The organism is Motiliproteus sp. SC1-56 (assembly GCF_017309075.1).
Lineage (GTDB): Bacteria > Pseudomonadota > Gammaproteobacteria > Pseudomonadales > Balneatricaceae > Motiliproteus.
The window spans coordinates 114998-229783 of the sequence record NZ_JAEMGS010000002.1; the positions used below are offsets into that span (position 1 = coordinate 114998).

At 61.3% G+C, this 114786-nt stretch carries 100 protein-coding genes and 2 pseudogenes (2 of these 102 only partly in view); 49 read left to right on the forward strand and 53 right to left on the reverse strand.

The genetic code is table 11. The features are described 5' to 3' along the window. The 5 genes in view from JGZ97_RS02375 to JGZ97_RS02395 are tightly spaced (at most 54 nt apart) and all read right to left on the reverse strand, a layout consistent with a single transcriptional unit that may run on beyond the window. A protein-coding gene (locus tag JGZ97_RS02375; RefSeq protein ID WP_207061006.1) for an XrtA/PEP-CTERM system amidotransferase crosses the window boundary here: on the reverse strand, positions 1 to 13 show its 5' portion. The gene continues 1901 nt to the left of window position 1, outside the view; 13 of the gene's 1914 nt are visible here — the first part of the coding sequence; its start codon is at positions 11 to 13; the stop codon falls past the left edge of the window. Between the two features lie 17 nt (positions 14 to 30). Beyond that, complete coding sequence (locus JGZ97_RS02380) at positions 31 to 1152, reverse strand: TIGR03088 family PEP-CTERM/XrtA system glycosyltransferase (RefSeq protein WP_207061007.1); 1122 nt, start codon at positions 1150 to 1152, stop codon at positions 31 to 33. After that, positions 1152 to 2357, reverse strand: a complete 1206-nt coding sequence (locus JGZ97_RS02385) for a TIGR03087 family PEP-CTERM/XrtA system glycosyltransferase (protein WP_207061008.1) — start codon at positions 2355 to 2357, stop codon at positions 1152 to 1154. Before JGZ97_RS02385 ends, JGZ97_RS02380 begins: the two co-directional genes overlap by 1 nt. Positions 2358 to 2411: 54 nt before the next feature. Further along, the gene (locus tag JGZ97_RS02390) at positions 2412 to 4118 is read right to left on the reverse strand and encodes a bifunctional sulfate adenylyltransferase/adenylylsulfate kinase (protein ID WP_207061009.1); all 1707 of its coding nucleotides are present in this window, start codon (positions 4116 to 4118) and stop codon (positions 2412 to 2414) included. Between the two features lie 43 nt (positions 4119 to 4161). After that, positions 4162 to 5088 (reverse strand): XrtA system polysaccharide deacetylase, encoded by a 927-nt coding sequence (locus tag JGZ97_RS02395; RefSeq protein ID WP_207061010.1) that lies wholly within the window; start codon positions 5086 to 5088, stop codon positions 4162 to 4164. Positions 5089 to 5373: 285 nt separating this feature from the next. Here JGZ97_RS02395 and prsT point away from each other — a divergent pair, with 285 nt between their 5' ends. Further along, the gene (gene prsT / locus JGZ97_RS02400) at positions 5374 to 8214 is read left to right on the forward strand and encodes an XrtA/PEP-CTERM system TPR-repeat protein PrsT (protein WP_207061011.1); all 2841 of its coding nucleotides are present in this window, start codon (positions 5374 to 5376) and stop codon (positions 8212 to 8214) included. 99 nt (positions 8215 to 8313) lie between these two features. Continuing rightward, positions 8314 to 8809, forward strand: a pseudogene (locus tag JGZ97_RS02405) (transposase); the annotation flags it as partial. A gap of 254 nt (positions 8810 to 9063) precedes the next feature. Here the strand turns inward: JGZ97_RS02405 and JGZ97_RS02410 are convergent. Beyond that, positions 9064 to 10041 carry an EDSAP-1 family PEP-CTERM protein gene (locus JGZ97_RS02410; RefSeq protein ID WP_207061012.1) on the reverse strand — a complete coding sequence of 326 codons (978 nt, stop codon included), beginning with the start codon at positions 10039 to 10041 and terminating at the stop codon, positions 9064 to 9066. 521 nt (positions 10042 to 10562) lie between these two features. On the opposite strand from JGZ97_RS02410, the gene JGZ97_RS02415 reads away from it, so the two are divergent. Next, the gene (locus JGZ97_RS02415; protein ID WP_207061013.1) at positions 10563 to 11216 is read left to right on the forward strand and encodes a DapH/DapD/GlmU-related protein; all 654 of its coding nucleotides are present in this window, start codon (positions 10563 to 10565) and stop codon (positions 11214 to 11216) included. On the opposite strand, the gene JGZ97_RS02420 is transcribed toward JGZ97_RS02415, so the two are convergent. Continuing rightward, positions 11213 to 12415 (reverse strand): glycosyltransferase, encoded by a 1203-nt coding sequence (locus JGZ97_RS02420; RefSeq protein ID WP_370583979.1) that lies wholly within the window; start codon positions 12413 to 12415, stop codon positions 11213 to 11215. The genes JGZ97_RS02415 and JGZ97_RS02420 overlap by 4 nt on opposite strands. A gap of 45 nt (positions 12416 to 12460) precedes the next feature. Next, the gene (locus JGZ97_RS02425) at positions 12461 to 14449 is read right to left on the reverse strand and encodes a ThiF family adenylyltransferase (RefSeq protein WP_207061015.1); all 1989 of its coding nucleotides are present in this window, start codon (positions 14447 to 14449) and stop codon (positions 12461 to 12463) included. 375 nt (positions 14450 to 14824) lie between these two features. Between JGZ97_RS02425 and JGZ97_RS02430 the strand changes: the two genes are divergently transcribed. The 5 genes from JGZ97_RS02430 to prsR all read left to right on the forward strand — a co-directional run bounded on the left by JGZ97_RS02430 (position 14825) and on the right by prsR (position 20704). Next, a complete protein-coding gene (locus JGZ97_RS02430; RefSeq protein WP_207061016.1) occupies positions 14825 to 15565 on the forward strand; it encodes a PEP-CTERM/exosortase system-associated acyltransferase in 741 nt (246 codons plus the stop codon). A gap of 81 nt (positions 15566 to 15646) precedes the next feature. Then, complete coding sequence (locus tag JGZ97_RS02435) at positions 15647 to 16447, forward strand: GAF domain-containing protein (protein WP_207061017.1); 801 nt, start codon at positions 15647 to 15649, stop codon at positions 16445 to 16447. Between the two features lie 2 nt (positions 16448 to 16449). Beyond that, positions 16450 to 17238 carry a S1C family serine protease gene (locus tag JGZ97_RS02440; RefSeq protein WP_242521484.1) on the forward strand — a complete coding sequence of 263 codons (789 nt, stop codon included), beginning with the start codon at positions 16450 to 16452 and terminating at the stop codon, positions 17236 to 17238. Between the two features lie 32 nt (positions 17239 to 17270). Beyond that, complete coding sequence (gene prsK / locus JGZ97_RS02445; RefSeq protein WP_207061018.1) at positions 17271 to 19346, forward strand: XrtA/PEP-CTERM system histidine kinase PrsK; 2076 nt, start codon at positions 17271 to 17273, stop codon at positions 19344 to 19346. Positions 19347 to 19348: 2 nt separating this feature from the next. After that, the gene (prsR, locus tag JGZ97_RS02450) at positions 19349 to 20704 is read left to right on the forward strand and encodes a PEP-CTERM-box response regulator transcription factor (protein ID WP_207061019.1); all 1356 of its coding nucleotides are present in this window, start codon (positions 19349 to 19351) and stop codon (positions 20702 to 20704) included. A 4-nt stretch (positions 20705 to 20708) separates the two neighbouring features. Here prsR and JGZ97_RS02455 read toward each other — a convergent pair whose 3' ends face one another. The 11 genes from JGZ97_RS02455 to metG form a co-directional block, all read right to left on the reverse strand. After that, complete coding sequence (locus JGZ97_RS02455) at positions 20709 to 21836, reverse strand: nucleotidyltransferase family protein (protein ID WP_207061020.1); 1128 nt, start codon at positions 21834 to 21836, stop codon at positions 20709 to 20711. Beyond that, positions 21833 to 22720, reverse strand: a complete 888-nt coding sequence (locus tag JGZ97_RS02460; RefSeq protein WP_207061021.1) for an HprK-related kinase A — start codon at positions 22718 to 22720, stop codon at positions 21833 to 21835. Before JGZ97_RS02460 ends, JGZ97_RS02455 begins: the two co-directional genes overlap by 4 nt. 319 nt (positions 22721 to 23039) lie before the next feature. After that, positions 23040 to 23816, reverse strand: coding sequence for a hypothetical protein (locus JGZ97_RS02465; protein WP_207061022.1), 777 nt, complete (start codon positions 23814 to 23816; stop codon positions 23040 to 23042). Between the two features lie 275 nt (positions 23817 to 24091). Next, on the reverse strand, positions 24092 to 25099 hold the full coding sequence (locus JGZ97_RS02470; RefSeq protein ID WP_207061023.1) for an XrtA/PEP-CTERM system-associated ATPase: 1008 nt from the start codon (positions 25097 to 25099) through the stop codon (positions 24092 to 24094). Between the two features lie 18 nt (positions 25100 to 25117). Next, positions 25118 to 26590 (reverse strand): TIGR03016 family PEP-CTERM system-associated outer membrane protein, encoded by a 1473-nt coding sequence (locus tag JGZ97_RS02475; RefSeq protein WP_207061024.1) that lies wholly within the window; start codon positions 26588 to 26590, stop codon positions 25118 to 25120. 28 nt (positions 26591 to 26618) lie between these two features. After that, the gene (locus JGZ97_RS02480; protein ID WP_207061025.1) at positions 26619 to 27539 is read right to left on the reverse strand and encodes an XrtA-associated tyrosine autokinase; all 921 of its coding nucleotides are present in this window, start codon (positions 27537 to 27539) and stop codon (positions 26619 to 26621) included. Positions 27540 to 27568: 29 nt separating this feature from the next. Beyond that, positions 27569 to 29209, reverse strand: coding sequence for an XrtA system polysaccharide chain length determinant (locus tag JGZ97_RS02485; RefSeq protein WP_207061026.1), 1641 nt, complete (start codon positions 29207 to 29209; stop codon positions 27569 to 27571). A 24-nt stretch (positions 29210 to 29233) separates the two neighbouring features. Next, a complete protein-coding gene (locus JGZ97_RS02490; RefSeq protein ID WP_242521485.1) occupies positions 29234 to 29848 on the reverse strand; it encodes an XrtA/PEP-CTERM system exopolysaccharide export protein in 615 nt (204 codons plus the stop codon). Positions 29849 to 30185: 337 nt separating this feature from the next. Continuing rightward, positions 30186 to 30935, reverse strand: a complete 750-nt coding sequence (locus JGZ97_RS02495) for a CbtA family protein (RefSeq protein WP_242521516.1) — start codon at positions 30933 to 30935, stop codon at positions 30186 to 30188. Positions 30936 to 30939: 4 nt separating this feature from the next. Beyond that, the gene (locus JGZ97_RS02500) at positions 30940 to 31116 is read right to left on the reverse strand and encodes a CbtB domain-containing protein (RefSeq protein WP_207061029.1); all 177 of its coding nucleotides are present in this window, start codon (positions 31114 to 31116) and stop codon (positions 30940 to 30942) included. 107 nt (positions 31117 to 31223) lie between these two features. Then, positions 31224 to 33257 (reverse strand): methionine--tRNA ligase, encoded by a 2034-nt coding sequence (gene metG / locus JGZ97_RS02505; protein WP_207061030.1) that lies wholly within the window; start codon positions 33255 to 33257, stop codon positions 31224 to 31226. A gap of 155 nt (positions 33258 to 33412) precedes the next feature. Here metG and trmA point away from each other — a divergent pair, with 155 nt between their 5' ends. The 4 genes from trmA to JGZ97_RS02525 all read left to right on the forward strand — a co-directional run bounded on the left by trmA (position 33413) and on the right by JGZ97_RS02525 (position 36998). Beyond that, positions 33413 to 34504, forward strand: a complete 1092-nt coding sequence (gene trmA / locus JGZ97_RS02510) for a tRNA (uridine(54)-C5)-methyltransferase TrmA (protein ID WP_207061031.1) — start codon at positions 33413 to 33415, stop codon at positions 34502 to 34504. Between the two features lie 72 nt (positions 34505 to 34576). Further along, complete coding sequence (gene apbC, locus JGZ97_RS02515; RefSeq protein WP_207061032.1) at positions 34577 to 35668, forward strand: iron-sulfur cluster carrier protein ApbC; 1092 nt, start codon at positions 34577 to 34579, stop codon at positions 35666 to 35668. Positions 35669 to 35788: 120 nt separating this feature from the next. After that, positions 35789 to 36355: a dCTP deaminase gene (gene dcd, locus JGZ97_RS02520; RefSeq protein ID WP_207061033.1), complete on the forward strand. Its 567-nt coding sequence runs from the start codon at positions 35789 to 35791 to the stop codon at positions 36353 to 36355. A gap of 10 nt (positions 36356 to 36365) precedes the next feature. Then, the gene (locus JGZ97_RS02525) at positions 36366 to 36998 is read left to right on the forward strand and encodes a hypothetical protein (RefSeq protein ID WP_207061034.1); all 633 of its coding nucleotides are present in this window, start codon (positions 36366 to 36368) and stop codon (positions 36996 to 36998) included. A gap of 301 nt (positions 36999 to 37299) precedes the next feature. On the opposite strand, the gene JGZ97_RS02530 is transcribed toward JGZ97_RS02525, so the two are convergent. The 5 genes from JGZ97_RS02530 to imuA all read right to left on the reverse strand — a co-directional run bounded on the left by JGZ97_RS02530 (position 37300) and on the right by imuA (position 44708). Continuing rightward, positions 37300 to 37656 carry a hypothetical protein gene (locus JGZ97_RS02530; protein WP_207061035.1) on the reverse strand — a complete coding sequence of 119 codons (357 nt, stop codon included), beginning with the start codon at positions 37654 to 37656 and terminating at the stop codon, positions 37300 to 37302. Between the two features lie 125 nt (positions 37657 to 37781). Further along, positions 37782 to 39485, reverse strand: a complete 1704-nt coding sequence (locus JGZ97_RS02535) for an ABC-ATPase domain-containing protein (protein WP_207061036.1) — start codon at positions 39483 to 39485, stop codon at positions 37782 to 37784. A gap of 39 nt (positions 39486 to 39524) precedes the next feature. Beyond that, complete coding sequence (locus JGZ97_RS02540; protein WP_207061037.1) at positions 39525 to 42614, reverse strand: error-prone DNA polymerase; 3090 nt, start codon at positions 42612 to 42614, stop codon at positions 39525 to 39527. Between the two features lie 7 nt (positions 42615 to 42621). Next, complete coding sequence (locus JGZ97_RS02545) at positions 42622 to 44034, reverse strand: DNA polymerase Y family protein (RefSeq protein ID WP_207061038.1); 1413 nt, start codon at positions 44032 to 44034, stop codon at positions 42622 to 42624. After that, on the reverse strand, positions 44034 to 44708 hold the full coding sequence (gene imuA / locus JGZ97_RS02550; RefSeq protein WP_207061039.1) for a translesion DNA synthesis-associated protein ImuA: 675 nt from the start codon (positions 44706 to 44708) through the stop codon (positions 44034 to 44036). Before imuA ends, JGZ97_RS02545 begins: the two co-directional genes overlap by 1 nt. A gap of 68 nt (positions 44709 to 44776) precedes the next feature. Here imuA and JGZ97_RS02555 point away from each other — a divergent pair, with 68 nt between their 5' ends. Beyond that, positions 44777 to 45730: a radical SAM protein gene (locus JGZ97_RS02555; RefSeq protein WP_207061040.1), complete on the forward strand. Its 954-nt coding sequence runs from the start codon at positions 44777 to 44779 to the stop codon at positions 45728 to 45730. 112 nt (positions 45731 to 45842) lie between these two features. Here JGZ97_RS02555 and JGZ97_RS02560 read toward each other — a convergent pair whose 3' ends face one another. After that, a complete protein-coding gene (locus JGZ97_RS02560; protein WP_207061041.1) occupies positions 45843 to 46565 on the reverse strand; it encodes an SDR family NAD(P)-dependent oxidoreductase in 723 nt (240 codons plus the stop codon). Next, complete coding sequence (locus JGZ97_RS02565) at positions 46562 to 47479, reverse strand: MerR family transcriptional regulator (protein WP_207061042.1); 918 nt, start codon at positions 47477 to 47479, stop codon at positions 46562 to 46564. The genes JGZ97_RS02560 and JGZ97_RS02565 overlap by 4 nt, the downstream gene beginning before the upstream one ends. A 116-nt stretch (positions 47480 to 47595) precedes the next feature. Between JGZ97_RS02565 and JGZ97_RS02570 the strand changes: the two genes are divergently transcribed. Beyond that, positions 47596 to 48429, forward strand: a complete 834-nt coding sequence (locus JGZ97_RS02570) for a hypothetical protein (RefSeq protein ID WP_207061043.1) — start codon at positions 47596 to 47598, stop codon at positions 48427 to 48429. Between the two features lie 11 nt (positions 48430 to 48440). Next, a complete protein-coding gene (locus JGZ97_RS02575) occupies positions 48441 to 48995 on the forward strand; it encodes a glutathione peroxidase (RefSeq protein WP_207061044.1) in 555 nt (184 codons plus the stop codon). Positions 48996 to 49088: 93 nt separating this feature from the next. Here JGZ97_RS02575 and JGZ97_RS02580 read toward each other — a convergent pair whose 3' ends face one another. Beyond that, positions 49089 to 50246: a DUF5610 domain-containing protein gene (locus JGZ97_RS02580; protein ID WP_207061045.1), complete on the reverse strand. Its 1158-nt coding sequence runs from the start codon at positions 50244 to 50246 to the stop codon at positions 49089 to 49091. A gap of 171 nt (positions 50247 to 50417) precedes the next feature. Here JGZ97_RS02580 and JGZ97_RS02585 point away from each other — a divergent pair, with 171 nt between their 5' ends. Then, entirely contained in the window at positions 50418 to 52241 is a 1824-nt protein-coding gene (locus JGZ97_RS02585; protein WP_242521486.1) for an ABC transporter ATP-binding protein/permease, read from the forward strand. After that, complete coding sequence (locus tag JGZ97_RS02590) at positions 52241 to 53008, forward strand: M15 family metallopeptidase (protein WP_207061046.1); 768 nt, start codon at positions 52241 to 52243, stop codon at positions 53006 to 53008. The genes JGZ97_RS02585 and JGZ97_RS02590 overlap by 1 nt, the downstream gene beginning before the upstream one ends. A gap of 13 nt (positions 53009 to 53021) precedes the next feature. Here the strand turns inward: JGZ97_RS02590 and JGZ97_RS02595 are convergent, their stop codons facing one another. The 6 genes from JGZ97_RS02595 to JGZ97_RS02620 form a co-directional block, all read right to left on the reverse strand. Then, the gene (locus tag JGZ97_RS02595; protein ID WP_207061047.1) at positions 53022 to 54227 is read right to left on the reverse strand and encodes a patatin-like phospholipase family protein; all 1206 of its coding nucleotides are present in this window, start codon (positions 54225 to 54227) and stop codon (positions 53022 to 53024) included. Between the two features lie 182 nt (positions 54228 to 54409). Beyond that, a complete protein-coding gene (locus tag JGZ97_RS02600) occupies positions 54410 to 55333 on the reverse strand; it encodes a branched-chain amino acid ABC transporter permease (RefSeq protein WP_207061048.1) in 924 nt (307 codons plus the stop codon). Positions 55334 to 55387: 54 nt separating this feature from the next. Further along, entirely contained in the window at positions 55388 to 56275 is an 888-nt protein-coding gene (locus JGZ97_RS02605) for a branched-chain amino acid ABC transporter permease (protein ID WP_207061049.1), read from the reverse strand. 99 nt (positions 56276 to 56374) lie between these two features. Beyond that, positions 56375 to 57598 carry an ABC transporter substrate-binding protein gene (locus tag JGZ97_RS02610; RefSeq protein WP_207061050.1) on the reverse strand — a complete coding sequence of 408 codons (1224 nt, stop codon included), beginning with the start codon at positions 57596 to 57598 and terminating at the stop codon, positions 56375 to 56377. Positions 57599 to 57724: 126 nt separating this feature from the next. Then, the gene (locus JGZ97_RS02615) at positions 57725 to 58453 is read right to left on the reverse strand and encodes an ABC transporter ATP-binding protein (protein ID WP_242521487.1); all 729 of its coding nucleotides are present in this window, start codon (positions 58451 to 58453) and stop codon (positions 57725 to 57727) included. Continuing rightward, complete coding sequence (locus JGZ97_RS02620; protein ID WP_207061051.1) at positions 58450 to 59244, reverse strand: ABC transporter ATP-binding protein; 795 nt, start codon at positions 59242 to 59244, stop codon at positions 58450 to 58452. The genes JGZ97_RS02615 and JGZ97_RS02620 overlap by 4 nt, the downstream gene beginning before the upstream one ends. A gap of 275 nt (positions 59245 to 59519) precedes the next feature. Between JGZ97_RS02620 and JGZ97_RS02625 the strand changes: the two genes are divergently transcribed. From JGZ97_RS02625 to JGZ97_RS02635, 3 genes are all read left to right on the forward strand, one after another. Then, positions 59520 to 62378: a cache domain-containing protein gene (locus tag JGZ97_RS02625; RefSeq protein WP_207061052.1), complete on the forward strand. Its 2859-nt coding sequence runs from the start codon at positions 59520 to 59522 to the stop codon at positions 62376 to 62378. Next, a complete protein-coding gene (locus tag JGZ97_RS02630) occupies positions 62368 to 63093 on the forward strand; it encodes a response regulator transcription factor (protein ID WP_207061053.1) in 726 nt (241 codons plus the stop codon). The genes JGZ97_RS02625 and JGZ97_RS02630 overlap by 11 nt, the downstream gene beginning before the upstream one ends. A 176-nt stretch (positions 63094 to 63269) precedes the next feature. Next, a complete protein-coding gene (locus tag JGZ97_RS02635) occupies positions 63270 to 65336 on the forward strand; it encodes a hypothetical protein (RefSeq protein ID WP_207061054.1) in 2067 nt (688 codons plus the stop codon). Between the two features lie 193 nt (positions 65337 to 65529). Here the strand turns inward: JGZ97_RS02635 and proX are convergent, their stop codons facing one another. The 4 genes from proX to JGZ97_RS02655 all read right to left on the reverse strand — a co-directional run bounded on the left by proX (position 65530) and on the right by JGZ97_RS02655 (position 69664). Further along, positions 65530 to 66519 (reverse strand): glycine betaine/L-proline ABC transporter substrate-binding protein ProX, encoded by a 990-nt coding sequence (gene proX, locus JGZ97_RS02640; RefSeq protein WP_207061055.1) that lies wholly within the window; start codon positions 66517 to 66519, stop codon positions 65530 to 65532. A gap of 3 nt (positions 66520 to 66522) precedes the next feature. Beyond that, the gene (proW, locus tag JGZ97_RS02645) at positions 66523 to 67644 is read right to left on the reverse strand and encodes a glycine betaine/L-proline ABC transporter permease ProW (protein ID WP_207061056.1); all 1122 of its coding nucleotides are present in this window, start codon (positions 67642 to 67644) and stop codon (positions 66523 to 66525) included. Then, the gene (gene proV / locus JGZ97_RS02650) at positions 67641 to 68837 is read right to left on the reverse strand and encodes a glycine betaine/L-proline ABC transporter ATP-binding protein ProV (protein ID WP_207061057.1); all 1197 of its coding nucleotides are present in this window, start codon (positions 68835 to 68837) and stop codon (positions 67641 to 67643) included. Before proV ends, proW begins: the two co-directional genes overlap by 4 nt. A 332-nt stretch (positions 68838 to 69169) precedes the next feature. Then, positions 69170 to 69664, reverse strand: coding sequence for a MarR family winged helix-turn-helix transcriptional regulator (locus JGZ97_RS02655; RefSeq protein WP_370583980.1), 495 nt, complete (start codon positions 69662 to 69664; stop codon positions 69170 to 69172). A 180-nt stretch (positions 69665 to 69844) separates the two neighbouring features. Between JGZ97_RS02655 and mgtE the strand changes: the two genes are divergently transcribed. Then, complete coding sequence (mgtE, locus tag JGZ97_RS02660) at positions 69845 to 71200, forward strand: magnesium transporter (protein WP_207061058.1); 1356 nt, start codon at positions 69845 to 69847, stop codon at positions 71198 to 71200. Between the two features lie 400 nt (positions 71201 to 71600). Here the strand turns inward: mgtE and JGZ97_RS02665 are convergent, their stop codons facing one another. The 3 genes from JGZ97_RS02665 to JGZ97_RS02675 form a co-directional block, all read right to left on the reverse strand. Further along, positions 71601 to 73214 carry an acyl CoA:acetate/3-ketoacid CoA transferase gene (locus JGZ97_RS02665; protein WP_207061059.1) on the reverse strand — a complete coding sequence of 538 codons (1614 nt, stop codon included), beginning with the start codon at positions 73212 to 73214 and terminating at the stop codon, positions 71601 to 71603. Between the two features lie 33 nt (positions 73215 to 73247). Further along, positions 73248 to 73430 carry a hypothetical protein gene (locus JGZ97_RS02670; RefSeq protein ID WP_207061060.1) on the reverse strand — a complete coding sequence of 61 codons (183 nt, stop codon included), beginning with the start codon at positions 73428 to 73430 and terminating at the stop codon, positions 73248 to 73250. Positions 73431 to 73631: 201 nt separating this feature from the next. After that, positions 73632 to 75089 carry a sigma-54-dependent Fis family transcriptional regulator gene (locus JGZ97_RS02675; protein WP_207061061.1) on the reverse strand — a complete coding sequence of 486 codons (1458 nt, stop codon included), beginning with the start codon at positions 75087 to 75089 and terminating at the stop codon, positions 73632 to 73634. 148 nt (positions 75090 to 75237) lie between these two features. On the opposite strand from JGZ97_RS02675, the gene selD reads away from it, so the two are divergent. Both selD and mnmH read left to right on the forward strand, forming a co-directional pair. Further along, positions 75238 to 76287 carry a selenide, water dikinase SelD gene (gene selD / locus JGZ97_RS02680; protein ID WP_207061062.1) on the forward strand — a complete coding sequence of 350 codons (1050 nt, stop codon included), beginning with the start codon at positions 75238 to 75240 and terminating at the stop codon, positions 76285 to 76287. Next, positions 76287 to 77384 (forward strand): tRNA 2-selenouridine(34) synthase MnmH, encoded by a 1098-nt coding sequence (gene mnmH, locus JGZ97_RS02685; protein ID WP_207061063.1) that lies wholly within the window; start codon positions 76287 to 76289, stop codon positions 77382 to 77384. Before selD ends, mnmH begins: the two co-directional genes overlap by 1 nt. Positions 77385 to 77388: 4 nt before the next feature. On the opposite strand, the gene JGZ97_RS02690 is transcribed toward mnmH, so the two are convergent. Next, positions 77389 to 77943 carry a DUF2889 domain-containing protein gene (locus JGZ97_RS02690; RefSeq protein ID WP_207061064.1) on the reverse strand — a complete coding sequence of 185 codons (555 nt, stop codon included), beginning with the start codon at positions 77941 to 77943 and terminating at the stop codon, positions 77389 to 77391. Positions 77944 to 78050: 107 nt separating this feature from the next. On the opposite strand from JGZ97_RS02690, the gene JGZ97_RS02695 reads away from it, so the two are divergent. Further along, positions 78051 to 78512: a MaoC/PaaZ C-terminal domain-containing protein gene (locus tag JGZ97_RS02695; protein ID WP_207061065.1), complete on the forward strand. Its 462-nt coding sequence runs from the start codon at positions 78051 to 78053 to the stop codon at positions 78510 to 78512. A gap of 22 nt (positions 78513 to 78534) precedes the next feature. Here JGZ97_RS02695 and JGZ97_RS02700 read toward each other — a convergent pair whose 3' ends face one another. Next, positions 78535 to 78897 (reverse strand): DUF2470 domain-containing protein, encoded by a 363-nt coding sequence (locus tag JGZ97_RS02700; protein ID WP_207061066.1) that lies wholly within the window; start codon positions 78895 to 78897, stop codon positions 78535 to 78537. Between the two features lie 128 nt (positions 78898 to 79025). On the opposite strand from JGZ97_RS02700, the gene tcdA reads away from it, so the two are divergent. Beyond that, entirely contained in the window at positions 79026 to 79832 is an 807-nt protein-coding gene (tcdA, locus tag JGZ97_RS02705) for a tRNA cyclic N6-threonylcarbamoyladenosine(37) synthase TcdA (RefSeq protein WP_207061067.1), read from the forward strand. Here the strand turns inward: tcdA and JGZ97_RS02710 are convergent. From JGZ97_RS02710 to JGZ97_RS02720, 3 genes are all read right to left on the reverse strand, one after another. Further along, the gene (locus JGZ97_RS02710) at positions 79829 to 81481 is read right to left on the reverse strand and encodes a SufS family cysteine desulfurase (protein WP_207061068.1); all 1653 of its coding nucleotides are present in this window, start codon (positions 81479 to 81481) and stop codon (positions 79829 to 79831) included. The genes tcdA and JGZ97_RS02710 overlap by 4 nt on opposite strands. A 93-nt stretch (positions 81482 to 81574) precedes the next feature. Next, entirely contained in the window at positions 81575 to 82513 is a 939-nt protein-coding gene (locus JGZ97_RS02715) for a metallophosphoesterase (RefSeq protein WP_207061069.1), read from the reverse strand. 55 nt (positions 82514 to 82568) lie between these two features. Next, a complete protein-coding gene (locus JGZ97_RS02720; RefSeq protein WP_207061070.1) occupies positions 82569 to 83795 on the reverse strand; it encodes an EAL and HDOD domain-containing protein in 1227 nt (408 codons plus the stop codon). A gap of 155 nt (positions 83796 to 83950) precedes the next feature. Between JGZ97_RS02720 and ylqF the strand changes: the two genes are divergently transcribed. The 5 genes from ylqF (at position 83951) to JGZ97_RS02745 (ending at position 91540) form a co-directional block, all read left to right on the forward strand. Further along, entirely contained in the window at positions 83951 to 84862 is a 912-nt protein-coding gene (gene ylqF / locus JGZ97_RS02725; RefSeq protein ID WP_207061071.1) for a ribosome biogenesis GTPase YlqF, read from the forward strand. Then, the gene (locus tag JGZ97_RS02730; protein WP_207061072.1) at positions 84859 to 85179 is read left to right on the forward strand and encodes a hypothetical protein; all 321 of its coding nucleotides are present in this window, start codon (positions 84859 to 84861) and stop codon (positions 85177 to 85179) included. Before ylqF ends, JGZ97_RS02730 begins: the two co-directional genes overlap by 4 nt. 183 nt (positions 85180 to 85362) lie before the next feature. Beyond that, the gene (locus JGZ97_RS02735) at positions 85363 to 90192 is read left to right on the forward strand and encodes an NAD-glutamate dehydrogenase (RefSeq protein ID WP_207061073.1); all 4830 of its coding nucleotides are present in this window, start codon (positions 85363 to 85365) and stop codon (positions 90190 to 90192) included. A 15-nt stretch (positions 90193 to 90207) separates the two neighbouring features. Further along, positions 90208 to 90441: a DUF2835 domain-containing protein gene (locus JGZ97_RS02740; protein ID WP_242521489.1), complete on the forward strand. Its 234-nt coding sequence runs from the start codon at positions 90208 to 90210 to the stop codon at positions 90439 to 90441. A 76-nt stretch (positions 90442 to 90517) separates the two neighbouring features. Next, positions 90518 to 91540, forward strand: coding sequence for a quinone-dependent dihydroorotate dehydrogenase (locus JGZ97_RS02745; RefSeq protein ID WP_207061074.1), 1023 nt, complete (start codon positions 90518 to 90520; stop codon positions 91538 to 91540). A gap of 51 nt (positions 91541 to 91591) precedes the next feature. Here JGZ97_RS02745 and rmf read toward each other — a convergent pair whose 3' ends face one another. Beyond that, positions 91592 to 91798 carry a ribosome modulation factor gene (gene rmf / locus JGZ97_RS02750; protein ID WP_207061075.1) on the reverse strand — a complete coding sequence of 69 codons (207 nt, stop codon included), beginning with the start codon at positions 91796 to 91798 and terminating at the stop codon, positions 91592 to 91594. Positions 91799 to 91915: 117 nt separating this feature from the next. On the opposite strand from rmf, the gene JGZ97_RS02755 reads away from it, so the two are divergent. The 6 genes from JGZ97_RS02755 to JGZ97_RS02780 all read left to right on the forward strand — a co-directional run bounded on the left by JGZ97_RS02755 (position 91916) and on the right by JGZ97_RS02780 (position 99220). Then, a complete protein-coding gene (locus tag JGZ97_RS02755) occupies positions 91916 to 92164 on the forward strand; it encodes a hypothetical protein (protein ID WP_207061076.1) in 249 nt (82 codons plus the stop codon). Positions 92165 to 92202: 38 nt separating this feature from the next. Beyond that, entirely contained in the window at positions 92203 to 94377 is a 2175-nt protein-coding gene (gene rlmKL, locus JGZ97_RS02760) for a bifunctional 23S rRNA (guanine(2069)-N(7))-methyltransferase RlmK/23S rRNA (guanine(2445)-N(2))-methyltransferase RlmL (protein ID WP_370583981.1), read from the forward strand. After that, positions 94374 to 96527 (forward strand): GNAT family N-acetyltransferase, encoded by a 2154-nt coding sequence (locus JGZ97_RS02765; RefSeq protein WP_207061078.1) that lies wholly within the window; start codon positions 94374 to 94376, stop codon positions 96525 to 96527. The genes rlmKL and JGZ97_RS02765 overlap by 4 nt, the downstream gene beginning before the upstream one ends. Before the next feature lie 86 nt (positions 96528 to 96613). Beyond that, the gene (locus JGZ97_RS02770) at positions 96614 to 97315 is read left to right on the forward strand and encodes a DUF1614 domain-containing protein (RefSeq protein ID WP_370583990.1); all 702 of its coding nucleotides are present in this window, start codon (positions 96614 to 96616) and stop codon (positions 97313 to 97315) included. Continuing rightward, complete coding sequence (locus JGZ97_RS02775) at positions 97315 to 98070, forward strand: glycerophosphodiester phosphodiesterase family protein (RefSeq protein WP_207061080.1); 756 nt, start codon at positions 97315 to 97317, stop codon at positions 98068 to 98070. The genes JGZ97_RS02770 and JGZ97_RS02775 overlap by 1 nt, the downstream gene beginning before the upstream one ends. Next, positions 98051 to 99220: an FAD-dependent oxidoreductase gene (locus JGZ97_RS02780; protein WP_207061081.1), complete on the forward strand. Its 1170-nt coding sequence runs from the start codon at positions 98051 to 98053 to the stop codon at positions 99218 to 99220. Before JGZ97_RS02775 ends, JGZ97_RS02780 begins: the two co-directional genes overlap by 20 nt. Positions 99221 to 99246: 26 nt before the next feature. On the opposite strand, the gene JGZ97_RS02785 is transcribed toward JGZ97_RS02780, so the two are convergent. From JGZ97_RS02785 to JGZ97_RS18430, 5 genes are all read right to left on the reverse strand, one after another. Continuing rightward, positions 99247 to 100683: an FGGY family carbohydrate kinase gene (locus JGZ97_RS02785; RefSeq protein WP_207061082.1), complete on the reverse strand. Its 1437-nt coding sequence runs from the start codon at positions 100681 to 100683 to the stop codon at positions 99247 to 99249. 174 nt (positions 100684 to 100857) lie between these two features. Continuing rightward, a complete protein-coding gene (locus JGZ97_RS02790; protein ID WP_207061083.1) occupies positions 100858 to 101154 on the reverse strand; it encodes a helix-turn-helix domain-containing protein in 297 nt (98 codons plus the stop codon). Next, complete coding sequence (locus JGZ97_RS02795; RefSeq protein WP_207061084.1) at positions 101141 to 101488, reverse strand: hypothetical protein; 348 nt, start codon at positions 101486 to 101488, stop codon at positions 101141 to 101143. Before JGZ97_RS02795 ends, JGZ97_RS02790 begins: the two co-directional genes overlap by 14 nt. Then, positions 101485 to 102351 (reverse strand): DNA replication terminus site-binding protein, encoded by an 867-nt coding sequence (locus JGZ97_RS02800; RefSeq protein WP_207061085.1) that lies wholly within the window; start codon positions 102349 to 102351, stop codon positions 101485 to 101487. The genes JGZ97_RS02795 and JGZ97_RS02800 overlap by 4 nt, the downstream gene beginning before the upstream one ends. Further along, the gene (locus tag JGZ97_RS18430) at positions 102351 to 102914 is read right to left on the reverse strand and encodes a PilZ domain-containing protein (RefSeq protein WP_207061086.1); all 564 of its coding nucleotides are present in this window, start codon (positions 102912 to 102914) and stop codon (positions 102351 to 102353) included. Before JGZ97_RS18430 ends, JGZ97_RS02800 begins: the two co-directional genes overlap by 1 nt. 102 nt (positions 102915 to 103016) lie before the next feature. On the opposite strand from JGZ97_RS18430, the gene JGZ97_RS02810 reads away from it, so the two are divergent. Both JGZ97_RS02810 and lolD read left to right on the forward strand, forming a co-directional pair. Beyond that, positions 103017 to 104264 carry a lipoprotein-releasing ABC transporter permease subunit gene (locus JGZ97_RS02810; protein ID WP_207061087.1) on the forward strand — a complete coding sequence of 416 codons (1248 nt, stop codon included), beginning with the start codon at positions 103017 to 103019 and terminating at the stop codon, positions 104262 to 104264. Beyond that, positions 104257 to 104943, forward strand: coding sequence for a lipoprotein-releasing ABC transporter ATP-binding protein LolD (gene lolD, locus JGZ97_RS02815; RefSeq protein ID WP_207061088.1), 687 nt, complete (start codon positions 104257 to 104259; stop codon positions 104941 to 104943). Before JGZ97_RS02810 ends, lolD begins: the two co-directional genes overlap by 8 nt. Positions 104944 to 104995: 52 nt before the next feature. Here the strand turns inward: lolD and JGZ97_RS02820 are convergent, their stop codons facing one another. Further along, the gene (locus JGZ97_RS02820; RefSeq protein WP_207061089.1) at positions 104996 to 105520 is read right to left on the reverse strand and encodes a DUF2062 domain-containing protein; all 525 of its coding nucleotides are present in this window, start codon (positions 105518 to 105520) and stop codon (positions 104996 to 104998) included. A 237-nt stretch (positions 105521 to 105757) separates the two neighbouring features. Between JGZ97_RS02820 and JGZ97_RS18435 the strand changes: the two are divergent. The 11 genes and pseudogenes from JGZ97_RS18435 to JGZ97_RS02875 all read left to right on the forward strand — a co-directional run. Continuing rightward, positions 105758 to 106579: pseudogene (locus JGZ97_RS18435) on the forward strand (ComEC/Rec2 family competence protein); the annotation flags it as partial. A 61-nt stretch (positions 106580 to 106640) separates the two neighbouring features. After that, positions 106641 to 107537, forward strand: coding sequence for a ComEC/Rec2 family competence protein (locus tag JGZ97_RS02830; protein WP_370583982.1), 897 nt, complete (start codon positions 106641 to 106643; stop codon positions 107535 to 107537). A gap of 54 nt (positions 107538 to 107591) precedes the next feature. After that, on the forward strand, positions 107592 to 108224 hold the full coding sequence (locus tag JGZ97_RS02835) for a MotA/TolQ/ExbB proton channel family protein (protein ID WP_207061092.1): 633 nt from the start codon (positions 107592 to 107594) through the stop codon (positions 108222 to 108224). Then, positions 108221 to 108643, forward strand: a complete 423-nt coding sequence (locus tag JGZ97_RS02840) for a biopolymer transporter ExbD (RefSeq protein WP_207061093.1) — start codon at positions 108221 to 108223, stop codon at positions 108641 to 108643. The genes JGZ97_RS02835 and JGZ97_RS02840 overlap by 4 nt, the downstream gene beginning before the upstream one ends. A 3-nt stretch (positions 108644 to 108646) precedes the next feature. Continuing rightward, a complete protein-coding gene (lpxK, locus tag JGZ97_RS02845; protein WP_207061094.1) occupies positions 108647 to 109618 on the forward strand; it encodes a tetraacyldisaccharide 4'-kinase in 972 nt (323 codons plus the stop codon). A gap of 11 nt (positions 109619 to 109629) precedes the next feature. After that, positions 109630 to 109815, forward strand: a complete 186-nt coding sequence (locus JGZ97_RS02850; RefSeq protein ID WP_207061095.1) for a Trm112 family protein — start codon at positions 109630 to 109632, stop codon at positions 109813 to 109815. Further along, positions 109816 to 110577, forward strand: a complete 762-nt coding sequence (gene kdsB, locus JGZ97_RS02855) for a 3-deoxy-manno-octulosonate cytidylyltransferase (RefSeq protein ID WP_207061096.1) — start codon at positions 109816 to 109818, stop codon at positions 110575 to 110577. It begins immediately after the preceding gene. 23 nt (positions 110578 to 110600) lie between these two features. Next, positions 110601 to 111002, forward strand: a complete 402-nt coding sequence (locus JGZ97_RS02860) for a bacteriohemerythrin (RefSeq protein ID WP_207061097.1) — start codon at positions 110601 to 110603, stop codon at positions 111000 to 111002. Between the two features lie 5 nt (positions 111003 to 111007). Further along, entirely contained in the window at positions 111008 to 111502 is a 495-nt protein-coding gene (locus JGZ97_RS02865) for a low molecular weight protein-tyrosine-phosphatase (protein WP_207061098.1), read from the forward strand. Next, entirely contained in the window at positions 111499 to 112509 is a 1011-nt protein-coding gene (gene murB, locus JGZ97_RS02870; RefSeq protein WP_207061099.1) for a UDP-N-acetylmuramate dehydrogenase, read from the forward strand. The genes JGZ97_RS02865 and murB overlap by 4 nt, the downstream gene beginning before the upstream one ends. A gap of 384 nt (positions 112510 to 112893) precedes the next feature. Then, positions 112894 to 114642: an Ig-like domain-containing protein gene (locus tag JGZ97_RS02875; protein ID WP_207061100.1), complete on the forward strand. Its 1749-nt coding sequence runs from the start codon at positions 112894 to 112896 to the stop codon at positions 114640 to 114642. Between the two features lie 132 nt (positions 114643 to 114774). Here the strand turns inward: JGZ97_RS02875 and rne are convergent, their stop codons facing one another. After that, a protein-coding gene (gene rne, locus JGZ97_RS02880; RefSeq protein WP_207061101.1) for a ribonuclease E crosses the window boundary here: on the reverse strand, positions 114775 to 114786 show its end. 2937 nt of this gene lie beyond the right edge of the window; the window shows 12 of its 2949 coding nt (coding positions 2938–2949); the start codon falls outside the window, past its right edge; its stop codon occupies positions 114775 to 114777.

The window sequence follows — 114786 nt, forward strand, 5'->3', positions numbered from 1 at the left end:
CGATACCGCACATAAAACACCCTCTAAAAGCTATTGACCCTGATAGAGCCTAGTATATTTTTCGACCATGTTATTGAGGCTAAATCGTTGTAAAGCATCCTGACGTGCGGCCAGACCCGCCTGGTGACGCTTGACGTCGTCACGGCTCCAACGCGCCATCGCCTGACATAAAGCAGCCTCATCGCAGGCGACCAGCTCGCCGGTATGGTGTTGCTGGACAAGTTCGCCATTGCCGCCGACCCGGGTGGCGATAACTGGAAGCCCGCTCGCCAAGGCCTCAAGCACCGTGTTGGAAATGCCCTCGGCCAGCGAAGGCAGCACAAAGACGTCGAACAGTCGCATCAATGCGGGAATATCCTCGCGTCCGCCGGGAAACCACACCTGATCCCCAAGTCCGGCCTGGGCGATGAGTTCTTTGAGCATCTCTGAGTGCTCACCATCCCCCACGATCACCAGGCGCAGTGACGGAGCGAGGTCGGGGTTTTGTTGGCACAGGCGCATAAACGCATTGACCAGCAGATGATGGTTTTTGACCGTCGCTAAGCGTCCCACGGAGCCGAATACCCGGGTGCTATCGTCGATAAAACCAGAGGGAGGAGAGGCCGGCGGGCCCTCAGGGGTGAAGCGGGCGGTGTCGACGCCGTTGACGATCTGATGGCAGCGCTCAGCTGGCACCACTATCTGATCGCGCAGGTACTGGCAGGACTCGCTGGAGAGCCCGATAAAGTCCTGGATCAGGGGCCGCAGGGTTTTCTTCAGGCGGATATAGCGGCCGTTGCTGCCGTTCAGATCAGCCATGTCCCAGCCGTGTTCACCGTGAATCCTCCGGCCCACGCCGGCCATGAAGGCGGGAATGTGGTATTCCAGAGTGGCGACGTTACGGGTATGCACCAGGTCCGGCTTCAACCTGCGCAGCAGCGACCACATCTTGGGGTAGTACTTCCAGTCGGCGCCGGGTCGCTTGTCCAGCGTGAACAACTGGACTTCGGGTATTAGGCGTCGGGCAAAAACGGGGTCGACGTCGGTCAGGCTGATAATGCTATGGCGATACCGGTCTTCGGGAAGGTGATTGATCAGGTTAACAATGCCGTTCTCCAGCCCTCCCGTGGCGAAACGATAGACGATGTGGGCGATATGGCGCCGCGAGTCCATCATTGAACCCCTTCGAGGTGGGAAGGGAGTTGCTCCAGCACTTGCGGCCAACCGTAGTGCCTGAGCACGTGGGTGCGGTTGGGGCTCCCATCCGCGCCAGTATCGCCGCTAAGGTAGTCAGAGCAGGCTTCGATAAATGCCGCGGGCTCATCTGCTACTTTCAGGCACAGGCTGGCTGTTGTTTTCAAACCCTCCATCGCCATGGATGTGGCCACCACCGGACGGGCCATGGCCATCGCCTCAAGCACCTTGTTCTGAATGCCGCGGGCGATACGCAGGGGGGCGATCACCAGCGTGGCGTTGCCAATATAGGGGCGGATATCTTTTACCCGCCCGGTAACCTCCACGCCTGCCAGCTGCTGCAGCTCCAGCACCTCTTTGGCAGGGTTGCCGCCGACGATAAGAAAACGGAGGTCGGGGTTTTCTGACCTTAGGGTCGGCCACACGTGCTGGCAAAACCAGACCACCGCGTCGACGTTGGCCCAGTAGTCCATGGCGCCGGTGAATGCGACGTAGCGTGACGGGCAGGGCGCTGTCGCGCAATCTTCTTTTTCGGGATCAAAATAGTGGGTGTCAACGCCGTTGGGCAGAAAGGAGACCTTGGGGCGCTCGCGCTGGGTAAGTTGCTGCTTGAACAGGTCGGCCTCGTCCGCGGAGACGAAGATTGCGCGGTCAAATTGCGCCGCGATCGCGCTCTCGTAGAGGCGCAAGGTGCGATGCTCGCGCCTGTAAATCCAGCTCGCCACGCCTTTTTTATGGGCGGCGTACTGGGCCCATTTGGCCGAATCCACATCGACGAAGTCGATGACCCTGTGTTTGGGGGCGAACCGCTCTCCCTCCAGGTACTGGGCCATGGATGAGGAAAACACCAGAAAGCGGCTCACATCAAAGCGCGCGGTGATTTCGTCGACCCACCGTTGCATTCGTCGTGAGCGGTAAAAAGCCAGGGTAAGCGGTGTACCGCTGATCAGGGCGCCGGGGGTGGCCAAATAACCTGCACCGCGCCTGAGCGGCAGGCACAACAGCGATTCGCACAGGGGGGCCAGCTTTTCCGTGAACGCCTGATCAGCCGGGTCATCGACGAAGCAGCCCAGGTGCACTTTGTAGCGTTCAACAAGGTATCGCAGAAGGTTGTAGGAGCGGATCTTGTCGCCCTTATTCGGCGGATAGGGGATCCGGTGACAGAGAAATACAACGTGCTCCATAAAGTTTCGCCTTCTCCTTCTGCGATAAGTGAGGGCCTTCCCTGGCCGTTGTGGTTACTTGATATAACCAAGGTTGATGAGCTTGAGCACAATTTCCTGAACGGCCTTTTCCGGCGTAGACCCTGTGGTGTCGATGCGCATTTCCGGGGTTTCCGGCGTTTCATAAGGGTCGCTGATGCCGGTGAATTCTTTGATCAGGCCGGCGCGGGCTTTGGCGTAAAGCCCCTTGCGATCGCGCTCCTCGCACACCTCGAGAGGGGTGTTGATATGCACTTCGATAAAGCCGCCCACCGCTTCGATCATCTCTCGTACTTCCCGTCGGGTACTCGCGTAGGGGGCGATGGGCGCGCAGATCGCGATGCCGCCGTTTTTGGTGATCTCGCTGGCAACAAAGCCGATACGCAGAATGTTGAGGTTGCGATGCTCCCTCGAAAAACCCAGCTCGCTGGACAGGTGTTTGCGCACCACATCACCGTCCAACAGGGTGATGGCGCGCCCGCCGATTTCCAGCAGTTTGGACAGCAGGCCGTTGGCGATCGTGGACTTACCAGACCCCGACAGGCCGGTAAAGAAGACCGTGAAGCCCTGGCGTGCCTTGGGGGGGTGGGTTTTGCGCAACTCCTCCACTACATCCGGATAGGAGAACCACTCCGGAATCTCGTACCCTTCGCGCAGGCGCCGGCGAAACTCGGTACCTGAGATCGCCAGCACGGTTTCGTCGGGATGGACGCGACTGGCGGGGGCGTATTCTGCCCGCTCACGCACGTAGACCATCTGTTCAAAGGGAATCATTTTGATACCCAGCTCCTCCGCGTGCTCCTTCATCAGGGCCTGGGCTTCGTAGGGGCCGTAAAAGTCCTCGCCGTTGCTGTCCTTGCCGGGGCCTGCGTGGTCACGCCCCACGATCAGGTGGGTGCAGCCGTAGTTACGCCGAATGATGGCGTGTAGCAGCGCCTCGCGGGGGCCGCCCATGCGCATGGAAAGAGGCAGCAAGCTGAGCGCCGCGGTCTGGTCGGGGTAGCGTTTGAGCACTTTTTCGTAGCAGCGGACCCGGGTGTAGTGATCGATATCACCAGGCTTGGTTAATCCGACTACGGGGTGAATCAGCAAGTTGGCTTCCGCCTCTTTGGCGGCGCGGAAGGTGAGTTCCTGGTGGGCGCGGTGCATGGGGTTGCGGGTCTGAAATGCGGCGATGCGCCGCCAACCCCACTTTTCAAATTGCGCCCTTAGCTCCCGTGGGGTTTGGCGCAGGGTGACGAAGTCCACATGGTTCGGTGCCTCAACGCCCTCAAGGGTGCCCCCGGCATACCAGCTGTGGTTGCGTTCCAGCAGTTGGGCAACTCCAGGGTGGCAGCAGTCCTGAGTGCCAAACACCTGTTGCGCCTCGGCGTGACGGTCCGGCTGCCAGAGGTCCTGCAGGCTGAGGATGGCGATCAGGACGCCCTCCGCGTCGCGAAGCGCAAGACGCATTCCCGGCGCGAGTTCCGCGGCCAGCGCGTCGCTGATATCGAGGGTGACCGGCAACGGCCAGAGGGTTCCGTCCGCCAGCCGCATTCCCTGAACGACTGCGTCGTAATCGGCACGGCCCATGAAACCGTTAAGCGGAGAGAAAGCGCCGTTAAGCAACAGCTCGATATCGCAAAGCTGACGGGGGGTGAGATCCCAGGAGGGGAGTTGCCGGGATTCGGCTTTCAGTTGCTCTGCACGCTCGGGCGTCACGTAAAGTTGGTTGAGGGTACCACCGTAAGGGCTTATTAACATGGACCTTCCTAGTCGATATTAAGTAGATTTTATTGAGTGTACGTTAAACGGAGTTTTTCGCCAGCTCGTGCGGCGGGCTGGCGAAGGTGGGCCGGTAGGTGTTTTGAAGCGCATTTGAAAACACCTCGTCCATGCGGCCCCACTTGAAATCTGCGAGCAGGCGCTTTAGCCGCGCCTCTGTTTTGTCCAGGTTAAGGTAGTGGCGAAAGCGCGAGCGTCGGCTGGCCCCCTCGATGCGGGGTTGCTCGGCATCAATTTCCCAAGGGTGGAAATAAAACACGGCGGCCTGACCTTCAGCGTCGTTGATGCGCTTAATGCCCCAGCGGGATAGGGCATAGGGGTAGAGTCGGAAAAAGCCACCGCCGCCAAAGGGCAGGTTGCGTCGCCCCAGACGAACTGTGCTGATGGGAATCTCCAGCAGGCCGCAGTGGCTGCGAAAGGGATAACGGGGTGCATCGGGCATGCCATAAAGGTCATGGCGCACGGGGTAGATGCTGGAGCTGTATTCATGCCCAATCTCCTGCAGCGTATCCAGCGCCCACAGGTTGCCGGCACCAATTGAGTAACTGGGCGCCCGGTATCCGTTCACGGGCTGCGCGCCGATGGCTTCAAGTAGCTCTTTGGCGCGGTAAACATCTTCTCTGAACTCGGTGCGGGACTGGGTGGTGGCCCGACGGTGCTGGTAACCGTGACTGGCCAGTTCATGGCCTTCCGTAACGATGCGTTGAACGATGCGGGGGTGCCGTTCCGCGACCCAGCCAAGGGTGAAAAACGTGGCCTTGATATTGTACTCGTCGAACAACGCGAGTATCCGCTCCATATTTCGCTCCACCCGGCACTCCATGCTCTCCCATGTGGAGAGCGCACACTGGTTTTCAAAGGCCGCGACCTGAAAGTAGTCCTCCACATCGACCGACAGTGCATTGGTGATTTTTGGGGGGGTGTCCGTTTGCGGCTGATATTGGGGCATATAACGCGCCAGCTCCTTGGCGGCCAGTCTGGGTTTATAGTGTAGACCCCGGGGCAGTGTGGGGGAGTTTGTTTGCAGATTTTGTGCGCGTGTTTGCGCCTGTGCCTTTCCCAAGAGCGCACCCCCGGGGCCTTGGGTGCCCAGAAACCTGACGAGTTTTAGAGGGTTGCACAGGAAATGTCGATTTTGACCTACACTTTTTGGACGACTTGATATATCCGGCGATGTTTCCGGTGGGAGCTCCATGTACGGAACAGGCGCGGGTTTTACCACTGGGAATGAAATATGGAAATCTCTTTCCTGACGCAAGCCAACCCGCGACGGGGGGGCAGGGCGTTGATGAAGTTTGCTGCTTGTTGTGCGCTGGTCGGAATCGCCGGCTGCAGCCAGCCCCAGAGTTCCGTTGAAGAAAGCCTGGCCCGGGCCGAAGAATACCGCGCTGAAGGTGAGTACCGGAGCGCAGTCATCGAGTTGAAGAACTTTCTCGTCGGTGCGCCTCAAGATGCCCAAGTGCGAAGCTTGCTGGGAAGTATCTACCTGGAGATGGGGGATCTTCCCAGTGCAGAGAAGGAGCTCAACCGCGCTCATAGCCTGAGCCCCAGCGATCTTGGTGTGCGGGTCAGCCTCGCCAAAGTCCTGTTGCGTATCGGCAAATACGAAAAGTTTGAAGAATTGATCGGCGAGGTGGACCTCTGGCCGGAGACGCTCGCTCCCCGTGCCCAAGCGCTGCAGGCCCAGGCACAGCTCGCCCAGGGGCGCGTTGAACAGGCGCAAGAGATACTAGAGTCTGCGCTTTCGAGCCATCCTGACGATGAAGAAGTGCTGATTACCCAGGCCATGCTCCTGTTCCACAACGAGTTGTTTGACCAGAGCCAGGCGGCGATTTCACGTCTGAGGGGCAAGTCACCGAATCATGCTCGCGCCCTTATTTACGAAGGATTGCTGGCCAACCAGAGGGGCGATTTGGATCAGGCCCGGAAGCACTTCGAAGCGGTGCTCGCGTTGCAGCCTGGGAATCAGGGCGTGCGACTTGATCTGGCGGCGCTGTTGCGGCGCCTGGACGAGCCAGAGGCGGCCAAGCAGCAGGTGCAGACTGTCCTGTCGGCACTGCCCGCGCACCCCGTAGCTAATTACTACATGGCCGATCTGGTGATACAGGAAGGAGATTATCGCCTGGCTCTCGACTACATCGACCGCGTTCTTGCGGCCGTGGACAACCACGTTCCCACTCATTATCTGGCGGCGGTCGCTGCGTTGCAGGCCGAGCGATTTGAACGGGCCTATCACCATGCCGTCGTTGTTACCAGCCTTGCCCCGGGCACTCCCGCCGCGTTGAAGTTGAAAGCGGCGGTGGAGTTCAAGCTGGGGCGTTCATCGGAGGCGATAGAGACACTGAGTGGAATCAGGCCTGATGATTTCACCGAAAAAGACGCCGCCCTCGTCGCTGCCGCGGGCGATGCGGCCCTGAACTCGGGCCGCTATGAAATGAGCCGTGAACTGTTTCAGCGGGCCTCGGAGCTGACTCCTGACGACGCCACCCTGAGCCTCCGCAAGGGGGTCGCCGCTTTGGGACTAGGGGACACCGAATCTGCGATTGAGGTGCTGGCACGGGGCCTGGAACAGTCGTCGGAGTCGGAGTTTGCCCAGCTTGCCGTGGTGCTCAGTCACATTCGAAGCGGTGAACTGGATCTGGCGTTGAACCGGGCGCATGCATTGCAGGAATCCTATCCCAGTAATCCCCATGGCTACACAATGGAAGGCTTGGCAATGGCGTTTACCGGCCAGCCGGAGGCCGCGCGAGAAGCCTTTGAGAAGGCCCTGGCGTTGGAACCGGGGGAACCCAACGCCAGTCAGAACCTCGCCGCTTTAGCTGTGCAGCAAAAGGATTATGCGCGAGCCCGGGAAGTGCTCGGTCAGCTGTTGGACGTACACCCCAAGAACCTGAAAGGGTTGGTGGCGCTGGCCAAGGTCGAGACTCAGGACAATCAGCTGGCTGCGGCGCTGGGATGGCTGCAACAGGCTATAAGCGCTCATCCAAAGGCGCTGGAACCTCGACTGCTGATGATGGACCAGTTGTTGAAGTTCGGGCGGCCGGTTTCCGCGCTGAACCTTGGGGCAGAGGTGCTGCCAACCTACCCGCGGGATCCGGACCTGCTCTACCTGGTGGGGCGTGCCCAGAAGGCAGCAGGGGCTTTCGAGAGAGGAGAGGAAACTTTCAAGAAGTTGCTGATTGAGGAGCCCGATCACCTTGCCGGCCACTATCAGCTGGCTGATATTTATGAAAAAACCGGGCGCTACGGACTGGCTACGCAACACGTGGAACGCAGCTTTGTATTGCAGCCGGATTATCCGGCAAGTCTGCTGGTGCTGGGTCGGATTAAGCTTAAAGGTGGAGCTTTGGATGAGGCAAAGGCGGCGCTGGCACGGTTGAAACGGCATGCAGCGGGTAACATGCTGGCTGTTGAGTTGGAGGCCCAGATTGCACTTGTCGAGGGGCAATCAGAGTTGGCGGTTAGCCTTTTTGAGTCGATTTATGACCAGCGCAAGACCACGGCGTTGACTATGCAGCTGGCCACGGCGCGGTGGAACCTGGGGCGCAGGGATGAGGCGATTCGTTTCCTGGCTGACTGGCTGGAGGCGTTCCCAAAAGATATGGCTGTCAGGAATGTGCTGGCCAATTTCTACCTCATGGATGACCGGGCCGAGCTGGCCCGGCAGGCATTCGCCACTATCGTGGAGCGGACCCCGAACAATGCCTGGGCCCAAAATACCCTGGCCTGGTTTCTACACCAGGACGGTGATCTGGAGCAGGCGCTGTTCCACGCGCGTAAAGCCCGGACACTGGCCCCGGGTAACCCCCAAATCATGGATACGCTCGGTATGATTCTGCTGGATCGGGGTGATACCGAAGCCGCCCTGGAGTTGATTGAGGGGGCGGCGGCACAGTTGCCGGGACGGCTCGATTTGCAGTATCACCTGGCCCGGGCCAATTTCGAACAGGGCAACATTGAGCAGGCGAAAAAGTTGCTGACCGAGGCGTTGAACCGGTCCGAGGGTCAGGAGGCGTTCGCTTCTAGAAAAGACGCCGAACGGCTGCTGGAGAGCCTTAACCGCGCTGACGGTTAAACGAGGGGCCGTAGATGTAGGCGGTTTTCTTTTCGGGCAGAGAGTGTAAAAAAATCTGTGTAAGTGGCATTCTGCCCAACCTGTTGAAAGGACAACAGAATGCCCATTACAGACAAACCGTAGACCAACTGCTGGTGGGCTGCTACAGCCCTGAAGATATCCTCGGTGAGAGCGGCTTGCTCAAGCAGCTCACCCAGAAAGTCGCTGAACGCGCCCTTGAAGCCGAGATGGAAGATCATCTCGGTTACTCCAAGCATGAGCCGTCAGGCAAAAACTCAGGCAACTCCCGTAACGGCAAGAGCCGCAAGCCCGTGCGCTCGGTTCACGGTGATTTTGAGCTAGAAGTGCCCCGTGATCGCAATGGCACCTTCGAGCCCAAGCTCGTCAGTCAGGAAAGGCGAGAAACGGCTCCAGGGCTTCGATGACCGAATCATCTCGCTCTACGCCCGTGGCATGACAACTCGCTATATTCAGGCTCATTTCCAGGACGCCTACGGTGTCGAGGTATCGCCAACCTTGATATCCCACGTGACCAACGCGTTGATGGGATGAAGTCACCGCCTGGCACAATCGACCACTGGATGCCTTCTATCCAGATAGATCCTTTTGAATGGCTGGACTCATTAGCGAGAAAGCCTAAAGGCGATTTCCCTTGAACTGGGTACAGGCCTTTGCTCTAGGCCGTTCTGTTACTCCCCTCGCTGCTGCTCTCAGACATATCGGGATGTCTCCAGGGGCGCGCGACTCTGTCCAAGAGAAAGTCGGTTGCTGCATGCCCTTTGTAAAACGTCACAACAAAAAAGCCCGCGATGTTCGCGGGCTTTTAGATGAACTGCTGTTAGTGAGAGGCTACAGTACCTTCTTGCGGCGAGCCACACCGAATCCCAGCAGGCCAGCACCCAGCAGGAACAGGGTGCTCGGTTCGGGTACGGGTACCAGCCGGATGATGTCGGTGGAGGTAGTTGCGTTCAGGGCCAGTCCGTAGGTGTTACCGGAGTCAAGGCCGGTAACGGTAAAGCTGTAGAAGCCGCTGCCGGTCTCAAACACATTGCCTCCTGCACTGGTCAGTGCGTTGTTAAGGCTGACGCCGTCGGCTTCGTTGTCCGCACAGGTCAGGCCGGCAGCACAGGAGTTACCCGCTCCGTCCACCCCGTCAGGTGTCCAAGTGGCCAGGGTAACGCCGCCCAGAGAGAGCGACAGGGATACCCCTGAGTTAGCCTGGGCCAGACCGGTGTCGCCACCATTGACCGATGCAAATACGTTCACCAAGGCATCGAAACTGATCTCAAAGCTGCCAGCGTTGGTGAACTCAAATGTGAGGGAAGTGTTGGAGTTTACCGTGGTGTTGGCCTGCGCCTCGGATCCGGAGACCAGATTGCTCTCTGCAATCTGTTCGGTGCTGGTGAGGGCATCCCCGCGCACCTGAGCATCCAGAATCGACGATTCAGCATTGGAGTACTCCAGGCCTCCGCCAAACACGGTAAAGTCATTCTCTCCACGGGCTACATCGCCACCGGGAGCGTTCTGGACAGTCCCGCTCAGCACCGTGGCAGCACCTGCAGTGCCGCAGTTGTTCAAAAGACTGTTACAAGACGCATTGCCTGCGCTGCCATCCGCTACGCCGTTCAATGCGGAATCGGCGTTGGTGCTGAAGGTGTAGTTGTTCAGTGCCCCAAAGTTTTGGCCGTTATCATCGCTGAAGACGATATTGAGGTTATCGAAGTCCAAGTAGCCCAAGCCGTACACATCCGCCGCGGCCTGGCCGCTGACGCCCAGCCCGACCGCAGCCGTGAGGGCTAGTGCGAGTCTATTCCTTTTGCTGTTCATGAAAAGCTCCTGGTTTTTCATCAATTGCGTACTGCCAAAGCCGTGCAATTTTTCTGTTACCCGGTCGGGGCCGGTGCGAATTTTTTCACGGAGAACCGTTCACCTAAACATAAGGCAAGCAAAGTGCCATAAAAATAAAATCATTTAGAAACAGTTGTATAGGCGGCTGCCTGGATGCTTCTCGGCGATCCAAATGGCTAAGGTGTAAAAAAAAGTGACGCTCACGGAGCCGAAACGCCATGGCTGGTTTAGGGGGGGGGGGATGGAGGATTTTTTTGTCCGTGTTGGAGCTACCTGGGAAGCGCAAAGTATGGAAAGTCGCTGACGACAGCCTCTGGTGTAAGCAAAAAGTGCTAACGTCAACCGCCTTTGGAACTGTGGTGTGGGCTATGGTAGTTGAATGGGCGTTTGACTAAGGTCTTGCTTGCAGGTTGTTGATTCACAAACAGGTGGGCTTCCGCCGGGATCTAGAAAGTGGTTACCGGGATCTAGAAAGTGGTTATAGGTAGAGAGAGTTTCCCATGAAAACCAGTTACCTCGATTTTGTCCTGTCCACGGTCTGTATCAGTGTGCTGGTGGCGCTGGCCCTGCTGATCACGGCCCTGGTTTCCCCCGCGCACGCTTACTACGTGATCGTCGACGTGGCGGTTTTCCTGCTGGCCTACGGGCTTCTCAGTGGCCTTTTGTTGCGCTTGATCCGTATCTTTTCACCCTATCCGCGTGGGCATTACGGGATGGATTCAAAGGCCTTCACATACTGGAAGCTCAATGCCGTGCTGGCAGATCTTGCCTGGAAGGCGCTCGCGCCTTTCAACCTGGTGTTCAGCACCCCGCTGCTGTACCGCCTGATGGGTGTTGATATCGGGCGCCAGGTGGCGCTGGGAGGGACCGTGCGTGACCACCCGCTGATTCGCATCGAGGATTACGCCACGCTCGGCCAGGATTCGGTGGTGGTTGGCCACGCCATTACTCACGACGAGATTGTATTGGAGCCGATTCACATCGGGCGTAATGCCCTGGTTGGTATCAACAGCGTCATTATGCCTGGGGTGTCAGTGGGTGAGGGCGGCGTGGTGGCACCGGGTGCGGTGGTGTTGCGGGGTACCCGGGTGGGAAGTTATGAACTCTGGGGTGGGGTGCCGGCGAAAAAAATCAAGGACCTGCCCCGTCCCTAAGAGTCGGTTCCGTTGCTAACGGCGGCGTCTTGAAGCAGGCCAATAAAACGCTCCCCGGGGGGCGTGTGGGCAATGGAGGCCTGTGTGGATAATGCCCGTTCGCGCATGGTCGCGTCGTCCAGCACGGCACGTGCGCAGGCTGTGAGGGAGGTGGCCGTGAGCTGGCCCGCGCGCAGGAGCCGTCCGACCCCCGTCTGCTCCAGATACCCCATGTTCAGGTACTGATCCAGATTGCCGGCGATGCCGATTACCGGTACTCCTTGCGCGAGGGCCTGGTAGGTGGTGGGACTACCGCCGTTGCAGATAACCAGCTGTGAGCGGGCGGCAGCTGTTTCTCCCGGCAGGTAGTCGGTGAGGAATACAGAAGGTCCGGGGCTTTCCAGTGTCTCGCCCATGGTTGCTGCGATCACTGTCACCGGGAGCTTCGCCAGGGCTGCCAGCACCGACGGGAGAAGGGCCTTTTCGCCAGAGCTTCCCAGGGTGACGTAGATTACCGGTTGGTGTTCCGGGAGGTCTTGCCACCAGGGCGGCAGGGGGATTTGCGGCGACCAGATGATGGGGCCGAGGTAGTGATGGTTGCCTGGTAGCTCAAAGGTGGGGGCCAGTTGCGGGAGGTCGGCGTACAGAGTGCAATCGGCGTCGGTGTAAGTGCGGCGGAGGTCCAGCCCCAGCGAAGCCAGCCCGTGAGCGCGCCTGACCCGGTTCAGCGGGCGGGTATGCAAGGCAAACGCCAGAGGCCTAATCCAGCGGAACAGACGGTCGGCAGCGGTGACGCCGAGCACCCGGGTGATGGGTAGTTCCGGCACCCGGTAGTGGGGACTGGCATAGGGGCTCCAGTAAGCGTTGGTAAGAGTCCAGTACGGTACCCCCGGGAGCCGCGCGCTGACCGAGAGGGAAAGGCGGAAGTCGCCGACCACCAGGTCCGGCTTAACCTGATCGATAAGACGGAGGTCTTCTTCCACATAGGCGTTCAGCTGGGCCTCGGAGTACAGGGGGCTGCCCCGGGCGAGCGCCTGCAGAAAGTCCCGGGTGCTGATGGAGTGCAGCGGGTGCCAGGGGCGGCTCAACGGTGCAAACAGGGCTTGGTAGCGGGAGTCTGCAGCAAATTCAACGCAATAGCCCGCACTTTCCAGTGCCTGCGCCAGTACCATGGGGCGGGCGACGTGGGCCAGCGTCGCCGCTTCGGCGAAAAATAGCACCCGATGGATGGCCCCTGATGTGGTTCTCTTTGAGCTCCCGGTCATCTAGCCGCCTGCCGACTCCGGGGGGCTTGGCTTGACGAGGAGACTGTCCAGCCCCGGGCGGGTTGAGCGCGACGGCGGCAGGGCGCTTTCGCCGAGGCGCCCCATGAAAACCGCCTTGTCTGCGGCTTCGCCCAGAAGCTGATCAAACTGGTCCCGGCAGCGTTGCGCGCGGCTCACGACGTCCTGAGCATGGGTAAAGGTGCGTCCTTCACGTAGGTAACGGGCGAAAATCAGCGGGGTCATCTCAGGCTGCAAACACAGTCCCAACCGGGTGGCCGTGAGCCAGAACCGTTGCACCGCACGACCGGCGCCGAGGTTGTCCTCCAGGGTCGCCGGGGGGGCGGGCGCCACCAGCGCCATGTGCGCGGCGCAGCGCAGTCCAGGGATTAATTCCAGCTGGATCCGGGGGGGGAGGGTGCCCAGGAAGTACCGGTTAAGAAAACGCACCCGCTCCCAACTGCCCATGGCCCAGCGCATCAGTTTGCCGGTAACGGGATCGGTGCCGACGGCCCCTTCCGGAATCCTGTCGTCACTGAACTGTCGCTCCCAGTCAATGATATCGCGATGCACGGGGTAGGCCTCGGGCATGGTCAGGCGCACCTTGGCGTTGGCGAACATCAGGCGGGCCGCCTGCCAGCGGCCCTCCCAGCCTTCGAACCAGCGGATTCGGTAACCCGCGGGCAGGCAGGCTTCCAGGGCATGCTTTTCTGCCTGGGTTAGCGGGCGGGAGGACATGGCACGGCGTTGTGCGGTTCGCACCGGAAGGTAAGGGGCCAGCGGGTCGGGTGTGACCGCGTCAGCGGCGTGCAGGGCGACATCGAAGGTGGGGGTGCGCTCGTCGGCATCGCTCCTTGTGGTGACCTGGGCTTTGAGCCCCTGCGCGGAGGCCGCGATATCGACAGATTCCAGCAGGGTCCCCAGCGCCAGTTGGCTGGGGCGTCCGTCGAGATCATAGACGACCGTGTCGCGGGTGTCGGATCCGTGAATAACAAACCTTTTTTCATCGAGTAGTTCGAAGCGCCAGGGTTGGGTGTTGTCGCCGCTGGGTGCCCAACGGGCCATGTCCAGGACTTTTTCTGCGGGGGTCCTGGGGGTAAAAGGCTTTGCCGGGGCGCTGGCGGGCCGATTCATACCCATGAGCTGGCGCTTGCCGACCGCGATCGCCAGTCGCTGCAGGGGATGGTTGTTTCCGCCCGGGCGCCAGGTTTTGCTCAGACGGTTGTGGTAAGCGTCGAACTGCAGCCCCCAGGGGGCGGCGAGCACCTTGCCGCGCTTGAGCAGAATTTTGAGCACCTGACTGGCGGCAACGCCGGCACAGAGATCGCACGCCATCATGGTGGAGGGCCCCTTTTGCGCGACGACATCGATACGGGCTGGGTCCACCAGGTACCCCTGTTGCAGGCGCGCGGGGGCAAGGCCGACGAAAAAGCGCAGGTATTGTTCGGCTTCTTCCTGGCCTTCGACGCGAAAATATTCCTCAAAGCTCATTTTCCCGGGCATGAAGTTCAGCAGCGCGGTACTCAACCCCAGCGGTGCGGCGGTCGTTACCGGGATGCCGAGGCGGTGACAGGCGGCGAATACGGCCCGTCGGACCGGCATGACAAAGAAATCGAGGCCGTCCACATAAACATCCACCCCGGATAAAAAGTCCTCCACGTTGTCGGGCGAGACACCTTCGGGGAGGGTTTTGATGTCGAGGTCGGGGTTGATGTCCAAAGCCATCTCCACCAGGGTGTCCAGCTTGGGACGTCCGAGACTGGAAATCTTGGCGCCGACCTGACGGTTGAAGTTCTCAATGTCAAAGGTGTCGAAGTCGGACAGGGTGAAGTGCCCGATCCCCAAGCGGGTAAGGGTCAGCAGGTGAGCGCCGCCGACGCCGCCAAGGCCTGCGATGGCGACACGTTTGGCTTTGAGCAGGTGCTGTTCCGATTCGGTTATCCAGCCAATGTTGCGGGAGAATGCTCTCTGGTAGTCAAAGTCATCGGTCACGCTGGGCCATTCCTCCTTTCGCGGGCTTGGGCTGAGTCTAGCCGCTCAGGCGTGTTCCGGTCGGATTTGAGTACTATTGAGGGCGTTCCAGGCCCAAGGAGGCGTCAAGCCTGCGCCCTTCCCGCACCAACCAGAAAGACTGGCGGGAAGGGCCTGCTGCGCACTAATTGGGCTGATGCCAAAAGTTCGGCGCCATTCTAGGCTTCGCAGTTAATTGGACTATGCTTTCTAACGACTTAGGATTCCCCTGTTGTCACTCTAGCAGCGTAGTCAAAGGCTGATTGCGGTCGCCGGCGGGAAGTTTCTGAATTGTCGAAGGGGTCAAACCCTGTCCTACAGGTTTGAGAGTCGAGTCATGCAGAACAAAGGTTCCGGATGAACAGGGACGAGTTAGCGGTCAAATTCATGCGCTACTTCCGCATCGTGGTGGCCGATACTGACGCCTTGCGCAGAGAGTGCTACAAGATCCGCTACAACGTGTATTGTGATGAACTCTCTTTTGAGAACAAAGCAGATTTTCCTGAAGAGCTGGAAAGCGATCCGTTTGACCTCTTCTCTGACCATATTCTGCTGTTACACAGACAAAGCCGTGAATACGCCGGCACTGTGAGGCTGGTGCGCCCTTTGCCTGACCAGCCGCAGCAAAAACTGCCGATGGAGCACTTTTGCTTGCACGCGCTGAGCGCCGAAAGCCGGAAAATCCTCCAAGATTATCGCGCAACCACGGCGGAAGCTTCGCGGTTGGCCGTGCCTCGAATGTTTCGTCGAAGAACCGGTGAAGAGCGACGGCCCTTCGTCATCGACGGTGTACGTACCTATCTTTCCGACGAGGACGTCGCCCACTTTCCCTACATCGCGGTGGGGTTGTACCTGGCCTGTGCGACGGTGCTTATCAAAGAGCTGAATTATATTATGGTGATGATGGAACCCCGCCTGGCGCGTCACCTGGCGCGGGTCGGCATCCTCTTTGAATCCGCCGGCGAGCTGGTGGACTATCACGGTAAGCGTGCCCCTTTCTATATAACCCCCGAAGTTTTTGAGCAGAACCTGAAGCCCCATGTCCGGGTGCTTTTTGAGGCGGTGCAGGCGCAGGTGTTGGAGCAGTTGCCTAAATAGGACGAAACAGGCCATCGGAACGTGAAGATGAGGTTCATTGAGGGGCTGAGGCCTGTCTCCGATGCGAAAGTGAGTATTCAAATGATGACCGATAGCCAAGAGGTAAAGGACGAAGGCGCTTTTGACAATGAAAGCTATAACTTCGTTGCCGAGCTGATTGACCTTTCCAGCTTTCTGGACCGGCAGGAGAGCCTGGAGAGCAGCCTCAAGGAGCTGACCACGATGGTGGCGCGCCTGCTGCGGGTAAAAAACTGTTCCATCATGCTGCTCAAACGGGATGCGGTTGATGCATCATCCCAGCCGCGCCTGCGGGTGTTGGCCCACCACGGCTATCTGCCCGAAGAGGCCTATCAGGAAGCCACCAAGCTTAGCGAAGGGATCTCCGGCTCTGTCGCCAGCACCGGCGAGCCGCTGCTGATTGCGGAAATTCGTCATTCTCCCCATGCCATCGCCGCCAGGCGACCGGTACAGGCGGGGGACGATGGTTTTATCTCCTGCCCGCTGATGATCAACGATGAGGTGGTGGGGGTTCTCAACGTGAGTACGCCCGTTGATGGACGAACCCTCTCCGAGTCGGATCTGGAAACCGTTTCTGTGATCGCGGTGATGGTCAGCAAATCGATACAGGTGTTCCAGCTGCAGCACCTGTTGCGATCCAACTTTGTTCAGCTGGCCCTGGCCCGCGAGTCGCATTTGAGCCCCCAGTGCACTCTGGGCGAAATCACCCGCAATGGCGACCGCATGGCCAAGACCCTGGCAAAGAGCTTTTTTAAAGAGATGCAGAACACGGGATTTGGCTCGGATCATATTGTGAAAGCCGCCACGGAAATTATTTCCCTGATCAGCTCCGACCTGGCTGATAAACGTCGCAATAAGGAGTGAATTTGCAGGCGTCCCTCCCGCATCCGGCTGTCACCTGCTGCGCGTTGATTCTGGCTTTTGTAGGCTCGCTCCCCTCGGTACAGGCGCACGAGTGGCCTTTGGCCGATACGCTTGCGCGCGTTAAACCGGCGGTTGTGGGCGTGGGAACTCACCAGCCGACCCGCCGGCCCCCCTCCCGGTTGTTGGGAACCGGCTTTGTGATTGGTGACGGCAGTACCGTCGTGACGAATGCCCATGTGGTTGACATAGATCTGGCACAGGATCAGTACGAGGAGCTGGTGGTGTTTTCAGGTACCGGTAACCAGGGAAGGGTGGTTGGGGCGGATGTTTTAAGGGTCGACGCCGAGCACGATCTGGCCTTGCTGAAAATTGGGGAGCGGCTGCCAGCAATGGCGCTGGCGACGGCGCATGAGGTCCGTGAAGGTGATGTCTACGCGTTCACCGGTTTTCCTATCGGCGCGGTGCTGGGGCTTTATCCGGTGACCCACCGGGGCATGGTTTCCAGTATCACCCCCCTGGCGATTCCCGCCCGTTCTTCGGTGCAGTTGGATGCGCGTAAAATTCGCCGTCTGCAGAACCCGGTGTCGGTGTATCAGTTGGACGGAACCGCCTATCCGGGAAACAGCGGCAGCCCCCTTTACGATCCGGCAACGGGTCAGGTCGTCGGGATTCTGAACCAGGTTTATGTAAAGGCGACGAAGGAAGATGTATTAAGCCAGCCCAGCGGCATTAGTTACGCGGTGCCCGTACGGTATTTGACGCGCTTGCTGGAACGGGAGGAGATCCGCTGATGCTTCGCTTTGCAGGACAAGGACGCTAAACGGTGGCTGCGCTTTTCAGCTACCTATCGGCAACCCTGACGTTTGCGACCGTACTGCTGCTGTCGCTGTTTCTCTGGCGGGGCCGTCTGCAGGGTATCTGGCTGATGCTTGCCCTCGTTGTCACGGTGGCCTGGGCGGGGGTTACCGCTCTGAACAGTTGGATTCTGACCCCAAGCCCGGTTAATCAGTTCTTTCTGGAGATATTGCGCAATGGCGCCTGGGGCTTGCTCCTGTGGCGGCTGCTGAGCACCAGCCAGGGCGAGGGGTTAGAGGCATTCTGGCGCAAGCCCAGGCTTTGGGCGTTTGGATTGGGCCTGCTGGTACTGATTTTGTTGAACCTGTTGCAGTCGGCCGGGCTACTTTCTCCCGAGCAGCTGCCGGTCAGCATCAGCCATCTCGGGCCCTTTCTTACCGGTTTTGCGGTGCTTGTTCTGCTGGAGCAGTGGTATCGGAATATCCCGGTAGAGCAGCGCTGGACAATCAAGTTTTTCTGCCTGGGCCTGGCGGTGATATTCGGCTATGACTTCCTGCTTTATTCTGAGGCGCTGCTCTACCAACGCCTGGATCAGGCGCTTTGGGACATGCGCGGCTGGGTCTGCTCGCTGATGGCCCCTCTGATGGCGGTGTCTATCGCGCGGAGCCGGGATTGGGATCATGCGCTGCGTTTCTCCCACCAGTTTGTCTTCTTCTCCACCGGTGTGTTGTTGGCAGGGACCTATCTGCTGGTGATGTCTCTTGTGGGGTATTACCTGCGATGGTTTGGTGGGGGGCTGGGAAGCGCCCTGCAAATCATCTTTGTGGTGTTGGCGTTATCGCTTTTCGTGTTGCTGTTTATTTCCGGGCGCTTTCGTTCTGTGGTCACCGTATGGGCGGCCAAGCATTTTTTTCCCTACAAATACGATTACCGCCAGGAATGGATACGCGCCAACAACCGATTTGCGTCGCTTCCGGCCGACCGTGGGTATTACGAGCAGTTGATTCTGGGCTTGGCCGAACCGATGGATAGCTTGGGCGGTGTCATCTGGGTCCGGGAAGAGGAGCGCTTTGAAACGCGGGGGAATTGGACCCTGCCGTCCCTGCCAGCCATTGACCTAAAAGAGGCCAGCGGCTTGCTCGGATATGCTGAGTCGAGGGCCTGGGTTATCGAGCTGGCGGAATACAACCGACACCCCCAGCATTACCCGGAGCTCGAGCTGCCGACCTGGCTAAGTCAAAACCACGATGTATGGCTGCTGGTTCCTTTGGTGCACCAAGACTACTGCCATGGCCTGGTGGCTCTCGCCCAGCCGCGGGCCGAGCGCACCATTAACTGGGAGGATCACGACCTCCTCAAAACCCTCGGTGCTCAGTTAGCCGCGTTGATCGCCTTGAAGAAAAGCACCGATTCGTTGGCCCAGTCACGGCAGTTCGAAGCCTATCATCGACTCTCCACCTTCGTGGTTCATGACATTAAAAATGTGGTGGCCCAGCTCTCTCTGGTGGTGAAAAATGCTGAAAAACATAAGCATAATCCGGCGTTTGTTGACGATGCGCTGGAGACACTCTCCAATGCGGTAGCCAGGATGAACCGCATGCTCAGCCAGCTGAAGCAGGAGTCTGCGGTGACTTCAAGCCGTGAGGTGGTAGGCGCGGACGTGATTGCGCGCGAGGTGCTGGCTCAACAGAAGGGGCATCTGCCTCGCGTGCAGTTGCGGTCTAAGGTTAAAGGGGCGAAGCTGCTAATTCAGAGGGAGAAGCTGGTTTCCGTCTTATGTCACCTGGTTCAGAATGCGCAGGACGCAACGCCCGATACCGGGCGGGTGGAGCTGGAAGTGGACGCCGCCGATGAGAGTGTCAGCTTCAAGATCATAGACAGCGGCTGCGGTATGGAGCCTGCGTTTATTCGAGAGCGGCTGTTTAAACCCTTTGATACCACCAAGGGGCGGGCGGGGATGGGAATCGGTGTTTACGAGTCCCGTCAGTTTGTACTCGAAAACCGAGGGCGGATTCACGTTGATAGCAACCCGGGGCAAGGGACCGTGTTTACCGTCAGTCTGCCGGTATACCAGCCAGTCGCGCATAAGGAGGAAGCGGTTTGAGCATGGATAAGAGCAAACCAACTTTACTGGTCGTTGAAGATGACCTGGGGCTGCAGAAACAGCTGCGTTGGAGCTTTGAACAGTACCAGGTGGTGTTCGCCGAGGATCGGGAAGGGGCGCTCAAACAGTTGCGCCGCTACGAGCCGGATGTGGTGACGCTTGACTTGGGCCTGCCCCCGGACCCGGCCAACGCCAGCGTCGGTTTGAAGGTGCTCGAAGAAATTACCACGTTGCATCCGCAGGCCAAAGTGATCGTGGTGACCGGTAATGACGACAAGAGCAACGCTGTTAAAGCGGTGGGCATGGGTGCATATGACTATTATCACAAGCCTATGGATCCGGACAGCCTCGGTTTTATCGTGGAGCGGGCTTTCCGCCTTCGAGAGCTCGAAAAGGAGAACCAGCGGCTGGTAGAGCGCGAAGCCCGTAAATCGCCGCTGGAAGGGGTGGTTGCAGCCTCGACCGAAATGCTTGAAGTCTGCAAGTTAGTTGAGAGGGTCGCTCCGGCCGATATCAGTACGCTCCTGCTGGGTGAGAGCGGCACCGGCAAGGAGGTTCTGGCGCGGGCGGTTCATGGCCTGAGCAACCGCGCGGAGGGCCGGTTCGTGGCGATCAACTGTGCCTCAATACCTGAAAACTTGTTGGAGAGTGAGCTCTTTGGCTATGAGAAAGGGGCCTTCACCGGCGCCAATAAGCAGACACCAGGGAAAATTGAGCTGGCTGATGGCGGGACGCTCTTTCTTGATGAGATCGGGGACATGCCGCTGGCCCTGCAACCCAAGATGCTACGTTTTTTGCAAGAGCGGACTATCGAGCGAATCGGGGGGCGGGATGAAATAGCGGTGGATGTGCGCATTCTCAGCGCGACCCATCAAAACCTGGAGGCGCTGATAGCAGAAGGCGCGTTTAGGGAAGACCTCTATTACCGGTTGAGCGAGTTTGTCATTACCATCCCTCCTCTAAAGGAGCGCCCGGGCGATGCTCTAGTGATAGCGCGGGCGTTTCTCAACCGTTACAGCCATGACTTAGGCCGCAAGGTGAAGGGCTTCAGTGACGGTGCCTGCAGAGCGATTACCGCCTTCTCCTGGCCCGGAAATATTCGGGAGCTGGAAAATAAGGTTAAACGGGCAGTTATCATGACCGACGGCACCCAGGTCACCGAGCGTGACCTGGGCCTTGCCCCCGTAGAGGAGCAGGCGCCCTTGAATCTCAAACAGGCGCGGGATGAGGCCGAGCGGGAAGTGATAAGCCGCGCCCTGAGTTTTTGCGATCACAATATATCCAAGGCGTCTGATGCGCTCGGTATAACTCGGCCTACATTATATGCGTTGCTGGAAAAGCACGGTCTGCAGCCCTGACAACCTAAAGGGAATTTAATTTCGTTGATGCGCCCTTGCGCTCGGCCACCCTTTGCTCCCGCCATTTGATGATGGGGGTAAGGAAGGCTTTGTGCAGCAGGTGAGGTATGAGTAGCGACGGAGGCATTCGCAGGTAGTGTCCGCGCACATAGAGCAAAAAGCGGCTCACTCGAAAAGCTAAGTCGTCGCAGCTGGCGTGGTGGGGAACAAGCACGCGGTTGAAAGCCCAGTCCATTATTCGCAGCAACGGCTTAGCCGGAGCGAAGGGCCGGCAGGCCTGTTGAACGGCGGCCGGCACCGGGGTTCCCAGGCGTCTCTCGGCGTAGCGCAGCGCGTAAAACAGGCTGCGTCCCAAGCCTATTTCCTCTGCCCGCGCTACCGCGCGTAGAAGAAGGTCCTCCTGGGCTGACTGAAAGTGCCGGACCAGCTGATCAAGGTCGCATAGCCCCCTCAAGCCACGTTCAAACTCCCCTTCGTGAAAAAGATGGCACGCGGAGTGAAGGAGTATATCCTCCGGCGCGAGCGTCGAGAGGCTTGGGAAACCGGGCAGAGGGCGGGCAGCAGAGCGCAGGCTCTGGCTATCGAGTGGGGTGGTGGATGGGGGAAGCAGGTTATGGTGCAAGTCGATGACCGAACCGCGCCGGCGGTGGTAGAGCGGCGGTATTTCGTGCATCCACGTGCGATAGTAGCGTTCATCGTAGTCGCTGATCTTGCCCCTTAACCAGCCCGCCAGCATCAGGTTTTTCTCGGTATCGGCTATGTTCTCGCGTGCCACCAAAAGGTCGATGTCGGAGAACGTGCGCCCTTGCGCCACCGGCAATCCCAAGGCCTGATAGGCTGCCCCTTTGAGTAAGGTCACGGGTTGCTGTTTAGAGGATACCGCCTTGGCAATCTGTTGGATTTCAAACCGGACGCACTGTTGCTGACGCTCTGCGAGCATGAGCTGGTTGCCAAAGTGGGCTTGGGCTTGCTGGGGAGCCTGTTGCCGCACCTGAATGGGTAGTTTGAGCCATAAAGAAGCCCCCAGATCGCTGGCCCGGGCTTGACGCAAAAGTAGCTCCCACTCTTTCAGCGAAAGTTGCGAGGCGCGTTCCGGGGTCCGCCAGATGTTGATGAGCAGAGGGGGCTTCATGGGCTGTAAAACTTTGTTGAAAATAGGTTGAGAGCATCGTCCAGTTTGCTATAGACCAGCGTGTAACTCTCGCAGTGGGTGATCAAACGGGTTAAAGCCTCGAAGCCCGTTGCGCCCAGAGCGTTGAAATTGAAACTCTCGTTTATACAGCGGATAAGGGCTTCATCAGGAGTTAGCGGGGTCAGGGTGAGCTTGCTGCCAGGCTGGTACTTTGGAAAAACCAGCCATTTGGGGGCGATCGGTCCTGGGGCTTCAGTGCCGGCGCGCGGTGGATGGAGGTGAGCGACCGTCCCTTTGTTGGTATTGCTAACACAGCTCTCTATACAGGCATCGCTGAACGACCGGGTAATCAGCTCGATGGACGCATTTTTTAAGCTCAGCGGCCTGATGAGAGGGTGCAGGAGCCCATCTTGGCGGTCTATCAGAGCGAATTCGTCGGAGAACAGGTCCCAGCCGCTAAAACCCAGCGCGGCCGCCAAGGTGCTTTTACCGGATCCTGGGGCTGCAGGCATAATCAGCCCACCCGAGGGGGCGGCCAACACCGCGGCATGCAGCATAAGGTACTGGTGGGCGTTGGTGGCGATACACCAGTTAAGGCTCCACTCAAAAAACGGGTAGGCCTCCCGGGCGGGAAGGGGCTTGAAGGGCTGTTGTCCGTCGAAGAAAAAATTTATCTGGGGGGCCAAATAGCGTCGGGTTGAGAGGGGGCGTTTGTATTCAAGGTGGAAATCGGTGAAGTCGCGGGGGTTGCCGGGGGGGTAGCACTGCTCAAAGGCTTGAACGGTTTGAATGAGATGCCGCTCGGAAGTGCTGATGGCGACCTTAAACGGGCCAACAAGAAAATGGTGAGCGTTGCGGGGAGCGTGTCGTTTAACCAGCAGCACGTACTTTACTTGCCGACTGAAGCGACTATTAAATTGTTGTCTTCCAGTTGCCCCAGAACCTGCCTGACTTCTTGCGAGGGCAAGTTTGACCGGACCGTATCTGTATCACTCCGCTCACATAGCTGGTGGAAGTTGAGCGGCTCGCGGGCATGGCTCAAACGGCCAAAAAGCTCCGCAGCCAATCCCGTTAAACGCAAGGTGTCTCCTGTGCACGGGTGGTACACCACTCGAACCGAGCCGAGCTCGCAATGTGAGTTTGACACGTCGCCGCTCAGTACCCAGAAATCCCCCCAAATTTTTGAGTTTCCTTGTGTCATGCCTAACTGGCGCTCAACTCCGCCTTGGCCCAGTCGAAGGCTGCTTCGGGATCGGTAATTCCGATTTCAGCGACGGTACCCAAATTGGACGGTATCAGGTGATCGCCGTCAGTGCCTTCAAAGAAAATTTCGAGGAGGCTGTTCAGTACGTCGGGATGGTCAATGCGGTTTTGAATCAGGTATTCAAGGGTCCAAGGATTGTCAGGGAAGGGGAATTCAGGAAACGCCCCGCCAAGGGCAATGGAAAGGGCCGCAGCGAAGAAATTTCTTAGCTGGATATCTGATGTATCCAATACGGCATTGCCTGCCTCGGTGATCATCATTGCTTCGGCAGGAAAGAGGTTAAGCGTCTCCTTGGGAACGTTTTTGGCGGCCTTTAAAAAATTATAGAGGACGTTGATTGGGGTACCCTCTCCGCCGAGGGTGTCAAATACAGAGTCCAGTTTGTTCTTGGACATCGTGCCCACTTCAAATGCGGCTGCATCCTTGATGTTTTTGCAGCCGGCACAGGCTTCGTTGTAGCTGTTATAAGTGGAAACGGCCTCGAAGACTTCTATCCATTTGTGCCAGTAGCCTGGTGACAAGGCCGTGGCGGGCGCGGCGGTACAGGGGTCTTCCACTTGGTTTGAGAGATTGCCCGACATCGTCCCTGAAACTGAGCAACTAACGCCGGCCCATAGCGGCCGGCTGGATGCGCCAACGATCACTGTAGACGCTACGGCGCTGTTCTTCAGAAAGCGCCGGCGGCCTTGGGCCTGTGACTGGGTTCTCCTGTTCATCCTTATCGAGCCCCTAAAGTAGAAATTCAAAGCACTTCTTATTAGCTACTTGCACCATTGCTGGTCTGCTACCTAGCTGGCACCGCGTCTATGCATCTATACCATCCATTGTAGTATGCGCTGAATAAGATATTGCTGAAATTCATGCAGAAAGTGATCCATGATGTTATCTAATTGATTAGTAGTGTTTTTTTATATCTTTTTTTCCGACTGAAGTACTGGTTGTAAAGAATGCTGACAACGGGCGCGAGTGTGTTTGGCTTATGCCGTGCCCGTCATTTTTCATTGATCAGCTGTTTGAGCTTGCCCTTAAGTTTTCCATCTACCAGCCGCATCAGCTCGACCTTTTCGTTCAATAGTTCGGTCAAGTGCCGGTTCAGCTGAGCGCACTGCGCCTCAAGCGCCTGGATCTCCTGCTGCCGGGGCGGGGCTTCAGCCTGCACAACGCTGCCCCTTTGGGTAGTAGGTGAAGAAAACTCTTCGGCCAATTCATCGGCAACGGCGTTGACCACTGATTCGTCGATTTCAGGGACTTCTTCCAGAAAAGCGAACAACAGCAAGCGGTCGCAAAAAATATTAATTCGCCTGGGAACGCCTGCTGTGTGCCGGTATATATGGGAAAAGGCCGATTCAGCAAATTGAGGGTTCTGGGTCCAGCCCGCAATGCTAAGCCGCCAGAGGATATACTCCTTCACCTCATCGGCGTCCAAGGGTTTCAAGTGGCAGGAGGCGATAATCCGCTGGCGAAACTGCTCCATTGCCGGGGCCTGAACGATAGCGCGCAACTCGGGCTGTCCCAGTAGAAAACTTTGCAATAACGGCGCGTCGGTCAGTTGGAAATTAGAAAGCATCCGCAGTTCTTCGATGGCGCTGGCTGGCAGATTTTGCGCTTCATCAACCACCAACAAGACCCGTTTGTGGGCTTGGTGAGCGGACCGTAAAAAATCTTGAAACTGCTGGAGAAGAACGGCTTTTGAGCGCTCCTCGACCGGTAAGCCAAAAGAACTGCAAATCATCCGCAGCAGGTCATCGGCGTCCAGCTTCGTGGTGACCAACTGCGCTGCAATGATGTTTTCCCGATGAACATTGGCCAGAAGGTTACGCATGAGAGTTGTTTTACCGGTTCCAACGTCCCCGGTAATAACGATAAAGCCCTCCCCCTGGCTCAAGCCGTATTGCAAGTATGAAAGTGCTCTTTTATGCCCTTTGCTCGAAAAAAAGAACTGGGGGTCGGGGCTTAGCTGAAAGGGTTTGCTAATCAGCCCAAAAAAGGATTCGTACATATACCCTGTACCCTCTCGTTAGAATGTGCGGTTGTAGGCAATGGCCACGCGGTTTTCCGAAAACGCTCGTCTGGGGTCCGACGAATCCCGCTCGTTGTGGCGAATCGTCAAGCTAAGCCCGCTTTCGGGAGTCAGTTTTTTTGTGCCGATGAACACCACTGCACGCTGGTAGTCTGTGGGTAGCCCCAGGGTTTCTATACGTGTCCAGGTAAACTGAACCGTGGTTTTCGTGCGGCCGCTGAGACGCAGTGTCCAAGCGATATTCGTACCGCTGTCACGTTCTTTGGATACCTGCTGCTGGAGTTCGCGGTCGCGTTGAAACAGGCCAAGATTAAGCGTTGTCTTGCTGACTTTTATGACCAAGTTGGCGTTGGTGCTTTCTTGAATAAAGCGGTCTTCACGAAGTGTCGGCAGCGGGGCTCCAACAACAAAAACCTGCTCGTCGGGGCCAGGCAATACGGCTTCCCCACTCTCGACCAGCCTGCATTCTGATAGCAAAAAATCGTCTCCGGCTGGGCAAATCAGCGCCCCGGCGGGCGTAAATTGTAGAAATTCCTGGCGGGTGCTGCTGACGCTCTCCGAGTGCCTCAGCGACCAAGTTGTATGACGCCGTCTGTGAGTCAACGTGAAACCACGATCGTTGGTACCGAGCAGCCGGCTGTTATAGTTGATATCAAGCGTGGTGCGGGCATTGGGGTGTAACAACAGTTGTGCGCCCCAAAAGTCACCGACTCCGGCATCTTCATCTGTCGGGTCGTCCAGATGGTTATCAACGTATCCGTAACGCAAGCGCCCCTCGGTTTTAGGGCTGATGCGATAGCCTATCGTTGCGTCGTAGGTCTCCGTTTGTTGTGTCAGGGATCGATCCGGATCAGCCCTGCGGTGTTCGGCGCTGATTGACCAGCTAAAAGGTGTTTTTCCGGCCGCGGTTTCTACAAAAGCGCGTATACCGTACCCGCTACTGTCATCGCCGAGGTTGTTGTAACCAACGGTATTGACGGTCGTATCAATACCCACCGTGGTCTTGGCTCCCAGCGGAGTATCCAGCCGACGGCGCCAGCTGGGCTGGAGGTCAAAGACCCAGGTGTCGGTGAAATTTCCAGGATCCAGCAAGTTGTCGCCGGTGTTGGCGCTGCGTCTGTCTATCAGTTGCTGGGTGTAGCGCGCATTTGCATCCAGAAATAGGCTGTCTTCGATAATTTCGGACTCGCTTGAGAGGCTGAGTCTGTGATTCACCTGGTCGCTGGTTAGCGTGGACAGATAGTCCACATATTGCATTTGGTAGTTTAGGGCGAGATTAACCCGGTTGCCCTGGCGAGTCAGGGTCGCCCCAGGGGTTATTTCGGTAATGAATTCGCTTGAGCCGTCACTTGTATTAAGCCTGAAATTATCGGTAAAGCTTTGGGTTAGGTTTAGTGTTGGGGTTAATCTCCAGTCGGGGGCGGCGAAAACCGGTTGCGAATTAGGGAGCGTCAGCAGCAACGAACTCAAGAGAACGGCTTTCCGAGAGTGCGCGTAGTTAGTTTGTCGACGCGTGGTAATAACCATAGTAATCCTTTCTACCAATCTTCGCCTTATTCAGAATTAGCCCGACCTTTGTATTAGGCCCAAGAAGGTTAAGTGACTGCTCGACCTGTTTTTGCGTGGTCCGCAGCTCTTCCACCACCAGAACCGCCTGACCGGTCATCTGTGCGATGATCTTGGTTTCGCTGGCACCTTGCAGGGGCGACGAGTCGAACACGACAACCCGGTCGCTATAGCGTGTGGAAAGCTCTTCCATAAACGTTGCCATCTTGGCGCTTGCCACCATTTCGTTGGAATGGTGGTAACGACCGCCTGCGGTAACTACCCGCAAATTGGGAATGTTGGTGTTAAGGAAAATATCCTCCACCGAGACTTCCCCCTTTAGATAATCCATCAGTCCGGGGAGTGATGCATCCAGCCCAAGCCGCTCTCCAAGCTGGGGCTTAATTACGTCAGCGTCAACCAACAGCACCTGACGATCATGCTCAAGGGCCATGCTGATCGCGAGGTTAATGGCGTTAAACGTTTTACCTTCTCCGGGGAAGGAGCTGGTAACCATGATCAGGTTCGCGTTATCCGCTCTTTGGGGCCCAAATGCATTGTTTAGCAGGGGGCGCTTGATATATCGGTATTCTTCCTTGATCTGGCTGAAGTTTTCCGAGGGGTTGACCATGCCCATTCGCTCCAGGCGCTTCAGATCAATGGTGCACTGACGGGAAGGCTGGCGTTCGGGGCCAGACCAACTACCGTTGTCTTCAGCCGCTTTTGGCTCAGCGAACGAATGCGCCTGGTTTTTTGCCGGTAGCTCCTGCTGGGCTTTGAGGGAGGGCGCCTCTTGAGAGCCTCCCGGGATTTTTCTTTGCTTTGCTTCTTCCAGTTGACGCTGTTTCTCAAGCGCGCGCTCGATAGTACTCATGATCCCTCACTTAACAGGCTGGATAGCTTTCAGGCATTGCTCGCCGGACTTGGTGCGGACTTCAGGCTGAGCTCTGCGGGCAGATCAGGTATAAGGTTTATCACAGCCTGATTTATTTCCGGGAAAAACTGTATCGCCATTAACGCCAAGTAAGCTGACAACAGTATCGCGCTAAGTGCGATGAACCAGACCACGTGGCGGCGCTTCTTTGAAACGATATCGGGTGAGGCAACCAAGGTAACAACACCCAGCACAGGGAAGCCGGTTATGGTTTGCAGCTGATTGGAACTGAAGAAAACGGGCCGGGCCTGACTGGCAAAAAAACCACCTCCCAAGCCCGCTAACAGGCCGCTGATCAAAACGAACGAAAGCAGCTTGGGGCGGTCCGGGCCCGCAGGAGACGTCGGGGTACGGGGCGGCTCAATGATCCTGAACTGAAAGCTGTCCGCGGTTGCGTCTGCGTCCTGGGAAATCCGGGCCTGTTCCCTGCGGCTGAGCAGGTCGTTGTATTTTGATTGGGTGATCCCGTAGCCCCTTTCCAGCTGCTTAAGCTGCGCTTCGATCTCGGGGATAGTGTTGACCTTGCTTTCGAGATCCGCGAGCTGTTGCTGGTAGTCGCTTAGCCGTACCCGGAGTGACTGCACCAGCGTCTCTTCGTTAGCCAGTGAAATCTTGAGCTGCTGGTACACCGGGTTTTGGTCGACCGAGGGGCCAGCGCTGACTGAATCGCCCAAATTGCTCAGGCGCGCCTGCAACTCGGCGTCGCGTTCGGCGATCAGGCTGTCCAGCATCTCTTGCCCCTGACGAATATCTGGGTGCCGGTCGGTATATTTAAGCCGGAGCTCGTCGAGCATGGATTCCAACGCCTTTATGCGCTCATCGTATACCGTGCGCACCTCAACGTCCGGCCGCCCGTAGCCTTCGCTCAGGATGCCGAAAGTCGGTATTTCACCTTTGATTTGTTGCTGTAGGGAGCGTCTCCGTGTTTCGGCTTCACGCAGGTCCAACTGGATGTTTCGAATACGGCCTTGAAGGGCCTGTATTTTGCCGTAAAAGTCCTGATTGCTACTCATCAGGTGGTAATTTTCCTTTTTAAACTCCTTCAGCTCATTATCGGCCGCTTCCAGACGACGCTGGTACTCGGCGATTTGACGGTCGAGAAAGTCCGCCGCCGAGCTGGTGTCATCGCGCTTATCCCCGAGCGTATTCTCCACCAGCGAGGTCAGCGTCGCTTGAACCACATTTTTGGCTTGGTCTGGCGAGTTGCTGTGGTAGGAGATGGTATAGATATTTTCCCGGCCGGCTCGTTTGAGCGAGAGGTCAGATGCCAGTTTATCGATGAAAGCGTCAAACTCGGAAGTGGTGTTGGAGTGAATATCGAGGTCTGCCAAGCGGGCGATGTTCTCAAGGTTAGGCCTTGTGAAGAGAGTTTTGACCATCAGCCTCACTTGTTGCTCGGGGTTGGTCTGTATAGTTAGTCCGCGAAGTAGCGGTGCCAGAAGTGACTGGGTATCGACATGGACCTTGGCGCTGGCTTCGTAGCGGTCTTCGAGTTTGAGAACAAACAGCCAGCCGAGCAGACAGACCGTCCAGGCGACTAGGAGCACAATCCACTTGCTGACCCAAATTCCTTTTAAATAAACGACCAACTGGTCGATGACATCCTGCATGGGTGACGCTCCGTTGTTGTGCGGTTAAAACCAGGCCTCGGGAATAATGATGATATCGCCGGGTAGGAGATCAGCGTTGGCGGAGATGTCTCCGTCGCTCAGCAGGTCGTCGATCCGAACTCCGTACTGCTGCTGCTCACCGTCAACAATGCGTACTACGCTGGCGCGGTTGCCGCTGGCGAACTCGGTCAACCCACCCACCGCAATCATTACATCCAGCAAGGTCATGTCCTCCTGGTAAGGAAGTGCTTTAGGCTCGCTGGCCTCGCCGACAATTCGGACCTGCTCAGAGAAGGGGCCTTGAAATTGATCGACCTGGACGGTGACGATCGGCTCCTTGACGTAAACGCTCAGCTTTTCTTCTACCAGCCGCGCGACTTCTGTGGGAGTTAGCCCGCTGACCGGGATGTCCTCCACCAAAGGGGTGGTGACCATGCCATCGGGACGCACGGTGACGGAACCGGAAACCTCAGGGTTACGCCAGACGAAAATGTTCAGGTCGTCCCCGGGGCCTACGAGGTAACGGTATTGGTCTGGATCGGTGGTAAAGGGTTGTTTGGGAACAGAGGCCGGTAACGGGGGGTAGGAGAAGTTATTGGTGCAACCGTTCAATAGGGCTATGAGAACAATTCCTAGCATCGTTCCCGTCAAACGGTCGGCTGGCAATCCTTTCATCGTGTGCGCTCTCCAAATTCTAATGAAGACGTTCTTTTCTTCCCTGAACTAGCATAGCAACAACTGGGGAAACGCGAGGCAAGAATTTGTTTTGTTGAGATTTTGAAGGTATTGGAGAATGCAGTTAGAGGTGTGGGCGTTGACCTTGACTAAGTAGGCCCGAAGATAAACAAGGCAGAGCTTTCCGACACGGTGTCTCGGCTGGGGCATCCTGCTTGAAAACGCCCTTGCGGCTTCCGAGCCGCTGTTCGTAGGGCGTCGAAAGTATCCGAAAATGGGCTCGTCCGTGAGCCTGAAAGAATCAGCGTGCCGCATCCGGTTCTGGGAGGTCGCTGCAAGGAGGGCGGCCCCGCTGGCACATGTAGGCGCATATAAGTCCCAGAAGCAGCCAGAAAAGCAGGTTGCTTAGTGTGGCGGCGGTAAAGTAGCCAGCCTCGAGGTGGTTTAGCATACGGCTGTCTGCAGGGTGCAGTGCGGGCGCAGCGCTGTTTACGTCGTAAAAAAATGTCAGCGCCTGCGGAGTGGCAAGTAGCAGCAGACCGATCAGTCGCGCCCCACGTTTGGTATAGGCGAAGAGTAGCAATCCGCCCGCGGCGCTGAAAACCAGTAGCAGCCAGGCGAACTGTCGAGGCAGCACTGAATGCTGGGCAAGGTGTTGCGTAACCGGGGTTTCCGGCGGCAGTAGCATCGAGGGCAGCAGAAAACAGGCGAGAAAGCCGCCGCCCCCCCACAGGAGCCCCTTGAAAAGATCAGTCCGCGAGCGGCCCGAATAGTAATCGTGCCAAGTCATGCCGGCGAGCAGGATTAGCGCCAAGCCAAGGGCGATGCTCACGTTGCTGAAGAGGGTTCCCACGAGGCGCGCATTGGGATCGGTAGGGGGGGCGGCCGGCAGGCTGTGCGGTGCGGGAAACTGAACCACGATGCCCGAGTTGTTCAGCATTGCCTCTCCCTCAAGCAATAGGGGGACTACTTCAATTTGCTGAATCAGCGTGGTCAGGGAGCCGCAGCACAGGCCCGCGAGGAGGGCATTGAATAGCAAGCGTCTCAGCATGTGATCAGTGACAGGGAATGCCAAGGGCGTGGCGGACGTCGTGGCTGGTACTGTGGATCGCGTTAAGCGGCGTGAAGCCGGTGAGCAGCACCAGAACAAGCCCGAGTCCGGCTAGGGTGAGCAGCGACTTTTTGGAAGGCTGGTTTCTACCAGAACAAGAATCCCGGGGGGAGGTTCGCATCGACTACGTCCTTGATCAGTTCGATGCGTTTCAGTTTGCCGTAACCCAGAGTCTTTAGCAATCTCCGGGGCTCGTTTATGCCCGCCGAACCCGGCGGGCAGTCCTTGTCAGCAGACCCGCATGCCCGGTTGGGCGCCGGCGTGGGGTTCCAGCAACCAGATCTCTTCGCCACCCGGCCCTGCGGCCAGCACCATTCCTTCGGACATCCCGAACTTCATTTTGCGCGGGGCGAGGTTGGCCACCATCACGGTGAGCTTGCCTTCGAGGTCCTCGGGGCGGTAGGCGGTTTTGATGCCGGCGAACACGTTACGGGTCTCGCCGCCCAGATCAAGAGTCAGCTGCAGCAGCTTGTCGGCGCCCTTGACGTGCTGCGCCTTGGCGATGCGGGCGATGCGCAGGTCAACCTTGGCGAAGTCAGGGAAGGTGATCTCCTCGGCGATAGGCTCCTTAACGAGGGGGCTTTCGACCGCGGGGGCGGCGGGCGACGCCTCGGCCAGCGCCTCGCGAGAGGCGTCCAGCATGGCCTCGATTTGGGCGCTTTCAACGCGGGTCATCAGGGGCTTGAATTTATTGATACGATGACCCAGCAGGACCCGTCCGCAGGCTTCCCAGTCCAGGCTGTCGTTGAGGAAGGCTTCGGCTTTGGCGGTCATCGCCGGCAGCACCGGTTTGAGGTAGACCATCAGCAGGCGGAACAGGTTGATGCCCACGGAGCAGATGGCTTGCACCTCCTGTTCGCGGCCTTCCTGCTTGGCCAGCACCCAGGGCTCTTTCTGGTGAATGTACTCGTTGGCCTGGTCGGCCAGGGACATGATCAGGCGCATCGCCTGGCCGAATTCTCGGCGCTCGTAGAAATCTGCGATCCGCTCGCCGGCCCTGACGAATTCGTCCATCAGTCCGGGTTCGGCGCACTGCTCGGCCAGTTCACCGTCAAACTTTTTGGTGATGAAACCGGCGCTGCGACTGGCGATGTTGACCACCTTGCCGATCAGATCGGAATTGACCCGCAGCACGAAGTCGTCAAGGTTCAGGTCCAGGTCTTCGACCCGGCTGTTGAGCTTGGCGGCGAAGTAGTAGCGCAGGTACTCGGGGTCCAGGTGCTCTAAGTAGGTGCTGGCCTTGATAAAGGTGCCCCGGGACTTGGACATCTTCTTGCCGTTCACGGTCAGAAACCCGTGGGCATTGACGGCCGTGGGCGTGCGGAAGTTCGCGCAGTCCAGCATGGCCGGCCAGAAAAGGGCGTGGAAATTAATGATGTCCTTGCCGATAAAGTGGTACAGCTCGGTGTCGGAGCCTTTCTGCCAGTATTCGTCGAAGTCCAGCGTCGGGTCCTGCTGGCAGAGGTTCTTGAAGCTCGCCATATAGCCGATGGGGGCGTCCAGCCAGACGTAGAAGTACTTGCCGGGTTCGCCAGGAATTTCAAACCCGAAATAGGGGGCATCACGGCTGATATCCCACTCCTGCAGGCCAACGTCGAGCCACTCGGCCAGTTTGTTGGCGATCTCCTCCTGCAGGGTGCCGCTACGGGTCCACTGGCGCAGCATCTCGGTGAAATCGGGCAGCTTGAAGAAAAAGTGGGTCGACTCCTTGTCCACCGGTTTGGCCCCGGAAATGGCCGAGCGGGCGTCGATTAGCTCCGAGGGGCTGTAGGTGGCGCCACAGGCCTCGCAGTTGTCGCCGTACTGGTCCTCGGCTTTGCACTTGGGGCAGGTGCCCTTGATAAAACGATCGGCGAGAAACAGCTGTTTCTCGGGGTCGAAAGCCTGGGTGATGGTGCGGGTGGAGATATGGCCGGCTTCCTTGCAGCGCTGATAAATCAGTTCCGCCAGCTCGCGGTTCTCCGGCGAGTGGGTGGAGTAATAGTTGTCGAAGCCCACCAGAAACGCGGCGAAATCCTGCTGGTGCTCGGCGCTGACGTTGGCGATCAGCTCCTCGGAACTGATGCCCTGCTGCTCTGCCTTGAGCATGATAGCAGTGCCGTGGGCGTCGTCCGCGCAGACGTAAGTGCAGGTTTCCCCCCGGGATTTCTGAAAGCGAACCCAGATATCGGTCTGGATGTACTCCAGCAGGTGGCCGAGGTGGATGGAGCCGTTGGCGTAGGGCAGGGCGCTGGTGACGAGAATCTTGCGGGGTGAAGACATAGTATCGACTTTGACTACCGTTTGGGTGACAGGCGTTGAAATGATCGGAGGGGCGATTGTATACCCATCGCGCCGGTTAACAAAGGCGGGCGCCGTATTCAGGGGCCGCCCCGGCTGTTAGAATAAGCCGCTTTTTCAGCAATCCGGACCGCCGTATGAATCAGGGCCGCGTTTACCCCGAACAGTACCAAGCGTTACTGGCCGAGAAGGCCGAACAACTGAAGTCCCTGCTGGGGGATTTCGAGCTGCCACCCCTTGAGGTGTTTCCTTCCCCCCCACGCCACTATCGCCTGCGGGCCGAGTTTCGGGTCTGGCACGAAGGGGATGACATCTTCTACGCGATGTTTGCCCCCGGGGACAAGCGCCAGCCGCTGCGGATTGACAGCTGCCCCATGGTCAGCGAGCGGATTGAAAACACGATGTTTGAGCTGCTGGAGGTGATTCGGGGTAACCCGGTCCTTCGGCGCAAGCTGTTCCAGGTGGATTTTCTCAGCACCCTGAGTGGGGAATTGCTGGTTACCTTGCTGTACCACCGCCCTCTGGGCGACGACTGGCAGCAGGCGGCCCGCCCGCTGCGCGAACGCTTCGGCATCGATATCATTGGCCGCAGCCGCAAGACCAAGCTGGTGATGGATCGGGATTTTGTCGTTGAACGTTTCAAACTGGGGGAGCGCGAACTGCTTTATAAGCAGGTGGAGAACAGCTTTACCCAGCCCAACGGCGAGATCAACAGGGCCATGCTGGGCTGGGCACTGGATGCCACCGCGGGGCGGGGTGGCGATTTACTGGAGCTTTACTGCGGCAACGCCAATTTCAGCATTGCCCTGGCGCCTAACTTCCGTCGGGTGCTGGCCACCGAGTTGGCCAAAAGTTCGGTGCGGGCGGCGGAAGACAACATTCGCGCCAACGGCATTGAGAACCTCACCGTGGCCCGGCTCTCCAGCGAGGAGTTCTCCCAGGCTATGGCCAAGGTGCGGCCGTTCCGCCGCCTCCAGCACATCGACCTGGACAGCTACGCCTTCTCCACGGTGCTGGTAGATCCGCCACGGGCGGGCTTGGACGCCGGCACCGAAGCCCTGGTGCAGCAGTATCCGGCGATAGTCTACATCTCGTGCAACCCTGAGACCCTGCGTCATAACCTGGCGGGACTGACCCAAACCCACCGTATCGCCCGCCTGGCCCTGTTCGACCAGTTCCCCTATACCGACCACAAGGAGTGCGGGGTTTTGCTGGTTCGCAACGATTAAAGTTGACGTCAGTGGTTGGTTATTGCAACTTCATCCTCATCAAGTAGAGTCAACAGCATCTTGGAGAACCCCATGACAGCAGCACTGCAGTCGGTTGAAAGCGTCTTGGCAGCCTACCGTCCCCCTTACTCCCGGCAGTCTTTAGAGGAAGCCAATGCGATCAAAAGTCTGGACTTGGTGGGAAGCCAGGTGCACCTGAAGTTGATGCTTGGGTATCCGGTTCGGGGCCTTGAGGCGCAGCTGCAGGAAGAGCTGGAGGCGTTGCTGTCACCGCTCGAAGGAGTCGAGGGGCTTGAACTTGAGGTGGGTTTCAAGGTGCTCGCTCACGCCGCTCAGAAGAACATGAAAAGCATGGCCAACGTGCGCAACATCATCGCCGTGGCCTCGGGGAAGGGTGGGGTTGGCAAATCCACCACGACCGTCAACCTGGCGTTGGCCATGGCTTCAGCAGGGGCCCGGGTCGGCGTGCTGGATGCGGATATCTACGGCCCCAGCCAGGGGCGGATGCTGGGTATCGAGCCGGGCACGCGGCCCCAGGCGACCGGGGACGCGATGTATCCCCTGCAAGTCCACGGCATTCAAGCCATGTCCATGAGTTTCCTGGTGGATGAAAACCAGGCGATGGTCTGGCGCGGGCCGATGGCGAGCGGCGCCCTGCAGCAACTGATTACCCAGACGCGCTGGGATGATCTGGACTACCTTTTCGTGGATATGCCCCCGGGCACCGGCGACATTCAGTTGACCCTGTCGCAGAAAGTGCCGGTCACCGGGGCGGTGATCGTGACCACTCCCCAGGATATCGCGTTGTTGGATGCCAAAAAGGGGATCGAAATGTTCCGCAAGGTGGAGATTCCGGTACTGGGGGTGGTGGAAAATATGAGCTTGCATATCTGTAGCCAGTGCGGCCACAGCGAGGCGATTTTTGGCACCGGCGGTGGCGAGCAGATCGCAGAACAGTACCAGGCGGAGCTGCTCGGGCGGCTGCCGCTCAAGCTGAGCATTCGGGAACAGTCGGATGCCGGTCACCCCATCCCGCTATCGGCTCCGGACTCGGAAGAGGGGCGTCTTTACCGGGATATCGCCCTGACGCTGAGTGCACGGCTGGCGGAAAAGCGCAAGAACTACGCCAACGTGTTCCCTGAAATCGTGGTTCAGAACGACTGACCGCCGTTGAAGTGCCCGTTGACGCGAAATGCCGCGCTGCATAAAAGGGGCGGCATTTTTTTTGCGTTGAGGGTATGATAGGCGGCTTCGTGCAACCACCAGCAGTCAAGAAACGAGCATATGGGTATTAAGTCAGATACTTGGATTCGCCGCATGGCTGAAGAAAAGGAGATGATCTCACCGTTTGAACCGGGCCAAGTGCGTACCCGGGGAGAGGAGCGGATCGTATCCTACGGCACCTCGAGCTACGGCTACGATGTCCGTTGCGCCAACGAGTTCAAGATATTCACCAACATCAACTCCTCCATGGTCGATCCCAAGGACTTTGACGATCAGAGTTTTGTCGATGTGGAGTCGGATGTCTGCATCATTCCGCCCAACTCCTTTGCACTGGCGCGGACGGTGGAGTATTTCAAAATTCCTCGAAACGTGCTGACCATCTGCTTGGGCAAGAGCACCTACGCGCGTTGCGGCATTATTGTTAATGTGACGCCGCTGGAGCCGGAATGGGAAGGGCATGTGACCCTGGAATTCTCCAACACCACGCCGTTGCCGGCAAAGATCTACGCCAATGAAGGCGTTGCCCAGATGCTGTTCCTGGAAGGCGATGAGGTCTGTGAAACCTCCTACGCCGACCGCAGCGGCAAGTACATGGGCCAGACCGGTGTCGTGGTGCCCCGGACCTGACAGGCGATTGATGATTCCAAGTTACGAAAAAATCACCGAATTCTGGTGCGAAGTGGTCAACACCATCGACCGTTTGCTGGAAGAGGCAGACGAGTCCAGCGCGCACCAGATGCTCCGCCACTACGAGGAGCGGCTAAAAAGCATCGACCGCAACCTAACCTTCCACTTCGAGCGGGACGAGCAGGGGCAGCGGATCGAGATGATTTTCGGCTGCGACGGCTACGCTCAGTCCATTGCGGCGGTGTTGAGTCTGGTGGACGCGGCACCGACCATCGACGGGGTGCGGATCAAGGCCTTCAACAATCGTCACGACCCCTTGCCGCGCAGCATTCGGGTGGCCGACGAAGACTTCCGCATGGATGATATCTGGTACAGCTACCGGTTGGCGGGCGGAGAGTTCCATCTGAGCGTTTACCTTCAAGGGCTCGACGACCAGGAACAGAATCCCGCGGTGGAAGCGGTCATGATTTTTCTTGATGCCCTGATCGGCGAATTTGACCTGATGACCCGGGTGGCGACCCTCAGCTGGTACGAGCGGCCGGCGGAGCCCCTGGATTTTGGCCTCACGCCCCTGAGCCGGTTACGTGGGGAATTTGACCAGCTGCGCCCGCAAATTGATCTGATCGGGGTGACCCTGCACTAGCATCTCGCTGCGTTCTCCCCCTTTAAACAGAAAAACCCTTTGCCGCGAGGCAAAGGGTTTTTCGTAGAAGCTGGTTGCTCTAGTTGTTTGAAAGGACGTAGACGATGTCTTCGTCCTGATCTTGGTATCTGCTCATTCGATTCCCTCCGCGATACATTAGTGAATATATAACTAATCGCCCGCAAAGCCTACAACTTTAGTCGCGATTTTTGTTTTTTTGAGAGTGGCAAGGCAGGGGTAAAAAAACACCGCGGCGCCTGCCGAATGAACGCAAGCCCGCGGTGTGGTCAGGGGATCGGGATCAGTGGTTAAGGGAGCGCTCGGATGCTACCGGGTCGCTCATGCTGGAGGTGGGTTCGGGGCCCACTTCGCTCGCTAAGCGGCGTGCTTCGGCCAGCTCATAGCCAATGTTGTGATCGGCGTCGAACTTGGGCCAGAGTCGATTCTGGGTATGGCGAATGCCGCACCGGCGGCAGGTGACCTTGTGGCAGCTGTGGTAAAAATTGTCGGCGCCGTCGCGAAACTGGACCAGGGTCCATTGCTCGGCTTCGCGGTGAAATGTACGGTGCCAGACTTGACGCAGGTTCAGGCCCCCTCGCAGCGCTCGCAGCAGGCGCGCCGAAAAGGCCGGGGCGGAATGGGTCTCTTGGGTGATCATACTCGGTCGTCTCTTGCCGTCCATGGGCGGGGTTGTTTAGTCCTCTCCTAGCAGGTCAATTATCGTCGTTTTTCGACCATCCTGCAGCTCAAACCCCAAAAAAATCGCCCGGAAAAGGGCTTGACTCAGCGCCAAGCCAAGCAGCGCAAGCGGTTCAGCGCAGCGTACACTTCGTAACAGCGGGGCAGGCTCAGCCCGCCGTGGGGTTCGGGTGCAAAGGGGGAAAGCGCGGTCATTCCTTCTTCTTCAAGCCGGCTTATCCAGGCCTGCAACTGGGTCAGAACCGGTGCCTCAGGGTCGACGTCCGCCAGCCAGCAGCGCAGCAGGTGGCCCACCGCCCGACTTTGCCCCGCGTCCACCAGTTGTTCCACCCGGCCCAGGTCCAAGCGTTGTTCCCCCAGTCGCAGCCATCCTCCGTCCAGTGCCTGGACCTTGGGGGCGCGTCCTTTTGTGGGTGTTGCCCACTCGGGGGGGGCGGCCAAAAGGCGCTGGCGCACGGAGTCAAGGGGCAGGGGACCGTCGGGGCCGACTGGCTGTGTGCCGCCGCACAGTGCGCGTGCCTGGCCCGTCGCGTCCAGGGTCCTGTATTGCTGCAGCATCAGTACTCGGTCGGCGACGTCAAGGTAGGCGCTTGAGCCGCCGGTGACCAGGATGCTCGAAACGCCATGGTGCCGGTAGAGGTCGCGAATGCGGTCAATCAGCGGGGTGATGGGTTCCTGCTCGGGGGCGACCAGCTGTTGCATGCGGCGGTCGCGGATCATCAGGTTGGTGGCGGAAGTGTCCTCGTCGATCAGCAGGGTGCGGCAGCCGCAGGCGATGGCCTCCATGATGTTGGCGGCCTGGGAGGTGCTGCCGCTGGCGTTGTCGGTGCTGAAGCGGCGGGTGTCGCGCCCTAGGGGGAGGTTGTCGATAAAGCCGCTGATGTTGACCCGGCTGACGCAACGTCCATCTTCGGCACGGATCTTGACGGCGCTGCCCTCGCACACGACCTGCTCGCGGCCGTCCCCCGGAATATGGTCGTAGACCCCCCGCTGCAGCGCCTGCAGCAGGGTCGATTTGCCGTGAAAACCGCCGCCGACCACCAGGGTGACGCCGGCAGCGATGGCCATGCCGCAGACCTCGCCCGCGTGGGGAAGTTGGACACAACGTGCCAGCGAGGGAGGGGCTTCAAAGGGAACGGCGCCTTCGCCAAGGGGGCGGTCGTCGATGCCGCTGCGACGTGGTAACAAGGCCCCGTTGGCAACGAAGGCGACCAGCCCCTCCCGATGCAGCCAGCGGCGCAGGGCGTGCTGGTCTTCAAGGCAGCCCAGGTGGGCGTTCAGGGCCTTGGCGTCGAGGCTCGGATAGTGAAGGCCCTGGTGTACCACCCGGGGCAGTTCTTCAAGCAGCATGGCGTGGGCCTCGGCGGCTAAAATGCGGCGCCCGGCGGCCGGCAGGGCAAGTCCCAGCCGGGCTTCCACGGCGCCGGCCTGCACCACCACCGCATCGCGTAGCAGAACCTCCTGGCCGCAGGGGGCGATGCGTACTTCGCCGCTGCGACCGGAGCCGCGCCGGCCCCGGGTCTCTGCCTGAATCGTTGCGGCCAGCCGGCGGCAGAGAAAATCTTCCAGGGCCAGGCGGCGCGAAGGGTTGGCGAAGCTGTGATCGGGCAGCCGGCTCTGGGCCGGGTTCAGGCACAGGCGTATGCGTGAGGGCTCGGCGAAGGGGTCGCCCTGGACATGGTCGATCAGCAGGGTAAAGTCGCCGAAATCGTAACGTCCCTCCAGGGCCTTGTAAGCCTTGTAGCCGCGACCGTCGATATGCGCGAGGGTACTGGCCAGGCGCTGCATGGGGACCTCCTTTTTATTGGGATCGCTCCTGTGACTAGCTTAACGGAAATCCCGCGAGCGGGTTTTCAGCTGCTCCCAACGATGGCTGATATCGGTGAGGCGACCCGCGACCACGTGGATCACGCCGGCATCTCGCTGCAGCACTCCCGCCACCTGCAGCAGCCTGGCACTCAGCAGGGCGCGGCGTTGCTGCTGGGCCGTGGCCCGCCATACCACCAGGTTGATCTGCCCGCTCTCGTCCTCCAGGGTCACGAAGGTGACACCGGCGGCGGTTCCCGGCTGCTGCCGGTTGATGACCAGCCCTGCCACCTGCACCGCCTGGCCGTCCCGGGCCCGGGCCAGGGACGCGGCCTGAAGGCAGTGGTTGAGCTGTCCTTCTGCGCGCAGCAGGGCCAGGGGGTGGCGCTTGAGGGTCAGGCCGAGGTGGCGATAGTCCGCTTCGAGCTCTGCCCGTTCGCTGGGCGGCGGCAGCTGAACCGGTGACGATGCCGTGGGCTCACGCGAGGTGTCGGGCGGGCCCAGGGCGAGTTCCGGCAGCGGTTCCAGCAGGGCCCAGCGGGCCTGGTGACGGTGGCCCGTGAGTTCGGCCAGGGCACCCGCCGCTGCCAGGGCATCCCAGTCACCGCGGTCCAGGGGGCAGTGGTGCCGCGCATCGTCCAGGTGGACGAAACCGTTCGGCGGTCTTGCCTGCACCAGCGCCCGCCCACCCTGTTCGCTGAACCCGCGGACCAGACGTAGCCCCAGGCGCAGAGCCGGGGCGCCGTTCTCGCGGCCCCCGGGGTATTCCAGGGTGCAGTCCCAGTGGCTGGCATTAAGGCAGACGGGGCGAACCTCTACCCCGTGGCGGCGGGCATCCTGGATCAGCTGAGCCGGTGCGTAAAAGCCCATGGGCTGACTGTTGAGCAGCCCGGCGCAGAAGGCCGCCGGGTGGTGGCGCTTCAGCCAGGCGGAAACGTACACCAGCAGGGCGAAGCTGGCGGCGTGGGACTCGGGAAAACCGTATTCGCCAAACCCTTCAATCTGACGGCAGATGCGCTCGGCAAAGGCGGGGCTGTAGCCCCGGGCCTCCATGCCGGCCCGCAGCTTGTGCTGGTGGCCGGCGATGCTGCCGCTGCGTCGCCAGGCTGCCATGGCCCGGCGCAGCCGGTCGGCTTCGCCGCCGCTGAAGCCGGCGGCCACCATGGCCAGGCGGATGACCTGCTCCTGGAAGATCGGCACCCCCAGGGTGGGCTCGAGTACCGCCCGCACCGCATCGTTGGGGTAGTCCACCGCCTCGGCGCCGTTGCGCCGTTGCAGGTAGGGATGGACCATGTCCCCCTGGATGGGGCCGGGCCGGACGATCGCCACCTGCACCACCAGATCGTAATAGCAGCGGGGCCTGAGGCGCGGCAGCATGCTCATCTGAGCCCGGGACTCCACCTGAAAGACCCCCATGCTGTCGCCGCGACTGAGCATTTCGTAAGTGGCCGCATCTTCCCGCGGGATCGCCTCGATGCTGCCGGGGCCCCGCTTGCCCAGCAGGTGCAGGGTCTTGCGGATGGCCGTCAGCATCCCCAGGGCCAGGATGTCTACTTTGAGCAGCCCCAGGGACTGCAGGTCGTCCTTGTTCCACTGGATCACCGTGCGCCCGGCCATGGCGGCGTTTTCCACCGGCACCAGCTCGGTAAGCGGTCCAGCAGCGATGATAAAACCGCCCACGTGCTGGGAGAGGTGGCGGGGAAAGCCGAGGATTTCCTCCACCCGTTGCACCAGCAGGCAGTGAATGGGGGCCGGCTCCGCGCCGCCCAGGGCCCGCAGCTGTTCGAGCCAGGGGCGATCCCCGTGGCGCCGGTCCAGTTGGCTGATCAGCCAGATCAGGTGACTCTCGTCCATGCCAAGGGCTTTGCCCACGTCGCGAATGGCGCTCTTGGGACGGTAGCTGATGACCGTGGCGGCCAGTCCTGCCCGGTCGCGACCGTATTTGGCGTAGATGTACTGGATCACCTCCTCGCGCCGGGTGTGCTCGAAATCCACATCGATATCCGGGGGCTCGTTGCGCTCGGTGGAGATAAAGCGCTCCACCAGCAGATTGACCTGGCGTGGGTCCACTTCGGTGATGCCCAGGCAGTAGCAGACGATTGAGTTGGCGGCCGAACCCCGCCCCTGGCAGAAAATCCCCTGGCGGCGGGCGAAGGTGACGATGTCCTCGATAGTGAGAAAGTAGTGTTCGTACTTGAGTTGGGCGATCAGGAGCAGCTCGTGTTCGATCTGTTGGCGCTCCCTGGGTTCAGGGCCGCCGGGGAAGCGGCGCCTGACACCGGCCTCCACCAGCGCACGCAGCCGGGCGCCTGCGCTCATCCCCGGCGGCACCAGCTCCGAGGGGTACTCGTAGCGCAGCTCTGACAGGCAGAAGCGGCAGCGGGCGGCGATGCGCAGGGTCTCCTCGCGCAGGGCGCGGGGGTAGAGGTGGCGCAACTTGTTGCGTGACCGCAGGTGGCGTTCGGCGTTGGCGGCCAGGGCAAAGCCGGCCTGCTGCACCGGGGTGCCGAGGCGAATGGCGCTGAGTATGTCCTGCAGGGGCTGGCGGTCGGGGTGGTGCATGTGCACGTCATTGGCGCAGACCGCGCTGACGCCCTGGCGGGCGGCCAGTGCCAGCAAACAGTCGATGCCGGTCTCGGCCGTGTCCAGCAGGCGTTCGATCAGCAGCCAGCAGCGCCCGGTGAAACGATTTGCCAGCCAGGCGAGGCGCTCTTCGCTGCGGATTAGATCGGCGCTGGGACGGTAGAGCAGCAGGCAGTGGTCGAGGTTGCTGCCCGGGTCGAAATCCTGCCATTCCAGTTGGTAGCTCCCCTTGCTGGCCCGCCGCCTGGCGTTGGAAATCAGGGTGCAGAGCTGGGCGTAGGCGCGTCGGTCGGGGGCCAACAGCACCAGCGTCTCGCCTTCGAGCCGGAACTCGCTGCCGATGATTAGCTGCAGGGCGGTGCCGCGGGCCGCCTCCCAGGCCCGGACCACACCGGCCACCGAGCATTCGTCGGTCAGGGCCAGGGCCCGGTACTCCAGCGCCAGGGCGCGCGCCACCAGCTCTTCGGGGTGGGAGGCGCCGCGCAGAAAACTGAAGTTGCTCAGGCAGTGAAGCTCTGCGTAATCCATGGGGCGTTCAGCCGAACCAGCCATGCAGGTACCACTCGCCCCGGTCGTCCCTAAACAGCCACCCCAGGCGCTGGTCGGGCCAGCGTCCCGCGTAATAGTCCCGGCGCAGCGCAGGCCCCTCCCACCAGCCACTGACGATCCGCTCCGGGCCGCTCAGTAGCTGAATCAAGGCCCGCTGCGCGGGGGGCAGCGGCTGGGGTGTTGCCAGCAGCCAGCCGGGGCGACCGGGAATGCCGGTGGCGGGGGGCGGCTCCTGGTCGAGAGAGAATAGGCTCCAGGCCCGCTCCGGACGGTGATCCGCCACCACGGTCAGACGGCTGACCTGCCCGGGGCCCAGGCGGCTTTGCAGCCGGTTCAGCAGGCCGCCGGTTATGTCGTTACCGGCAGGCGCATCGAACAGGGAGAGGCTGCGGCTTGTACGGTCGCTGAAGCGTTCGGCGCTCAGGGTCAGGGCGATCACTGGCTGCTGCAGCCGCTCCTGTTCCAAGTGCAAACGGCACAGCTCCAACCACTCCTGGGCCCGGCTGCTGCCCCCACGATGGCCGATGGTCTTGGCGGGAAGGCTGGATTCGCGCTGGTGCAGCTGCAGCTCAATCTCATGAGCCTGCTGCTGGCGCCCCTGCAGGTAACCTTCCAGCGCCTCCAGCAGGCGGCGCAGCGGAAACAGCAGCGCCTGGGCACTCTCGACCTCATGGCCCAGTTCCAGGCGCTGGCAAAAGCGGGGCGGCGGCTGAAAGTAGCGGGGCGGGTCGGCCCGGAGCCCCCAGAGCCGGTCGAGTCTCTCCAGCAGCGCGGCGCCGAAACGGACTCCCAGCTCATCCCGGGGCAGCGCCAGCAGCTGGCCGAGGCTCTCGATCCCCATCCCCCGCAGGCGTTCGCTATCGCGCACGGGCAGGCCCAGTTGCTGCGGGGGGAGGGTGCCCAGGCGCTGGCGATGTTCGTCGCGGCTTTCACCGACAAAGCCGCCGCTGCGGGCCAGCAAATCCGCCGCTAGGGGGGTGTGACCGGTGGCCAGGGTGTGGCTGAAGTGGAGCCGGGCGAGCTGCTCTTCAAGGCGGTGGCAGAGGCGTTGAACGCCGCCGAAATGGCTCAGCATGGAGGCGGCTTCCAGCAAGACCCCTCGGGGGGGCGCCAGGGCGACCTGGGCGCTGAAGGCGCCGGCCCAGAGCGCCAGGCACTCCAGCTGGGCACGGGCCTGTGTCGGCGCCGGGGCGTGCAGGGTCAGCTCGGGGCAGAGGCTGCAGGCGGTGGCGACAGCCATGCCGATCTGAACACCGGCCTGCCGGGCCGCTGCGTTGGCGAGCTCAACCCGCCTGGCGGCGCCGTCGAGCAGTACCGCGGGCGCAGGATTGGGGGTTGTGTATCGGGTTTCCAGCGCCAGCAGCGGGAAATCCAGGTGAATCCAGAGCGGTTGATGCATCAGGGCATGGCGAGGGGGGCGCTGTTCACGTCCTGCGGCCCAAACGGGTCTTGGAGCGGCAGCTGCAGGCGCGGCAGTGACCAGCCCTGGCGGCGTTTAAACAGGGTCAGGGCGACTCCCTGAGGGTCCGCCTCCAGCAGGGCGCGGTAGGGGGCTGCCGAAGCGAGCTGGCGGCAGCGCTTGGGGCGAAACAGAAAACCGAGCCCCTGGCCCTGGCTGGCCGCCAGCTGCAGGCGGCGCAGGGCGCGATCATCCGCCTGCGCCCCGGCCCAACCCAGCACGGCGCTGCATTCGCCGCTTTTGAGCGCTTGCTCAAGGGCCCAGTACTGCTCCTGGCGTGCGCGGCTGTGCACCATGAGGATGCGGCGGATGTCGATACCGGCGGCGGCGAGGGCAGGGGCGTAGGGAACGTGGGGCGGATCCACCCAGATGATCCACTGCGGCTGTTGGGAGAGTGCTGCCAGCAGGGGGTAGAGCAAGCGCAGCTCGCCGCTGCCTTCGCCGGTGTAGAGCAGTTCGATCAGGTTGCCGGGCTGCCAGCCCTGCCCCGCCAGGCGGCGGTCAAGCTCCGGGTGGCCGCTGGGAATTCCCTTGCTGGCGGTGCGGGTGCGGGCTCCCTGCCAGAGGTTGCCGCGGTCCAAAAGTGAATCCAGGGAGGTGTTGGCTGTTTGCATGATCGGTACGTTTGTTGATACTGTATATGCGTACAGTATATGTAAACATTAAAACCCATGGCAAGCCGATGATGGAATCCCCCGCTCTGCCCGCAAGGGGCACCAATCCCAAGCCCGGGCCACACCCGGATGCGTTGATTTATCGCCATCGCCGCCCGGAACTTCCCTACCGCGATGCCCTGGACCCCTACCCGGACTGCGCATACGGTTGCGGTTACTGTGACGCCGGTACCGGGGGAAACGCCTCGAAGGGCGTCATCACGGAGGCGGCGAGCGGGCTGCAAAGACAGTTGCAAACCTGTCTGGAGCAGCCCGGCTACCGCTGTCAGCCGCTGGTGCTGGGCGCGGGCACCGATCCCTACCAGCCGGTTGAAGAGGGCGAGCGGATGACCCGCCAGTGTATTGAGGTGCTGGCGCGCTACCGCCACCCGTTGGTCGTGCAGACGCGCAGCGCGCTGATCTTGCGGGATCTTGACCTGTTGTCGCCCCTGGCTCGACAGCGCCTGTGTCGGGTCGAGGTGAGCTTGGCCACGCTGGACGAACAGCTCTGGCAGCGGCTGGAGCCGCAGACGCCGGATCCAGAATCGCGGCTCAACGTGATACGGGCGTTGAGCGATGCCGGCGTGCCGGTAGGGGTTCGCATGGCCCCGCTGATTCCCCAGATCAATGAGGGGGAGGTTGAAGCGGTGCTGACGGCGGCGCGCCGGGCCGGGGCCAGTAGTGCCGACTACGGCTGGCTGCAACTGTCGGCGGGGGTAAGGAGCTGGTTAGCGGCCTGGCTGCAGCAGCACTTTCCTGGCCGCGCCCGGCACGTCATGCAGCTGGTGCAGCGTCAGGCGGGCAACGCCGAGGGTACCCGGCGTACACGCCAGTCCCACTCTGGCGGTTACCTTGCCGAGCAGCTGGAGCGGCGTTTTCAGCTCGCCTGTGCGCGGCTGGGGTTGGCCCGCGGCCAGGGCGGGCGCCTGGACTGCAGCCGCTTTGGGGAGTCGCCCGGCTCGGGGCAGCTCTCGCTGCTTTGATTCGATAGGTTCTGATTCGCTAGGTTCTGATTCGAGAGGTTTTGATTCTCTGTACTTGGGGCTCGGCGCTGCGGATTGGCCGCTGCGCGGGTACGGCCAGGGGCGGCGCTGCTTACCAGGGCAGGGGGCTGCCGTCCCAGTTCAGGAACTGCCCGCTTTGCTCAGGCGTGAGGTGTTCGAGCACTCGGGCCAGGCGGCGTGCGCTTTGCTCCGGCGTGTTGAGTTGCTGCTTCGGGATGCGATGCTGGAAAGGCTTTGAGAGCGGGGTGTCGGTGGTGCCCGGATGCAGCGCCACCACGGCAGCGGCAGGAAACATCCTGCGCCACTCGATCGCCAGGGTGCAAACAAACATGTTGAGCGCGGCCTTGGTGATGCGGTAGCTGTACCACCCTCCCAGACGGTTGTCGCCGATGGACCCCACCCGTGCCGACAGCAGGGCCAGGGAGAAGGCGTCCCGGCGTGAGTAGAGGCGGCTGAGGGCCTGCACCAGCTGGATGCCCTGCAGGCAGTTGCGCTCCAGATTGCGGTGGAGGAATGCGGCGTCCACCTCCAGTACCCGTCTCTCCGGCAGCCGCCCCGGCTCATGCAAGAGGCCGCTGCAGTGAACAATCAGCCGGGGTTTATCAGCATATGCCTGTAGCTGTTGAAGCAGCTTTTCCGGGTAATCTGCCGCTTGGCATTCGATCAGTCGCAGCTGCGAATGTAGCGTGGCCAGTTCGGCAAGGGACGGGGCCAACGAGTGGCTGACGGCGATAACAGCTTCTTCGCCTTCCAAAAAGTGCCTGACCAGGGCGGCGCCAAGCCCGCCTCCGGCGCCGGTTACCAGCACGCTCATGATGGCTGCTCCAGTGCTTGACGAATGGCTTCGAGCTCCGTGCCCAGCTGCTCCATCTGGTGCACGACCCGGACCCGGGGGGGGAGTTTGCGCAGGTGACTGACCCCTTCGCCCCCGGCCAGCAGCACCAGTTCGGAGGGCAGCTTTTCACTGAGCTCGCGTAGCGCGGCCATCACGCTTGTCCGCTTCTGTAGGGCGCTGAACGAGAGCGCCACCACCTGCGGCTGCAGGTCCCGGCAGGCGTCAAGCAGCTGGTCCACCGGTGTTTCAACCCCCAGGCTGATGGTCTCGGCACCCTCGGAGCGCAACAGCAGTTCCGCCATCATCAGCCCCATGCCGTGGCGCTCGCCGGGCAGGGTGGTGAGCACCACCCGGGGGCCGGGGGAGGGTTTGGCGGCACGGGCGCTGGCCTGGTGCAGCGCCCGGCCCAGGTGATCGGTGATCAGGTGCTCCATGTAGATGGAGAGCTGGCCGTTGGCCCAGGCGTTACCGGTCTGTTCGAGGAGTGGGGCGGCGGTATCGAGAATGAATTGCAGGGGGCCCTGCTGTTGCATGATGTCCTGAAGGCTCTGCTGGAGTCGGCGGGAATCGCCCCGTTGCGCGTTCTCAATCAGGCCATTGACCGCAGAGGGGCGTGCGGCTTCGCGTCCGGATGCCCCCTGTTCGACCAGGGCGTTCAGCTCTTCGGCAGAGAGCGGTACCACGGCGCCGGGGCGCCAGCCCCGGTTCAGCAGCCGCGACAGGGTGCGCAGTCGCGACACCTGTTCGGGGGGATAGCGACGCTCGCCCCGGGCGTTGCGATGGGGGATGGGGAAACCGTAGCGCCGTTCCCAGACCCGCAGGGTATCTTTGCCTATCCCGGTGTCCCGGGCGACTTCGTCGATGGTGGCATTCGGCTCTGCCGCTTTGTTCATGGGCGCTCCTGGTCAGGTTTTGTCTGAACATACCACTTTGTCCTAGACAAACCAAATTATCCGAGTATATTTATCGGGTATGCTGTACGTCCCACCGAGCGACAATGAGGTGCGCCATGAACGCAAAGGTCATTAGTCATTTAGGGGTTGTGTCACTGGTGCTGGGGGCCGGGGTGCTGCATGCCAACCTCTACCAGCCGAGCGAGCAGGAGCTCAGCCACCGAATAGCGGTGATGGAGCGTGCGGTGGCGGACTCTTCGGTCACCCCGCTTTACAGTGCCGAGCAGCGCAACGCCAAGCTTGATCTGATCGAAAGCGCGCGCCGCCACAGCCAGGCCGGCAACCAGAAAACGGCCTTGGCGCAGCTTGAAGAGGCGGGGCGAAAGCTTTATCCGATGGCTCCCCGGGACGATATCGTCCTGAGCGGTGACAAGCAGCGCCAGTGGCTGGATCAACTGGCCCGGGGCTATGATTCCTTGCTACCGGTGGCCCAGGAAATCGCGGCGCAGGAGGGGGCAGACCCGGCGCGCCTGCATGACTCCCGGGCGACGTTCGATGCCGGCCTTGCGGCTTTGGAGCGTGGTGACCTGGATGCGGCCGAGCGCCAGATGACGGAGGCCTACCGGGCCCTGCAGGGGCAGCTGGTGGCGCTACGCAGTGGTGAGGAGCTGGTCATCGCCCAGCCCGATCCGGGGACTGCCGAAGCCTGGCGAGAAGCGGAGCGCCGCTACGCGGATTGGCGTTTTTTTGCCGACTGGATGGGCGAATCGGCCCAGGAACTCGGGGTTGATCCGAGCCTGGTGCAAGCCGGCAGCGCGGCCGCGGACCGCATCTACCAACAGGCCAGCGCAAAGGCCGAGGCCGGGGAGTGGATGGAGGCGACTCGACAAATCGACGCCGCCTACCGGGTGATGGAGAACCACTGGCGCCAGGCTGGAATTGACATCTGAGGAGAGCAACCATGCGTAATCAGTTGATGGCAATGATAACCGGCCTGGGGCTTCTCCTCTCCCAGGGCGCCCTGGCCGAGTCCTCCAACTGTCCCCCCTTGCTTGATCACAGCTTCCGGCCGCTGGCCGGGGACGCGTCGCAGCGGCTGTGCGAAGTCCACCGTGGCAAGGTTGTCCTGGTGGTGAATACCGCCAGCGAGTGCGGCTACACCTATCAGTACGCGGGGCTGGAGCACCTGTATGAGCGTTTTCGTGAGCAGGGCTTTGTGATTATCGGCTTCCCTTCCGACGACTTCGGAGGCCAGGAGCCGGGAGGGGAGGAGGAGATCAAGCAGTTCTGCCGGGATACCTACAGTGTCCAGTTCCCGATGTACGAGAAAACCCACGCGGCGCAGTCTAATGCACATCCCTTCTTTCGGGACCTGGGTGAGGCCGCGGGGCAGTATCCGCAATGGAATTTTCACAAGTACCTGCTGGACCGCCAGGGTCGGGTGGTCGGCAGCTGGCGCAGCGCGGTGGAACCCGAATCTCAGGAGCTGGTGAGAACCATCAAGCGTTACCTGTAACTCAACCCCCGCTGATCAAATCGCGGCGCTGAGAGGGTAGGGTATCCGCCCGAGGGCTGGCAGGGCACGGCAGACGGCCCTGCTGGCCGGCGTTCAGGGTTGTTCCGAGGTCTGTGGGGCCTGGCGGTTGATAAGGTCAAGCAGGCCGCTCAGGCTGTCCAGGTTGCTGCTGAGGCGTTCCTGAAGGCTCTCGCCTGCGTCCTTGAAGCGCAGGTCCTGGGTGGTCAGTGCCTGCAGGAGTTCCTGGGCGAAGCCCTTGGGTGACTGCATGAAGTCCAGGGCCGGACTGGCGAGGCGGTTGGCGAAATCGTTGATCAGGTGTCCCAGCTTGCGTCCTTGCTGGGCCCCGGGGTTATCCAGCTCCTGCACCTGTTGGTAGGCGGATGCGGCGCTGTAACTCTGCGACTGGCTCAGGCGCAGGCTCATGGCGGCCAGCTCGGTCGTGTCCAGGCGAAATTCCTTGGCCTGCTCGAACGCGGCCTGAATATCGCCGTCAAAGAAGTCGTCGGCGATCTCGTTGACGTCCTTGATCAGTGCCTGCAGGGCGTCGATTTCATCCTCGTCCAGCTCCCCTTCAACGCTGAAGCGGTAGTGGCTGCTCTCGCTGCGAGCGAGGCTGAAGGTGGCGGCTGAAACCTGCCCGTCGCTGTACGAGGCAAAGCCTGCCTGGTAGTCACTGGCGCGGTTAAAGTGGATGGTGACTTCGTCGCCATCCCGGGTGCGCACCTTGAGGGACAGACTCTCAGCGGACTGGTAACGTTCCGCGGCCATAAAAGCGGTTTTGCCGCTGTGTTCGGGCGCGGCCTGCGGCTGCAACCCCTCAACCCCTTTCAGGGTCAGCGCCTGGGTTCGGTCGATGGTGGAGGCGAGCTCTTCGCTTAGCAGCCCCATCGCTTCCAGAATACCCCGGGCCTCTTCAAACCCCCTCTGGATCCCTTCCAGCGCCTGGCGGCGCAGGTTTTCCACCTGCAGCCCTGACTTACCATCGCGATGAGCCTGCTCTAACCCTTGGGCAACGAAGCCGGTAATCCGCTCGGCCACTTTTTTCGGACTGAAATCCTCCCCGGCCAGTGCCTTGAAGCCCTGGGACGCGCCAAGCCCCGGCAGCCGCTGGGCAAGCTGGCTGAGCAACGGGTCGGTGGGCTTGCTGTCGGTGCCTGCCGTGGGTTTTGCCGGGGAACCAAGTTGCGCGGGTGCGTCCTGCCGAGGTGCCAGGTTGGTAAGGCCGGGAAAGTTGGGAGACAGTTGCACGGGGCGGTCCTCAAACGGGTGAACTGATCTTCACAGCGGCCGCGCTGGTGAAAACTTGAGCAGTACGGCTGCTTTTTTAGCCAACCGGCGGCCTTGCGCCCTGAGCTCAGTTTCCAGCATCGGGGCCTTCGGCTATGCTGGCGCTAACACCTTCTTTAGCGTGATTTTTCCATGCCCCGCAGCACAGGCCGTCATCACCACCGAACGCCGCCCGTTGACTCAATGGCCCCGGGGCAGGTGTGGCGGGTCTTTAAAACCCTCTGGCCCTATCTCTGGGAGTTCCGCCGTCGCATGGGGGTGGCCTTCGTACTGCTGGTACTGGCCAAGGTGGCCACGGTCACCATGCCCTGGGCGCTCAAGCAGATCGTGGACAGCCTGGACAAGGCCCAACACCAGGTGATCGCGGTGCCTCTGGCAATGCTGATTTTCTACGGCCTGTTGCGTTTTGGCTCGGTGTTTTTCAGCGAAGCCCGGGATGCGGTGTTCAGCCGTATCACCGAGCGCGCCATGCGCCGCATTGTCCTGCGGGTATTTCGCCACCTCCACAGCCTTGACCTGGAGTTTCACCTCTCGCGCCAGACCGGCGGCATCAGCCGTGACATCGACCGGGGCGGCAACGGCTTTGGTTTTCTGATGCGCATGCTGGTGTTCAACATCGTACCCACCCTGATCGAAATTACCCTGGTGGCGGTGATTCTGCTGGTGACTTTCAGCGCTTGGTACAGCCTTATCATCCTGGTCTGCGTCGGGGTATATATCGCCTTTACCGTGATCACCACTGAATGGCGCAACCGCTTTGTTCGCGAAGCCAACCGCCTGGATTCGGAAACCAACACCCGCGCCATCGACAGCCTGCTCAATTACGAGACGGTGAAGTACTTCAATAACGAGGCCTACGAGGCGGCGGCCTACGACGAGAACCTGGCGCGCTGGGAAGGGGCGCGGCTGAAAACCCGGCTGACCCTGGCGGCGCTCAATAGCGGGCAGGCGCTGATTATCGCCGCCGGGATGGTGCTGATGCTGTGGATGGCGGCCGCCGAGGTGGTCGGCGGTGAGATGACGCTGGGATCCTTGGTGATGATCAACGCCTACGTCCTGCAGCTGTTCATGCCACTCAATTTCCTGGGCATGGTCTATCGGGAGGTGCGAAGGGCCTTGGCCGATATCGAGAACATGTTCAGCCTCTTACAGCGCACGCCTAAAGTGCGCGACAAACCGGGCGCCACGGATTTGTCGGTGACCCGGGGGCGGGTGGAGTTTCGCGGCCTTAACTTTGGTTACCACCGCGACCGTCCCATCATCAAGGACCTGAGCTTTGTGGTGGAGCCCGGGCAGAAGGTGGCTATCGTTGGCCCGAGCGGGGCGGGCAAGTCGACCCTGGCCCGGCTGCTGTTCCGTTTCTACGAGCCTGACCGTGGCGACATTCTGATCGACGGCCAGCCGATCTCGACGGTCACCCAGGACAGCCTGCGCCGGGCGATTGGCGTCGTCCCCCAGGACACGGTGCTGTTCAACGACAGCATTTTTCACAACGTGGCCTACGGTGATCCCGAGGCTTCGCCGGAGGCGGTGCGCGAGGCGATCCGCCTGGCCAGTCTCGAGGGCTTTGTGGCCTCGCTGCCCGAGGGGGAACAGACGCTGGTCGGGGAGCGGGGACTGAAGGTTTCCGGGGGAGAGAAGCAACGGATCGCCATCGCCCGGGTGATGCTCAAGCGCCCGCCTATTCTTCTGTTTGACGAGGCGACATCGGCGCTGGACAGCGCCAGCGAACGGGCGATTCTCGGCGCCCTCAACCAGCTGGCGGCGAATCACACCAGCCTGGTGATTGCGCACCGCCTGTCGACGGTCGTCGACGCCGACCAGATCCTGGTGCTGGATGGCGGCACCCTGGTGGAGCAGGGGACCCATGAGCAGTTGCTGGCAAAGGAGGGGCGGTACGCGCGCATGTGGCGTCTGCAGCAGAGTAATGATCGTGTGCAGAAGGAGGAGGCTTGATGAAGCACCAGGCGGCTGACGCGATTGCCGAGCGGCCGATGCCCGACTGGGCGGCGGTGGCGAGAATTCCGATCCGTGACAACCACGAGCCGCTGGTGCCTTGCGGGCTGAGTGACGGGAGGATCCGGGTTTACCCGGCGTACTACCAGCTGGGGGTGCCGGGCGCGTTGCCCGATTGCCACCTGCGGGAAGGCGTCTACGAACGGCTGCTGGCGGCAGCGCAGAGCCTTCCCAAGGGCGTTCGGCTGGTGTTGCTGGACGGCTGGCGCCCATTCGCCGTGCAGCAGTACCTGTTCGAGACCCTGAACGATATTCTTGCCAAGCAGCGCCCCGAGCTTTCGCCCAGCCGCCGCCTGGCCTGGGCGCGGGAACTGGTGGCGCCGCCCAGTTTCGAGGCCGACCACCCGAGCCCGCACCTGACCGGCGGCGCGGTGGATTTGACCCTGTGTGACGAGGCGGGCCGGCTGCTCCCCATGGGGTCGCGTTTTGACGAGGCTACAGCCCGGGCCCATACCGCCTATTTCGAAGCCCGCACCAACCTGAGTGCGGACGAGCGAGTCATGCGGGACAACCGCCGGCTGCTTTACCAGACCATGGCCTCGGTGGGGTTTAGCAACCTGCCCAGCGAGTGGTGGCACTACGATTTCGGCGACCAGCTCTGGGCCGACGCCCACGGGGAGGCTCAGGCCTGTTACGGCGCCACCCGGGTGCAGACGCTAGCCCAGCGCTGGAGTGAGCAGCTCGCCGGCGGGGAAGACCTCCAGTGACGTGAGGGCGGGGTCAGACGCTGGCGGAGAGGCGCAGCCGTGCCAGGTTCCAGAATTTGCTGCCGCTGGGCTCGGCCTGGGGCTGCGGGGCGAAGAAGCGCTCAATGGCTTCGCGCTCCCACATGGTGTCGCGGTAACCCAGCTCGATCAGGGATTCGCAGAACTGCGGCGTGAACAGCAGGTAGCTGGCCGCGGTCGCACCCCCGCCTTTGGCGGTGGCACCGACGGCTCTCAGGAAGAATCGCAGGGAGCGGGAAAGGTAGCGGATTTTGCGCCCGGCGATGCGGTCCAGGGGCTCGGTGGGCGAGATGATCATGCTGTCCACGGGGCGCAGGTGAATGTTCTGCGCCTGTCGCGCCTGTTCCGGAATCAGGGCCAGCAAGCTGTTGATCCGGTCCAGGTGTTCGATGTCACTCTCCATGGAGTCGATAAAGGCGCTGTTGAACATGTGCCCCATGATCTGGGCCATGGAGGGGGAGTGCCGGATCGGGCGCCGGCGCCCCCAGCGCAGCGGGTTGCGGTTGCCGCTGACTCCTACCACAAACACACGCTCTGCCCCCAGGTGCAGGGCGGGGCTGATGGGCGCCAGCTGGCGCAGGGCCCCGTCACCGAAATACTCCCGGTTGATCCGTACCGTGGGAAAGACCGTGGGAATTGCCGAGGAGGCCATCAGGTGGTCGCTGTTCAACTGACTGGGGCTGCCCACGCGGCGGTGGCGGCGCCAGCCCTGAAGCTGTGGGTGGCCCTGGAAAAACGAGACCGACTCGCCGCTGGAGTACCCCATGGCGGTGACGCAGACCGCTTCCAGATCGCCCCGCTGGATCGCCGGCTCCAGGTTGTCAAAATGGACCGTCTTCTCAATGAGCATTCGTAGCGGCGCATTGTCGAGCAGCGCCAGGGGACGCTTGCGGCCGACCCCCTCGTTGAACAGCGAGGCGCCCAGGCGTGCCAGCCCGCCCAGCAGCGCTGGCGTGTCCGCACGGTAGATGCTGCCGGGGGTCAGATTGCGCCAGATCTGCTCAAGGTCTGCCACGGACTGGCGAAAGTGCTCGGGGTTGGAGGCCAGGGCCAGGGCGTTGACAGCGCCCGCCGATGTACCGCAGATGATGGGAAAGGGGTTGTGGGCGTCCTCGGGGAGAATCTCGGCCAGGGCCTTGAGAACGCCCACCTGATAGGCGGCGCGCGCGCCACCCCCGGATAAGATCAAGGCATTTTTCATATTGCCGCGCTGCCGCCTCCTTTATGTTCAGCTTAGCCTGCCCCCCGGGACGGTGCTTGTCGCCGCACCTCGGGCTGAACGGAGAAAGTGGAGAGTCTTGATTTGCATCAGGAAGTGCCCAATAAAAAAACCGCCCGGGCGGGCGGTTTTAAAGCGGCGGTTAAACGCCGGGTAGGACGGACTTAGAAATTCTTCCTGATCAGCTTTTGCAACTCCCCAACCATTCCGTTGCGGAAGGTCAGTACGCAGAGGATAAACACCACCCCCATCACCACGTGGATATAGTTGGCCAGGGGGCTGGAGGCCAGGAAGTTCTGCATGGAGACGATGGTGCCGGCGCCCAGCACCGGACCCCAGAGGGTGCCCATGCCGCCGAGCAGGGTCATCAACACCACTTCGCCGGACATGAACCAGTGCACGTCGGTGAGCGAGGAGAGCTGAAACACCAGCGCTTTGGTGGAGCCGGCCAGGCCGGCCAGGGTGGCGGAGAGGACAAACGCCAGCAGCTTGTACTGGTTCACCTTGTAACCCAGGGAGATGGCGCGGGGCTCGTTCTCACGGATCGCTTTCATCACCTGGCCAAAGGGGCTGTGAATGGTCCGCTGGATCAGCAGGAAGCCGAACAGGAATACCGCCAGTACGAAGTAGTACATGGTGAGGTTGTTGTTGAGGTCGATAAAGCCGAAGAGTTCGCCCCTGGGAACGCCCTGCAGCCCATCCTCGCCACCGGTAAAGGGGGCCTGAAGGTAAAAAAAGAAGGCCAGCTGGGCCAGGGCCAGGGTGACCATGGCGAAGTAAATGCCTTCGCGCTTGACCGCCAGTTTACCGTAGACAAGACCGAGCAGCGCCGAGGCGCCGACGCCAGCGAGAATGCCGATTTCGGGGGTGATGCTGTAGGTCAGCATCAGGTAGCCGGTGACGTAGGAGCCAGTGCCCAGGAACACCGCGTGGCCAAAGGAGAGCAGGCCGGCATAGCCTAGCAGCAGGTTGAAGGCGCAGGCGAACAGGGCAAAGCAGAGCACCTTCATCAGGAACACGGGGTAGAGGGCGAAGGGGGCGACCAGCGCCAGGCCCAGCAACACCAAATTGAGTTTCTTATTTTTCATGGTGGTTACCTCAAAGGAGATGTCGAGGCGCCCGACTCGGCCGGGCGCTGATTATCAGGCTTCTTTTCCAAACAGTCCGGCGGGCTTGGTCAGCAACACCAGCACCATGACCAGGAAAATCACGGTGGTCGAGGCCTCGGGATAGAAGTACTTGGTCAAGCCCTCGACGACGCCCATGGCCAGGCCGGTGAGAATGGCGCCGCCGATGGAGCCCATGCCGCCGATGACCACGATGGCAAAGACCACGATCAGGATGTTGGAGCCCATCTCCGGGGAGACCGAGTAGACCGGGGCGGCGAGGACGCCGGCCAGGCCGGCCAGACCGACGCCGAAACCGTAGGTCAGGGTGACAATCAGCGGCACGTTGATGCCGAACGCCTGCATCAGCTGTGGGTTTTCGGTACCGGCGCGCAGGTAGGCGCCCAGCTTGGTCTTCTCGATGATGTACCAAGTGACGGCACAGACGGAGAGGGAGAAGACGATAATCCAGGCCCGGTAATCGGGCAGGTACATAAAGGGCAGGCGGGTGCCCCCCTTGAGCTCCTCTGGAATGGCGTAGGGCATGCCGGAAGAGCCGAACCAGTGGGTGAAGAGTCCTTGCAGAATCAGAGCAATGCCGAAGGTGAGCAGGAGGCTGTAGAGGTGATCCTCGTTGGCGATGGGACGAATCAGCGTGCGCTCAAGCAAAATGCCTAAGGCCCCCACGGCGATGGGCACCAGTACCAGGGCCCACCAGTAGTCGATGCCCAGGTAGTTGAGGCCCAGGTAGGCACCGAAGGCGCCGAGCATGTAAAGGGCCCCGTGGGAAAAGTTGATGATCTTCAGCAGTCCGAAGATGATAGCCAGCCCAAGGGCAAGCAGGGCATAAAAGGAGCCGTTGATCAGCCCCACCAGCAACTGGCCGAAAAGGGCGAATAGGTTGATTCCGAATATCGTCGCCATAACCACACCTAAAGGGGTTTAAAAGGAAGCGGGGCTTCCGTTTTTTGTTGTTATTGGAAAAACGGGGCGGGGGGCTCGGAAGCCCCCCGCGGGCAGGGCTTACTTCTTCGCCATGGCCATGGCGAATTCGCAGCCACCGGCTTCGAGGGGCAGGAAGGCCTCGTCACCGGGGATCACCTTCTCGATGGCGAAGATGTCGTTATCGCTGCTACGCTCGTCGGCGTTTTTGATCCGTACCTGCAGCATGTCGTGGACCATGCGGCCGTCGGCGCGCAGGTAGCCGTTGCGGGAGAAGAAGTCCTCTACGGGCATCTCCTTCATCTTGGCCATGACCGCCTTGGAGTCGTCGGTCCCGGCCGCTTCCACTGCCTTCAGGTAGTGGATGGTGGAGGAGTAGGCGCCGGCATGGGGCATGGCGGGGATCTTACCGTCCATACGCGCCATGTAGCGTTCGGACCACTCGCGGGTCTTCTCGTCCATATCCCAGTAGAAGCCGGTGGTCAGCTTCATGCCGCCGGCGATGGCCGGATCCAGCGCCTGGGCGTTGGGGGTGAATACCAGCAGGCCGGCTACGTCGACCATGTCGGTAACGCCGAACTCGGCCGCGGTCTTGAGAGAGTTGACCATGTCGGTACCGGCGTTGGCCAGGGCGATTACGTCAGCCCCTGCCGATTGTGCCTGCAGGATGTAGGAGGAGAAGTCGGTGGTGCCGAGCGGTGCCCGTACCGCACCCAGTACCTCGCCGCCGTTCTCCTTGATCACGCCGCTGGCGACGCTTTCCAGGGCATGACCGAAGGCGTAGTCCGCGGTGATGAAGAACCACTTCTGCTTGCCGCTCTGAACCATCGGCTTGACGGTGCCGTTGGCCAGGGAGACCACGTCGTAGGTCCAGTGGGCGTTGAAGGGGGAACAGGCCTTGGTGGTAAAGGCGTGACTGGCGGAGGCGGTGATCAGGGTGATCTTTTCCGCGGCGGTCATCACCTTGGTGACGGCTCCGGTGACCGAGCTGGCCACGGCGCCGTTGATGACGTCCACCTGTTCGTCCTCGATCCAGGTGCGGGCGATGGTGGAGCCGACGTCAGGCTTGAGCTGGGTGTCGGCGTAGACCACTTCGATGGGCTTGCCCAGCACGGTGCCGCCGAAGTCCTCGACGGCCATCTTCACGGCCTCGACACTGCCTTGGCCGGAAATATCGGCGTAGACACCGCCCATGTCGCCCAGTACCCCGATCTTGACCTTTCCATCGGAAATTTCTGCGGCCTGCGCAGCGCCGGTGGCGGCAATCAGGGCGGAGGCAATCAGGGTTTTACGCATCAGTTTCATGGTGTTCTCCAAAATTTATTTTTGTTTTATCGCGTTGCACTGCAGCCCTTGGCAAAGCCCGGGCGGGTAGGGTGAACGGCGATAGCACCCTCACCCAAGCCTCTCCTGAGAGAGGTGAAATCGGCTTCAGACCCCCAGGTAGGTATTGAGCAGTTCGGTCTTGTCCTTCAGCTCGTGAGCCTCGACCTGCTCCACCACGTGGCCATGCTCCATCACGTAGTGGCGGTCGGCGATGGGGGCGGCAAAGCGGAAGTTCTGTTCCACCAGCACCACCGTCAGGCCGCGCTCCTTGAGCATGGTCAGCACCTCGGCCAGCTTCTGCACGATCACGGGGGCCAGCCCCTCTGTGATTTCATCCAGCAGCAGGATGTTGGCGCCGGTACGCAGAATCCGGGCCATGGCCAGCATCTGCTGCTCACCCCCGGAAAGGCGGGTGCCCTGGCTTTTGCGTCGCTCGGCCAGGTTGGGGAACATGGTGTAGATCTCTTCCAGGGACATGCCGTCGGAGCGCACGTTGGGGGGCAGCATCAGGTTCTCTTCGACGTTGAGGCTGGAGAAGATGCCGCGCTCTTCGGGGCAGTAGCCCAGGCCCAGGTGAGCGATCTTGTGGCTGGGCATGCCGATGGTTTCCTGCCCGTTGATATTGATCGAGCCGGAGCGCTTGCCCACCATGTTCATGATGGCGCGCAGGGTGGTGGTGCGACCGGAGCCGTTACGCCCCAGCAGGGTCACCAGTTCACCCTGGTTTACCTGCAGGTCGATACCGTGGAGGATGTGGGATTCGCCATAGAATGCGTGCAGATCGCTGATCCGCAGCTTTTCCCGGTGAGATTGCACATTCATCATCGCGTTCATCCTACCGCCTCCATCTTGCTGGCTGCCGGGCTGGTTTCGTCGGCCTCAACCCCCATGTACGCCTCGCGGACCCGCGGGTCGGCGGAGACCGCCTGATAGTCGCCTTCGGTGAGAATGGCGCCGCGCTGCAGCACGGTGATGGTGTCGGAGAGGTCCGCCACCACGTTGAGGTTATGCTCGACCATCAGGATGGTGCGCTCTTTGCCCACCTCCTTGATCAGCTCGGCCACCACGCTGACGTCTTCGTGGCCCATGCCCTGGGTGGGTTCGTCCAGCAGCAGTAGCTCGGGATCCAGCGCCAGGGTGGTTGCGATCTCTAGAGAGCGCTTGCGCCCGTAGGGCAGGTCGACCGCTTTGGCGTGGGAGAACTCGCGCAGGCCGACCGAGTCAAGCAGCTCAAGCGCGCGCTCGTTGAGACCGTCAAGGACCTTCTCTGAGCGCCAGAAGGCGAAGCTGTCAGTACGCTTTTGCTGCAGGGCCACCCGTACGTTCTCCAGTACCGTGAGGTGGGGAAACACCGCGGAGATCTGGAAACTGCGCACTACCCCCATCCGGGCGATGGCGGCCGAGTCAGCCTTGGTGATGTCACGGCCGTTGAACAGGAGCTGTCCGCGGGTGGGGGTGAGGAATTTGGTCAGCAGGTTGAAAACGGTGGTCTTACCGGCCCCGTTGGGCCCGATAAGGGCGTGGATGGTGCCGCGTTCAACCTTGAGGTTGACGTCGTCTACGGCAGTGAAGCCCTTAAACTCTTTGACGAGGTTTCTCGTCTCGAGGATGTAATCCTGGCTCATGTCGCTTTTCCTGTGCATCGGGATCTGGCCCGCTGCCTGTTATTGTTGTTAGGAATGTGCGGCCATTGCGGCAGCGCGTGCCAAGCATTTAATGACAGGAGTGTTGCCAGAGTTTCTCCGGAATGTGACCAATTGTAACGGGTCGCGTTGAGAGGGCTTTTATACCGTTATCTTCGAGTGCGTAATGAGTCAAACAGAGGCGTTAAATCCGTGGTCGCATCGCTACGGGCAATCACTTATGATTGGGGGATTCAGCCGTCACCAGAACAATAAAGATGTTTGGCTCCAAACTGGTACAGCGTTTCTTTTCCGTTATCGTGGTTATCGTCGCCTTCTTTTCGCTGGCGGTTTACCTCTATTCCGTTCCCCTGATCAAAAGTCAGGTCTACCAGATCGAGCGCAACGCCAGCCGTATTGCCCTCAACAATGTTTTTGAGCTGGCCAACAAGATCTACTTCAACCTGGAGGCTTACCGGGCCCAGGCGCTGGCCTCTCACAAAGCGCAGCTGCAGACGGTGGTTTCTCTGGCAGAGGCCTACACCCGCAGCATTTTTGACCAGGTTGATCAGGGCCTGATCACCGAAGCCGAGGCACGGCGGAAGGTGTTCGATGGCCTGCGCCATTTTACCTACGGTAACAACGACTACATCTGGGTGTCGGGATACGACGCCAAACTGCTCTCCCATCCTGACCCCCGATTTCACGGAACAGACGCTTCGTCGGTGCGCAGCCAGGAAGGGGATATCATCATTCCCCGGGTCGTGGAGATGGCGCTGCGTGACGGGGAGGGGTTCTACCAGTACAAGTGGCGCCGGCTCGGCGGGCCCCGGGAAATCGACAAGATCTCCTACGTGAAGAATTTCCCCGAGTGGGGCTTTGTGATCGGTTCCGGGCTCTATCTGGATGACATCGAAGCGGAGGTGGCCCAACGCAAGCAGGCGGCCATTCAGGAACTGCGCTCGGCGCTGGCGGAGATCCGCATCGCCAAGACCGGTTACCTCTACATCTTCGATGCCGATTACAACATGCTGGTGCACCCCAACCCCAACATTGACGGCACCGATTTCAGCGCCCTGGAGGACCCGGTAACCGGCGAGTCCATCGCCGACGAGCTGATTGCAGTCGCCGATACCGGGCGGGAACTGCGCTACAAATGGGACCGCCCCTCCGACCCCAATAACTACGTGTATGACAAGCTGTCCCTGGTTCGGCACCTGGAGGGCTTCGACTGGTACATCGGCTCATCGGTGTATGAAGACGAACTGCGGGCCAGCGCGGAGCTGCTCAGCGAACGGATCATGACCATCGCCCTGGTCACCATGGGCATTGCCATCCTGCTGGCCTACGTTTTTGTCAATAAGGTCACCTCGCCCATCAACCGTCTGGTCAGTACCGCGGTGCGGGTCCGCAACGGTGACCTGACCGCCCAGAGCGGGATTGAGCGGGACGATGAACTGGGCGTGCTGGCGCGCACCTTTGACGCCATGGTGGAGCGCCTGAGCAGCAACATCCAGACCCTGGACCAGAAGGTCCAGGAACGTACCCAGGCGCTGGAGCTGCGTAATACCCAGCTGGGTGAAGCGGTGGCCTCGGAGCAGCAGGCGCGGGAGGAGCTGGCGGCCATCGAGGAGCGCCAGCGCATGATTCTCGATGCGTTGCCGGCGCAAATCGCCTACGTGGGTTCGGATCTTCGCTACCGCTTTGTCAATCAGGGCTATGCCACCATGTTCCGTGGCGAAAAGGAGGATATTGTCGGGCGTCCGGTGGCTGAGGTGATGGGGGCCAAGATGTTTGCCGACATCAAGCAGCAGGTCGATTTGGCGATGGCCGGTAAGGAGACGGTGTATGAGTATGTCTTTGATACCGACGGCCAGGAGGTGATCACCAAGCGGATCCTGATCCCCTACAAGGGTCCCGATGGGCAGGTGGACGGCATGCTGAACCTGTCGTTGGACATCACCGCCGAGAAAGAGGCCGAACGCAAGCTCACCGAGGCCCAGCGGATGAGCGCGGTGGGGCAGTTGGCGGGTGGCCTGGCCCATGATTTCAACAACCTGCTCACCGTGGTGCTGGGGAACCTGCTTTCGGCCCGTGAGCGTCATCCGGAGCTGGAGGAACTGGACCGTTACCTGGCCCCCGCGATTCGCGCCAGCCGCCGTGGCGCCGACATTACCGGCCGGTTGCTGGCCTTCTCCCGGCGCCAGGCCCTGACGCCGACCGCCATCAATGTCGACGAATTGATCGGCGACTGCATTACCCTCCTAAAAGGCTCTTTGCCCAGCAATATCAAGGTCAGCTACCGCGGTGAAAATGGGTGCGCGATTTTTGCCGACCCCAGCCAGCTGGAAAACGCCCTGGTCAATTTGGCGCTGAATGCCCGCGACGCCATGCCCAGGGGCGGGGAGCTGAATTTCGCCACCCGGGCCCGCCGGGTGGATTGGCCTGAGGAGTACGATGAAATTGTACTTCCCGGTGATTACGTGGAGATCGAAGTCTGCGATACCGGTGTCGGCTTCAGTGAAGAGGGCCTGCTGCGCGCCTTCGAGCCCTTTTTCACCACCAAGAGCGGCGGCGCCGGTTCAGGCCTGGGGCTGAGTATGGTCTACGGGTTTGTTAAACAGTCCAGCGGCTATATCCGCCTGCAAAGCGAGCCGGGGGAGGGCACCCGGGTTGCGCTGCTGCTACCGGTGGCAACACAGCGCCAAGGCCAGGCTGACGAGGAGGAACGATCAATTCGCCCCGATTGCGAGGCCTTTGACGGTAAGTTGATGCTGCTGGTGGAGGATGATCCGGACGTGCGGGAAGTCGTGCGCCTGCAGCTGGCCGAATTGGGGTTGGCGGTTATCGAGGCCGCAGATGGTGACGAAGCGCTGGCCCTGGCCCGCAGTCTTAACGGCCTCTACGCCATGCTCTCCGATGTGATGATGCCCGGTAGCCTGGACGGCTTTGAGCTGGCGGAGAAGGTTGCCACCCTGCATCCTGCTGCGCGCATCGTACTGATGACCGGCTACACCTTTGACCAGTCCGGCGCCGAGGAGACGGCGTTTCCGGTGTTGAGAAAACCCTTTGAGCGTGAGGCATTGCGCCGCGCGTTGCTCACAGAAACGAGGACCCCCTTGATCCGTGAATCATAGCAAGCTGATCTATATCGTTGAGGACGAGAAGGACATAGCTGACCTGGTTGCAGAGGCGCTCTCCCAGTTCGGTTTTGAAACTGCGACATTTCGTACAGGGGGGCAGGCGTTGCACCAGATCAACCAGCGCCGCCCGGATCTTTGTATCGTCGATCTGGGCTTGCCCGACATGGATGGCCTCGGCCTGGTTCGTGAACTGGGCGATAACCGCGGTCTGGGCGTGATGATACTGACCGGGCGGGGGAGTCTTCCGGACCGCGTCCTGGGGTTGGAAATCGGGGCTGACGATTACATTATCAAGCCGTTTGACCCGCGGGAGCTGGTGGCCCGGGTCAACAGCCTGCTGCGGCGCCTGGAAAAGCATCGCCCGGAGGATTCCGTTGCGGACAGTGAAGCGCGCGCCCGTTTTGACCGCTGGACGTTCCATCCTGCCACATTGACGCTGGAATCCTGTGAGGGACAGAGTGAGACCCTGTCCTCGGCTGAGGCGGAGTTGCTAAAGGTGTTGCTGGGTAGTCCCCGCCAGGTGCTCTCACGGGACCAGTTGATGGGCAAGCTGATGGGACGGGAGTCGATGCCTTTTGATCGCAGCATCGACGTGCGCATGTCGCGGATCCGCAAGAAAATCGAGGCCGACCCCAAGAATCCCCGCATCATCAAAACGGTGTACGGCGTGGGTTACCTGTTTGCCGCCGAGGTGAGCTGGGAGGCTTGAGGTATCCAGGGCTTCCCTTCGCTCGTTTAGCGAATCCTGCCGGCATTACCTAGACTTCTTTTCTCTACACCGCTGATCCCTGCAAGGTTATGGGTTCGCATGTCTTTGCAGGTGGCTCGTGCTTTTTCACAAAAGACTTTACGTCACCAAGCGTAAGGTTTTTTCATGGGTGTTTGATGAATCGTTTCGAGTTGGCGATTAACGGCCCTAGGCTGTTAACCTGCGCGCTACTGGCCCTTGGGCTTTCAATCCAGGCCAGTGCGGGTAACGTTTCTCAAAACGTGCCGGAAATTGCCAATGATCCGGACGTTATCGCCCATTTCGAGTTGGTCGACGAGGGCGCTGAAGGATCTCGGCCGGTCACCTTTGGCCTGCCGGTGAAGGCCGGGAATGTCTCTTGGAAGGACAACCTCGTCGTCGCCGCTTCCGATGGGGAGGTCTTGCCTTCTCAGTGGAACCCTTTGGCTTCATGGAAGAGCGACGGTACCGTGTTGCATGGGGTGATGAGCTTCAACGCACGCAAGGGTGGTCGTTATTACGTGCGGCGCGGTCCGTCCCAAGGCGGGCGGGCGCTGAGCCTCGATGATCTGCGAAACGCCGATTTGAAGGCCCGAATCGAGGTCCTGGCGGATAACATCAAGTACACGATCAGCCTAGCGGATTTGCTGCGGGGGCAGCCCGTTCCCCGGCAGAACTATCTGCACTTCGCCGGGCCTTTGGCGGCAGAATTCGCTTTAGGCGGTGCCTTGCGAGAGGGGGGCACCGGCCGGGCTCATCCGTTTCTGCAGGGGTATTTTCACGTTCGCGGTTATGGTCGCCCTGTTGAGCGGGCTCGCATCACTTTCGTGCTTGAGAACACCGGTGCATTCAATCGTTTAAAAGACGTCGTCGGTGATGTTGTTTTAAGCGTGGACGATCAGCCGGTATATCAGGTTAACAATTTCTTGATCGGGGCAGACAAACGCTATCCCAAGCGGGTTTGGTGGCGCGGGGATCCGGGGTTGTGGGTCCGCCACGACACTGAACAGATTCAGGACATGGGGTTGGTGCCTGAGTACCGTGATCTGGTGCTGAAAGAACGGTTCTTAAATCGCATTCCCCGAAAATTGGAGTGGCACGGCCGAGGGGAAATTCGCGGGGCAATGGATGCGGGTGGGGCTGCGCCCTATCTGGCCCCTTTGGATCGCTGGACAGCGGCCTACCTGATATCGGCGGACAGACGCGCGTATGACTCTATGCTGGCTCACGCCGATGCGTACCATTGGGTGGTGAGCAAGCACACATACGCCATGCGGCCGCGGGATGAAAACACCGGCTTCCCTCTGGATTTGGCCCAGCACCCCACAGCCAGGGGGCGAGGCTGGGAGGGGAAGTATGCCCTGCAAGCATCTCCAGGAAGTAGAAAGCCACTGCGTACCGACATGGCTCACCAGCCTCCCTGTGCCTATGTCCCGTACCTGTTGACCGCGGACTTTGACTACTTGGAACAGTGCCAGTTATGGAGTGTGGCCAACTGGGTCATGGAGCGCCCCGGATCCAATATCGGTTGGCCCAGGCCATTCTACCAGGGGCAGGTGCGGGGCCTGGCCTGGGGGTTTCGCAACGTGGTCAATGGGGCAGTAATCACCCCCGATATGCACCCCCTTAAAAAAACGCTGGATGAAGCGGTTGAGAATGCGTTGCGTTCGATGGAAGAAAACTTGGTGCCGATGAATGCGTTGGGACTGGCCGGCGCCAGAGTTCGCTACAAAGAGGGAAAAGCCATTGCGCCCTGGCAGGATGATTTCCTGACCTGGGCTATCGGATCGGCAATAGAAAGGGGGTATTCCGCCCCTGGACTATGGACCTGGAAAGCGCGGGCGATCGTGGAGCGGCTGGGGGACGGAACGCGCTTTTGCTGGGCCCATGGCGCAGCCTATAACCTGTTGGTTAGGCCCTCTAAGGACGCCGACTTTTATTCCAGTTGGGAAGAACTCCGCCAGATCAATTTTCCGAACCGCGACTGTCCGCCCGAGGGGCAGGGAACCGCAGGAATTGACAGGACGGCGACAGACTACGGAGCGCAAATGGCCGGCGCCATCGCGGTTGCGGTGGATACTGGGGTTTCCGGGGCAATCGCTGCGTGGAAACGTTACGACAGCCGTCAAACAAGCCAGTGGGGTAAACGCAATTATTCGGTTGCACCAGAGTGGGCCATTGCGCCAAGGCGGCAAATTCATCAAGGCTCAAAGCCTGATGAGTAAGCGGGTAAGCGGTGAAAGGCAGGCGTTTTGTGTGATTCGGCGTCTATGCTCGGCCTAGTGTCGGTGTTCTAAAAAAGAGGCGTCTTCGAAAGGTTGTGGGTTGATTAGCCAGGAATGGCGAGGAGAGCCGTGTCGAAAGGAGGCTGGCAAAAAAAGCCCCGGCGCGTGCCGGGGCTTTGAGGGGGTGACGAGCTTACTTGGCGGCCTTGCGTGCCGCGTCCAGCCAGGCGTCGAACTGACCGCGGTGGGCCTGGATCCACTGGTCGGCGTGGCGGGCGATGTCCTTCTGGCTGTCTTCACCGTTGGAGATCATCATGTTCTCGGCGCTCACGGCGTCGATCGGCAGCTTGGCCACTTCGAATAGCTTGGCGGCGGCGGGGTTCTCGGCGGCGAAGGCCTGGTTGGCGACGATGCGCTCGCTGTTAACCTCGAAGCCGTAGTTCTTGCCGTTGGGCAGTGCGGTGTCCGTACCGTTGGGGTTGGCGGAGAAGGGCACTTCCAGCCAGACCACATCCTTGCCCGGCACCAGCTTGCCGGAGACCCAGTACGGGGTCCAGGTGTAATAGAAAACGGGTTCGCCGTCCTCGAAGCGGGAGATGGTGTCGGCGATGATGGCGGCATACTGGCCCTGGTTGTGGTGGACAGTGTCGCGCAGGCCGAAGGCGTCCAGCTGGTGCTCGATGACGCCTTCGCAGCCCCAGCCGGCCTGGCATCCGGTCAGGTCCGCTTTGCCGTCGTCGTTGGTGTCGAACACCTTGGCGATTTCGGGATCCTTGAAGTCTTCCAGGTTGTCGATGCCGTATTTCTCGGCGCTCTTCTTGTCGATCAGGTAGCCCTGGGCCGCGCCTTCGATGTAGTGCCCGGCGCGATAGAAAGCGTCATCGCCGCCGGCGTTCGAGTACATGCTGTTGTGCAGCGGGTACCAGTTGACGGCCATGAACGTGGCGTCGCCGTTGGCGATGGAGGTGTAGCCGGCGCTGTAGTCGACCTCCTGGATCGGCTTGACCTCGTAGCCGAGCTCCTCAAGGGCCTTGCTGATGACCAGGGTCTGAAAGGTTTCCTCGGCGATGGGGCTCTGCACCGGCTGTACGCTGACGCCTTCGCCCGGGCGCTCGTTGGCCTGAACGTTGGCTGTCATCGACAGGGCTGCCAGAGTGCTGACGAGTAACTTCTTATTAAGCATGGTTTATCCCTTTTGGTTGGATGAATGGGTAGCGTTGCGGCCAAATACGCGCATGATGAATGCGGCGGGGCCGGTGTCGTACCAGTTGCGGGTGCCGCGCTCGCGCGCGTCTCGACCGAGTGACTGGGTCATGCGGTCGAGAATGATGGCCAGGATGACGATGCCGATGCCGCCCAGAGTGGCCAGGCCGATGTCCAGGCGGCCGATGCCGCGCATCACCATCAGGCCGAGCCCGCCCACGGCGATCATGGAGGCGATCACCACCATGGAGAGGGCCAGCATCAGGGTCTGGTTTACCCCGGCCATAATGGTTGGCATGGCCAGTGGCAGTTGCACTTTGTACAGCAGTTGGCGCTGGCTGGCCCCGAAGGAGTGCGCCGCTTCGATCAGGTTGGCGGGTACCTGGCGAATCCCCAGGTTGGTGAGGCGGATCACCGGCGGCACGGCGAAGATGATGGTCACCACCACCCCCGGCACGTTGCCGATTCCGAACAGCATCACGATGGGGACCAGGTAAACGAAGGCCGGCGTGGTCTGCATGGCGTCCAGCACCGGGCGGATGACCCGGTTGGCCCATTCGCTGCGGGCCATCCAGATGCCGGTGGGAATGCCGATCAGCACGCAGAAAAACACCGACGTCAGAACCAGGGAAAGGGTGATCATGGCTTCGGGCCAGGCGCCCATGGCGCCGATGGCGGTGAAGCTTAGCGCGGTGCCGATACCCAGTCGCCGCCCGGCCAGTTGCCAGGCGAGCAGGGCGAAGATGGCGATAATCACCAACGGATGGGCAGCGCTGAGCATCGACTCGATGGCGCTCAGTGTTCCGTCGATCGGCGCCTTGATGGCTGAAAAGAAGGGCCGGAAGAGGGGAACAAACCAGTCGATAAAGCTTTCCACCCCTTCCTCGACGGGAATCCAGGGCTGGTTGAAGGGCTCGCTCAGGCTGTTGCCGACCTCCGTGTTGCTGGTGTCGGCCTGAAGCCAGCCTTGGCTCGGGGATTGCGCCTCAGCTTCGCCGGCTGAGCCCCAGGGAGAGGCTTCTGTTGAGGGGGACTCTGTGCTGCCCCAGGGATCGTTCTGTTGTTCGGGCGCCTGTGTCGTGGCCCAGGGATTCTGTTCACTCATGCCGTTACCTCCCGATCCAGTGCTTCGAGCAGCAGGGCCTTGCTGATGACCCCCAGGTAAATGTTGTTCTCGTCAATGACCGGCACGCTGCACGGCGCCTGGGCGACGGTTCCGATCAGTTCACTGATCGGAGTGTCACTGGCCAGGGGCTCGGGCGTGTCCAGCAGCGCCGCCTCGAGCGGCTGCCGATCCCGAAGCACAGCTTTGAGTGAGTCCACCGAGACGGTGCCCACGAAGCGATTGCCCCGGTCCACCACGTAGCCAAAATCGCGGTCGTTGTCCTCGAGCAGCTTGAGGCCGCTGCGCAACCAGTCCTCTCGGTCGCGCTTGATCAGGGTGGCCTGCTTTTTCTGGGCGACCTCGCGGGCCGAGAACACATTGGTGATGTCCACGCCTTTGAAAAAGGACCGCACGTAATCGTTGGCAGGGTTGTTGAGGATCTCATCGGGGGCGCCGACCTGAACCACCCGGCCGTTCTGCATGATGGCGATGCGGTCGCCGATGCGCATGGCTTCATCCAGGTCGTGGGAAATGAACACCACCGTGCGCTGGTGCTCGGCCTGCAGGCGCAGCAATTCGTCCTGCATCTCGGTGCGGATCAGCGGGTCCAGGGCTGAAAAGGCTTCGTCCATCAGCAGGATGTCGGGGTCGTTGGTCAGGGCGCGGGCGAGACCGACCCGCTGCTGCATCCCCCCGGAGAGTTCATCCGGGTAGGAGGCTTCCCAGGGGTCGAGCCCTACCTGCTTGAGGGCATCGCGGGCACGGGCTTCGCGTTCTTGCTTGTCAGTACCCGAGAGTTCCAGGCCAAAGGCGGTGTTGTCCAGAATGTTCATGTGAGGCATCAGCGCGAACGATTGAAACACCATGCTGATTTTTTGCCGGCGCACTTCGCGCAGTTGCTTCTCGTTGAGGGCGGCGACGTTTTGGCCGTCGATCCAGACTTCGCCCTCGGTGGGCTCGATCAGACGGTTCAGCAGTCGCACCAGGGTCGACTTGCCGGAGCCGGAGAGCCCCATGACCACGAAAATTTCGCCTTCTTGAATCTCAAAGCTGACATCCTGGACGCCGATGGTCAGGCCGGTTTTTTCGAAAATCTGTTCTTTGTCCAGCCCTTTTTCGAGCAGCTTGAAGGCTCTTTCGGGATTGGGACCAAACACTTTGAAAAGGTGCTTGACGTTAAGCTTGGTGGTCATAGCAGGTTCTCACTTAACTTCGGGGGCCGCTGTGGCGCGGCTGGATCGCAAGCTTGGGATCGTTACCGCTAAAATGAGCCGCATTAGCTTACATGTCTAACTAACTGGCGGCAAACAGCAAACAGTATAGCTTCTCTGGGTTTTGTTTTTAAAATTCTGAAAAAAAAGGTATTTTTTCGACTAGTGAAAACGAATGCGATGGCCTTTTGTTGAGGGTGGCCGTCGAATCATGTTGTTCTCTAATCGTTAGAGAACGAATCAGGTGTCAATAGAGCGTGCAACACCCTGCCGCATGCCGACAAAATATTGAAGAAGCCCTGTAGGTAAGGGGGCTAGTAGACGCGGGTGGGGGCGATATCGAGCAGTGGGGCGGCGTCAATGGATTCGGCATCCATCATGGTCGCGACCCGTTGCAGGGCGGAGATGATCTGGGTTTTTTCCCAGTCCTCAAGCGCGTCGAAGCGTTCAATGAATTTTTCGTGCAGCAGGGGGGGGACCGACATCAGCATCTCCCGACCGCAATCGGTGAGGCGTGCGTTGACGATCCGCTTGTCGCTCTGACAGCGAACCCGTTCCACCAGCTTTCGATCTTCCAGCCGGTTGAGGATGGTGGTGACCGTTGCCTGGCTGAGGGAAACGTCATCAGAAATCCGTTTCACGGTGACATCCCCCAGCAGGTCAATGGCCCGCAGCACCATGACCTGGGGAATGGTCAGGCCACAGCTCTTGACCATGCGCTTGGATTGCAGGTCGGTGGCGCGGATGATGCGCCGCAAAGAGATTAAAACATCGTGCCAGTAGAGGGATTCGGCCATGGGTTCAAACATATCCAGAGGGGCTGACGCGGAATTATATCGACTTACCATAGGGACTCCAACATTAAGAAAGTTTGAGCTCTAATAATTAGAAGTGTAATAATATTTTCCGGCGAGGGCAAACCGCACCCCGGGCTCGGTCTAAGCTTTAGGCGGGCCCGGGGCGCCTGACACGGGGGGCGAGTAAGTGTGATGAAAACAAAGCTGAATGAACTGCTCGGGGTGATCAGTACCGCCCTGGAGTCGGACCCCGTTCAGGGGGCGAGGATGCTGATTGAGCCGCTGTCGCCGGCAGAGGCGGCTCGCGTTCTGGAGTCCCTTCCCAACTCGCTGCGACTTCCTTTCTGGTCCCAGGTGGAGGTGGATAAAAAGGGCGAGGTGCTGCTGGAGGTTCATGATGATCTGCGCCGTCACTTGATCAACCATACTGACGAGGACACGCTCTTCATTACCCTGTCGGCCATGCAGATGGACGAGTTGGCGGATCTCGAGGAGGATCTTCCCATCCCGGTGGTCAACGCCATGGTGCAGGCCATGGACAGCCAACGCCGGCAGCGATTCGCGCTGGTTAAGCAATACCCGGACGATACCGCCGGGGGGTTGATGGACGCCGATGCCACCGCGGTACGGGGAGACGTGACGCTCAAGGCTGTGCTGCGCTACCTACGGCGCGCCCGCGTCCGAGAGGGCGCCTTGCCCGAGCATCTGGATTCACTGATGGTGGTGGACCGTAACAATCGACTGGTCGGCGTGCTGCCGCTGAGCGCATTGGTTTCCTACGATGTTGATACCACCGTCTCTGAGGTGATGGTCCAGGGAGAAACGTCGGTGACCCCACTTAAGCCTTCAGCTGAGGTGGCGCGCATTTTCGAGGATCAAGACCTCCTGAGCGCTCCGGTGGTGGACGACCAGGGGCGGTTGCTTGGGCGGATTACGGTTGATGATGTCATCGATGTGATGCGCGACCAGGCCGATCGCGAGATTCTGGGGCGTGCTGGCCTGGACAAGCACCCGGACCTGTTTGCGCCGGTGGTAGGAAGCTCGGTGCGTCGCGCCTTGTGGCTGGGGATCAACCTGGTGACGGCCTTTATAGCGGCCTGGGTGATCGGGCTGTTCGAGGCGTCCATCGAGCAGGTCGTGGCGCTGGCTATTTTGATGCCGGTGGTTGCCAGTATGGGGGGCGTGGCTGGCACTCAGACGCTGACCCTGGTGACCCGCGGCATCGCCCTGGATCAGGTGGGGCGGAGCAACCTGTGGCGATTGGTGGGGCACGAGCTGACCATCGGTGGAATCAACGGCCTTTTCTGGTCTTTGGTGGTGACGGCGGTGGCATTTTACTGGTTTGGGGATTATCAGTTGGGGCTGGTGTTCGGTGCGGCCATGCTGGCGGTCATCCTGACTGGGGCGGCAGCGGGCACCCTGATCCCGCTGGCCCTCAAGCAGGTAGGCGTGGATCCTGCCCTTGCCGGCGGGGTGGTCTTGACCACCGCGACCGACGCCATCGGTTTTTTTTCCTTTCTGGGGCTTGCCACCTTGATTCTGCTTTAAGCCCGGGATTGATCCGGGCCGGAGGTGTCCATGCGGTTACTGAAATTGCTGGCGTATACCGCTTTGGCGGTGGTGATCATTATGTTGATCCTGGGCGGGCTGTTGAACCTGGGGGGTTAACGCTGTACCGGTTGCAGAGGCCCAATTCGTGATGGGCGATTGGGCAGCTGTGCGGGGGATCAAGGGGGCGCCCAGCGAGGTCGTTGGTGTGTTGAAGGCAAAAGGCGGGCATTAAAAAAGGGGCTAAGCCCCTTTTTTTGCCCCTTTTAGGGGTGATGTCGTGGTCGCGTTTTAGCGCGGTTCGGCGGTTAAAAGCCGTTTTCACCGTTATTAATTTCGGTGATGATCTCTTCGAGTTCGGATTCCGATAACATGCAAAGCCCCTCCGTGTGAATGGTTATTATAGAAGCATATGGGGCGCTTGTGCGAGCGCCTTGCGCAAATGGTCGATACCGGCGCTACCGGGGTGGCGTAAATTCATCGGCCCCTGGCGGTAAAGCCGCCGGTCGCTCTGACACAGGGTTTGGGCGATCCGGGGGCGGAAATCCATGTGGGCCAGAATGTCCTTCTCAAGGTCAACGCCGGGGGCGATTTCGATAAGCTCAAGCCCTTCGGGCGTGAGCTGGAAAACGCAGCGCTCGGTGATATAAAACACCCGCTGGCCCCGTTCGGCAGCATAGCGCCCGCTGAAGGTCAGGTGGCCCACTTCCTTGACGAACTTGCGCTGTCCCGACGGGGTCAGGTCGGACAGCCCGTTGTCCCCAATGGTCATGGCCGGTTTGCCGCTGAGGAACGTGCCCATGAAGTAAATTTCCCGGGCGTTCTGGCTGATGTTGATAAAGCCGCCGGCGCCGGCAATTCGTTCACCGAAGCGACTGACATTCACGTCCCCCGCCGGGCTGACCTGCGCCATGCCCAGGAAGGCCTGATCCAGCCCGCCGCCGTCATAAAAGTCGAATTGCGACGGTTGGTCGATCATGGAATGCGGGTTGATCACGGCGCCAAAGCTCAGTCCGCCGGCCGGTAGGCCGCCGATGCCGCCGGGTTCGATGGTCATGGTGACCGCATCCAGCAGACCTTCTTCGTTGGCAACCGGCGCCAGGGTCTCGGGCATGCCGATGCCCAGGTTGATGGTGGCCCCGGGCTTAAGCTCCATCAGGGCGCGACGGGCGATCAGCTTGCGGGCGTCCATGGGGGCCTTTTCAAGATCCGTATGGGCTTGAATCTCGCCGGTATAGGAGGGGTTGTAAACCTCGGCAAAGGTCTGCCAGTGGTGCTCCTGATCGGCCACTACCACCCGGTCCACCAGGATGCCCGGGATGCGGACCATGCTGGGGTGCAGGTTGTGCCGCTCGGTTACGCGCTCGACCTGAACGATGACGGTGCCGCCGGAGTTTTTGACTGCCTGGGCAATGGCCAGGCTTTCCAGGGGCAGTGCTTCGCGCTCCATGGAAATATTACCCAACGGGTCGGCTGTGGTGCCTCGCAAGAAGGCGACGTTGATCGGGAATGCTTTATAAAAAAGGTGATCCTGTCCGTTGACGGGAAGCAGTTGGACCAGGTCTTCTGTGCTGACATCGTTGAGTTTGCCGCCGTCGACCCGGGGGTCCACGAACGTGTTGAGCCCCACGTGGGTCAGGCAGCCGGGGCGGCCTGCGGCGATGTCGCGGAACAGCTGGCAAATAACGCCCTGTGGCAGATTGTAGGCTTCGATCTTGTTTTCACGGGCCAAGCGGCCAAGCCCGGGAACCAGTCCCCAGTGACCGCCGATCACCCGCTTTACCATGCCCTCGTGAGCCAGGTGGTTGAGGCCCCGTTGCTTGCCGTCCCCTTGGCCGGCCGCATAGACCAGGCTCAGGTCGCGCGGGCTTGCCTGGTCCTCAAACCGGGCTTCCAGGGCGCAGGCGAGGGCTTCAGGGAAGCCCACGCCGACAAAGCCTGCCGTTGCCAGGGTGTCTCCGTCTTGCACCAGGGCGACGGCTTCCTGAGCCGATACGATTTTATTTCCATTCATCGGCGCTGCTCCTTCTGGGGCTGTACACAAAGTTTAAGCTGCCTGGGAAACGCTGGCGGCGCTGACCAGTTGGAAGCGGCTGACGCCGTACCAGCGCTCTTCTTCCCGGTCGTTGACGATCAGGACGGAGCCGTTGCGCAGGTCAAGAATGGGGTAGAGCTTGTCGCCGGTCAGGTTGTCTTCAAAGGCCTCGTTAGTTTTGCAGCGTGCGATCATAAGACAAATCTCCAGTGTTAGGGTTGCCCCGCCAAGCGGGGGAATGGAATCGCACGATCTATATAGCGAAACCCATGCCAAAAATTAAAAGCCCTTTATAACAGTCATTTATAAGCCTTGAGGGAAATTCTGATCGGCTGCTGTCTGGAATTTCGTACACACACCGCGTGCGGAATGTCTGGTCTTTCAGACACTGTCTGGCTATTCGGACACTAAAAGGTTGCCATGGCGTTGGAGCTTTTCGTAGAGGGTCGCTCGGGAGATGCCCAGGGCCTGCGCAGCCCGGCTCTTATTACCCCGGTGCTGGCGCAAGGCGGTGGCGAGGGCGTCTCGCTCGGCGTCGGCCAGGGCCTGGGCCAGCGGCCTGACCGACGCGCTGTCGGCTTCCTGTGCGCGGGCCAGCGAGCCGCCATCGGTGTATGGGAGGCTTCCGGCGCCGGCAATAGGAACGGGAATAAAACTGCTGAGAGCGCTGAGCGGAACCCGACCGTTCTCGGCAAAGAGGTGGGCCCGCTCCAGCACGTTACGCAGTTCGCGGACATTACCCGGCCAGTGATAACGGCGTAGGGCATCGAGCAGCGCAGAATCCAGCACCAGGGGCGCGCCGCCCAGCTCTTCAGCCACATGCAGATTGATGCTTTCGCACAGTTCGGGTAGGTCTTCCAGGCGCTCTCGCAGCGGCGGCAGGGTGAGCGGCAGTACGTTGAGTCGGTAAAACAGGTCGGCGCGAAACTGGCCCTCGGCCACCCGCGCTTCCAGGTCGCGACTGGTGGCAGCGATGACGCGCACGTCGACAGGCACCAGCCGGTTGCTGCCCAGGGGCTCGACCTGACGTTCCTCCAGCACCCGCAAGAGCTTGCTTTGGACATCGGCGCTGATATCGCCGATCTCATCCAAAAACAGGGTGCCCCCGCGGGCGAGTTCGAACTTGCCCTGGCGTCCCCGGCGGTCGGCGCCGGTGTAGGCCCCGGGGGCCGCGCCGAACAGTTCCGCCTCGACGAGGGTGTCGGGCAGGGCGGCGGTGTTGACCCCGACAAAGGGGCCGTTGGCCCTTGGCGAAGCAGTGTGCATGGCCTGGGCCAGGATCTCTTTGCCGGTGCCGGTTTCACCCAGCAGCAGGACCGTACCTTCGCTGTGGGCAGCACGCAGCGCTTGCTGGCGTAACCGGAGCAAGGCGGGGCTCGAACCCACCATGTCGGCAAAGCTGTAGCGGGTGGTGCGGTCTGTTCCCCGGCGCGTGGGTTTTTCCTGCAGGCGGGTGAAGCGGTCGACCAGCGGACGTAGCCTGTCCAGCTGCTGATAGAACACGAAGCCGATGGCACCTTGAATCTTGCCGGCGCGGTCCTTGAGGGGCAGGCGGGTGACGACGAACCAGCGTTCCCCGAAACGCATGAGATCCAGCAGTTGTGGCTCTCCCCGTTCAACGACCTGGCGCATCAGACTGTTGGGAATGATCTCTTCGATCTCCCGTCCCTCCACCTCCAGGTCCTCGGCCAAGCCCAGCAGGGGGCGGTATTTTTCACTGACCCAGAGTACGCGGCACTTGGCGTCCACCAGGACGGAGCCCTCGCAGGCACTTTCCAGCAGGTCGAACAAGGACAGCAGTCCGCTGTCGCCGTGGCCGCCCAGGGTGTCGAGCAAGGGTTGAACGGGATGCATGCCGGCTCCGTGAATAGTGACGATGGGCGGCATTATGGCTGACCCGGCGTTCCGGGCAAAGGGGGCGCTTTCGACTTGGGCGGCCCTTTTGGTGTATAAAGTCGGCCCAATATTGTGCCTGCAAGCGGCTTCGTGCCGGGATAAACAGATGAACGATGCCATCAAGCTTACCGAGTATAGCCACGGCGCCGGCTGTGGCTGCAAGATCGCTCCCAACGTGCTGGAGAAGATCCTCAGCAGTCAGATTACCCCGCTGGAGGATCCGCGCCTGCTGGTGGGCAACAGCTCAAGAGACGATGCCGCCGTTTATGACCTGGGCAACGGCCAGGCGGTGATCAGCACCACCGATTTTTTCATGCCGGTGGTGGATGACCCTTTTGACTTCGGGCGCATCGCCGCGACCAATGCCATTTCCGATGTCTATGCCATGGGCGGAACGCCTACCCTGGCCATCGCCATTCTGGGCTGGCCGGTCAACCGGCTGCCGGTCGAGGTGGCCCAGCAGGTGGTGGACGGCGGACGCCAGGCCTGTAAGGACGCGGGCATCGTTTTGGCTGGCGGACATAGCATCGATGCACCGGAGCCGATTTTCGGGTTGGCGGTGACCGGCCAGGTCTCGATCGCGCAGCTCAAGCGCAACGACACCGCAACGGCGGGGTGTCGCCTCTATCTGACAAAGCCGCTGGGGGTGGGCATTCTGACCACTGCGCAGAAGAAAAAACGGTTGCAGCCTGAGCACCAGCATATCGCCCGTGATTCCATGTGCCAGCTCAACCGGATCGGGGCCGAGATCTCGCGACTTGAGGGCGTTAAGGCGGTCACCGATGTCACCGGCTTTGGACTGCTTGGTCACCTGGCTGAAGTGTGCGAAGGCAGTGGGGTCGGGGCCGAGATTGACCTGGCCCGGGTGCCGCGCCTGCCCGAGGTGGAGCGCTACCTCGCCCAGGGCTGTGTGCCTGGCGGCAGCGAGCGGAATTACGCCAGCTACGGCCACCAGGTCAGCGCCCTGGCGCCGGAGCAGTGGCAGCTGCTTTGTGATCCGCAGACCAGTGGCGGGCTGCTGGTGGCGGTTGCCCCGGAAGCCGAGGCTGCGTTTCTCGCGTTGACCCGGGGGGCGGGGCTTGATCTGGCCCCCATCGGCGAGCTGATCGATCAGCCTTCCGGCGCGTCGCCACTGATTAAGGTACGGGGCGCCTGATGGGTCGCAGCAATACGCGGGATTACCGCAGGCTCTTCCTTGAGGACGTGCCTCTATTCGATACTCGGGCACCGGTCGAGTTTCAGCAAGGGGCATTTCCCAACAGCGTCAACCTTCCCTTGATGAGCGATGAAGAGCGCGCCCAGGTCGGTACCTGTTACAAGGAGCAGGGCCAGGAGGCCGCCATCGAACTGGGTCACCGACTGGTCTGCGGCGAACTGAAAGAACAGCGGGTGGCGGGCTGGAAGGCCTTTGCTGCGGCCCATCCCGAGGGCTTCCTCTACTGTTTTCGGGGCGGGTTGCGTTCGCGGGTGACCCAGCAGTGGTTGCGTGAGGCGGGGATTGACTACCCCTATGTGGAAGGTGGCTACAAAGCGTTGCGGCGTTACCTGCTCGAGGTGCTGGAGGAGGCCGCCGCGTGGCCCCTGCTGATCCTGGGTGGGCGTACCGGCACCGGCAAGACCAAGGTGATCGAGCGGGTCGCCGCGGCGGTGGACCTGGAAGGACTGGCCAACCACCGGGGTTCCAGCTTCGGGCGTCGGGTCTCGCCCCAGCCGACCCAGATTGATTTCGAGAATGCCCTGGCCATCCGTCTGCTAAAACTCCGTGAATCGATGCCCGGGACGTTGATGTTGGAGGACGAAAGCCGTCTGATCGGCAGTCTCAGCCTGCCCCTGTCGTTGTTCGATCGCATGAAAGCCGCGCCCCTGGCGCTGCTGGAGGAGCCGATGGAGGTGCGGATCGACACCGTGATCGAAGATTACGTGGTTGATCTGGGCGAAGAATATCGCCGGGTCTACGGCGAGGCGGGGGAAGTCCGTTACGCCACCTATATGCAAGAGAGCCTGGACCGGATCCGCAAGCGGCTGGGTGGCGCCCGCCACCAGGAAGTGAGCGCTCTGTTGCAACAGGCGCTGCAGCGTCAGCAGGCGACCGGGGAGCTGGAGGGTCACCGGGCCTGGATCGAGTTTCTACTGAAAAACTACTACGACCCCATGTACGACTACCAGCTGCAGAAAAAACTCGATCGGGTCGTTTTTCGCGGCGACCGGGAGGCGGTGATCGACTGGTTCTCGGACTACCGCCAGCGCGGCTAGGGGGTTACTCCTTGGGGTGGTAGTGCGCTGGCCAGAAGTCGCGCACCACCTCGCCGTCTGCCGCCAGGGCGTGGCAGCTGTTGATGATCCCCGGTTCCCGACCATTGTCCTCGGCCGCGGCTTTGGCCTTGCGCGCGCTGCTGGTCGCCTGGAAGGCGGTGGTGGCAATCGGCCCCAGCAGCTCCATCAGGTGGGTGCACCCTTGGGTGCCGGCGAAAAGGCGGCGCACCAGGCGGTTCCAGCCGGGGCCGATCCGCTGCCCTTCCAGTTGCTTGAACGCGCCGGTGATCCGCGGGCAGATGCTGAAAGGGGCGTGGTCGATCACGGCCTCCACCTGATGGATGGTGCCGTCAAGACTGATCGTCAGTCGCAGGGCCATGTCGTGGAGCGGCTCCCCCGCCGGAATCAAGCCGCCGCGGTCACGGTTTTCAATCGCGTAGGTTTTAACGTCGGTCATCCGGCCTTCGATATCCCAGAGCCCGTCGTCCCGTTCGAAACCTTCGCAGGTCACCTCTCGGCGGTGGGCTTTGCGGCGGGGGGCTGGCGGCGGAAGGGGCATAGAATCGACCTCGGGATAACGGGAAAGCGGCAAAAAAGCTTAACGGCAAAATTTGCAGAAAACCATTAGAATACGGTTCCGTATTTTAATGGATGGGAGCGGCGCCGGTGAGTGAAATCAGGCAAACGGCAATCAAGGGTGTGGTGAGCGGCGATCGCTTCCGAATCGAGCGCACCTTTACCGAGTCGGACATCCAACGCTTCGCCGAACTCTCACGGGACTTCAACCCCGTGCACCACGACACCCGTTTCACCGCCGCCAAGGGCTTTGACGGGGTGATTTGCCACGGTCTGCTGGTCGGTGCGTTGTTGACCGAAATCGGTGGCCAGTTGGGGTTGCTGGCATCGGCGATGGAGTTTCGCTTTGTACGCCCGGTCTACCCCGGGCAGCGGATCGAGTGCCTATTTGCGGTGCGCAGCGTCGATGACCGTGGTCGCCTGGAAGCCGAGGTCACCATGCGCAACCCCGCGGGCGAGCCGGTGATCGTGGCTTGCGTGCGGGGGCATCTGCCGCAGCAAGAGGCAAGGGCGGCGCTTGCCGCCCTCCTGAGCGAGACAGCGAACGCGTAGGGCGTCCAACCCCATATTCAGGTCAGTGTTTCATCCACTCCGGCAGCATGCGGAACAGGGTGCGCCGCATCGAACTGCCGGTGTCGTCGCCGCGAAGCTCGTGCGCCTTCTTGGCAAGGAGGTCGAAATGAAGCTCGGCGGTGGTGGCGTCTTCAATCGGGTGGGAGAAGCGGATGTTGACCCGCTTCGGGGTGCTGTAGAGAAACTCCAGCTCCAGATCCATGCTGTCGGCGTGCAGGTCAACCAGTCGTGCGGCTTTCGCACCGTGCTGCTTGGCGTAGACCTCGGCGTAGAGGAGCAGGTCATCAGCGCGCTCCTGATTCATGGTTTCCAGAATCACTGACCGTTGCTGCGGGGTTAGGGCCTGAGGGCTCTGAGTGTTCATGCTCGGTATCTCCCGTGTGGCACTCGAACATCTGCATTAAGAATAGAAAAGATCACCGTTTTCCGCAGGCTGCGGCAGTGGCGGTTTGGCGTTACAATGCCACGCCTTGTCGGTCCGGGATGAATATCATGAGCGCAGAATTTGAAGCCCGCTTCGGCGGCGTCCAGCGATTGTACGGTACGGTGGCCGTGGAAGCCTTTCGGGCGGCCCATGTCTGTGTGGTCGGCATCGGCGGGGTCGGCTCCTGGGCGGCCGAGGCCCTGGCCCGTTCCGGGGTCGGGCGGATTACCCTGATCGACCTCGATGATCTGTGCGTTTCCAACACCAATCGTCAGATCCATGCGCTTGGAACAACCATCGGGCAATCCAAGGTGGCGGTGATGGCCGAGCGGATCCGCTCGATCAACCCGGAGTGCCGCTGCGAGGTCGAAGAGGATTTCGTGGCCGAGGACAACCTCGAAACCCTTCTGGACCGGGGTTACGACTTTGTCATCGATGCCATCGATAGCGTGCGGGCCAAGGCGGCGATGATCGCTTTCTGTCGCCGCCGTAAAATCGCGCTGATCACCGTGGGCGGTGCGGGCGGGCAGGTGGACCCGACCCAGATTCAGGTGGCGGACCTGAGCCGTACTCAGCACGACCCCCTGGCAGCGAAAGTCCGGTCGCATTTGCGCCGTTTTCATGGGTTTACGAAGAATACGAAACGTCGTTTCGATGTGCCCTGCGTCTACTCCACCGAACAGTTGGTGTATCCGCAGGCGGATGGCAGCGTATGCCAGCAGAAAACCACCGGCGAGGCGGGTATGCGCCTGGATTGCAGCGGCGGTTTCGGCGCCTCGACCTGTGTGACGGCGACCTTCGGTTTTGTCGCCGTATCCCGCGTGTTGCAGAAACTGGCCGAGCGGGCACAGGCCAAAGCTGAAGCCGGGGTTTAATCGTGGTACTGCGCGGCAATCCCTTGTATCGCCCTCATCAGGGCATGCAAACCGTTGTTCCGTGACTGGCTAAGGTGCTGCAACAGGCCGAGGTCGGTGAAATAGGCGGTCATGTCGAAATCGACGATCTGCTCGGCACTCAGCCCCTGCAGCGCCTCGACCATCAGTTCGCCCAGGGCGCGGATGATGCGGGCGTCGCTGTCGACCCGGAAGCGGTGAGCGCCGAGCTCCACATCGAACTCATGCACCAGCCACACCTGGCTGTCACAGCCGTGCAGCCGGTTCTTCTCCGTGCGGGCGTTATCGGGTAGCGGCGGCAGGTTTTTCCCCAGTTTCATCAGCCAGCGGTAGCGTGCATCCCAGCCTTTGAGGGCGCCCAGTTGCTGATAAAGGGGCTTCGCGGCCAGCGGGGCGCTGGGTTGTGCTGCAGCCCGTTGCTGGCTTTCAAGAGCTTGGGCCAGGCGCTCGACTTCGGCGTCGGTGTTGTAGAGCGCCAGCGAGGCGCGGGCGGTTCCCGGCAGTCCCAGGTGCTCCATCAGGGGCATCGCGCAGTGATGGCCGGTGCGGATGGCAATACCCTGGCGGTCGAGGAGCACTCCCAGGTCGGCACTGTGCATGCCCTCCAGCACAAAGGGGATTACGGCGGCCCGTCGCGCGGGGGCGCCGATGATCCGGACACCGGGCACCGCGCTCAGCCGCGCAAGCGCCAGCCGGGTGAGGCGCTCCTCGTGGGCCTGCCAGCCCGGGCGGTCGAGGGACTCGAGGTAGCCGATGGCCCGTCCCAGCGCGATCGCACCGCCGATGTTGGGAGTGCCTGCCTCGAACTTGAACGGCAGGCGGTTGAAGGTGGTATGTTCAAAACTGACCCGCTCGATCATCTCGCCCCCGGCTTGCCAGGGGGGCATGACTTCAAGCAGTGCCTCCTTTCCGTAGAGTACGCCGATCCCGGTGGGGCCAAACAGCTTGTGGCCTGAAAATGCATAAAAATCGCACCCGAGCTGCTGCACGTCCACCCCGAAATGGGCCACCGCCTGGGCGCCGTCCACCAGTACCCGAGCGCCAGCTGCCTGGGCCAGGCGGGTGAGCTCGGCGACAGGGTTGACGGTCCCCAGGGCGTTGGAGACCTGGGTGAGCGCCACCAGGCGGGTGCGTTCGTTGAGCAGGTTGGAAAACGCCCGGGTATCGATATCGCCGCCCTCGGTGAGGGGGATCACCCGCAGGTGGGCGCCACGGCGCTGGGCGAGCAGTTGCCAGGGCACGATATTGGAGTGGTGCTCCATGAGACTGACAAGAATTTCATCCCCGGGCCCGACGTTATGCTCCCCGTAGCTGGCCGCCACCAGGTTGATGGCCTCGGTGGTGCCCCGGGTCCAGATAATCTCCTGCGGCTGGGCGGCGTTGATAAACCCCTGCACCTGTTTTCGGGCCTGTTCGAAGGCTTCGGTGGCCTGGGCGCTCAAACGGTGGGCTGCGCGGTGGACGTTGGCGTTATAACCCCGGTAGTACTCGCTGAGGCTGTCAATGACGCAGCGGGGTTTCTGGGTGGTGGCTCCGTTGTCCAGGTAACAGTGGGCCTGGCCGCCGATGAGGGGGAAGTCCTGGCGTACGGCCGTAACATCGAAAGGGGGTGGGGAAGGGCGTCGGGTCATGGTGAGTGTCGGGATCAATAGCCTGAAGGATCGAAAATGCCAGTCTGGCGCAGGGCTGTCCAGTGTCGCATAAGGACGTGCCCCGTGCACCGTCTAGGGTTGGGGAAGCAGGCGGTGCAGGGTGACTTCGGGCGGGCAGTTGAACCGCACCGGCGCCACCGAGGTGCCGCAGCCGACGCTGGTGTAGCCCTTCATCTGCAGGTATTGCCAGCCGCCTTTGCAGTAGCGACGCGGGCAGTGGGCCTCCACCAGCAGCGGGGTGCCGCCGGGCAGGCAGATCTGGCCGCCGTGGGTGTGGCCGCAGAGCATGAGGTCGAAGCCGGCGTGCGCCGCCTGGCGGTAAATTTCCGGCGTGTGGCTCAGCAGAATGGAGACAGCCTCTTCGGGCACCGCTTCGGCGGCGCGGTGGAGGTTGTCAGCCCTGTAATAATGGGCGTCGTCTACGCCTGCCAGATATAGCTGGGCCTCCCCTCGGGAGATGACGTGCGCCTCGTTGAGCAGGACTCGAATGCCCATTGCTTCCATCGCCGGCACCATGGACAGGCTGTCGTGGTTGCCGAGCACAGCCAGGGTCGGGCCGGTGATGCGCGCGCTGAGGCGCTGCAGCGCATTCATGGCCGGATCAATGGCGCCGGCGGTCTGCGCCCGGTAGTCCCCGGTGAGTACGCACAGGTCGCAGGTGAGTTGCTCCACCCTTTCCAGCAGTGCCTCGGTGGCCTCGGGGTTCATATCCAGGTGCAGGTCGCTCAGGTGGAGCAGGGTATATCCCTGGAAAGCCTCGGGAAGACCCGGGATGAAAATGTCCCGTCGCACCACCCGGTAACGGGCGGCGTTGCGGTAGCCGCGATGGTAGAGCCCCACCAGGCGCAGGCTGCCCCGGATCAGCCTTTGCACCTGGTGCCAGTTCTCGAGGTGAAAGAGGTTGAGTCCGCCACCGAAAATGCGCTGGGGGGTTGATTCGATCCCCAGGCGCTGGCGCAGGTGCTGGCGGCCGATACGTTGTTCCAGTCGACTCTGTGTCTGTTGGTCCATCCCGGCGGCTCCGATGATGGCCCGAGTCGCGCGGCGCCGCGGGGCGCCGCCGAAGTCACTCGTCGGCCAGTGCCTGCATGGCTTCCTGGGCCCACAGCAGGCTGTGGCGGTAAGCGCTCTCGTATAGGCTGTCGTTGATCTCGAACTCCCCCAGGCGCTCCCACTCACCGTTCTCATAGGCCATGGCGGCGCTCAGCACCTGCCCCATCACGCCCTCGCGGCGGGAAATGGCGGCCTTGATATCGTCATTGAGGGGGATTTTCTCCAGTATGGCATCCATTTCCATGTCCAGCAGGGCGTCGATTTCCGACATCATGCCGACCATGAAAAAACTGCTGACGTTGGGGTAACCCATGGCCTCGGCCAGCAGTTCGCACATCCGACCACGGGTCAGCAGTCCGCGGGAGAGTTCTTCGGGCTTGTCCTCGTTACTGCTCATCGCGATCAGGGTCGCCCACTTCTTAACCTGCTCTAGTCCGAGCAGGACGATCGCCTGGTTGAGGGATTCGACCTTGCGGACCAGGGAGTAGGCAGCGGAATTGACGATGCGAAGCAAACGGAAGGTCAGCACCGGGTCCTTGATGATCAGCTCTTCGACGTCGGCAGCCGTGGTGTTGGGGTCCTGGAGCTCCTGGACCAGTTGCAGCAGGGCGATGCTGTTACCGGCGAGGCGCTTGCCCTTGACCACCTGGGGTTTGCTCAAAAAGTGTCCTTGGAACAGCTTGAAACCCAGGTCGACACACTCATAAAGCTGCTCCAGGCTTTCTATTTTTTCGGCCAGCAGGGTGACCCCGTAGGGTGAAAGCAGGCGCACGTGCTCTTTCAGCTCTTCGTGACTGAGCTGCAGGACATCCACCTTGACGATGTCCACCAGTTCGAGCAGCGGAATGTAGCTGTCGTGGTAAACAAAGTCGTCAAGCGCCACCCGGTAGCCTTCCTCTTTGAGGCTCTTGACCGCGGCGACAACCTCCTCGTCGACATTGATGTCTTCGAGCACCTCCACAACGATCTGCTTGCGCAGCAGTTGCGGCAGGCTGCGTCGAATCAAAAGGTCCCGTGTGAGGTTGATAAAAGCCGGCACCCGCTTCATTGAGCCCTGGTCACAGATGCTGGTGTAGGCGTGCAGCAGCACCTCGCTGGTGGCCTTGTCTCCGTCCAGAAAGTCAGCTTCCATCCCTGTTTCACTGCGATAGAGCAGCTCATACGCAATGACCTTGAGTTGGCGGTCAAAGATGGGCTGGCGCGCCATCAGGGTTTGGGATTGGTCAAGATTCTGGTTCATGGTTCGATGCAATTCCTGCTGCAGCCGTTGAGCTGTGCATCATAGCCGATAAGGGAACGCAATCCTACGGACCCAGATCAAAACGAAACGGGGAGCGGGGGCGCCGGGGAGTGAGGTATAATCGAGCTTTTTTCCTGACAAAGAGTGGACAGGCAATGGCGATCCAGTGGTTCCCGGGACACATGCACAAGGCGCGAAAGGAGATCGCCAAGGTCATCCCCCAGATTGACGTGGTGGTGGAGGTGCTTGACGCACGCCTGCCCATCTCCAGTGAAAACCCGCTGGTGGAAACCCTGCGCCAGAACAAACCGGTGATCAAGGTCCTCAACAAGAGTGACCTGGCCGATCCCAATCGAACCAAAAAGTGGGTGCGCTATTTTCAGGAGTTGGGGGCCCAGTCGATGCCCCTGCGGTTGGACCAGAAAGGTGAGCTCAAACGCTTGATCCAGCTTTGCCGTGATGCGGCGCCGGGGCGGGTGGATGGCGACCGGCCGGTGCGGGTGCTGATCATGGGCATTCCCAACGTTGGCAAGTCGACCCTGATCAACAGCCTGCTGGGGCGTAAGGTGGCGAAGGTGGGTAATGAACCGGCGGTGACCAAGGCGCAGCAGCGTTTCGTTACCCACAACGGTCTGGCGATCTACGATACGCCCGGTATTCTCTGGCCCAAAATTGAGGACCCGGACTCGACCCTGCGCCTTGCCGCCAGCGGGGCGATCAAGGATACGGTGATGGAATACGAGGAGGTCGCCCTCTACACCCTGGCCTTTCTGCTGCGTGAATACCCCGCGCTGCTACAGGCCCGTTTCAAGCTTGAGGCGCTGCCGGAAGACGCCAATGCCATGCTCGATTGCGTCGGGCGCAAACGCGGCTGTTTGCGCAGCGGCGGGATCGTGGATCGCCACAAGGCGGCGGAGCTGCTGGTGGGCGACCTGCGTTCGGGCAAGCTGGGCAGAATCAGCCTGGAAACGGTGGGTGAGTGGAAAGAGAAACGGCGCCTCGCCGCCTTACAGGCCGCGGAAGCAGAGGCAGAAACTGAGAATACAAACGAGAGTGATCGCACATGACCCGTATGAAGAAAAAAGTTCGCTCGGTGGCCGGGCAGAAGTTCGTGCCCATCAAACCGCCCAAGCGTGCGCCCAAAAATTTCGATGACCCGACCACGTACGAGGCGCGCAAGAAGGCGGCCCTGAACCGCAAGAAGCGCCGGCCCTCGGTGTTGGAGCGCGAGCGTCGCGCGGCCCAGGCCGAGGCTGGCACAGGCAGTGCCGATAAAAAGCGCCGGCACCGCCTTAGGCGTTCCCCCGAAGAGGTGGCAGAAAAGAGCCGGGCGCTCATGGAGCAGCAGGAGCCCGCCGCCGAGGAGGACCAGCAGACCCCCTGACCGGGGGCCTGGAACCCGCTGCTAGCCCCGTCCCGGCTGCCTGGAACCCGCTGCTAGCCCCGTCCCGGCTGCTATTCTTTCCAGCAGTCTTGAAGCATCACTTTCTTGGCGGCTTCGTGGCGGCGAGGAACGGGGGATCCCCCTTGCCGGGCCGGGGTCGCTCGGCACCAGAGGGGGCAGGGGATGAAAACGTCTAAGGTCGGTGGGCACCAGCCAATTCTCGACAGCCTGGAGGAGCTCCTGCGGCGTAACCTCCCTGGTGAGGAGGCCGACACGGCGCTTCAATTGGCGTCGCTTCTCTATGTTTCCGCCTCTGCCGAGGAGGTGTCGCAACGGCGCCTTGACGACCTTTACGGGGCCACCCTCGAGTGCTGGCGTTTTCTGCAGCATTACCCGGGTGGCGGCGGTAAGGTGCGGGTGTTCAACCCGGACCTTGAGCAGAACGGGTGGCAGTCGACCCACAGCGCCATTTTACTGCTGCACCCGGACATGCCCTTTATGATCGACTCGGTGCGGATCGAAATTAACCGCCGCGATCTGACCATTCACAGCATTCAAAACAGCATCATGGCGGTGCAGCGGGACAAGCAGGGACAGCTGCAGCAGCTGCTGCCGTCCCAGGGTGCCGCGGCAGAGCTGCCCCGCGAATCGCTGATCTACCTGGAGGTGGATCGGCACACCGATCCGGCGCAGATGCACAGCCTCCAGGAGTCGCTGCAGTCGGTGCTGGCCGAGGTACGGCTGGTGACCGATGATTTCCTCGCCATGAAAGCCGAGGCGAAAGCCCTGCTTGATGAACTTGACCACTACCCGGGCCGGCTTTCCAAGCGCAACCTCAAGGAGGTAAAGGACTTCGTGCGCTGGATGCTCGATGACCACTTTACCTTTCTGGGCTGCGACGAGCGCCGGGTCGTGAACCGGGAGGGGCGCTCGCTCCTCGAGAGTATTGAGGGCACGCGCCTGGGCTTGCTGAAAACCCAGGAAGAGGCGGACGCCCACACACCGGTGGAGATGCACCCGGAGGGGCCGATGCAGATCCACCAGGTGCTCTCGTTTGCCAAGTCACCGCGCAAGGCGCGGGTGCATCGCCCGGCTTACTCGGACTTTATCGCGCTTAAGAAGTTTGACGAGAACGGCGAGCTGGTGGGCGAGCGGCGTTTTCTAGGCCTTTACACGTCACCGGCCTATTTTCAGAGCGCCACCAAGATACCGGTTATTCGGCGTAAGGTGGAGAAAGTGCTGGAGCGGGCCGGTCTGCACCCGGGCAGCCATGACTGGAAGGATATGCAGCAAATCCTTGAAGTTTACCCGCGGGATGACCTTTTCCAGATCGACGTCGACAACCTCTATGAGACAGCGCTCGGCATTTTGCATATTCATGAGCGCAGGCAGGTGCGGTTGTTTCTGCGCCAGGATGCCCACGGGCGTTACTACTCCTGCCTGGTGTACGTGCCCCGGGACCTTTACAGCACCGACTTTCGAATCAAGGTGCAACGCATTCTGGGTGAGGAGCTGGGGAGCGAGCTGATCGAGTTTACCACCCAGTTCTCCGAGTCGATTCTCGCCCGCACCCATTTTACCGTTCACTTGCCGGAGGGCGCTGAACCTCAGGACCAGGACGTGAACCATATCGAGCGGCGGGTGCAGGACGCGGCGCGCAGCTGGGGAGATGAACTCTACCAGGCCCTGGTGGAGTTTCACGGCGAAGAAAACGGCATTCGTTTGGCCAATGCCTACCAGGAGGGCTTCCCTTCCAGTTACCGGGATGACTTCAGCCCCCGCACCGCGGTGGCGGATATCGGGCACATGGAGCCGTTAAACGCCGAGAATCCCCTGGGGATGAGCTTTTACCGTTCCATGGAGCGGGTCGACGACCAGGTCAATTTCAAACTGTTCCATTTCCAGGGGCCGGTGCCGCTGTCCGAGGTGATTCCGGTCATGGAGCACCTGGGGCTCAAGGTAATGGATGAGCATCCTTATGCGATCCACGGTGAGCGGGGAACCTACTGGATCCATGACTTCAGCATGCTCCACCGGGAGGGGGGCAGTATCGACCTTGAACGGGTCAAAACCATCTTTCAGGATGCCTTCGCCCATGTCTGGCGGGGCGAGGCGGAAAGCGACGAATTCAACCGCCTGGTGCTCACCGTGCCCCTGGGGTGGCGCGAAGTGGCCATGCTGCGGGCCTATGCCGGCTATATGAAACAGATCGGTTTCCCGTTTAGCCAGACCGCCATCGCCGCCAGCCTCCGCCAACACCGGGGCATTACTCGCAAACTGGTAGAGTTGTTTCGGCGCCGCTTCGACCCTGACCAGAAAAGTCGCAAAACCAAGGCGTTGGTCGATGATATCAAGGGGCGCCTGGAAGAAGTGCCCAGCCTGACCGACGACCGCATACTGCGAAAATACCTGGAAATCCTGCGCGCTACTCTGCGCACCAATTTTTTCCGTACCGAGGCTGACGGTGCGCCGCGCCCGTTTTTCTCGTTCAAGTTTTCCCCGCGCAAAATTCGCGACATCCCCGAACCGCGACCAATGTTTGAAATATTCGTCTACTCTCCCCGCGTCGAAGGGGTACACCTGCGGGGCGGGCGGGTCGCCCGGGGCGGATTGCGCTGGTCGGACCGGTACGAAGATTTTCGTACCGAGGTGCTGGGACTGGTGAAAGCCCAGCAGGTGAAAAACGCCGTGATTGTGCCGGTCGGGGCCAAGGGGGGCTTCGTCGCCAAGCGGCTGGTTGACGGCATGGGGCACGAGGAGCGCTTGCAGGAGGGGATCGCCTGTTACCGTGATTTCATACGCGGACTGTTGGACCTGACCGACAATCGGGTCCAGGAAGGTGTGGTTTCACCGCCTCAGGTGGTGTGCCATGACGACGAAGATCCCTACCTGGTGGTAGCCGCCGACAAGGGGACCGCGAGTTTCTCTGACATTGCTAACGCCATCGCCGGCGAATACGGCTTCTGGTTGGGGGATGCCTTTGCCTCCGGGGGCAGCCAGGGCTATGACCACAAGAAGATGGGAATCACCGCCCGGGGCGCCTGGGTATCGGTCGAGCGTCACTTCCGTGAACAGGGGCTGGACACCAGTAAAACCGACTTCACGGTGGTGGGGATCGGCGACATGGGGGGCGATGTGTTCGGTAACGGCATGCTACTGTCCCGCCATATCTGCCTGGTGGCGGCCTTCAACCACCGGCACATTTTCATTGACCCCAACCCGGATGCCCAGGCCAGTTTTACCGAGCGGCAGCGGCTGTTCACCCAGCCCAACGGGGGCTGGGATGCTTACGATGCCAGCCTGATTTCCGAGGGAGGCGGCGTTTTTCCCCGCAGCCTGAAGTCTGTCCCCATCAGTCCGCAAATGAAGCAGCGCTTTGCTATCGACGAAAGCCGCCTGACCCCCAGCGAATTGATTCACCGGCTACTGCAGGCTCCCGTTGACCTGCTGTGGAACGGCGGCATCGGTACCTACGTCAAGAGCAGTACACAAAGTCATGGGGAGGTGGGGGACAAGGCCAACGATGGCTTGCGCATCGATGCCAACCAGTTGCGTTGTCGGGTGGTGGGCGAGGGCGGCAACCTGGGCATGACCCAGCTGGCGCGAGTGGAATACAGCCTCAAAGGAGGCGCCTGCAACACGGACTTTATTGATAATGCCGGGGGCGTGGACTGCTCCGACCACGAGGTCAACATCAAGATTCTCCTGGACCGGGTGGTGGCGGCCGGCGATCTCACCCTCAAGCAACGCAACCAGCTGCTCTCGGACATGACCGAGGAGGTCGCGGGGCTGGTGCTCAAAAACAGCTATCGCCAGGCCCAGGCCCTGAGTCTGGCCCAGTCCAAGGTGATGGAGAAGTTCGGTGAATACCGCCGCTTTATCGAAACCTTGGAGGGCAGTGAGCGGCTCGACCGGGCGCTGGAGTTTATTCCCGGGGACGAGCAGCTGGCCGAGCGGCGGGCGGCCGGCGCCGGCCTCACCCGGCCCGAGCTGTCGGTGCTGCTCTCCTACGCTAAGGCCGCCATCAAGGAAGAGCTGGTGGTATCGGAACTGCCGGACGACCCTTACCTGGCGCGCGAGGCGCTGACCGCGTTTCCCGGGCTATTGCTGGAGCGATACGGTGATGCAGTGGAGGAACACCCTCTGCGTCGTGAACTGGTGGCCACCCAAGTCGCCAACCATCTGGTGAATCAGATGGGAGTCACCTATGTGCACCGGTTACGGGTTTCCACCGGGGCTGACACCGCCGCGGTGGCCCGCGCGTACCTGCTGGCACGGGAGGTGTTTGGCCTGGACCGGCTCTGGTCCGAAATTGAGGCGCTCGACAACCGGGTGGATGCCCAGGTGCAGTTGCGGATGATGAACGAAACCCAGCGACTGGTACGACGCTCCGGCCGCTGGTTCCTGCGTAACCGGCGGCGATTCCTGGACCCCGAGGGGGAGGTGAAACGCTTCGGTGAGCAAGTGGCCCTGCTGCGCGACAACATGGGACACTGGTTGCAGGGAACGCCGGCCCAGGGTTGGAAGGACCGCTATTACTACTATCAACAGTCGGGGGTTCCGGATACACTGGCGGCCCGGGTAGCCAGTGCCGAAGGCCTCTATGCTGCACTGGCGATTATTGAGGTCGCCGCCGAGACCGGTACCGAGCTGGCGCAGGTGGTGGCGGTTTACTGCACCCTCGGTGAGCGGCTCGATCTGTATTGGTTCGCCCATAAGGTGACCGACCTTGTGGTCGAGAACCAGTGGCAGGCCCTGGCCCGGGAGGCGTTTCGTGATGACCTGGACTGGCAGGTCCGCGCCATCGCTGAGGCGGTGCTGCGGCTTTGTGACCCGGGGCAGCCGGCGGACGAGTGTTTTGACCGCTGGATGCAGGAGCATGAGCAGATGGTCACCCGCTGGCTGCAAATGCTCGGCGAGCTCAAGACCGCGGATCATCACGACTACTCCATGTATACGGTGGCGACCCGGGAGCTGTTTGACCTCGCCAAGGAGAGCGCCATCGCCCCATGAGCGTGCAAATAAGGGATGGCCGTACTGCCAATGCAGGAGATCTACCTCAATCTCACCATCACTGCCGACGAGTATCTGAAACTCTACAAGGGGGCGGCACGCAATGTGTTCGCCCGCAGCGTCGATGGCAAGCGGGTGCGTTTTCCCGCCAATATTCTGCAGCCTTTCGTGACCCGGGAGGGCATCCGGGGGCGCTTCGCCATCCGTTTTGATGACGGGGGCCGCTTTCACGATATACGCAGGGTCTGATCCGACTTTACCGCGGGGTTCTTAAAGCCGGGGCGCATTGCGTATAATCGCGGTTTTATTTGCCCGGAGCCGGACCATGAGTTACACCCTGCTGCAGTCGCTGCTGTTTCGTCTCGACCCCGAAACCGCTCACCATCTGAGTTTACGAGGACTCGATGTGCTCGAACGCAGCGGGCTGAGCGACATGCTGTTCTCACGGGTGGACGCGCCGGTCGAAGTCATGGGGCTGCGCTTTCCCAACGCCGTGGGGCTGGCCGCCGGGCTGGACAAGAACGGCGCCCATATCGACGCCCTCGGCGCCCTGGGATTCGGTTTTTTGGAAATCGGCACGGTGACGCCGCGCCCTCAGCCCGGCAATCCCAAACCCCGCCTGTTTCGGATTCCTGAAAGTCGCGCCATCATTAACCGCATGGGGTTCAACAACCTCGGAGTGGAGCATTTGGTTGCCCAGGTGGATGCCAGCCGGTACCAGGGTATCCTGGGAATTAACATCGGCAAGAATTTTGACACACCGGTGGAACGGGCCAACGATGACTACGTCTACTGCCTGCGTCGCGTCTATACCCGGGCCAGTTACGTGACCGTTAACGTTTCTTCCCCTAATACGCCGGGCTTGCGCACACTGCAGTACGGTGAATCGCTGCGCTCGCTGTTGCGGACGCTGAAAGAGGAGCAGGCAAAGCTGGCCGAGTTCTATGGGCGTTACGTGCCCATTGCGGTCAAGATCGCTCCCGACATGACCCCCGAGGAGGTGGATCTGGTGGCCGATACGCTACTGGAACAGCAGATGGATGCGGTGATCGCGACCAACACCACCCTCGGAAGGACCGGCGTCGAGTTCTCCCCGCTGGCGAGTGAAGCCGGCGGCTTGAGTGGCATGCCGGTGCGCACCCCGTCGACGGCTGTGGTAAGCCGCTTGAGCGAGCGCCTGAAAGGGCGCCTGCCTATTATCGGCGTCGGGGGAATCGAGGACGGGGCCTGCGCCCAGGAAAAGATCCAGGCAGGGGCGTCTCTGGTGCAGGTTTACAGCGGGTTTATCTATCGCGGCCCGGGCCTGATCGGCGAGGTGGCGCAGGCGGTGGCCGATTACCGGGGCTAAACGCAAGGGGGCTCGCCTTAGCGAGCCCCCTGTCTAACTCCCTGCTGTGTTCTAAGGTCGACTGGGTGTACAGTGGATCCCTGACACCCCTTGGTAACCATCCCAAAAATCGGAACGTCCCTGGCGCCAGCCGCTCATCCAATGTTCGCGGATGTCGCCGGTTTCACTCGGACAGATGTCTCTGGATTTCCCCGAAAGGCCGGCTCGATAGCCACGAACATAAGCCCTGGAGGTGACGTCGCGTTTTTGTCTCTTCATTCAGCAATAGCCTCGTTTCTTGTTGTTACCAATCACTCGGTCTATCCATGCGGTGAGAACTGCTGACGGCCACTGTAACCGTCACAACGCATGCGCCGGCAGGAGCCGACTCCTTCCTTGTATCCAATTTCGCGGGCGTTGTCGATAGGTGTGGTGAGTCAAGGTGTCTACAAAAAAAACAGCATGCGTGTACCAAAGGGAAAAAATTTTTATGAACAGGCACCTAAGCGCCTTTTCGAAGAGGCGGCTGGGAAACTGAAAAAAATTAATAGCCCGCCGCGCACCGCCAGGTTGGCGGTGCGCCCTGTCGGCGAAACCGGCGGCAATAAATGGTATTATCCGCGCTTTGAGTCAATCTCCAGTTAGGTTCCCCTCCCTTGTCATCACAATCGCCTTCCTTTCGTTTGTTTATAAGCTGTCCCAAAGGCCTGGAAACCCTGCTCGCCGAGGAGGTGAGCTCCCTTGGCGGGGAGGCCGTTACCGCCACGGCCGCCGGGGTCTATTGCGAAGGCGGGCTGGCGCTGGCCTACCGGATCTGCCTCTGGTCACGCTTGGCGAACCGGGTATTGCTGCCGTTGGCGAAATTTCCCGTCGACAGCGCCGAGGATTTGTACCGCGGGGTGCAGAGCATCGAGTGGCTTGAGCACCTGCGCTCCACCGGCACCCTGTTGGTGGGCTTTGTCGGCACCAGCCGTGGCATCAAGAACACCCACTTCGGGGCCCTCAAGGTCAAGGACGCCATCGTCGACCAGGTGCGCAGCCGCACCGGCGCCCGCCCCAGTATCGACAAGGCCACCCCGGATCTTCGAATCAACCTTTACCTGAGTAAAGGCGAGGCGCGCCTGAGCCTGGACCTTTCCGGGGAGAGCCTGCACCGCAGGGGGTACCGCAGTCGTGGCGGGGCGGCTCCGCTGAAGGAAAACCTGGCAGCGGCCCTGCTGCTGCGTAGCGGCTGGCCGGCGATGGCGGCCGAACAGCGCCCCCTGATCGACCCCATGTGCGGCTCCGGCACCCTGTTGATCGAGGCGGCGTTGATGGCGGCCGGCATTGCCCCCGGGCTGTTGCGCCAGCGGTTCGGGTTCGAGAACTGGCTCAAGCACGAGCCCGGGCTCTGGCAGCAGCTGCTGCGCGAAGCGAGGCAGGCGCGTCTCGCGGCCCAGGAGGCGACGCTGCCGGAAATACACGGCTACGATGCCAACCCCGAGGCGGTCTCCATCGCCCGTGGCAACATTCAGCGGGCAGGCATGGAGAAGCATATTCGGGTCAGCCAGCGGGAACTGGCCGACCTCAAGCCCCTGACCCACAAGCGTGACCTGCCCCCCGGGCTGCTCCTGACCAACCCGCCTTACGGCGAGCGGCTCAGCGAAACGCCGGTTATCGTCTACCTCTACCGTCACCTGGGGCAGGCGTTGCGGGCCGGTTTCGAGGGCTGGAAAGCCGGGGTTTTCACCAGCAACCCGGACCTGGGCAAGGCGATCGGCCTGCGGGCAACCAAACAGTACAAACTGTTCAATGGCGCGCTACCCAGTAAACTGCTGCTGTTCGATATCGACCCCGCCCACTATCATCGTGAACTGAGTGAGCAACAGGCGAGCGGGCAGGCGAGTGCGGAAGGCGCCCCGGCCGCCGAAGCGGCGGCGCCGATGCTGGTTAACCGGCTGCGCAAGAACCTTAAGCAGCTGGACAAGTGGGCCCGTCGGGAAAACATCAGCTGCTACCGGGTTTACGACGCCGATATGCCCGAGTACGCCCTGGCCATCGACCGCTACCAGGACTGGGTGCAGGTGCAGGAGTACGCGGCGCCGGCGTCGGTCGACCCGGTCAAGGCGATGCAGCGCCTGGAGGATGCCATGGCGGCGATTCCAGCGGTCATGGGGGTGCCTGCCGAAAAAGTGGTTCTCAAGCAGCGCCGGCGCCAGAGCGGGCGCGAGCAGTACCAGCGGCTCGATCAGCAGCAGGCGTTTCTGGAAGTGGAAGAGGGCGGAGCGCGGCTGTTGGTCAACCTCCACGATTACCTGGATACGGGGCTGTTCCTGGACCATCGCCCTGTGCGCCTCGAGATTCAGGCTAAAGCGCGGGACAAACGCTTTCTGAACCTGTTCTGTTACACCGCATCGGCGAGCGTGCACGCGGCACTTGGTGGCGCACGCAGTACCACCAGCGTGGACCTTTCCAACACCTACCTGGAGTGGGCCCGTAAAAACCTGGCGCTCAACGGCCTCAGCGAAAAGATCAACACCGTGGTGCAGGCCGATGTCCTGCGCTGGCTCAACGGGTGTGAGGAGCAGTTCGACCTGATCTTCATGGATCCGCCGACCTTCTCCAACTCGAAGAAGATGCGCGAAACCCTGGACGTTCAGCGTGACCACGTGAGCCTGATTCGCCAGGCCGTGGCTCGTCTCGCCCCCGGCGGCGAGTTGATCTTCTCCAATAACCTGCGTCGTTTCCGCATGGATGCCGAGGCGCTGGCAGACCTGCAGGTGGAAGATATCACCGCCCGTACCATCGATCGGGATTTCGCCCGCAGCCCGCGCATCCACAACTGCTGGTCGATCCGCCGTCGAGAAGAGCGAGGGTGACCGAGGCCACCGCCCAGTTCGAAACGCTTCTGGCTGCCCTGAGGACTCGGGGCGAGGTCAGCCGCCACCGCCAGCTGCTGGTGCTGAGCGGCACGCCCGAGTGGGCACGCGTACTGGCCAAGGAGGCGCGAGGGTGGTGGTCGTCGGCCTCCACACTGTGGATCGGCGAGACTGAAGAGGCGGTTCCCGCGGCGCAGGCGACCCGCTACCTGGGTGCGGAGTTTGACCTTCTGGTCTTCGATGCCCTCGACCAAATTGACCCCGACGCCCTGGCGGCGACAACTGGGACCCTGCGCGGCGGCGGTTTGATGGTGTTGCTGATGCCGCCGTTGGTCGACCTTGTCGAGGGAGCGGCCAGCCCGTTCCGGCGTTGGCTGGCCGGGCAGCTGCATGCGGCACCGGAGCCCGTGCTGTGGCAGCAGGGGGAAACGCCCCCCGCGTTGCCGAACGCGGCGCCCCCGACTGAGCCAGTGCCCACCCCCTCGGACGCGGCTTATCGCACCGAGGATCAGGCCCGCGCCGTGGCCGCTATTCTGAGGGTGGTGCAGGGCCATCGCAGGCGGCCTTTGGTGCTTAAGGCGGACCGCGGCCGCGGCAAGAGCGTGGCCCTGGCCATCGCGGTCTGGCGCTTGCTGCAGCAGGGGCCGCGCCAAATTCTGGTCACCGCACCCTCCCGGGCTGCCCTGGCCAGTTTTTATGCCTGGCTGCAGGAGCGGGGCCTCAAGGCAGCCTCTGGCGGGCAGATCACATATAACGGCGGCGAGCTGCGCTTCGTGGCTCCCGATGAACTGCTGCACGGGCTCCCCCGCACCGACCTGCTGCTGGTAGATGAGGCGGCGGCGTTGCCTGCTCCCATGCTGCGCAGGATGGTGCAGGAATACGCCCGCGTGGTCTTCTCCACCACGGTACACGGCTACGAGGGAACGGGCAGGGGCTTTGAGCTGCGCTTTCAGGGTGAGCTGGATACTTTGGCGCCGGGGTGGAGCGCGTTGCAGCTGGCGGCGCCGGTGCGCTGGGCCCCTGGCGACCCGCTTGAACGGTGGATATTCAGGACGTTGTTGTTGGCGGCCAAACCGGCGGTGACGCTGCCGCCGGCGCAACCGCCCGAGGCGGTTGAGTGCCGCTTATGGTCGCCAGCCGAGCTGGTCGATAACCCCGGGATTCTGTCGCAGCTGTTTGCCCTGCTGGTCCAGGCGCACTACAGGACCACCCCCGGTGACCTGCAGGACCTGCTGAACGGCGATTTTCTGGATACCTGGGTCAGCATTCAGCAGGGCTGCGTGCTGGGGGCTGTGCTGGTGGCCCGAGAGGGGGGCTTTGACCGTGACCTTGCTCGGGAAATATGGGCGGGGCGGCGGCGTCCACGCGGTCACCTCCTCCCCCAGGTGCTCGCCGCCCAGGGAGGCTGGCTCGCGGCACCGGAGTTCCGTTACTGGCGGGTAGTGCGCATCGCCGTGCACCCGGCGGTTCAGCGTGGCGGTTTGGGCACTCGAATGCTGGCCCAACTGGGGGCCTCGGCCGAAAGCGAAGGTGTGGACATGCTCGGCTCGAGCTTCGGGCTGACAGCGGATCTGGCCCACTTCTGGGGCCAGGCCGGATTCCGGCCATTGCGCCTGGGGCTGCGGCGTGACGCCAGCAGCGGCTGTCACTCGCTGATGGTGGTCCGCCCGCTCAACCTCGAAGCCGGCTCGCTGGTTGAAAAGATCCAGGCCCGTTTCGTGTCCCACTTGCCGCCGCAACTGGGCGCACCGCTGCAAGAAATGGAGGCCGAGGCGGTGGTTGCGTTGCTCGCCCGGCTACCCAGGGCGCGGATGAGCGCAGACCCCCAGGACTGGCTTGACCGCGTGAGCTTTGCGGCGGGACAACGGGGGCTGGAGCAGTGCCGGCCAGCCCTGCAGGGGCTGGTCCTGGACCTCTTGACCGATGCGCGGGTAACGGTTGAGCCCGAGGTGGCCCTGCTGTGGGTCCAGGCGGTACTGCAAGGACGCCCCTGGCGCGATTGCCGGTCCGACCACCCGCCGGGGAGCCGCGGGCGCAAGGCGGGGCTGGCACGTCTGCGCGCCAGCTTGATGCCCTTTCTGCGCTGCCGCCTGCCCGCTGGGCTCACCCCGTTGCTGGCCGCGCTGGAGGCAGATCCCGGCCCGTCCTGATCGCGGTTGTGCTTGAAGCTGACAAAGCACGCCCTCCTTACCATACTGAGTTTGAAGGAGTCACGGGGACGGGCGGTTTGCATTACGTGATTACCCTGGCGCTGCTGGGAATCTTTTTTTACACCGGGGTGATGGAGAGTGCCTTCCACAGGTTGGATCTCTCCGCCGATGAGCTGGGCTACGCCATGGCGCTCTCGATTTTACTTAGCCTCATCAATATTCAGCTGTTCAGCCTTCGCCCCGGGGCGAGCGGCCCCCGGGGGGCGGGTGAAATCAAATCGCCGCTCCGCGTGCCGGTTGGCATCAACCTGGGCGGTTGTGTCACCCCGCTGTTTTTCTGCTTCTACCTGCTGCACCGCTATCCCTTCGAGCCGCTTCCCCTGGTCGCGTTGGTGCTGGCGGTGGCGACGATCGTCTACCCGCTCAGCCGGGTTGAGAAGGGCCAGGGGCTGGTGGTTCACCTGGCCGGGGCGATTCTTGGGGCATCGCTCGGGGCGAGCCTGCTCGAGGGTGAAGGCTACCTGGTCGGGGCGTATTGCGCAGCGGTGCTGGGAACACTGATCGGTGGGGACCTGGCCCACCTGGCCCAGCTCAGACACCTGCGCCTGGCTGCCCGGCGAGGCATCTTCATCGGTGGGGCAGGTTTGATGGACGCCATCTTTCTGTCGGGGCTTTTCGCCCTCTTCGCAGCCGAGGCGCTGCACGGCGGTGTCATCAACGGGGGCGTGGCCGGCGCCACCGAGGTGACCGCCCTCCATGGTTTCGCCCTCGGGAGTGTGACCGGTTGATGTGGCCGCAACGTCTCATCGCTCACCGGGGGTATCCTTCCCGCTTTCCGGAAAACACCCGCATCGGCTTTGAGGCGGCTATCGAGGCGGGCGCTCTTAACCTGGAGGCGGACCTCCAGCTTAGTGCGGACAAGGTGCCGGTGTTGTTTCACGACCGCAATTTGCAGCGCCTCTGTGGTGCACAGGGGGTAGTGCACCGCCACGCTCTGGAAGACCTCAAGAGTCTTTCTCCCTTTGATCCGCAACGCCTGGGAAGGCGCTTTAAGGGGGTGGAGATCCTTACCCTGGAGGAGCTGGTGGCGCTGGTCAGCGGTCACCCCCGGATTACCCTCTACCTGGAGATCAAGCGCCTGCCGTTAAAGGTGTTCGGCACGGCAGCGGTGCTTGAAACCGTGCTGCCACGACTGGCGCCGATTGCTGAGCGCACCGTATTGATCAGTTTCTCCTGCTTTGTACTGCGGGCGGCCAAGGCGCGCGGCTGGAAGCGCCTGGGGCCGGTGTTGAGCCGCTGGGCGGATATGCGCAGACCCACGGTGCAGGAGCTGGAGCCGGAAGTGGTGTTTCTTGACCAGCGCCGCCTGCCGCTGGGGATCGAGTACCCGCCGCGGGTGCCGCGCCTGGCCCTGTATGAAATCTCCGATCCCGCGCGGGCGCAAGCATTGGCCGCCCGCGGTTCTCACTTTATCGAAACCGATGCGATTGGCGAGATGCTGGCCGCCCTTGCGGGGAGTAAAGGTGGAACCACGGGAATTTGAAATTGCGGTGATCGGCGGCGGAATCCAGGGTGCGGGAGTGGCCCAGGCGGCCGCGGCGGCGGGCTACTCCGTGCTCTTACTTGAGCGGCGGGACTGGGGGGACGGAACCTCCAGCCGCTCCAGCAAGCTGATCCACGGGGGGTTGCGTTACCTGGAGTCCGGCCAGTGGTCCCTGGTGCGCAAAGCGCTGGCCGAAAGGTCGGTATTGCTGCGAATTGCGCCGGGCCTTGTGCGCCCGGTGCCGTTTCTCATTCCCTTGTACCGGAACAGCCAACGCCGGCCTTGGCAGGTAGGGCTGGGGCTGCGGTTGTACCGGATGCTGGCCGCCGGGGCTGATCTCTCGAATTTTGAACGGCTGGGCCTTGAAAGCGATGCGCTGCCGGCACAGTTGAAACGGGGCGGGCTGAGGGCGGTGTTTCGGTACTGGGATGCCCAGACCGATGACCGCCTGCTTACCCGGGGGGTGGTTGCCTCCGCCGCCGGGCTGGGCGTCGAGTTGAACCGGGGGGCGGAACTTCGCGAAGCGCGAGCGGTGAATGGGGGCTGGCGGATCAGCTGGCAGCAGGGCACGGAGCGCCTCGAGGGAAGCTGCCGGGTGTTGGTAAATGCCACCGGTCCCTGGGTGAACCGGGTGATGGACCGGTTAAACCCTCGGCCCCGAAGCCTCCCAATGGAGATGGTGCAGGGCACGCACCTGGTGCTTGATGCTGAACTGGGCGGCGCCGTTTATTACCTGGAAGCGGAGGATCGGCGAGGGGTGTTTGCCATGCCTTGGCAGGGGCGGACCCTGCTGGGTACCACCGAAGTGCAATACCTTGGCGATCCCGACGACTGCACGCCTACGGTGGCTGAGGAACGTTACCTGCTCGCCACCCTGGCGCGTTACTTTGACGCCCAGCGCCCCACGGTTACCACCCGTTATGCCGGACTGCGGGTGTTGCCCAGCGCCGACGGCGGTTTTTTCGACCGGCCCCGCGACACCGTTCGCCTGGAAGAGTGGGACGGAATGCGGGGCGTAATCACTCTTTACGGGGGTAAACTAACCACCTATCGGGTCACCGCGGTGGAGACGGTGGCCGTCATTGCACGGCACCTGGGGGCGCGCGCGCCTCGGGCGGATACCGCCTCTCTGCTCCTGCCCGGGTGCTAGGTTGCTACCACAAGGGGGTTCAGCAGCTAGGGGTGGCTCAGCAGCCGCTCCATGCATGTCTGCCAGCGCCGGTAGCGCCGTAACAGGGAAGCATTGGCCACAGGTTCAATCCTCTCAGCGGAGGCGCCGCGCCACCCGTCGGGGCACCCTGCCAACAGGTAACCCACGCCCCTTAACGTCGCCTCGCGCTCAAGGGGGCGAAGGACCGGCAGTCCGCTGAGATCCGCCAACCGCTGCCCGAGACCGGGCAAGGCTCCCAGGCCCCCAGTGAGGCGAAGTTGGTGGACCGGGTGCTTTTTCTGAAGGACATCCAGATTGCGCACCACAAGGAAGACGATGCTCTCCAACAGGCCTGCCGCCCGGGCTGGGAAGCTGGCGGGGCCGACAAAACGGCTCTGCAGGTCGCTCCGCCAATCAGGCGAGCCCAGGCCGCCGACGGCATTGAGAAAAAGGGCCGGCTGCGTTACCTCCCGCAGCCAGTGGGCGAGGTCCCGGTCATCAAAGCCCACGGGGGCGTAGCGCCTCAGCCACTCAAGGGCGGCACCGCACCCGTGGATCGTTCCCTCCAGCGCCCAGTTCGCATCGTTGCTACAGGTCAGGAGCAAGGACTGCTGCAGAGGTGCGGGGGATGGGTGCGGGGCGTGAAGGGGAGCGAGCACGAACCCGCCGGTGCCCAGGTTGACCAGGGCGTCGGGGTCAGGGCGGCCCGAGGCATACAGGGCCGCGCCCTGGTCGCCTCCCAGGAAGCCTCCCTGCAATTCGGTGCCTGCAAAAGAGGCGCGTCCCCAGTCCCCGATGCAGGGGGCAAGCGCGGGCAACCAACGGCGTTTGAGGTTGAAATTGCGCAGCAACTCAGGCTGCCAATCCTTCTCCCGCTGGCCCCAAAGCAGGGTACGTTGCGCGGATGCCGGGTCCACCGCCGCCGGGCGTGCGAACCCGGTCAGCGCTGCCATTAGGTAGCCGGCCAGGGGGGAGAGGCACAGGCTGCCCTTTTTGGCGGCCGCCTGCACCTTGGGCAGGTTGTCCAGGCACCAGCGAAACTTGCTTGCGCCATGGTGGGCAGAGGGGTAGAGCCCGGTCAGCTGCTGGAGTTGGAAGCGCTGCTCAGGGGAAGGATGAAACGGGGACGCGCCGCGCACATCCTGCCAGCTGATAACGGGCGTCAGCGGCTCTCCGCTGAGTCGGTCCCAGGCGATCAGGCTGGCCCGCTGGCAGGCCAGACCGAAGCGTTTGACCTTGACGCGCAACCCGGGTGGCAGTTGGGCGAGGGTTTGGGCGGCGGCTTGACGGAGGCTTTCTACCAAAGCCTCGGGCGACTGCTCCACCCGTCCGGGGCTCGGATGGCGCGTCGTGACGGCAACAGCGAACGATGCGAGGCATTCACCGCGGACGTCAAAAATGGCGGCGCGGCTGCTGCCGCCGCCTTGATCCAGGGCGAGAAACAGCGCTTCGGGCTCGGCCATCGGCGTCTCTGCTCAGCGTAACTCGGTTTTAAGGAGGGCTCTGCAGGGATTTAAGTTTGAAAACGGCGCAGATGCCACTGGGTTTGCCGCCGCGGAACCGGCACCTCGGTCCTTGTTCTGTGCGCCGAAAGTGGGCGCAGTCACGGCAGTTGCGTCGGACAGGTGCGGCAGGTTTCATGGTGCGGGGGTAACGCCGAGCAGCTGTTCGAGATCCCGGTGGTGGCTTTCAATCCACTGCAGGTTGATCGGTCCCCACTGCTCGATACGGTAGTAACCGTCATTGTTGCGCACGCCATCCTGCTGAAAGTGGAGTTCGATCCCCATTCCCGGCAGCGCCTTGATGATGTCCTGAAGGGTGCGTCGTGGCCAGCCGGTGAGCCGCATCAGCGAAGGGACGCTCGGCCGGTCCTCGGTGGCAATCAGGTAGGCGGTCAGCAGCCGGCGGCAGAACGTGGGGTTAAGTTCGGTCATCGTTGGTGGTGTCCTGTTGGGCGCCCTCATTGGAGGGCTTCGGGGTGGCGTTGTCCGGCTGGGTACCGTAGTAGGTGTCCTCGTAATACCGTCCCTGGATCTCAAGGCGCCGGTTGATGAAGCGGACATAGTGTTTCCAGGCGAGAAAAGCCGGTGTCATCCAGATCATCACCGCCACCATTTTGAAGGCACCCTGGTGGGAAACCGGCCCCAGGGATGCGACCCAACCGGTAAAGTTCAGGTACTGCATCAGGTAGAAAGCGGCGACAAGGAAGATGAAACCGAGCGCCATCAACAAGTGATAGAGAAGACCGCTGCGTCCTGGCTGGCTCACGACATATCCTCAGCGTAACGGTGAACCCGAAGGCTCGGTAAAAATGGGGTGGCCTCAATGCGGCAATCGCTGCGAACCCGGCGTTGCCGCGTTGGCGGCGGTGAAAGCGTCGGCTGGTTGAAATCGGGAAAGGGCCTGGCCGGGTCCCAGGCAAAAAACAGCGGCAGGGACAGGTTGCAGGCCCGGCGGCTACCGTCGCTGTGGACGATGTTGGCGCGCATTAGGGGCGCCTGCTGCTGGACCCTGGCGAGCCCCGTATGGGGCGGCAGCCGGGCAACCTTGTCCAGCTGCACTTGGATATGAGCTGAGTGGGTATCCAGCTTAAGCAGGGCCGCGTGGGCCTTGTCCGCGCGGATCCGTTGAATGCTTCGTCCGCTGCAGTACCAGTTAAATCCGACCCGTTCGGGGTGCTGATCGGTACAGGGGATCTGGCGATAGCACTGGCGCAGGTGCAGCCTGGCCAAACCTTTGCTGCTGAGCGCCTCGCGCAGATCGCTGGGGCGTCGTCCCAGTTGCCTTGACCAGTCGGTCTTTTCGAGCTGGCGAAGCGCGCCGAGTGCCTGCTGGAACTCCTGCTTGGCCCGGTTGACGGCATGGGCACAGGCCAGTCCCGCAGCGTCCGCGGCGACCAGTCCGTGGCGGCTGTCGGTGCGCCGGCCGTCACCGGCGTGCCGGTACCAGAGGTTGCAGCAAAGCTCGACCAACCGGGTTCGAGGATCGAGCCCGCGCGCCTGCTCCTCCTCGGTAAGCGGCACCCAGAACGGCAGGTCGGAGCGGTCCAGCCAGTTCTTCAGGTGGTCCAGTTGCCGGTTCAGTGACTCGAAGGCCTCTACCACCCGGGCGTGGGGCAGGGAGGTTGCCATCAGCCGAGTCTCCGTTTCGCCTGGCGCCGTTGCAGGCCCTGGACAGCCAGCATGCGGCGAACGATACGGTCGCGGGCCTGCGCGTCCAGCTCGATAAACTGTACGCCGAGGCGAAACCGGTTGTCGGTTTGCGCCTGGCTGTAGATCACTTGCCCCCGGCAGAGCAGGGCGGCGCCATCCTTCAGCCGTAGGCGCAGTGCCAATGGTTGCCCGACCTCAAGAGGCTGCGGCCGAAGAAATGATATTCCCCCTTCGCTGAGGGTGACCGGACCGGTTACGCCTTCTGATTCCGCATTAAGGTGGCTGCACAAAGCCGCTGTCAGACATTCTAGCTTGCGGTTGAGCAGCCGAAGTCCGCTGGCAGTGGCCTTGTCCTGCTCGGCAATGCGGCGCAGTGACGGCTCCAGCTCTTCGTCCAGCGCGCTCAGCTGAGCCTGGAGGTCGAAGCCGGGAGAGGGGGGGAAGCACGCGTTAAGGTCTTGAATTTGGGTGTCGATCACCCGCACTTCGACCTGGGCTTCGTCGTCGATACGGAAGTGTTCCCGGCGCTCGGTGGGGGGCACGCTGTTACTCTTCGTCTTGCTTTGAATACAAGGGTTTAATATATCATGAAAATCCGCCCGCCAGCCTAGGTGGTGGCGGGGACTTGTGGTTTAATGCGGGCCATGTACAGACCCGTATCCTTTTTTATCGGCCTCAGGTACACCGGTGCCAAACGCCGCAATCATTTTATCTCCTTCATTTCCCTCGTCTCCATGATCGGCCTGACCCTCGGGGTGGCGGTCCTGATCCTGGTGTTGTCGGTCATGAACGGCTTTGATCGTGAACTGCGCCAACGCATCCTGGGGATGGTCCCTCATGCCACCCTCTCCCAGTATCAGGGCGACCTGGAGAACTGGCAGTCGCTGATCCAGGACACGCTCGAGCCCATGGCGTCTGTCGAGGGCGCGGCGCCCTACATTCACGCCCAGGGCATGCTCACTGCCCGGGGCGAAGTGCGCGGCACCCTGGTTAACGGCATCGACCCTCAGTGGGAGCCGCAGGTGTCGATCATCCAGGAGCATATGCCCGCCGGGCGGCTGGAAAACCTGAAGCCGGGGGAGTTTGGCATTATTCTCGGGGATATCCTGGCCCGCTCCCTGGGCGCGCGGCTTGGGGACAAAGTCACCCTGGTCCTGCCCGAAGCCTCAATTTCGGTGGCTGGGGTGTTCCCCCGCCTGAAACGTTTTACCGTGGTCGGTGTTTTCAAGGTGGGCGCTGAACTTGACGCTTCGATGGCGTACATCCACATCGAGGACGCCGCGCGGATCAAGCGGATGGGAACGGCGGTGGAAGGCGTCAGACTCAAGTTTGATAACCTTTTCAACGCCCCTTACCAGGTACGGGACATCGCCCGCCAGCTGGGGCCGAACTACCGGAGCAGTGACTGGACCCGCACTCACGGCAACCTTTTCCAGGCTATTCAGTTGGAGAAGAAGATGATCGGGCTGCTGCTTTTTATCATCGTCGCCGTGGCCGCGTTCAATATCGTTTCCACCCTGGTGATGGTGGTGACCGACAAACGCTCGGATATCGCCATTTTGCGTACCATGGGTGCCAGCTCCAAAACCATCATGCGCACCTTTATGATTCAGGGGGGCTTTATCGGTGTCGTCGGCACCCTTGCCGGTACGGCCCTGGGGGTGCTGCTGGCGCTCACGGTGACCGACCTCGTCGCCGCCATCGAGCGCCTGTTCAACATTCAGTTTCTCAGTGCGGAGGTCTATTTCATCAGTTATCTGCCGTCACAACTGCGGCTGGAAGACGTCGTGCTTATCTGTGGCAGCTCGTTGCTGATCAGTCTGTTGGCCACCCTTTACCCGGCTTACCGGGCCGCCCAGACCCGGCCGGCGGAGGCGCTGCGTTATGAGTAAAGAGATCGTTATCCGCTGCCGCGAACTGGTCAAACGCTACAGCGAAGGCGAGGCGGTGCTGGAAGTGTTGAGCGGGATCAATCTGGAGGTGGCGGCGGGAGACCGGATTGCCATCGTCGGCAGCTCCGGTTCAGGAAAAAGCACCCTGTTGAACCTGCTCTCCGGGCTGGATACGCCCAGTGCGGGCGAGGTGTCGATCTGCGGCAAGGATCTCGCGCCCCTGGGTGAGAACCAGCGGGCGGCGCTGCGCAACCGAAGCCTGGGGTTCGTTTACCAGTTTCACCATCTGCTTCCCGAATTTACTGCCCTGGAAAACGTGGCGATACCGCTGCTGCTCGGCCGTACGCCAATTGATGAACTGCGCCAGCGGGCGCAGGAGATGTTGTCCCGGGTCGGTCTTAGCGAGCGTTTGGAGCACAAGCCGGCCCAGCTCAGTGGCGGTGAACGCCAGCGGGTGGCCATCGCCCGCGCACTGGTGGCCCACCCCGAGACCGTCCTGATGGACGAGCCCACTGGCAACCTTGACCGGCATACGGCCGAAGACATTCAGTCCTTGATGCTGGAACTCAACCAGACCCTCAATACTGCATTTATTATCGTCACCCACGACCCCCAGCTCGCTGCCCGCATGGACCGGGTGTTGCGACTTGAAGATGGCCGGTTGGTGGAAGATGCCTGAGCCCCGCCGGCGAGTACCTGTTATCCGTCCGGCTTGATTCGAAAAGGGTGGTTTAGCCGCGGCGGCTGCGGTCTTTCTGGCGCCGCCGCCAGCTTCGGCCGACGTGCCAAACCCAGAGATAGCGTACCGCCAGGTAGCTCAATACCGCGAAGATCACTCCACAGACCACCGATCCCAACAGCAGCGGCCACCACACCTGCGAGACCTCCTGTGTCAGCCAGGCCAGGGAAAGTTCGATATGAATTTCACGTACGGGGCGATCCAGCAGCAGTGCGCCCACTTTGTAGGTGAAATAAAAAATCGGCGGCATGGTCAGCGGGTTGGTAATCCACACCAGGCCCACGGAGACCGGCAGGTTGCTCCTTACCCAGATGGCTAGCAGTGCTGCGACCAGCATCTGCATGGGAATGGGGAGAAACGCGCAGAAGACGCCCACCAAAAACGCTAGCGAAACCGACGAGCGGTTTAAATGCCAGAGGTTCGGATCGTGAAGCAGCGACCCCAGTTTGCTGAGATGGGGGTGTTCTTTGATCTTCGCCTCGTCGGGTAGGTAACGCTTGATAATACGACGGGGCATGGGTTGGGTGACGGGCTATTCTTCATGAAATATGGGCGAATTATGCACGTTAAGGGCCGTTAAGCCAAGGAAGCCCGCGAAATTGGGGATCACGGATGATCAGGTTTGCCTTGGGATTGGCGTCGGTGGCCTTTTGGCCGGCACTGCCTTCGGTGTGGGGGCTTGCAGCCTTGCTGGTGTCGGCAATTCTGGGGCTGTTTTGCACGCCGTTACGGCCGCTCATTCCGCTGGTTTTTGGTGTGTGCTGGGGGCTGGGGTGGGGCCTCTGGTCCCTCGAGCACCGGTTGCCTTTGGCCTGGGAGGGGCGCGATCTCGAAGCCCGGGGGACGGTGGTTGGACTGCCCCGCGAAGAGGGCGGGCGCCGGACTGTTGCGGGCGTTGCTGCTGGGTGACCGGCGCGGTTTGAGCGAAGCTCAGTGGCGGCGCCTTCGGGAGACCGGGACCGTCCATCTGGTGGTGATCAGCGGCTTGCACATAGGCCTGGTGGCGATGGTGCTGTTTTCGGCGACCCGGCTCGCTGTCAGTCGGGTTTGGGGTGGCGGCCTGCTGAGGGGGCGTCGGCTCGCGGTTGGAGTGGGGCTTTTGGGAGCTGCCGCTTATGCCTTGCTGGCCGGTCTCTCGTTGCCGACACAACGGGCGCTGGTGATGGTGGGAACGCTGTTGTTCGCACTCGGTGGCGGACGTCGTTTTGGCGCGAGCCAGCGCCTGCTGATGGCCCTGGTGCTGGTCTTGTTGATTGATCCCTTGGCGCCAAGGGGAGCCGGGTTCTGGCTCTCTTTTACGGCTACCGGGGTGTTGCTTTATCTGTTTTGCGGTCGTTTGCAGCCCCCGGGGCGCGCACGCGGCCTCCTGGGGGCGCAGGGTGCGGTGTTCGTCGGTCTCGCGCCACCTCTGGCGTTCTACTTTCAACAGGTGCCCTGGCTGGCCCCTTTGGTCAATCTGATCGCGATTCCCTATGTCAGTTTGTTGGTATTGCCCTTGGCGTTGGCGGCCTTGTTGGTGCTGGCGTTGGCTCCAGGCCCGGGTTCTGCCGGGCTAGGGCTGGCGGCGAGTCTTTTAGAACACGGCATGGCTGGGCTGGCCTTGATCGAGGGACAGTGGGCAGGCGTGGCATCCACGGGTGGCCGCGGGCTGGGGGCTGGTGCTGGCGGCCTTGGCGGTAGTGGTAGGGCTCTCTCCCGGGGGGAAGGCGCGTATCGGGTTGGCCGGAGTGCTGGCGCTGCCATTGCTGGTTCCTGCCAGCCAGGCACCCGCCCACGGGGGATTTCGGGTGGTGATGTTGGATGTCGGCCAGGGCTTGTCCGTGTTGGTTGAAACGGCAGCTCACCGGCTGCTTTATGACACCGGGCCGGGTTATCCCTCGGGCTTTACCGCGGCACAGGCGGCTATCGTGCCCTACCTTCGTCAGGCGGGTGTTACCGGGCTGGACCGATTGGTGATCAGTCACAATGACAACGACCATGCCGGGGGGCTGCACGCGGTGCGCGATGCGGTGGAGGTGGCGTCACTTTGGCGGGGGAGCGGGTCCGGCGAAGAGGTGGCCTGTCGGGCAGGAGAGAGCTGGAATTGGGACGGCGTCAGTTTCCAGGTGCTGCACCCAGGAGCGAGGGCACCGGGGAACGAGAATAATCGCTCCTGCGTGTTGCGGGTGGATAACAACGGGCGCCACAGCCTGCTGCTTACCGGTGACATCGAGGCGGCGGTGGAGGCGGCGCTGGTCACCGGCGGGGCCGGGGTGCTGCGGGCCGATACCCTGGTCGCGCCTCACCACGGCAGTCGATCTTCCTCGAGTCCGCCCTGGGTCGCCGCGGTTCAGCCGCGCAGGGTGTTGTTCAGCGCCGGTTACCGAAACCCGTTCAATCATCCCCATCCCCAGGTGCGGGCGCGTTACCGTGCGGCCGGTGCTGAGCTGCTGGAAACAGCCTCCCTGGGGGCGGTCACCCTGGAGGTTGACCTGGGTCAGCCGGAGCGCATCCAGGGCTATACCGAGCGCACTTTGCGGTACTGGTGGGACTAAGGTTTGAAATGATTTTGTGGTACATTAGCGCGGTTTTTTCGAGAGGAGTTAGCTGTGCTTGAACTGGTGAAATCCGGCGGTTGGTTGATGGTGCCGATATTGCTTTGCTCGGTAGCCGCACTGGGCATTGGGGTTGAGCGTTTCTGGACGTTGCGGCGCCAGCGCGTGGCGCCCAAGCATTTGGTGGCGGACGTCTGGGCTCAGATTCAGAAGGGCGCCCTGAGTCGTGAACAACTGGCGGGTATTCGTGCCTCTTCGGCGCTGGGGCAGATTGTCGTTGCCGGGCTGAATAACTCAAAGCACGGTCGCGAGGTGATGAAAGAGAGCATCCAGGAAGCGGCATCCAAGGTGATTCACGAGCTGGAGCGTTTTCTCAACCCGCTGGGCACCATCGCCGCGGTCTCGCCGCTGCTGGGCCTGCTGGGTACCGTGGTGGGCATGATCAAAGTGTTCAGTGAGATCATGATTCAGGGGACCGGTAATGCAGGGGTGCTTGCCGGTGGCATTTCCGAAGCGCTGATTACTACCGCGGCGGGGCTGAGCGTGGCTATCCCGGCGGTGGTTATGCACCGTTATTTCCTGCGCCGCGTCGACTCCTTGGTGGTGGAGATGGAGCAGGAAGCCGTGAAATTGGTCGAAGTGGTGCACGGCGATCGCGAAGTAGATTTTGAACAGGCCGCCTCGTGAAATTCAAACGCCAGACCAGCGAGGAGGTCAGTGTCAACCTGACCCCGCTCATCGATGTTGTTTTCCTGTTGCTGATCTTTTTTATGGTTTCCACGACGTTTACTCGGGAAACCCACCTGAAAATTGACTTGCCCAAGGCCTCGGGACAGGAGGCGGAGTCCCAGGTTCGGATCGTCGACATCAGCATCACCGCTGAAGGTCAGTACGCGGTTAACGGCGACACCTTGGTCAATGCGCAACTGAGCACGCTCAAAAAAGCCATCAGCAAGGCAGCCCGCAACGATAAGGATGTACCTCTGGTGATCACGGCGGACGCCAGCTCGCCTCACCAGAGCGTGGTGACCGCCATGGACGCCGCCGGCCAACTGGGGTTCGTTCATCTCTCCATCACCACCCGCAGCCCCGAGGCCACCCCCTAAGTTATGCGGTGGCTGGAGCAGGCCTGGTATGGCCCGCGCGCCTGGCTGCGGCCGCTTGCGCCGCTCGAGCACCTTTTCAGCGTCCTGGCGCGCCGCCGGCGGCAGCAGTTTAGTCGCGGTGAAAAGAGCGTCTGGCGGGCGCCGGTGCCGGTGATCGTGGTGGGCAATATCAGCATCGGCGGAACCGGCAAGACGCCTCTGACAGTGGCTCTGATCGAGCATCTGCGGCAGGCGGGCTTCAACCCCGGCGTGATCAGCCGGGGCTATGGCGCCAAGGCGCCCCGCTACCCCTGGCGGGTCAGTCCGGACGACTCGCCGGTCGAAGCGGGGGACGAGCCGTTGATGCTGGTCAGGCGGACCGGGTGTCCGCTGGTGATCGACGCCGACCGCAGCGCGGCGGCCAAGGCGCTGCTGGAGACTGCTGACTGCGACCTGATACTTAGCGACGACGGCCTGCAGCACTATGCGCTCCACCGGGATCTGGAAATTGCAGTGGTGGACGGTCAGCGCGGGCTCGGCAACGGCCACTGCCTGCCCGTGGGGCCGCTGCGCGAGCCCCCGGAGCGGTTGCAGGAGGTGGACTTCGTGGTGGTAAATGGTCAGGGCTGGAATTACCCCCATGCCCACCGCATGCAGTTGCGCCCGGCAAGGTTTTACAGTTTGGCGGGAGAGGCGAGTACGCCGCATTTAGGGACGGTTAACGCGATCGCGGGTATCGGTAACCCACAGCGCTTTTTTTCTGCGCTCAAGGAGCTGGGATACCAGGTCATCGAGCACCCTTTCCCTGACCATCACCCCTTTACCGAGACCGAATTGGACTTTAACAATCCTCACCCGGTGATCATGACCGAAAAAGATGCGGTAAAATGTAGGGCCTTTGCCGCGCCCGGCAGGTATTATCTGGCCGTTGAGGCGGAGATCTCGCCGGCGTTTTTTGATAGCCTCAGCGGGCGAATAGCGGCCCTGAAACCCTAGGTAAATCGACGATGGACAAAAAACTACTGGATATTCTCGTCTGCCCCGTGTCTAAAGCACCGGTAGAGTGGAACAAGGAAAGCAACGAGCTGTTCTGCCGCGCCAGCGGGCTGGCTTATCCCATTCGGGACGGTATCCCCGTGATGCTGGAGGCCGAGGCGCGTGAGCTGACGCCGGCGGAGCGGGAGCGCAAATAGGTGATCTTTTCCGTCATCATTCCTGCCCGTTACGCATCTTCGCGCTTGCCGGGCAAGCCCCTGCAGGATATCGCTGGCCGGCCGATGATCGAACATGTGTACCGGCGGGCGCTGGAGAGCGAGGCGGCGCGGGTGGTAATTGCAACCGACGACCCACGGATTGAGTCGGTTGCCAAGGGCTTCGGCGCCGAGGTGGTGATGACCGATGCGGCGCACCCGTCGGGCACCGACCGTCTGCAGGAGGTGGTCACCCGGCTCGGGCTCTACGCGGACGACATCGTGGTGAACGTCCAGGGGGATGAGCCGTTGATTCCGCCGCGGATTATCAACCAGGTGGCTCATAACCTGGCCGCTGAGCCGGCTGCCAGCATCGCAACCTTGTCAGAGCCGATCGAGGACCTGGCGACGTTTAAAAATCCGAATGTGGTGAAGGTGGTGGCTGACCAGCAGGGGCGGGCCCTCTACTTCAGCCGCGCTCCCATTCCCTGGCCGCGGGATGCCATGGCCGACGACGCGCTTGAGGCGCTGCCCCAAGGTTATGGCTTTCAACGCCATATCGGGATCTACGCCTATCGGGTTAAATTGCTGAACGATTTTGTCCGCTGGCCGCCGTGCCCGCTGGAACAGACGGAGTGCCTGGAGCAACTGCGCGCCATGTGGCACGGTGCCCAGATTCACGTCGCCGAGGCCGATGAAGCGCCCCCCGCCGGGGTCGATACGCCTGAAGACCTGGCACGGGTCAGGGCGCTGTTGGCCGGCTGATCCAGATCGACGAGGAATTTTAATTGGTTGCTAAATATCTGTGGCGGGACGAGTACGCCATTGGCAATGAGGAAATCGACAGCCAGCATAGGCGCCTGTTCGAGTTGTTGGACGAACTCTACCAGGCCGTTTGTCAGGGTAATGCGTCCCAGAGCGTGATGCCGGTGCTCGAGGAGCTGGTGGCCTATACCCGCGAGCACTTTTATGCCGAAGAGTCGTTGATGCGGGAGGTGAACTACCCGGGGCTGGCTCAGCACCAGCAGGAGCACGAGGCGCTATTGGCCGCTGTGCAGAGGAAGATCGCCGCACTTGAACGTGGCGACAAGGTACTGAGTATTGAGCTGCTTGAGTTCGTGCACCAGTGGCTGAGCGGCCACATCCTCAACAGCGATCGTGCCGTAGCCAGCTTCTGCCGCGGTAGGTAGCTATCATGACCACCGGCAAAGCGCTCTCCGTTCTGTTCGTCTGTCTTGGCAATATCTGCCGTTCGCCCACTGCGCACGGGGTTTTCCTGCGGCTGATTGAGGAAGCAGGGCTCGAAGGGCGCGTTGCCGTTGACTCGGCCGGTACTGCCGCCTATCACATCGGAAAAGCACCAGATCCGAGAACCCGGGAGGCGGCCGTGCGCAGAGGGTATGATCTCTCCGCGTTGCGCGCACGCCAGGTCGAGCCGGAGGACTTCCAGCGCTTCGATTACATACTGGCAATGGACAACAGCAACCTGGCTGATCTTCGCGACCTGGCCCCCGCCGGTGGGCGGGCACGGGTCCAGCTGTTCCTCGAATTTGCCGGTTCCGGTGCGCCGTCAGAGGTGCCTGACCCCTACTATGGCGGGGCTGATGGTTTTGACCAGGTTCTGGACTTGGTGGAAGGCGCCGCGCGGGGGTTGCTGGTCGAAATCAACCAGCGGCTGCAGCGGCTGTGATTTCACTGGAAACTAACCGCGCCCTGCGCGACGAGAATACCCTGCATCTGCCCGCGCGGGCCCTCAGGTTTCTGCGGGCCGATCAGCTTGACCAGGCGCGCGAAGCGATCGAGCTCGCCCGTGAACAACGTTGGCCCCTGCTTGTGTTGGGCGGTGGCAGCAATCTGGTGCTGACCCGGGATTTCCCTGGTCTGTGCCTGCAAATAGCGCTGGCCGGGATTTCCCATCGCCCGCTGGATGGCGAATGGGTCGAGGTCAGCGCTGCGGCTGGTGAGAGCTGGCACGGGTTTGTGGAGCACTGCCTGATGCAGGGCTGGTACGGGCTGGAGAATCTGGCGCTGATACCGGGCACGGTCGGGGCTTCGCCCATCCAGAATATTGGCGCATACGGGGTTGAAATAAAGGATTTTTTCCACGAGCTGGAGGCCATAGACCGCACTACCGGTAAGCTGCGGCGTTTTACGCGAGCGCAGTGCGGCTTTGGCTACCGGGACAGCGTTTTCAAGCGTGACGGGCGCGACCGTTATGTTATTACTCAAGTGACCTTTCGCTTGCGCCGCAAGCCCCGCCTTAACTTAGCCTACGGCGCCCTGGCCCAGGCGCTATCCCATCTGGAGTCTCCCGGCCCCCGGGATCTATTCAATGCCGTGGTGGCCCTGCGTCGGGCCAAGCTGCCCGATCCGGCGCAACTGCCTAACGTCGGTAGCTTCTTCAAGAACCCTGTGGTATCCGAGGGGCAGTTTTCACAGTTAAAGACGCAATACCCGGAGCTGGTGGCCTTCCCGGACCCCAAGGGGGTTAAGCTGGCAGCAGGTTGGCTGATCGAGAAGGCTGGCTGGAAAGGGGTGTGCGATGGTGGTGTCGCCGTCCACGAGGCTCAAGCGCTGGTGCTTGTGAATCGGGGGGGGGCACGAGGTGAGGACGTCTTGCGTCTTGCCGGCCGCATTCAGGCGGACATTCAAGCCCGTTTTGGGGTCGGCCTTGAGATTGAGCCCCGCGTCTACTGATGAGCCTTCTTTTTTTCGTCTCCTGGCAACTTTAAGCCAAAAATAAGCCCTGCCGATGACCGACGGCATAATACCCTAGCTTTTCGGTTATTCCCCATTGTTTTCTTCGAGTTAATTCCCTCTTGCGCTTGGGGCCGCTGCTGCGCGGTGCAAGCAGGGCGCAGCAGTGGCCTTTCGCCCAATGGCGAAGGGCGGGGCAGTGTCTATTCTGAAAATACGCATAAATGTATTAGAGGGATCTTGAGTATGAAGGATGCGTGGATTGGGCGCAGGGTGGCGTCCCTGCCTGCTTTTTTGGCTTTGTGGGTCATGCTTTTGGTGAGCGCTCCCGGGCGCGCACTGGATGCATTGCCTGTTTATGAACACATCCCCTTGGGGAGTATGTTGGCCCAGCGGTTTCCCGGTGCCGGCATCAGTTCAGCCCTGGCGCTCAACGAAACCGGCGATGCGGTAGGCTATGTGCTGATCGACGGTCAGTTTGAAGCCTTCATTTATACGCAGGAAAACGGTGTTCGCTTGCTTCCTGATTTAAGTGCGTTGTGGCCCCATCATGTGGCGGTGGACATCACCGAGCGCAGCAATGGGCAGGTGATTATCGCGGGAGACGCCTTAGGTCCCGAATCTACCGACCAGCTCCGCGATCTCGGCAACCCTCTGATCTGGGTCTACGATACGGCCTCAGGTACGGTGACCGAGACGGTGGACGTTGGGCTGCTGCCCGGGGGGGACGCCGGCCGGATCTATGCGCTCAACGATGCAGGGGTCGCGGTGGGGTATACCCGGGTACTGGGGGCAGCGCCTCAGCCGATGGTGTATGACTTCGCCAACCGCTCGCTGAACCCCTTGGCGCTCTCCTTTATCCCTGTAGATATCAACAACAACAACGTGGTGGCGGGAAGCGTCAGGGGCGATAACAATCAAGCCCTCAGGGCGACCATTCAGCCGAACGGCGCTGTGTTGGTCGTAGAGGGGCTGGGTAATCCGGTTGATTCCCAAGTGTTTGACGTCAGCGCCATCAACAGCGTCCAAACCGTCGGCTCAACCTTGGTCTTTCCCTTCACCGACGGCGCCGGTCGCGTCATCAAAGGCGCAGGCCAGGCGCAGTTGGCCAATGAGTGGCTGACCCACTGGAGTAGCAGTGCCTTTGATGTTGCTTGGGATCTGAATACCTCGGGGGACCTGGTGGGGGATCTCGGTATATTCAATGCGGTGAGAGGGGCGATCTATATTAAGAGCCTCAACCAAACGCACTTGCTGGAGGACCTGATCGATCCGCCCGGACCGGTGGTCAACTCAGGACGAGCTATCAACGACGCCGGCTGGGTGGCCGGCGGCATGGCCACCGCAAGCTTGTTGCGGCCCAAAGGTGATATGCCGCTGCCCCCCGCACCCACTGATCTAGTGGCCCAGCCTCACGGGGCGACCGGGCAGGAGCCCTGGGGCGGTATTACCGTGTCCTGGGTGGATAACAGTACCCTGACCCAGGGCTATACCTTGGAACGGCGCTTAAGCGGCGCCGACCTCTGGAACGTTATCATCGCCGACTGGACCAGTCTGAGCTACTCGGACCTGAACGTCACTGCGGGTAGTACTTACGATTATCGGGTAAAGGCAAAGGGAGAGGCCGGTTTCTCCGCCTACTCGAACATCGCTTCTGCCACCGTCCCGGGTGGCGACAACGTGGATACGCAGGCGCCTGCGGTGGCATTTGTGGAGCCCGCGGCGGGAGCGCAGGTGCTACCCGGCCGCGTATCGGTTATCGCGGAGGCCGCGGACAACGTCGGCGTTACCGGAATGGAGATCTTCTACTCCGGTCCCGGTGTTAATAGGACCCGGCTATGTTCAGTCCAGGATGCCGCTCAGCTGAACTGCACCTGGAACACCCGCAAGCTGAATCTTGGCGTGTATACCCTCGAGGCCCGTGCGGCCGATGCGAGCAACAATGTGGGTGTGCAGCAGATTGCCGTCGAGTTGGTTGCCAAAGGTGGTGACGGCGGTGGCGGCGGTGGCGGAGGTGGCGGCACGGGTGGTGACGGTGGTGCCAGCGGAGAGAAAGGCAAGAGGAAGTGTAGCGACGGGATCGACAACGACGGTGATGGATTGATAGATGGCGCAGATCCGGAGTGTCAGTAGCCACCCCTTGCAAGCAGTGAAAGCCACTGTGCCCTAGCGGCAACGCTTGATAAAAAAATCCCCCGAGGCGCGAGCCGCGGGGGATTTTTTGTTGCCTAAGCGAACCTGAGTTGGCGCGCTTCAGCGCCGGTTTTAACCCGCCGC

Coding starts and splice junctions, on each gene's coding strand:
- JGZ97_RS02430 (WP_207061016.1), top strand. CDS start 14,825: ATGAACAGGGACGAGTTAGCGGTCAAATTCATGCGCTACTTCCGCATC.
- JGZ97_RS02565 (WP_207061042.1), bottom strand. CDS start 47,479: ATGAACAAAGCGGCAGAGCCGAATGCCACCATCGACGAAGTCGCCCGG.
- JGZ97_RS02625 (WP_207061052.1), top strand. CDS start 59,520: ATGTTTGGCTCCAAACTGGTACAGCGTTTCTTTTCCGTTATCGTGGTT.
- JGZ97_RS02455 (WP_207061020.1), bottom strand. CDS start 21,836: ATGAAGCCCCCTCTGCTCATCAACATCTGGCGGACCCCGGAACGCGCC.
- JGZ97_RS02465 (WP_207061022.1), bottom strand. CDS start 23,816: ATGAACAGGAGAACCCAGTCACAGGCCCAAGGCCGCCGGCGCTTTCTG.
- JGZ97_RS02820 (WP_207061089.1), bottom strand. CDS start 105,520: ATGCCCCGTCGTATTATCAAGCGTTACCTACCCGACGAGGCGAAGATC.
- JGZ97_RS02415 (WP_207061013.1), top strand. CDS start 10,563: ATGAAAACCAGTTACCTCGATTTTGTCCTGTCCACGGTCTGTATCAGT.
- JGZ97_RS02720 (WP_207061070.1), bottom strand. CDS start 83,795: ATGAACCAGAATCTTGACCAATCCCAAACCCTGATGGCGCGCCAGCCC.
- JGZ97_RS02470 (WP_207061023.1), bottom strand. CDS start 25,099: ATGTACGAATCCTTTTTTGGGCTGATTAGCAAACCCTTTCAGCTAAGC.
- mgtE (WP_207061058.1), top strand. CDS start 69,845: ATGAAAACAAAGCTGAATGAACTGCTCGGGGTGATCAGTACCGCCCTG.
- JGZ97_RS02790 (WP_207061083.1), bottom strand. CDS start 101,154: ATGACCGAACTTAACCCCACGTTCTGCCGCCGGCTGCTGACCGCCTAC.
- metG (WP_207061030.1), bottom strand. CDS start 33,257: ATGTCTTCACCCCGCAAGATTCTCGTCACCAGCGCCCTGCCCTACGCC.
- JGZ97_RS02655 (WP_370583980.1), bottom strand. CDS start 69,664: ATGTTTGAACCCATGGCCGAATCCCTCTACTGGCACGATGTTTTAATC.
- JGZ97_RS02555 (WP_207061040.1), top strand. CDS start 44,777: ATGATGGAATCCCCCGCTCTGCCCGCAAGGGGCACCAATCCCAAGCCC.
- JGZ97_RS02545 (WP_207061038.1), bottom strand. CDS start 44,034: ATGCATCAACCGCTCTGGATTCACCTGGATTTCCCGCTGCTGGCGCTG.
- JGZ97_RS02385 (WP_207061008.1), bottom strand. CDS start 2,357: ATGGAGCACGTTGTATTTCTCTGTCACCGGATCCCCTATCCGCCGAAT.
- mnmH (WP_207061063.1), top strand. CDS start 76,287: ATGGGTCGCAGCAATACGCGGGATTACCGCAGGCTCTTCCTTGAGGAC.
- JGZ97_RS02715 (WP_207061069.1), bottom strand. CDS start 82,513: ATGGACCAACAGACACAGAGTCGACTGGAACAACGTATCGGCCGCCAG.
- JGZ97_RS02745 (WP_207061074.1), top strand. CDS start 90,518: ATGAGTTACACCCTGCTGCAGTCGCTGCTGTTTCGTCTCGACCCCGAA.
- prsT (WP_207061011.1), top strand. CDS start 5,374: ATGGAAATCTCTTTCCTGACGCAAGCCAACCCGCGACGGGGGGGCAGG.
- dcd (WP_207061033.1), top strand. CDS start 35,789: ATGGGTATTAAGTCAGATACTTGGATTCGCCGCATGGCTGAAGAAAAG.
- JGZ97_RS02495 (WP_242521516.1), bottom strand. CDS start 30,935: ATGCTGAGACGCTTGCTATTCAATGCCCTCCTCGCGGGCCTGTGCTGC.
- JGZ97_RS02785 (WP_207061082.1), bottom strand. CDS start 100,683: ATGGCCGAGCCCGAAGCGCTGTTTCTCGCCCTGGATCAAGGCGGCGGC.
- JGZ97_RS02735 (WP_207061073.1), top strand. CDS start 85,363: ATGAAAACGTCTAAGGTCGGTGGGCACCAGCCAATTCTCGACAGCCTG.
- proW (WP_207061056.1), bottom strand. CDS start 67,644: ATGAGTGAACAGAATCCCTGGGCCACGACACAGGCGCCCGAACAACAG.
- JGZ97_RS02590 (WP_207061046.1), top strand. CDS start 52,241: ATGAAGCACCAGGCGGCTGACGCGATTGCCGAGCGGCCGATGCCCGAC.
- JGZ97_RS02610 (WP_207061050.1), bottom strand. CDS start 57,598: ATGAAACTGATGCGTAAAACCCTGATTGCCTCCGCCCTGATTGCCGCC.
- JGZ97_RS02665 (WP_207061059.1), bottom strand. CDS start 73,214: ATGAATGGAAATAAAATCGTATCGGCTCAGGAAGCCGTCGCCCTGGTG.
- JGZ97_RS02710 (WP_207061068.1), bottom strand. CDS start 81,481: ATGACCCGACGCCCTTCCCCACCCCCTTTCGATGTTACGGCCGTACGC.
- JGZ97_RS02585 (WP_242521486.1), top strand. CDS start 50,418: ATGCCCCGCAGCACAGGCCGTCATCACCACCGAACGCCGCCCGTTGAC.
- tcdA (WP_207061067.1), top strand. CDS start 79,026: ATGAGCGCAGAATTTGAAGCCCGCTTCGGCGGCGTCCAGCGATTGTAC.
- JGZ97_RS02380 (WP_207061007.1), bottom strand. CDS start 1,152: ATGGACTCGCGGCGCCATATCGCCCACATCGTCTATCGTTTCGCCACG.
- JGZ97_RS02530 (WP_207061035.1), bottom strand. CDS start 37,656: ATGATCACCCAAGAGACCCATTCCGCCCCGGCCTTTTCGGCGCGCCTG.
- JGZ97_RS02595 (WP_207061047.1), bottom strand. CDS start 54,227: ATGAAAAATGCCTTGATCTTATCCGGGGGTGGCGCGCGCGCCGCCTAT.
- selD (WP_207061062.1), top strand. CDS start 75,238: ATGAACGATGCCATCAAGCTTACCGAGTATAGCCACGGCGCCGGCTGT.
- proX (WP_207061055.1), bottom strand. CDS start 66,519: ATGCTTAATAAGAAGTTACTCGTCAGCACTCTGGCAGCCCTGTCGATG.
- JGZ97_RS02865 (WP_207061098.1), top strand. CDS start 111,008: ATGACCACCGGCAAAGCGCTCTCCGTTCTGTTCGTCTGTCTTGGCAAT.
- prsR (WP_207061019.1), top strand. CDS start 19,349: ATGGATAAGAGCAAACCAACTTTACTGGTCGTTGAAGATGACCTGGGG.
- JGZ97_RS02480 (WP_207061025.1), bottom strand. CDS start 27,539: ATGAGTACTATCGAGCGCGCGCTTGAGAAACAGCGTCAACTGGAAGAA.
- JGZ97_RS02540 (WP_207061037.1), bottom strand. CDS start 42,614: ATGGATTACGCAGAGCTTCACTGCCTGAGCAACTTCAGTTTTCTGCGC.
- JGZ97_RS02535 (WP_207061036.1), bottom strand. CDS start 39,485: ATGCAGCGCCTGGCCAGTACCCTCGCGCATATCGACGGTCGCGGCTAC.
- lpxK (WP_207061094.1), top strand. CDS start 108,647: ATGCGGTGGCTGGAGCAGGCCTGGTATGGCCCGCGCGCCTGGCTGCGG.
- lolD (WP_207061088.1), top strand. CDS start 104,257: ATGAGTAAAGAGATCGTTATCCGCTGCCGCGAACTGGTCAAACGCTAC.
- trmA (WP_207061031.1), top strand. CDS start 33,413: ATGAATCAGGGCCGCGTTTACCCCGAACAGTACCAAGCGTTACTGGCC.
- JGZ97_RS02570 (WP_207061043.1), top strand. CDS start 47,596: ATGAACGCAAAGGTCATTAGTCATTTAGGGGTTGTGTCACTGGTGCTG.
- JGZ97_RS02810 (WP_207061087.1), top strand. CDS start 103,017: ATGTACAGACCCGTATCCTTTTTTATCGGCCTCAGGTACACCGGTGCC.
- imuA (WP_207061039.1), bottom strand. CDS start 44,708: ATGCAAACAGCCAACACCTCCCTGGATTCACTTTTGGACCGCGGCAAC.
- JGZ97_RS02560 (WP_207061041.1), bottom strand. CDS start 46,565: ATGAGCGTGCTGGTAACCGGCGCCGGAGGCGGGCTTGGCGCCGCCCTG.
- JGZ97_RS02775 (WP_207061080.1), top strand. CDS start 97,315: ATGTGGCCGCAACGTCTCATCGCTCACCGGGGGTATCCTTCCCGCTTT.
- JGZ97_RS02620 (WP_207061051.1), bottom strand. CDS start 59,244: ATGAGCCAGGATTACATCCTCGAGACGAGAAACCTCGTCAAAGAGTTT.
- JGZ97_RS02635 (WP_207061054.1), top strand. CDS start 63,270: ATGAATCGTTTCGAGTTGGCGATTAACGGCCCTAGGCTGTTAACCTGC.
- JGZ97_RS02485 (WP_207061026.1), bottom strand. CDS start 29,209: ATGCAGGATGTCATCGACCAGTTGGTCGTTTATTTAAAAGGAATTTGG.
- JGZ97_RS02390 (WP_207061009.1), bottom strand. CDS start 4,118: ATGTTAATAAGCCCTTACGGTGGTACCCTCAACCAACTTTACGTGACG.
- JGZ97_RS02600 (WP_207061048.1), bottom strand. CDS start 55,333: ATGAAAAATAAGAAACTCAATTTGGTGTTGCTGGGCCTGGCGCTGGTC.
- JGZ97_RS02730 (WP_207061072.1), top strand. CDS start 84,859: ATGACCCGTATGAAGAAAAAAGTTCGCTCGGTGGCCGGGCAGAAGTTC.
- JGZ97_RS02500 (WP_207061029.1), bottom strand. CDS start 31,116: ATGCGAACCTCCCCCCGGGATTCTTGTTCTGGTAGAAACCAGCCTTCC.
- apbC (WP_207061032.1), top strand. CDS start 34,577: ATGACAGCAGCACTGCAGTCGGTTGAAAGCGTCTTGGCAGCCTACCGT.
- JGZ97_RS02740 (WP_242521489.1), top strand. CDS start 90,208: ATGGCCGTACTGCCAATGCAGGAGATCTACCTCAATCTCACCATCACT.
- JGZ97_RS02395 (WP_207061010.1), bottom strand. CDS start 5,088: ATGCCCCAATATCAGCCGCAAACGGACACCCCCCCAAAAATCACCAAT.
- JGZ97_RS02575 (WP_207061044.1), top strand. CDS start 48,441: ATGCGTAATCAGTTGATGGCAATGATAACCGGCCTGGGGCTTCTCCTC.
- JGZ97_RS02850 (WP_207061095.1), top strand. CDS start 109,630: ATGGACAAAAAACTACTGGATATTCTCGTCTGCCCCGTGTCTAAAGCA.
- JGZ97_RS02605 (WP_207061049.1), bottom strand. CDS start 56,275: ATGGCGACGATATTCGGAATCAACCTATTCGCCCTTTTCGGCCAGTTG.
- JGZ97_RS02410 (WP_207061012.1), bottom strand. CDS start 10,041: ATGAACAGCAAAAGGAATAGACTCGCACTAGCCCTCACGGCTGCGGTC.
- ylqF (WP_207061071.1), top strand. CDS start 83,951: ATGGCGATCCAGTGGTTCCCGGGACACATGCACAAGGCGCGAAAGGAG.
- JGZ97_RS02800 (WP_207061085.1), bottom strand. CDS start 102,351: ATGGCAACCTCCCTGCCCCACGCCCGGGTGGTAGAGGCCTTCGAGTCA.
- JGZ97_RS02435 (WP_207061017.1), top strand. CDS start 15,647: ATGATGACCGATAGCCAAGAGGTAAAGGACGAAGGCGCTTTTGACAAT.
- JGZ97_RS02490 (WP_242521485.1), bottom strand. CDS start 29,848: ATGCTAGGAATTGTTCTCATAGCCCTATTGAACGGTTGCACCAATAAC.
- proV (WP_207061057.1), bottom strand. CDS start 68,837: ATGACCACCAAGCTTAACGTCAAGCACCTTTTCAAAGTGTTTGGTCCC.
- JGZ97_RS02525 (WP_207061034.1), top strand. CDS start 36,366: ATGATTCCAAGTTACGAAAAAATCACCGAATTCTGGTGCGAAGTGGTC.
- JGZ97_RS02670 (WP_207061060.1), bottom strand. CDS start 73,430: ATGATCGCACGCTGCAAAACTAACGAGGCCTTTGAAGACAACCTGACC.
- JGZ97_RS02690 (WP_207061064.1), bottom strand. CDS start 77,943: ATGCCCCTTCCGCCGCCAGCCCCCCGCCGCAAAGCCCACCGCCGAGAG.
- JGZ97_RS02700 (WP_207061066.1), bottom strand. CDS start 78,897: ATGAACACTCAGAGCCCTCAGGCCCTAACCCCGCAGCAACGGTCAGTG.
- JGZ97_RS02615 (WP_242521487.1), bottom strand. CDS start 58,453: ATGAACGCGATGATGAATGTGCAATCTCACCGGGAAAAGCTGCGGATC.
- JGZ97_RS02675 (WP_207061061.1), bottom strand. CDS start 75,089: ATGCATCCCGTTCAACCCTTGCTCGACACCCTGGGCGGCCACGGCGAC.
- rmf (WP_207061075.1), bottom strand. CDS start 91,798: ATGAAGAGACAAAAACGCGACGTCACCTCCAGGGCTTATGTTCGTGGC.